This window comes from Vibrio sp. SCSIO 43135, from assembly GCF_023716665.1.
Lineage (GTDB): Bacteria > Pseudomonadota > Gammaproteobacteria > Enterobacterales > Vibrionaceae > Vibrio > Vibrio paucivorans.
Genome location: NZ_CP071860.1, coordinates 1,611,456 through 1,726,798, shown reverse-complemented (window position 1 = coordinate 1,726,798; position 115,343 = coordinate 1,611,456). Strand labels below are relative to the sequence as shown.

Here is a 115,343-nt window from a genome sequence, read left to right as displayed (position 1 = left end):
AGGACTGACTATCGATCAAGCTCGTACCCGACTCCAACATTTATCCCAAAAATATGGAGTGAGCCTGACCGAACAGCAGTACTTACCTCTATCTTACCTCTCACCCGAAAGTGATCTTATCCAGGCGATGGGAAAAGCGTATTACGAAGTTACGAGAACGGACGCTCAATGTTTTAGCAAGGGTGCGGCATCTTACGCACGTGCGCTGAGCAATGGTGTGGCATTCGGACCCACTTTTCCCGGTGATGTGACTTGTGTGCATGAGCCAAATGAACGGCTGAGCCTCGAGTCATTGAGAAAAGCAATAACAATATACGTGAAAGTTCTCATATCACTGCAGGAGTAAATTATGAGAGATAAGGTTCAAGCACTTGCCGGAGGCATGATGGTTTCGATCATCGTCCTTGTTATCGCAGGTATTTTTATCGGGGTCGGTGCGGGCGTTGTTAACCAAATGTCTGCGCAAGATTCGGTCATCTTTGCATTCTTTAAACTGATGTTAGATCTCGGTTTAATGGTCATGCGTAACCTACCACCATTCTTTGCAATCGGTTTGGCGTTTGCACTGGCTAAGTCTGAAAAAGGCTGGGCAGCGTTCACCGGTTTTACTATGTTTATGTGTTTCAACGTTGCGATAGGCTCAATTGCCGCATTCCACGGTTGGACACCGGAATCGACTAGCGTTGCTGCGTTGATGAGCGACGCAGGCTACGACAAAGTCGCTGCGCAAAACTTCAATTCTCTATGGGGCGAAAACCTAGGCGTATTCTCATACAACATGGGTATTTTCAGCGGCATCATCGTTGGTTGTATCACAGCGGCGATCCATAACCGTTTCTACAAATTTGAAATGCCTGCGCTATTGAGCTTCTTCTCTGGCCCACGTGCAGTTGTGATCTTCTCGTACTTCTTGATCATGCCAATTTCACTATTTGCCTACTATGCATGGCCACCAATCGCAGGTGGACTGCAGTCGATCACCACGCTTATCACCAGTTCAGGTATCTTTGGTTCATTCCTATTTGGTGTGTTCGACAAAGGCCTACTTCCGTTTGGTCTGCACCACTTGATTGCTTTCCCAATCGAGTACACTCGTGTGGGTGGCGTAATGGAAATTGATGGCATCGTGTATGAAGGCGTTCGTAACATCATGAACGGACAAATGAGCTCACCAGATGCGACAGGCTACATCACTCATAACTTCACAAGTGGTCGTATTCCAATTCAGATTGGTGGTCTAACAGGCGCGGCGTACGCGATGTACGTGACGGCGAAAACGGAAAACCGTAAAAAGGTTGCTGCAATTATGGTACCTGCAGTGTTTACGGCAGCCGTAATCGGCATTACAGAGCCACTGGAATACACCTTCCTATTTGTTCAACCATTCCTATTCTTTGCGGTGCACGTGCCTCTTAATGGTCTAGCGTATGTGATTACCGAGATGATGGGCGTATCTATCCACGGTAACCAGTTGCTATTCATGGTGCCAAACCTGCTGCAACCAGAGAAAGTTCATGCTTGGGCACTGTTGTGGATTATCCCGCTGTACTTTGTGGTGTACTTCTACACATTCAAATACTTCATTCTTAAGTTCGACTCGAAGACTCCAGGGCGCGAAGACGATGACGGTGAAATTGCACTGTATTCGAAAGACGACTTCAAGAAGAAAAAGCAGCAAACCGAGAAAGGTCTACCGGTAGAAATCATCAAAGCCTTGGGCGGTGCCGACAATATCGAGAACGTCTCGAACTGTGCGACGCGCTTACGAGTTTCCCTGCACGATGACTCTTTGGCTGCCAGCGACCAAGTATGGAAGCAGGACCTCAATGCCATTGGTGTGGTGCGTATGAACAAAGGTATCCAAGTTATCTATGGTGCCAACGTGATTACCATTGCATCGGGCATCAAAGAAGCCCTAGGCATCGACTCTTAGCGGTAACCGCTCACTTTAAAGAATCCCAATAACAAAGCGACTCCTCCTGTGGCCCTGCGCCACAGGAAGGATTTCGTGTACCCAAAATATGGAAATACAATAATGAAAACCATGACAAAACATACTGTTACACTGCTTGCCCTGTGTGTGTCTGGCGCCCTACACGCCAGCGAAAATATCATTGCCGAATGGCCAGAACGCAGCCCTATGGTGTTCTGGGGAGATCGAGCGAACGAAGATTGGAGCTATGTGGACAATCTCGATGAGAGCCAAAAAAGCTTTTCTGAGAAGCTGAAGCGCCTCGAAATCGATGAGAGCGGCGATTGGAAAGTATCCTTTAGCGGTAACATCAAAGCGGCATTGGATAATCGTTGGAATCATATGTACGACGGCGACGATCGTAAAAAGAACGAACTGAGAACGCGCATGCAGTTTGCAACTGACGTGACTTACCAAGATTGGATGCGCCTATTTGGTGAAATTCGTACTAACTACACCAACCTAGACAACCCAGGCCCTGTCGATGATGCAGGTACCGACTTCCATCAATTATTTGCTGAGTTTAAGTTGATTGATGACGGCGACCAGTATCTAAGTACCCGTTTAGGCCGCCAAGAGATCTACTTAAACGAATGGCAAATGATGAACCGTGAACCGACACCAGTGCAGTCTAGCTGGAATGCGGCTAGCGCTAAGTACTCGGTAAGTGGCATCAACTTTGATGTTTACTACGGTGAGGAAGTCTTCCCTGTCTACGAAAATGGTGGTTTCGGTGGCAACTGGGATGACAAGACTAATGGCAAAAAATCGACAGGTTTGTTTGCTAACTGGCGTACTGACTTTGGTGCGATGCAAGCCTACGTGATGAGTAACCAGCTTACCAACGAAAGCTTTGTTAACGCGCCAGATGGTGACATTGATATTCAAGTGTTGGGTTTGCATGCCCATGACTTCGTCAGTGAAGGCTTTGGCTACATGGTCGATGGTATTTACCAGTTTGGTGATCATGCAGGCAAGGACATCTCCGCGTACATGGCTTATGCCGACTTTAACTATAACTGGAAAGCCGACTGGAACTACCGTTTAGGGATGAACTTGCACTATGCGTCTGGTTCGGACAAAGACAGCGATAAAGTGACGACCTTCAACCCATTGTGGACCGGCGACCCGCTGGGCTTCGCTCATGATGGTGCTTACGGTAACGCCATGCAGCTAGGTGGCTATTCGGTGATTGAGTATGCGCCGAAGCAAACGATAATTACTGGTTTTATGTCGACATGGCGTGCAAACACCGACGACGCAATATACACGCTTAACCAAGATGTACTCTTTGGTGAAAACTCAGATGAGAAATATGCGTACACCCAGTTCTATCTGCAGTTCCACAATTACATTACTGGCAACCTGAAAACCGAAGTGAATACCTACTACGCGTTGGCAAGCGACTACACCGATGATGTTGTTGGCCCAGATAGTAAAGATATCGCGCGCGTAGAATTAGCGCTTATCTATAACTTCTAAGATTTAAGTCCTATTAGATTACCAGCGATGTAATCGAACTGCCGTCTTGCCCAGCCTTTTGGCTGGGCTTTTTTATTGTTGGAAGCTGAGTCAGTTGGGGAGCAGAGAACCAAGGCGCAAAGAGTTGCCTATGTAATTTCATAACAAATCGCTTTTATGATTCATTCACATGTGATGGTGATCGCTGCTTCTTATTCTTAAGACGCCAAATAGCCTTAAATTAACTTTGAGATTTATCACGATAAACGCTTAGTCAATGGGCTTATTGTGATCTACTTTGAATATTATGAATTTCAAAAAAATCCTAGAAGTTTTGATTGGATCAAATTTCGTCTATTGACTTGTGTCTAATGAGAAAAATGTAATTAAATTTCTTGGCAGAATTTTGAGGGAAGCCCATTAAAACAGGTTGACACCCAATTAAGTGAGGTGTGCATCACAAAAACAGCTCAGTTGCGTGGTGAGTGGGCTGTTATTGATAATGACCCCATCGGATGACGATATGTTGATAGGGTAAAAAAATGCTGTATGAGTTAATCGACCACGAACTAGTAGATGTTATTAATGACCGTGCTTACCAATGGCAAGAAGCGGTTAAGAAGACGACTCAGTATCTAGAAGATAAAGGTTACGTCTCTCAGCACTATGCTGATGCCATTATTCAGTCTACCGAAGACAATGGCCCTTACTATGTTCTATGCCCTGGACTTGCCATGCCCCATGCTCGCCCTGAAACCGGCGTACTAAAAACGGGTTTAGGCATTCATGTCTTCCCATCTCCAGTTGATTTTGGTTCGGACCTAGGCCCAGCCAATGTCCTAATTACTTTAGCGGCAAAAGACTCAGATACTCACATTGAGGTGATTCAAGCGTTAAGCGAGATGTTTGTGGACGAAGAGAATATTGCCAAGCTGGCACAAGCTTCATCCAAGCAACAAGTGCTAGACATAATAAAAGCATACTAAAAGGAACATCACGTGAAAGCAAACATGCGAGCCAATGTGCAAGCCTTTGGTGGTCATTTGACTGCCATGGTGCTGCCAAATATCGGAGCCTTTATCGCTTGGGGCTTTATAACTGCACTCTTTATTCCAACGGGCTGGATGCCAAACGAAGCATTTGGTGAACTTGTTGGCCCAATGATCACCTACTTACTGCCATTACTGATTGGTTATACCGGTGGTCAGATCGTCGGCGATAAACGCGGTGCGGTAGCGGGTGCCATCGGTACTATGGGTGTGATTGTGGGCGCAGACATTCCAATGTTTGTCGGCGCAATGATCATGGGACCGCTCAGTGCTTGGGTTGTGGTGCAAATGGATAAGCGTATCCAACACCGAATTCCTTCAGGCTTTGAGATGGTGGTGAACAACTTCTCATTAGGCATCGTTGGCATGATCTTGTGTCTGTTTGCTTACGAGATTGTTGGTCCAGCCGTGACTGCCGCGAACTTGTTTGTAAAATCAGGCATCGAAGCGCTGGTGGCAACTGGATTCCTACCTCTGCTGGCGATCATCAACGAACCGGCAAAAGTACTGTTCCTGAACAACGCGATTGACCAAGGTATTTATTACCCATTGGGTCTGCAAGCGGCAGCAGAGTCGGGCAAGTCTATCTTCTTTATGGTGGCATCTAACCCTGGCCCTGGTTTGGGTATGCTATTGGCTTACGCGAAGTTTGGTCAAGGTCTGTCTAAGCGCTCTGCGCCAAGTGCCATCATCATTCACTTCTTCGGTGGTATTCACGAGCTGTACTTCCCGTACGTACTGATGAAGCCAATCATGATTGTGGCAATGATTGCAGGTGCTGCGACAGGTATCGCGACCTTCAACTTACTGGATGCTGGTTTAGTAGCGGGTCCTAGTCCGGGTTCTATCTTCTCTTACCTAGCACTTACGCCTAAGGGCAGCTTCATCGCCACTATCGCAGGTGTAACAACAGCAACGATTGTGTCTTTCTTAGTGGCTAGCGCGATTCTGAAGATGAGCAAGTCAGAAGACAAAGAAGACGAGTTTGAGCAATCTGTATCAGATATGAAAGACATGAAAGCGGAAGGTACAGTTAAACCTACTGCTGCAGTAACCACTCAAGAAACAGCGAAACCAATTTCATTTGTCGCGTTTGCATGTGATGCGGGTATGGGCTCTAGCGCCATGGGTGCCTCGACCTTTAAACGTAAACTGACTCAAGCCGGAATTGATATTGAAGTGAAAAACTTCGCTATCGAAAAGGTATCAAGTGAGGCCGACATTGTGGTCACACATGAAAGCTTAGAAAGCCGAGCGGTCAATGCAACAGGACTAACTGTCATCACAATTAAGAACTTCCTCAATGATCCAGCGCTTGATGAGCTGATGGATAAGATTAAGCAACAAACGGTCGCGACTGAGCAACCAGCCTAACAATGCAGTATGGGGTGGCATAGCACCCCGTTTTGGAGAGAAATCATGGTACAAACAACAGCAGCGGTTATCTGTGGTGAGAAAGACGTTCAACTAAGAACCTTTGATTTGCCAAGTATTTCAGCCGATGAGCTTCTGGTTAAAAACATCTCAAACAGTATCTGTTTGTCGACTTACAAAGCGGCATTGCTAGGCAGCAAACACAAACGTGTGCCAGAGAACATTGATGAAGTGCCAGTGATGACAGGGCACGAATACGCAGGTGTCATTGTCGAAGTGGGCGACAACCTAAAAGACCAATTCAAAGCGGGCGATTCATTTGTTCTTCAGCCAGCAATGGGCCTGCCTTCTGGGTACTCCGCAGGCTACAGCTATGAAACGTTCGGCGGTAACGCGACGTATTCCATCATTCCTAAAATTGCGATTGATTTAGGCTGTGTACTGCCGTACGAAGGAAGCTACTTTGCTGATGCGTCTCTTGCTGAGCCGATGTCGTGCATCATTGGTGCATACCACGCAAGCTACCACACGAAACCGTATGTGTATGAACACGATATGGGCATCAAGGAGGGCGGAGCGCTGGCGCTATTGGCTTGTGCTGGCCCTATGGGTATCGGTGCTATCGACTACGCCATCAATGGCCCCGTAAAACCTAAGCTGATTGTAGTGACAGATATCGATGCTGCTCGCCTCGACAGAGCTGAGTGCTTAATTCCAGTCGCTAAAGCGAAAGAGCAGGGCGTCGAGCTGCACTATGTGAATACCGCGCAAGTGGACGACCCTGTAGAGTACTTAAAGCAGCTAAACGGTGGCCAAGGTTACGACGACGTAATGGTCTACGCGGCAGTAGCACAAGTGCTGGAGCAAGCAGATGAGCTGTTAGGTAATGATGGCTGTTTAAACTTCTTTGCCGGTCCGACCGACAAGCAGTTTAAAGTGCCGTTTAACTTCTACAACGTTCACTATGAAGCAACTCATATTGTCGGTACATCGGGTGGTTCAACGGGCGATATGATTGAGTCGATTGAGATGTCTTCTCAAGGGCGTTTGAACCCATCATTCATGATCACTCACGTTGGTGGCCTGCAGGCTGCACCACATACGATTTTGAATCAGCTGGATATTCCAGGGGGTAAGAAACTGATCTACCCACATATTGATTTGCCATTAACACCGATAGATGAGTTTCTATCGCTGGCAGACCAAGACCCGTTCTTCGTTGAACTAGACGCTATTTTGAGTGCAAACAACTATGTATGGAATGCACATGCAGAAAAAGCGTTACTCGAGTTTTACGACGTGAGCTTAACGGTTTAGTTGCAACGAATTTGTGTGGTAGCCTTTGCGCTGCCACATAATGGAGAGGTCATCAGACGTTGTCACGTGAAGACGAATTGCTGGAGAAATTGGATGAGTGCGAAAGTGCCACCGCTTTTCTTCAGGTTTCAAACCAAATAATCAACCTCAAGCTAAAAGCATTACTTCCGAGAGTGTTCGTGCAAGACGACCTAGTGAAGGAGTATGCGGTGGATCCGTTATTGAAAGACGATGGCCCGCTGGTGACGACGGATGTCATGTCGAAGTTGATGTTTGCGATGGGGAAAATCTCCCTAGAAACGTACGCCGATATCGGTCTTTACGACCAAGTATTGGAGTATGCGGCATCGCAGCCAGAGAGCGTCGAATTTGTTGATGATGTGATATACGACTTTATAAACAATCAGGCCATCTTATCGTCGCAGCAAGACAGCTTTTACCTTGAGTCCATTAATCAGCTTAAGTTCTCTTCGTTTGAGTCCTTTTCGCAAATGAGATACGAATCTCTGATCAAAACAGTACTGAAACTGTCGTGCGAAATGTTGTTGGAAAGAATCGAAGAGGAGATCAATCAATAAGGGTTCACCATGAAAGTGAATTTAAATGTCAGTGGCTTTGAAACGGAAGCCGTATTTCCGGACAACGATGTTAAAAAAATCCATCAACCTCTTATCGAAAAATTCACTCGCTTGTACCAAGAAAAAGAGGAGCGAGTCGTTATCTTCCTTGGTGCTCCTCCGGGTAGCGGAAAATCCACATTAGCGGCATTTTGGGAACACCTTTCCGAACAGCATCAACAGCTAGAACCCTTGCAGGTACTGCCTTTTGACGGCTTTCACTACCCCAATGAGATCCTAGACACCAATACCATTGAGCGTAATGGAGAGATTGTGCCATTGCGAAGCATCAAAGGTTCCTACGAAACTTTTAATCTCACGGAGCTGATCGACAAACTAAAGCAGCTCAAAGTCAAAGATTCAAAGTGGCCTTACTACGACCGAAATTTACATGACCCAGTTGATGATGCTATTTCGGTGCAGCGCAATGTTGTTGTCGTTGAGGGTAACTGGCTGCTGCTAAACGAACCCGTCTGGAATGAGCTGCATCGACTGGCCGACTTTACTGTGTTTATTGATACTCAGCCGGAGTTTCTACAAGAGCGTTTAGTTGGGCGTAAGGTCCGAGGGGGAACGTCACCAGAAGAGGCACTGGAGTTCTATTTACGCTCCGATGCCGTTAATGTCGATAAGGTGCTCAATCACTCGGTAGAAGCTGATTTGAACCTGTTCTTAAACCAAGACGGCTCGTTTGAGATCCGTTAATTTGTCCACCTAGCGAGGAGATTGCTATGGATATCGTTATTGATAGCCACACCCACACGATTGCCAGTGGACACGCCTACAGCACCATTATAGAAAATGCTCAAGCAGCTAAGAATAAGGGGCTAAAACTTCTTTGTGCGACCGATCATGCTCCAGAAATGCCAGGCGCCCCCCATTACTGGTATTTCAATAATCAAAGAATTTTGCCCCGCTTCCTTCATGAGGTGGGTATTCTGCGTGGCGTGGAAGCTAACACGCTTAACGTAGCAGGAGAGATAGATCTACCACCGTCTTCCGACCAACATCTCGATTGGGTTATTGCGAGCTTTCACGAGCCAGTATTTAAGCCCTCAACTGAAGCGGAACATACCCGTGCATTGATCAACGCGATAAAGAGTGGCCGGGTTGACGTACTGGGCCACCTTGGTAATCCAAACTACCCGTTTGATATGGAACAGGTGCTGCGTTGTGCGAAAGAACATAACGTTGCGATTGAAGTGAACAATACATCGTTAACCGGAAAAAGCCGTAAAGGCAGCGATACCCGCTGCGACCAAATTGTGGCGATGGGTAAAGAGATTGGCGTGTTTTTTAGCACCGGCTCGGATGCTCACTTTTGTGAGGAAATCTCCAAGCTAGACTTAGCGATTGCACTGCTGGAAAAACACGGTGTGGATGAAGAAAAAATACTCACCACTTCGACCAGCCGATTTTTGAACTTCCTGCTGCTTCGAGGCAAACCAATAATTGCGGAGTTTGAATCGCTGTATTAAGCCAGCCTATCTCAATTAACATTAAAGCCCAGCTCTTTCGCTGGGCTTTTTACACTGTAAATACGCGCAGCAGTTATCAGCGTTGCACGTGAATTGGTGAGAGTGAAAGGTTTGCTGTTCAACACGAACTGCGCTGATGCTAGACTGGGACCCTAGTTATTAAACAAGTAAGTCATTTAAAAGGTAATCGAATGAACCCAATTCTAGCAATGCTGAAAGAGAACAACATCAGTGACGAGCAAATCAACGAGCTTTTTCAGACGCTGACGCAAAACCCTTTGGCTGCAATGGCGACTATTGGCCAACTTGGCTTGCCGCAAGAACAGCTACAAATGCTAATGGGCCAAGTGATGCAAAACCCTGCGCTGATTAAAGAAGCGGTAGAAGAGCTAGGCCTAGATTTCTCGAAAGTAGAAGCGGCGAAAGCACAGCTGGATCAGTCTCAAAACCAGTAAGTTGCTGCTACTCTATTAGCAATACACTTCGCAAACGAATAGGCCGTTAATCCATCATAAATAATGGGTTAACGGCCTTTTTGTACCAGCTTGTTTTGGGGCTATCCAGCGTATTGAGAACTGCTTGGTGGTGGGGCATATTGTTCAATCATTCGGTGGCCTTGATGAATGTTGATTTGCATTCGATTGACCAACTTTTGCAACTGTTCGATGCTCGGTGGCTGTTGTTGCTTAAGTTGACGCTCTAGCTCAAGCGCTTGATTGGCCATTATTGGTAGTCCAAGACTAAGCGCCATTCCTTTAGTCGCATGCAAAGTGCGTTGTAACGATGGCCAGTCTTTCGCAAGACACAGCGAAATCAACTCATCGACCGATGAATCGAAGCTGCTGATCATGCTATCAAGGATTTCTAATAGCGCTGCGTTATCCTCGATCAAACTTGCCACTACTTCCGACTCGCTCAGTTCTTCTTCTGTTAAGCTCAAGGCCTCTACGGGTTGGCGGTGGAGTGGTACAACGTTTGGTGAAGGTTCTGGTTGTGCGTCGGCATGAGGAAGGCGCGAGGCAAATTTATTGAGCGCGTCAGCAAAACTTTCTTGTTGCAGGGGTTTTGTAAGAACTTGGTCGGCACCAGCGGCGATAAAGCCGTCATGCGCTTCTCTGAACACATCGGCGGTGTAGGCAAATAGCAGGGTATTGATGCCCAGTTCTTTTCTGATATAGCGCGTGGCCTCTATGCCGTTCATTTCGGGCATATGGTTGTCCATCAAAATTAAATCGTATTGGTTGTGTTGAACCTTCTCAACAGCTACTCGGCCATTTTCTGCAACATCAACGCTAAAACCCTGCTGCTCACAGAAGTTACGCGCCACAATCGCATTAACACGGTTATCTTCGACCAGTAGCACCCGCAAGTGTGCTTGGCAGGCTGTGGCAGTTTCTACAGGCGCTTCGACCGGCGATGCTACGCTCGATTCTGTCCAAGAGATGGGAAGTTCTACGCGAAAGTGCGACCCCATCCCCTCAGTGCTGGTTAATGTGATTTTCCCGCCCATAAGATCTACCAGCTTTTTCACAATCGCAAGCCCCAGACCTGTACCGCCAAATTTTCGGGTGGTCGAGGTATCGGCCTGCTCAAATGAGTTGAAAATGTTCACTTGCTGGTCCTTTGCGATACCTATACCAGTATCCTCTACGTCGAAAATCAGCTGATTATGTTTCTTGTCGAAGTGGCTGCGAATAAGAACTTGCCCTTGTTTGGTAAACTTGACGGCATTACCACCTAGGTTGAACAAGATTTGGCGAATGCGGGCGCAGTCTCCAGTGAATTCAAGCGAGCTAGGTACATTGTTCTCGTTCACTAATTGGATGTTCTTTTCTTCGACTAAAGGTTCAAGTGCTCCGTACACCGGAGAAATCACTTGGCTGATGTTAAAAGGGGCAGCCTCTAGTTCGAGTTTGTTTTCTTCGACTTTAGAGAAGTCGAGAATGTCGTTGAGAATCGTCATCAGGTGCTGGCCGGAATCGAGGATCACCTTGATGTATTCTTTAGTTTTTGGCTCTTTGGTTTCATTGGCAATGATCTGCGACATGCCCAGCACCCCATTCATCGGCGTGCGGATCTCGTGGCTCATGGTTGAAAGGAACTCGCTTTTTGCTTTGGCGGCGGCTTCTGCTTTCTTGCGCTCTTGTTCTAGGGTTTCGTTGTAGCTGCGCATTTTCTGGTCACTTTCGACAAGGTTTGTTGCCATGTCTTTGAAGCTATTGGTCAACTGGGCGACTTCATCGTGGCCTGTGAGGTCATACTTATGATGTAGGGTCGCAACTCCCTCCGCTAGGTGGCCAGAAGCGACTTTTCGTGTGGCTTCAACCAGCAATTGAATTCGCTGTTTAACTCGAATCGAAGACCACAACGCCACAATCATGGAAATGGCGGCAGAAAGTAATGTACCGATGAGCAATACCATACTGGTGCGTTCAGCCGAACTATCGGATTTGATAACTCGAATATCGATAAGCTCTTGTTCGATTTCAATAAAACGAGCGATTTCGAGACGGATTTGGTCGATGATTTGTTTGCCGGTTTGCTGCTGAATCAGCTCCACAACGCTGGTCATTTCAGCTTTTCCCTCGACGACCAGTTTTCGCTGATTGATCGCGTATGTGCCTGCTTCCGCTAGCCATTGCTTGTGCAGGCTATCAACTACGGCGAGACGTTCGACTTGAGGCGGGTTATCGCTGACTTGGTGGGAAAGGGTTTGGAGTTTTTGAGCCCACACTTGAAGTGCTTGGTTGTAGGGTTCAAGAAAGACTTCATCACCAGTGATGAGGTAACCACGTTGGCCTGTTTCCATATCCACGACTAGGCTCAGCAGTTCTTGAGCGCGAGCGATGGCCTTATGGGTGTGGGTAACCCAATGGTTGTCCTCCACCATGGATTGAGTATTGTTGTACACGGAGATGGAGACAAGCAGCATGAGTAAAACTGGGATCGAGAAACAAACCAGCAGCTTTTTCTGGATCGAAATATTATCGAACCAGCGTGTGACCAATGACATGAACAACTCCATTTATAATTTTATTACTATTGTAGGCTATTTACTCTGATTTTGAGGCATGCAAAGGAAAGTTGTGACCATGTAAATAAGCTATCGCTAACTTACAGCCAAGAGTGTGAAGTGTCGAATGAGGAGAGGGTAATCTAGAGGGGGTTTAACCCTCTGTTATAAAGCGATTTGCGACTTTGGCTTCTTGTTTTTTCATCAGTTGATGAGCCGTCAGCATATGCTGTTCCATGACTTGCTTGGCTTTGACTGCATCACCTTTACGTAGGGCTTCTACAAGCGCACGTTGGCTTTGTACCCCAGTATTCCAAAGTTTGTGGTTACCCGGTTCGTAGAGTTTTTTATAGATCGTTAGTTCTGTCAGCATTTGGGCGGTAAAGCGCACCATAAATTTGAGCAGTTCGTTATCGGAATAACTGGCTAATAAACCATGGAATTCCAGAGAAGCAATATGGTGCTCGCGCTCTTGGTACACATCTTCGGGTGGGGTTTGGTATTTGTCGATCTGTTGATCGAGCGCTGCGAGTTGCAGGTCGCTTAGCCTTCCGGCTAATGATGCGGTGATCTCTGGTTCAAGAGAGAGGCGAATTTGGTAGAGGTCTGAAATAGAAATATCTTTGAAGAACAAATAGTTACTAAGTAGCGCCTGAGCCTTCTTTTCACTCATCTCGGTGACAAACACTCCACCTTTGGGCCCTGTCTTAGTTTTTAAGATCCCTTGAGCTTCTAGGATGCGCATGCTTTCACGAACCGTGCTTTTAGACGCATCGAACTGCTCCATGACTTGCAGTTCATTGGGTAAACGATCTCCGGGCTGAAGCGCTTGATCCACAATCCATGCTTTGATGGATTCTGCCAATTGTTGGGTTCTTCTTTGCTTTGCGCTGCCTGCCACCGTCAATCACCTTCTATTCCGTGCGCTACCGATTGAATTTTGAAGCATTTCTGCCAGATGTCACCTGTTTTCTGCTTTTGCTTCATCACGCCACGCATATCTTTTGGCTATGAAACCATCCGATTATCGATCGAATCACACTCACAAAAAAGCTATTTATCATGATAAATGGCTTTCATTTGATATTTATCATGATAAATTAAATAAGATATGGTCAAAAATAGAACGATTCATCATGGAAAAATTCGTAGAAACAGCCAGCTTGGCGTGGGAATGGTTAGAAAGCATCGCGTTTTGTAGCCAAACCAAAGATCCAGACAGTGAAGGGGTAACCCGTTTGTGTGCCAGTGAAGAGCACGCGGCGGCAAACCAGAAACTCCGTGAGTGGATGCAACAATCTGGGATGGAAGTTCGCCTAGATAACGCTGCAAACTTGATTGGCCGTTACAAGAGTGAAAACCCAAACGCGAAAACGCTGATTTTTGGCTCACACCAAGATACGGTGCCAAACGGTGGTAAATACGACGGCATTTTAGGTGTGATTTTACCGCTCGCATTGGTGCATCATTTCCACCAAAACCAAGTCGCGTTTCCGTTCCACATCGATGTTATTGCATTCAGTGATGAAGAGGGCACGCGCTTTCAATCGACATTGCTGGGCTCAAAAGCGATTTCAGGGACGTTTGACCCAAGTATGCTAGAGGCCGTAGACACTCATGGCGTGAGCATGAAAGACGCCTTGATTCAGTTTGGCTGCCAGCCAGAGAAGATTGCGCAAGATGCCTACGATAGAGACTCGGTATTAGGTTTTTTGGAAGTGCATATCGAGCAAGGCCCTCAGCTTGAACAAGCGAACCTACCAGTAGGTGTAGTGACTGCCATGACGGGTATCGAGCGCCACACGCTTTCGATTCTTGGTAAGGCCGGCCATGCTGGCACAGTGCCTATGAACCTACGTCAAGATGCGCTAGTGGGCGCGGCACAAATCATTCATATGTTCGATCAGCTGTGTAAGCGTGAAGACGATTTAGTCGGCGTGGTGGGTAAGATTGCCAACTATCCGAACGGCGTGAATGTGATCCCTCAGCAAACGGATTTTACCATCGAACTTCGTTCACCAAACGATGCTTCACGTATTGCTGCGCGCGAGGAAATGTTGGCAGACATCAACTCTTTGATGGCTCAGTACAACCTGCAATATCGCCACGAGCAAACTTATGAGCAAGCCGCTGTGACTTGTTCTGATGCGCTGTCTGCCACGCTTGCTGAAGCGATTGGGCAAGCTGGTATTGAAGCTAAACACTTATTCAGCGGGGCGGGCCATGATGGGCTAGCCGTGAGTAAGCTAACCGACATTGCGATGCTGTTTATGCGTTGTACCGATGGCATTAGCCATCACCCAGACGAAGCGATTTTGCAGCAAGACCTGCGAGCGGGCGTTGAAGTCCTAAATCACTTCTGTTTGCGAATGAAACAACAACACACATAAGGTAGGTAAACCTGCCTCCCGTTAAGCACTTTAAACCTTATTTGAGGTCGCTTGTGAATTTGGGTGTTCAAACGATTGGGCATCCATTCCTATACTAAGGAGAGACTATGCTATGGATATGACAAATAAAATGGAGACGACAGAAAAGAAGGTTTGGTATAAAAACATGCCAGATCCAATGGTGCTGATCTTCATGATTCTCGTTGCCACTTACTTGCTAACTTTCATTGTTCCAGCAGGTGAGTTTGAACGAGTCGTTGTCGATGGTAAAACCACCGTAGTGGCAGATTCATTCGCCTATTTAAGCGATGTTCCATCTGTGCATTTCTTCGATATTTTTGTAGCGATCCCGAAAGGCCTTATTAGCGCTGCGCCTTACTTGTTCATCGTATTTATTGCGGGTGGTTTGTTCCACATTCTGCAACGCACCGGTGCGCTTGAAAATGCCATTGGTGTTGCAGTCAACAAAGCTGGCGTGCAAAACCGTAACCTGATCATCACGGTAGGTACGTTTATTTACGGTTTCTTTGGTGTTGCTGTCGGCTTTGAAAATAACATTGCCTTAGTCCCAGTGGCGGTTCTGATTTCTGCCGCTGTTGGTTACTCTAGTTTAGTGGGCACCGTTATGGCGGTGGGCGGTATCGGTGTGGGTTTCGCACTTTCCCCGATCAACCCATACACAGTGGGCGTTGCACAGGGCATTGCTGAGTTGCCAACCTTCTCGGGTGCTTGGCTGCGTGCTGCAATGGTAGTGTCTTCACTTGCGCTGCTTTCTTACTACATCTGTACTCGCGTTGCGAAAATGGACTTTAAAGAGCCAGATTCAGCAGAAGGACTAAGCAAAGACCTATCTGAGTACACGCTAGGGAAAAAAGACAAACTGACGTTAGGCGTTTTCTTAGCTGGCCTAGGTATCATGCTGTACGGTGTGTTCTCTAATGGTTGGTACATCAACGAAATCGCTGGTCTCTTCCTATTGATGGCGATTGTGATTGGTGCGGTTAACGGCCTTAACGCGAACAACATTGTAAAGCAGATGATGGAAGGTGCATCTGGCGTGACAGCTGGTGCTCTGGTTATTGGTGTCGCGGCATCGATTCAGATCATTCTCGACCAAGCGCAAATCATCGACACCATTGTCAGTGCGTTAAGTTCATTGATCCAAGATATGCCTATTGCAGTATCTGCGATTGTGGCGAGTGTGGTGCAAGGGGTAATCAACCTATTCGTACCGTCTGGTTCTGGCCAAGCGATGGTGACGATGCCGATTCTTATCCCAGTTGCAGACTTAGTTGGCATGAGCCGTCAGCTAATGATCACAGCATTCCAAGTGGGTGATGGCCTAACTAACCTGATTGTTCCAACTTCTGGCGGTACGCTGGCCATGCTAGCACTTGGTCGTGTGTCTTACGAGCAGTGGTTGAAAGCGATTTTGCCATTCATGCTGTTTGTGTACGCACTGTGTTGGGTTGCTCTATTTATTGGGCAAATGGTGGGCTACTAGCCACTCGCTAAAGTAGTTGTATTGAGAATCTATGACGATTTCACTTATTCACGTTAACCCTGAAACTGGGTTATCTGCTTCCATTACGGCAACCGGAGGGGTTGCCGTTGGTGGCTACGTTAATCACAGCTGGCGTGGTGTCGGCGCATGTGCCACTCAAGGGTTATTCACTAACCCTTGGTATGCTGATAACGCAAAAAAGGCACTGGAACAAGGCTTGAACTGCCAGCAAGTGATCGAGCAATTGAAGCGTAATGATGCCGAATTTGCCAAACGCCAATGTATGGTGATGGATAAAGAAGGCAACAGTGCGTTTATTAACGGCGAGGAGAATATTTCTTACGTGGGTTCGTTGTCGCTGCCTCACATCGCGGTTGCAGGCAATATGCTAGAGAGCGACGCGGTCATAACCGCATTTGCTCAAGCCTTTGTTGCAGCCGTGACCGTTAACTCTGAGCAAGTGCTACAGGGAGAAGTGCCGGCTTATAAGCCTGATTATGAGCTGCAGCTGCCTGAGGCTTTAATTGCTGCGCTGGAAAGCGCTCTAGCGGCAGGGGGCGATAAGCGCGGTACTTATTCGGCTTCATTGCGTATTGAGAGCCTGACTCAAGCACCGGTTGATATTCGTGTCGATTGGTCTGACGATAACTTAATTGCTGATTTGCGTAAGGTGCTTAGCCGAGTGCAAGAAGCGGGCTTCCAAGACTTTCTTCGTCAGCTGCCAAACCAATAACTCCAGCCTAATATGAGAAGCTAGGTGGCGACAGCTAGTTTCTCTCCTTTCTGTTTTACGGTAACTTGAACACCGTGTGTTTCAATCATCTCAGGTTCACCGTGCTAAATAACATCAATCTGAACTTACTTCGTTCGCTGCATGTGCTGTTAGAAGAGTGCCATGTTAGCCGCGCTGCTCAGCGTTTGCATATTACTCAGTCGGCAGTGAGTAGGCAGTTGGCCCAATTGCGGGAGCTGTGCGGTGACCCCATTTTAGTGCGTGAAGGGAACAGCTTAATTCCGACTCCACGGGCTCTGGTACTGAAACAGAAATTGGAAGCGTTGCTGGGCGAGTTTGAGCACTTGTTGAGCGACAAACCCTTTGAACCCAAAGACTGGCAAGGTGAGTTAGTGCTCGCTTCCAGTGACTATGTTGCTCAGTACTTGCTGCCCAATATTACTCAATATCTTAACCAAGCAGCGCCGAAAATCGATGTTGCCTATCGTTTATGGCAACCCGATTTTTTAGAGAAAATGCACGATTTAGGCATTCATCTCGCGACTTCTATGTTTGCAGAGCAACCAAAAGGTGTGTCGAGTATTAAGATTGGTGAAGACAACTCGGTGTGCTTAATGAAAGACACCCATCCACTTGCAAGCAAAAACTCATTATCTGTTGAAGACCTGACGGCTTACTCACACATTAAAGTGACCGGTGGGGGCGATAAAGACTCCAGTACTGATGTGGTACTGAAACAGCAGGGCATTGAGCGTCGAATTGCGTTGAAAGTCCCATTTTTCTCAGCCGCGATTAACACATTAGTATCGAGTGAACACTTGATGGTGGTGCCTAGGCATATTGCGGTGAACCTTGCTCGTCATTGGCCCATCGCTCACAAAGAACTACCATTTACCACGCAAGCTCACCAGTACTGGCTGATGTGGCACCCGAAATATGACAGTGACCCTGCACATCGTTGGGCGAGAGAGCAAATCGCAGTGTTAATGCAGGACTCTGATTATTCAATCTAAGTAAATCGACTTTCTTAATGGGGAATGATCTGAAATCATGACCTTTATGAGAATGTTTGATTTCAATTTATAGCTTAGCCTTTGTTACAGTGACCACAAAGAGGAGAGCATTATGACGTTCACAGTGTGGTTATCACTTTTCACCATTTGTATTCTTGGCGCAATGTCGCCGGGACCGAGCTTAGCGGTTGTGGCTAAGCACTCACTTGCGGGCGGCAGGCTAAACGGACTGGCAACAGCATGGGCGCACGCGTTAGGTATTGGTATTTACGCCTTTATTACATTGATTGGTTTGGCCGTGGTGCTTCAGCAAAGCCCGCTGCTGTTTAAAACCATTAGCGTTGCCGGTGCTGGATACTTGGCTTACTTAGGCTTTAATGCACTGCGTTCAAAAGGTGGTGTTGCTGCTAAATTGGAGTCGGGCGAGAAAGTCAGTGTTTGGCAATCGGCGCGAGAAGGGTTCTTCATTTCGATTCTTAGCCCCAAGATCGCATTGTTCTTCATCGCATTGTTTAGCCAGTTTGTCGCGCTGGGAAATGAACTGAGCAATCAAATGATCATTGTGGCAACGCCGCTGATTACTGATGGCTTGTGGTATACCTTCATCACGCTGATCTTATCCAACTCGAAAGTCATCGATAAAATCCGTTCTAAAGCGGTACTCATTGATAGGTTATCTGGCCTAGTACTTATTGGCCTTGCGGTTCGAGTGGTCGTGACGCTTTAACTTACCGCTTAACTTGAAAGAAAAAGCCCAGTCATCGACTGGGCTTTTTAATTTGCGTTTGGCTCTACTCACAAGGATGTGCAAGATGAATAAGGGCTAAGCCACCTTGAGATGTTTCACGGTACTTCTTATTCATGTCCTTGCCCGTTTGGTACATGGTCTCAATCACTTTGTCGAGTGAGATTAAACACTTACTGGTGCGTTTAAGTGCCATTCGTGATGCATTGATGGCTTTCATCGCACCCATTGCATTACGTTCGATACATGGCACTTGAACCAATCCGCCGATTGGGTCGCATGTCATACCTAGCGAGTGCTCCATTGCTATTTCTGCGGCAATACAGATTTGCTCGTTACTGCCACCACGAAGGGCGGTAAGGCCTGCAGCGGCCATTGAAGACGATACGCCGACTTCACCTTGGCAGCCAACTTCAGCACCCGATATGGATGCATTGGTTTTGTACAAGATGCCAATCGCGCCAGAGACGGCAAGGAAATCCTTTAACTGTTTGGTATCTAACGGTTTGATAAAGCGATGGTAGTACATCAACACTGCAGGTATCACACCAGCTGCGCCATTGGTTGGCGAGGTAACCACTTGGCCGCCAGCGGCGTTTTCTTCGCTAACGGCAAAGGCAAACAAGTTAATCCAATCCATGATTTCCATTGGATCATTTTCTACCGCAGCATTGGCTTCCAGTTTCTTCAGTAGGTTTGGCGCGCGGCGAGTGACATTCAGGCCACCATCCAAAATACCTTCTGTCTCAAATCCTCGCTCCATACAGCGTGTCATGACTCGCCAGATTTGATCGGCTTTACGGTCGATGACTTCGCTATCTTGGAATGCGGTTTCGTTAGCTAGGATCATACCGCCAAGGCTAAGGCCATGTTTCTCTGCTTGGGCGAGCATCTCGTCTGCGCTGGTAAATGGGTAAGTCACCGAAGTAGGTGCTGCCGTTTTACCGCTCTCTAGCTCTTGTGCTGTGGCGATAAAACCACCGCCGATGGAATAGTAAGTCTCAAAACCGAGGGTATTGCCCTGCGCATCAAAGGCCGTGATGGTCATGCCATTTTCGTGCAGGGGTAAGTTGTCTTGGTGGAACAGCATATCGGTTTGGTAGTTGAACGCGATGTTATGCTCGCCAGCAACGAGCAATTGGCCTTGTTCTATGGCGTTACGCATTGCCTGATTTGCGCTGGTGATTTTGATGTTGTCGGGCGTATTACCCAGTAACCCAAGTAAGGTAGCGCGATCGGTATGGTGGCCAATACCGGTAAGCGATAGGGAACCGTATAAATCGATTTGGATACGGGCGACTTGCTTTAACTGCGTTTGTATCGCTTGGGTAAACTGAAAACCCGCGATCATTGGACCATTGGTATGGGAGCTAGACGGTCCCACCCCAATTTTGTAGATATCGAAAATAGAAAGCATAGTGTTAACTCGTTAAGACAGGGCAGCGAACAACCAATCGGGTAACGCGATACTTGCGACGATAGTCAGCACCGCAAATACCAGTAGCCCATAATGGCTGGTGGTTGGCTTAGCAAAAAGGTGTTTTTGGTTAGCAATAAAATCTTGCTGTTGTGGAGTTAGCGTGCCGGTGTGTCGACTCACGATGACACCGAACAGCAGAAAAACAAAGGTGCCGAGTGGGGCAAACCACGGCCAGGCAATGCCTGCCGACATAGCGCTAAATACCGCGATAATGCTGGTAATGCTGCCAGCGATGACGCCACGTTCGTTAGACTTTGCCCACGCTAGGCCAAGTACAAACGAGCCCAAGCGGATACCCACAAAAATTGAGGTCAAACTGGCAATGGTTTTAAGCACTGATTCGTTCGAAACGGCGAACAGCGCAGGTACAACGACAAACCCCGCCGCCAATAAACTCAGCTTACGCGCGACCTTCTCATAATGTTTGTCTTTGGCGCCAGTGCGAATAAAGCGCTTATAGATATCGAACGTCGCCACCGTTGCCATTGAATTGTAGGTAGAGTCGAGCGTCGACATTGCGGCTGCAGCCAATGCTGAGATAATCAACCCCACCACAATTGGATTGGTATGGTTGAAGACGAAATCTAAAATCACTTCGTTGCTGTTTGCGAAATGTTGATCCTGATAAAAGATGCTAAGTAATACACCAATCAGCGCAAAGAATAGGTAGATGAAGAACGCTCCGTAGCCACAAAGCAGCATGGATTTTTGTGCTGTCTTCACGTCTTTGGTTGCAAGCGTTCTTTGAATGATCAGTTGGTTGGTGGCGTATACACTCAAGTGAAGAAAAGTCACCGCTACCACACCTGCCCACAGCGTGGTGTCCACGCCAAGATCGAAGTCGAAATTGACGATTTCGAGATGCTCGCGAGAGAGGTGCTCGCCGGTATTAATGTCGATAAGAAGAATGGCAAAGATAGCGATACTACCGATCACGAGCACAGCAGACTGCAGCATATCTGTCCAGATGACGGTCGAGATCCCACCCGCATAAGTGTAGCAGGCGGTGAATAGACTGATATAGATGATCGCTTCGGAAATACTAATGGGCAGAACTTGAACCAGTATTAGAGCCACAGCATAGAGAATTACCCCCGCCGATATGCACTGAACGATAATAAACAGCACTGAGTTGATGGTTCTTGCGACGACACCAAAGCGCAGCTCAAGGTATTCGTAAATCGAAGTGAGTCCCAGTTTATAGAAGACGGGAACAAAGAAGACCACCGCAAAAAAGATCACGATAGGATAGTTGAGGTGTACGCTCATCGCTTCCATACCTGAGCTGTAGACCCAACCAGGCATACCAACAAAAGTCATGGCACTAATGTAGGTAGCTAAAATGGAGATCCCAGCGGTAAACCAGCCAAACTGCTTTCCACCAGTGGAAAAATCACCACCAGATTTATAGCGCTTATTTACTAAGTAGCTGATTAATATGGTTATAGACACGTAAAGTGCAATTACCATAAAGCTTGAGTACGTAACCATTTAGGCGTTTCCCCTTGGTGCTTAGAAACTATTTTCCTTACGTATGAGTGCCAACGGTTGGCGATTCCTATCCAAAATCCACTCTAAATGCGAATTTTGTCACCAATATAGATGAATCCTTGCACAAAATACGCAAATCAGGCTCACAGCGAGACTTGGATCACCAAAAATGCTAAAATGGGTGCGTATTCATTTTAAAATTGACCTTGATCACGGATCATTAGGTAGAAAAAAAACTATGATCCTCCCCGACATCAACGCAGGAAAGATCTTAAAGTGATGCTTTCTTGTTTGAGACAATACTAAAAAATCCTAAGTGAAATAGAGGTTTATCGGTCATGACCACCAAGAAACACATGAGCGAAGTTCCTATGATTCAAAGAGTAGCGGCCTATTTGGCAATTCTGGTTGGCTACTTTTTCTATTGTTACAACTTTGTAATTATTGATTACGTACGCCCTTATATTGTTGAAGCGTACGACGGGATCAGCCTATCGGATACGGCTCAGTTCTATACATGGCAGTCGGTTGGCGCACTTATTGGTGCCCTCAGCTGTGCATGGTTCGCAACAAAGTTTGGTAAAAAATCAACGCTAATTGCGATTACAGCCTTAAACGGCGGTGCCACTATCATCAATATGATGTTTACTGACTACGCGACTTGGGCCGCAATGCGTTTCATCATTGGTCTTTCGCTAGGTGGTTACTTCACCGTAGCAGTGAGCTTGATGATCGGCCTATTTACTCCAACGGTACGCGGCAAGCTGACCGCATTTGCTTCATCTATGTTCTCTGTAGCGCTGATGGTAATGGGTGCGTATGCAGCATTCATCTCAAGCATTGATGCTCCATGGGAAAGCCTAATGTGGGTTGGTGGTGTGCCACCTCTAGCAGCAGCGGTTGTGATGCTATTTGTTCTACCGAGTGACAAGAAAGTCATTGCTTACGGTGAAGAAGAGCAAGCGGAAGCTGAGAAAAACGACGCAACAGTGAAAAAAGGTTCTTGGGGTGAAATGCTTAGTAAGCAGCACCGTACCATTACCATCACGTGTCTATTGCTGGCTGGCCTGAACTTCTATGGTTTCCAATTCTTCGGTGGCTTTGTTACGACTTACTTACGTGAAGTGCGTATGTTTGATGGTGCCACGATTGGTCTTATTTTCTCAATTTCAGCCTTTGGCTCACTATTTGGTGCGTGGTTCTGGGGTTGGGCGGCAGATAAATTCGGCCGTAAATTCAATGCTCTGGGCTTTTATTCTAGCGGGCATCATGGTATCGGTATTCTTTGTTGCTCCTGGTGATGTGATGATTGGTAGCCTAAACATGCTGGCTATTCTAGGTCTTATCTACAACTTTGGTTTGTCTTCTTCAGCTGTGTGGGGTGGGTATTTCTCAGAACTGTTCCCTGCGCATCTTCGTAGCTACGGCGCGGCACTGTTCCACGGTGGTCGTATCTTGGGTATGTGGGCACCAATGGTTCTTATCTTCATTCAAGAGCGTACCGATCTTCAAACTGCGATGTGGGGTTCACCAATCGTATGGATCGTTGCTGGCCTACTATGGTTCACCCTACCTGAAACACTAAAAGGCGGCCTGTTCGACAAGAGCAAAGGTAAGCAAACCGCTAACGCTTAATCAATACGAATTACCCAGCTGAACCATATGGGTTCAGCTGGTAACTAAACACTTTATCGAGTCCTGTTCCAATGCTGACTCGGCAGCAAAAAGAGAGATGATTATGTCTAAATATCAAGAAGCAAAACGTGTGGTTCGCGACTACTTCGATGCGATGGAAAATGCAACTCACGAGAACGTAGCTGAAGTACTAAAAGCACATACTTCAGAAGATTACCTATGGCGTGGTGTTTACCCATTCCGTGAGCAACAAGGTGCACAAGCCGCAGCAGACGTTTTCTGGTCTCCACTAATGAAGTCAATGACTCGCATGCAGCGTCGTCAAGACATCTTTATCGGTGGTGAAAACGAAGTCACTTCTGGCGAAATCTGGGTTATGAGCATGGGTCACTTCATGGGTCTATTCGACGCAGAATACCTAGGCATGCGCCCAACTGGCAAGATCATGAACCTTCGTTACGCTGAGTTCAACTGTGTTGAAAACGGTAAGATCACTAAGACTGGTCTTTTCGTTGACCTTCTAGGCATGATGGATCAAGCGGGTTGCTACCCACTACCACCATCAACGGGTCGTCACTTCACTTACCCTGGCCCACGTAACCACGACGGTCTACTATTCGAAGATGCTGCCCCAGAAGAAGGTGTGGCAACACTAGCACTTGTGAACAAGATGGTTGATGACCTTTCTGCACTCAACGACAGCGGCGCGATGGGTTGCCCACCAGAAGTGCTAGAGAAGAGCTGGTCTAAAGACATGATCTGGTACGGCCCATGTGGTATCGGAGCGTCTTACACAATTCCTCGTTACCAACAGCAACACCAATTGCCGTTCCGTAACAACCTGAAAGACAAGAAGTTTAACGGCCACGTATGTCGCTTCGCAGAAGGTAACTTCTCTTGTTTCTTCGGCTGGCCAAACCTATCAAACACGCCAATTGGTGGTTTCCTAGGTATGACTGGTGGTGAAATCCGCGCAGACATGCAAGTGGTTGACGTGTACTACCGTGACGGTGACAAGCTATCTGAAAACTGGGTATTGATCGACCTACCTTACTGGCTAAAACAGCAAGGCCTAGACGTATTCGAGCGTACTCAGCAGATCCTAAATCCATCTCTATAAAGAGATTGTAGAGGCGGTTCGTTCATCCGCCTCGGTGTTGCCCAAGCATTCCTTCTCGGCTTAGGCACATGCTCCCAACTAGTGCCTCAAGGATGGGGCACGCTCTTTCCTAATTATTATTCATAACGGGCCTAAAAAGCACGGTGGCTTTTCTCGGCCTGAATAACGAGAGACAAAATGAAAAAGTCGATAGTTTCAGCAGTGGTTTTGGCTGCACTGACAACCAGCTCTGCTTTTGCCGCACATACTTTTGTAAACGATGCGGGCGATAGCCTGACCTTAGATGGTCGTTTCGATGTTCGTTACCACGATAAAGGCGGCGACCATCAAGGTGAGTGGAATAGCGGCAGTTCGCGTTTTGGCCTAAAAGGTCAAATGGGCCTAGACGATGGCTGGACAGGTTTTGGCCACGCAGAGTGGGGTTATAACTCGGGTGCCAATGGCGATAACATCTACGATCGCCTACTTTACGCGGGTGTTGAGCACGAGAAATACGGCAAGATTGCAGCAGGTACTAAGCAGTGGTCTACCTTCTACGATGTCGCTTGGTTTACAGATATGGGCCGACTGTTCGGTTCACGTGGCTCGGGTTACTACAACCTATCTGACTGGGGTATTGCATCGGGTACGGGCCGTGCAGAAAACTCAATCACCTACCGCAACAGCATCAATGAAAAGTGGAAGTACGGCTTCACTTACCAAACGACGCGTGAAGACGTAGGTTTGGCTGATGGCAAAACAGCCACACTTAAGAATGGTATGGGTGTTTCAACTCTGTACACGGTTGCTGATGGCCTGACGGTAGGTCTGGCGTACCACCAGAACGAATTTGACGACATTGATGCTGGCGTTAAAAACATCCAAGATGGCGATACTCAACGCATCGGATTACTAGGCGTTAACTACGTCAATAATGGCCTATTTGTCGGCTTAACCTACAGCCAAGGTTCGAACTGGGAAACAAACACACTTGCGGAATTCTATGATCACCGCGGTGTTGAGTTCTTCACTCATTACCACTTTGACAACGGCTTCCGTCCGACCTTTAACTACAATTACTTAACGGACACAGACGGCAACGCAAATGGCTACGAGCGCCAGTACGTTGTACCTGGCTTAGAGTACCACTTCCAAACCAACAAGTTGTTAGTCTGGACAGAGTACCAGTTTGACTTAGGTAACGAGAAAGCAGTAGGTAACTCATTTGAAAATAATGATGACCAGTTTGCTGCGGGTATCCGTTACTACTTCTAGTCATCCAAAACGAGAGGCTGACCGGGTTACTTAGCCTCTCTAATTGTTTGGGAACCTACTAAAGCCTTACTTGTGAGTAAGGCTTTTTTTGTGGGTACAACCCAAAACTCATTTAAAGATGCGATTTGACCTAATAATAACAAGGTTCGAAGATAATCTTCTTATGAATACGTACCTACATATGTTACTCTGTGCACAGTCAATCGGCTTAGACATTTATACTGATGAATATTGAAAAACAAACGGTTACTTCTAAAGATGTAGCAAAGCTTGCTGGGGTTTCTCAGTCGACCGTATCGCGCGTATTTGTGCCGGGTAGTTCAGTTGCAGAAAAGACCAAGCAAAAGGTTTTTGAAGCCGCGAAAGCATTAAATTACCGACCAAATGCCTTTGCTCGCAGTCTCACTACCAATGAATCTAAGTTGATTGGATTGGTCTTCCCAGATGCCGATTATCCTATTCATATGAAAACGCTACAGCTCATCTCTAGTGAGTTGCAAAAGCAAGGTTACTCGGCTGTGCTGATTCCTTGGCAGTTTGATGGCCAAGATTCGCATTCGATCCCGAACATCTTCCAGTATCGTGTTGATGGTGTGATTGCCGCGTCGGCGACGTTTAATAAATCGTTGTATGAAGAGTGTGCCGAGTTCAATATTCCTGTCGTGCAATATGCTCGTGTCGTGGAAGGAACCAAAAGTAGCTATGTGATCAGTGATAACTATGAAGCAGGCCAGCAGGCTGCGCAGCACTTGCATGAAAAAGGCGTCAAAAGCTCAGTGTACTTAACTGGTGAAGTACCCACCTTTACTAATGGCGAGCGTGAAAACGGTTTTTGTTCTGAATTTGAAGAGCTGACAGGCAACCTACCGCGAGTGATCGAAGCAAGCTATGACTACGATGGAGCGTTAGAGGAAATTCGCAAATTAATGGCCGATCCTTCGCGTCCTGAATCTGTTTTCTGTGCGACCGACAACCTTGCCATGGCGGTGATGGATGTGGCTCGATTAGAGTTTGGCCTACGAATCCCAGAAGATCTCAAAGTGCTCGGGTTTGATAATATTCCTCAGGCAGAATGGTTAAGTTATCAGTTAACGACCTTTAGGCAGGATTTCAAGCGCTTAGCTCGCGAGTCGGTCAAAGTAATCGTCGACCAAATCAACGATAAGAACAGCAGTGTGGTGAAAATGATGGTTCCCGCCAAAATTGTTGAGCGTAAAACCACGCAGTCTAATTAAGTGATGTTTTTGTTTAGCAGCCAAAAAACGTGAGTGGACTCCAAATACTCAGCGTCGAATTGCGCTAGGTTGTAGTGGTTAGTAACGGATAACCAAGGAGCAGCTATGTTGGGTGAGAACCACTCTCTACTGAACGAATTTTCGGACTACACAGACACGATTAAAGCGTTGGCAAAAGCCGATGAAGTGTTTCTAAAAGACATGAAAGCTTACGATGCGTTAGATAAAGATATTCGCACTTTAGAATTGCGAGATTCTCCAATCAGTGATGAGGAGATGCATCGGATGAAGCATGACCGAGCGATGCAGAAAGACGACTTGTATCAACGGATTTTACAAGCGCACCAGTAGCGCAAAGCATACAAAAAAGGCGGGTTTCCCGCCTTTTTTCGTTTAATGCAGAATGATACCCTGAGCTTCTTTAAAGTAAACGGATAAGTGGAGGTACCCGTTGGATATACATTTTCGCACTGCAACCAGTGACGACTTAGCCAGTTTAGTGAACATGCTCGCCAGTGACCCGCTTGGTGCGCAGCGAGAAGACACCACCACTCCCCTGAATACAAGTTACTTATCTGCGTTTCAAGCCATCGATTCTGATCCCAATAATCAACTGATTGTGGCTGAACATGAGCATAAAGTGATTGGAATGCTGCAGCTCACCTATATTCCCTATTTGACGCATATTGGCAGCTGGAGAGCTCTGATAGAGGGTGTCCGAATTCATCAGGATGTTCGCGGTTTAGGGATTGGGGAGCAGATGTTTGAATACGCGATTCAGCAGGCTAAGCAGAAAGGCTGCAGCATGGTGCAGTTAACAAGCGACAAACAACGCCCTGATGCCATTCGCTTCTATCAAAAGCTGGGTTTTGTGGCGAGCCACGAAGGGTTTAAGCTAGCGTTATAAGCAGAACCTAAGGTTCTGCTTACTCGCTGAGCATGGATGATTTTCAACCTCGATTGAGCTCTAGCCTTTCTTCATCTCGGTATTAAATGTTTCCAGCGCTTCAATTACGGCTTCCACTTTAGCATCGTCGAGGGCATCGGAGTGAGGCTGACTAAAGCGCTCGATGTCGTTATCAAAATACAGCCCGTGCGCCTGACTAAACTCCTCGGATAGGGCTGCACGGATCAATATCTCCGCCCCAAGTTTAATGTCCCCTCCGGCAATGCCATACGCATCTTTAACCATTTTACTGCCTAGTAAAGATTTAGGGTTCACAGAGACAATCATCGGCCCCTGAGTTTTGTTCATTTCCCCTAACCAGCGCGACCACATCGTTAGTGCCAACTTACTCTGAGCGTAAGCTTCACCATCGCCAAGTTGTGTTTCCCCCATTAAGGCTGGGATGCTAACTGGCGCTTGCGCAGCGGAAGATAGGTTAACGACTCGGCCGTCTTTCTCTATCAAAGGCAGCAGGGTTTTGGTTAGCTGATAAGGCGCAATGGTGTTGACCACAAAGCGAACATCTAGCCCTTCAAGTGTCACTGGTGAAGGCGTACTAAACACACCAGCGTTATTGATAAGCACATCCAAAGTACCAAAACGCTGTTGAACCTCATAAGCCATATTAGCGACTGCGTCTAAGTTAGAGAGATCGGCCAATACAGGTTCCACTTTCCCAAACACAGAGAGTTGATTGGTTACCGTATCTAGCTTGGATTGGCTGCGACCATGAACAATGACATGGTGGCCTAATTCGACCAGTGCTTTAGCGGTTTCGTAGCCGATACCATCGGTAGCACCTGTAATAAGAATTCGCTTTTGCATGAGAATACCTCTGAAATTCAACGTGTTTAAAGTTTACTTATGAGTAGAAGCTAGACCAAGTAGTGCCCACTTGAAGGAATTTCAAAAAATCTTTGAAAGTGCAGTCTAATTGACGGTATAGAAAATTTAGCGATAAGGACTAAAAGCTCTTGGGTTGACGCGAGCTTAAAAGAGTTGAATGCAATGCATGAATTTCAGCGATAGGCACTGAGTTGGATTATATTTAACGGTGAAAAATGGTATAAGTTACTTATGGTCAAAAATAGCTGAGTGCTTATGAAGAAATACGAAGAATTAGTCCAAGATATCATCAGCAAAATCTGTCAAAACATGATTGATGTGAAACTACCATCAGAGCGAGAACTGGCTGAAAAGTATGATCTTTCTCGTTTTTCTGTACGTAAAGCACTGTCTAAACTAGAAGCAATTGGTATTGTAAAGTCAAAAGTTGGGTCTGGGTACTTTGTTAATACATCTATTATTGGGTCACCACTTATATATAACTCTGTCACTGAAAATAAATTCGGTGAGATTTCTTACAAGAAAATAAAACTCAATAAACGTTTGCCAACTACGCATGAAATGCAAGTTTTTTCTATCGAAGAAGATGAATACCTTTGGAATATTAAGCGACTAAGACTAATTCAGGGTAAGGTGACTCAAATTGAGGAAACTAAATTACCTGTAAGTATGTTTCCAAAAATAACAGAAGAGATTATTGAAAGCTCTCTACAGAAGCACGTATTATCTTTAGGGCTAGAAATAGATAGTTATTTAACCAGTTATCAAGCCATCAATGTTTCAAAAGAAGATTCAGAATTATTAGATTGTAAACGTAATAGTTCTGCAATGAATATCACGAACCGTGGTTTCTTAAAAACGGGAGAGGTATTTGTGGTGAGCGATATTATTGATATTAATTACCAATGTACCTATCACACCAAATTTAACCCCGAAAGCCTCAATTATCGAGACCAAAACGACCGCGATTAGCGGTCGTTTTTTTAGGTTTGCATACAAAGCCGTCGCTAGGACAAGCGAGGCATTAAGGCGTGTGAATACTGCCGTCTGGTAAACGGCTTTGCGTCCATTCGTGTGGGCGGTATTCAACAGGGAAGTCTTGCGCCGCTTCGCGATCCATCTCCACACCGATACCTGCAATTTCAGATGCGTATAGGTAACCGTTGACTGGCTCTGCTGCGTTCGGGAAGACGCGCTGTGTATTGGCTTTGTATTCTACATGCTCTTGAATCGCAGCGTTGTGTAGATGCACATTTAAGTGAGTGTTCACTGCGGCGCCAATCGGTGTCATATCTGGTGGGCAGTGCCAAGCAATACGAACGCCAAAGCTCTCACAGAAGTGACCGAGTTTAAGTGCTGGAGTAATTCCACCGAGCTGCGAGACGTGGCAACGAATGAAGTCGACACGACGATTGATGATCAGTGCTTTCCACTCTTCTGGGTTGTTGAATAGCTCACCCAGCGCTAGAGAAACACTAGATTGGTTACGAATGTTGTCCAGCCATTCTGTTTGGCTTGGTGGCAAAATATCTTCGATAAAGAATGGGTTGTACTTCTCAACTTCTTTCGCAAATTGAATTGCTTGATTTGGGAACAAACGTTCGTGTACATCGTGAAGAATATGGAACTTCTTGCCGTATTTCTCACGTAAGTTTTTGAACATTTCCACTGTGTTTTCAATATACTGGTCTTGATCGTAGTACGAGCCTTGCGTTGGATTTTTTGCTGTTTGAATATTTTCAGGCACGCCTCCATAGAAGCCTAGTTGACAACGAATATGTTGATAGCCCTGCTCTAAATATTTATCGACTTGCTCATAGAGGCCTTCCATCGTATCGCTAGTGGCATGTGTATATACTTGAATAGCATCACGAGACTTACCACCAAATAATTGATGAAGCGGCATGTTAGCCTGTTTTGCCTTTATATCCCAAAGTGCCATGTCTACACCGGAAATAGCATTGTTGATCACTGGGCCATTTCGCCAATATGCATTGACCATCATCATTTGCCACAGATCTTCAATATTATTGGCGTCTTTACCAATTAATAATGGCTTAAGGTATTCATCAACCATGGTTTTTACTGCCAATGGTCGTTGTTGAAAAGTTGCACAACCGTAACCCGTGATGCCTGATTCTGTTTCTACAATTACAGTGATCAGATTGTGCCGATCCGGTTTACTAATGATGCACTCAATGCTGGATATGGTGTTTTTATTCACTTCAAACTATCTCTAATCTAATAGGATTTATTTTATATAAGCGTGAAAAAATACAAATTACAAGCGGTAAATTGTGCTTAAATTTAACTGGTTCGCTCTTGTTTAGAATTTGGAAAGAAAAACGAACCAATTGGCAAAAAAAGCCCAAAAATTAATTTTTAGCCGTCTTATTGTGAGTTTAATCACTAATTTGTCGATTGGATAAATACTGCCAGTAGCTAAGATGAGCGCAGTAAATGAGCAGACTAAGCACATAGGAAAGTATGATGCAATTGACACAAACAAACATGGCAGCTGGCGATACACCGTCAGGTAAGGCAGACAGCTTTAGCATGAAACTACAAGAATTGGTCGCGGCACTTGGCGGCAACGAAAACATTGCAAACATCACCCACTGCATGACTCGCTTGCGTTTTAAATTGGTGGATGAGTCGAAAGCCGACAAAGAAAAGCTAGAAGCGATTCAAGGCGTAAAAGGTGTGGTTCTTGGGCAAGGTCAGACCCAGGTGATTATTGGTGTCGACGTAGAAAAGTGGTACCTAGCGCTGTCTGGAGCAAGCGCCGCGCCAGAAGATGCAGAAACCGAGCAAGAGAAAGGTAAGCTATTCCAAAACGCGATGCGCATCGTGGCAGGAATCTTTGGTCCTGTTGTTCCTGCTATTGCGGGAGCAGGTATGTTAATGGGGCTGCTATCTGGCCTGATTGCGACTAACGTTATCTCTGAGTCTTCCGACACTGTTTTCTTCTTCCGCTCTATTTCTGTAGCAGTGTTCTTCTTTCTACCAATGCTAGTGTCTTTCTCTGCTGCAAAGGTGTTTAAAGTCAATGAATACATTGCGTTAGCGGTTGCTGCGGCGATGATGTCGCCAAAGTTGTTGGAAAAAGCCACACTGTTGAGCCAAGCTGGAAATGCTCCAGAACTTAGCGTATTCGGTGTGATTCCAATCGAGCTGCTGAACTATGGTGGCGCAATTGTCCCTGCAATTTTAGCGGTTTGGGTGCTATCTAAAATCACCCCTATGGTAGACAAGTTAGTTCCTGCTTCTGCCAAACCAGTATTCACTCCGCTACTTGCTTTCACTGTGACTTCAACGGTCGTACTTTCTGTCGTTGCGCCTGCTGGGATGTGGGTAAGTAACGGTGCTGGCTGGGTTGTAAGCTCGCTACTGGAGGTATCACCAACACTGACTGGTTTTGTGTTCGGTTTGACCCGTCCAATCACCATTGTATTTGGTATTCACCACAGCATGACACCAATCAGTTTGAACAATTTTGCTCTTTACGGAAAAGATCTACTGATGCCAATTATGTGTCTAGGAAACTTGGCTATTGCAGGCGCAACCATGGCGATTTGGTACAAGCAACGTAAACACGCCAGCAAAGAGCAATCGTCTATCACAGTCGGTTCGGGTATTACCGCTATCCTTGGTATCACTGAGCCTGCTCTGTTTGGTGTGTTGACTAAGTACACCAAAGCACTGTTTATGGCGAGCTTGGCGACAGGTATTGTTGGTGCAATTTCGGTCACAATCGATACCCACTTAACAAGCTACATTCTTTCTTCTGTGTTCAGTCTGCCAGCTTACTTAGCAAGTGGCACACAAAACTTTGTTCAAGCCGTACTGGGCGTGATTGGTGTGTTTGCGTTGTCATTCGCAATGACCATGATGTTCGTACGTATCGATAACAAATAATTCTCTCTTCTCTCTATGTAGACCTGTTGTATCTAATGTCGACAGGTCTATTCAGCATGCTTAAAAAGAACTGACATGAAGACAATCGCAATACTTGGGGAATGCATGATCGAGTTGAACGGCAAGCCGTTTGGCAGCATGCAGCAGACGTTTGGTGGCGACACATTGAATGCTGCGGTTTACCTTAGCCGTTGTAGCCAAGCTCTAAGAGCATCAACGCCGGCGCAAGTGCAATATGTCACTGCAATGGGCACCGACCCTCTGAGCAATGGCATGGTGGAGCGTTGGCAGCAAGAAGGTGTCGGCACGGATTTCGTTTTGCGAGATGAAACACGCACGCCGGGTTTGTACCTGATCCAACTGGATAACCAAGGTGAACGCACCTTCCTTTATTGGCGTAATCAATCAGCCGCGCGCTACTTACTGCAACATACTGACTTTGCTCGCGTAGCGGAGTCACTGACTCAGGCTGATATGGTGTTTATCAGCGGTATTAGCTTAGCCATTTTGTCTGAACAAGATCGTATCCAGCTGCTTGAGCTTTTGAGCCGCTTGCGAGCTACGGGTGTTGAGATCGCTTTTGATAGCAACTTTCGCCCAGCACTTTGGCCGCAAGATCTGATGAAGACTGTTCGAGCATGTTATCAAGCCATGTATCAAACCACAGATTTGGCTTTGGTTACTTTCGATGATGAGCAGCTGATTTGGGGGGATACAACGGCATACGACACAATCACACGCTTGCAAGCACAAGGGGTGAAAAATGTGGTGGTTAAGCTCGGTGCTGAAGGTTGTTTAGTCGCTGATTCAAATGCATCTGAACCTTACTCTGTGGCGACGACACCGGTAGACAATGTTATTGATACCACGTCGGCAGGTGATTCATTTAATGGCGGCTTTCTCGCGACTTACTTATCGGGTGGCAACATCCAACAAGCGTGTATGAATGGTAATACCCTCGCTGGCACCGTTATTCAGCACAAAGGCGCAATTATCCCAAAACTGGCAACTGATACGGTTACCGCACAGTTCAAAAAATAGATTCATAGGAAACAACATGTCGAATTTAAAAGCTCAACTCAAAGCGCTCAGAGTTATCCCAGTGATTGCGATTGATCGCGCAGAAGACATCATCCCATTGGGTAAAGTGCTGGTGGAGAATGGATTACCAGCGGCGGAAATTACTTTTCGTTCCGATGCTGCTGCTGAAGCCATCCGTCTATTGCGTGAAGCACAGCCAGGTATGCTGATTGGTGCTGGCACCGTGCTTAATCGCGAGCAGGCTATCGCAGCGAAAGAAGCGGGGGCAACCTTTGTGGTTTCTCCGGGATTTAACCCTAACACCGTTAAAGCTTGCCAAGAGATTGGCATTGATATCGTGCCTGGTGTTAACAACCCAAGTGCGGTCGAAGCGGCGTTAGAAATGGGGCTCACGACACTCAAGTTCTTCCCGGCAGAAGCATCGGGGGGCGTCAATATGGTGAAAGCGCTGTTGGCACCTTATGGTGACGTTGAAATCATGCCAACAGGCGGTATCAATCCTACCAATATCAGAGACTACCTAGCCGTACCGCGAGTGTTGGCATGCGGTGGTACGTGGATGGTCGACAAAAAGCTCATCGAAGCGGGTGATTGGGAAGAACTGGCAAAGCAGACCCGTGAAGCGGTCGAGCTTGTCGCTGAGTCTTCTTCATAACTCTTGAAATCCACTCTTAATCGCGACTTTTTCTGCGGTTAGGGGCTAACCAAATAACAACAATAAATTCTAGTAAGTCTTTCTTTTTATAAGAAGGGACGGGGCTTGCTGTTTCTAAAATCAGAACTTTTAAAACCATAAATCTAAAATATATAGGGTAATTATGAACAAAGCACTGACACTATCTCTGGGCGCAATCGGCGTGTTTTCGGCCTTATCTGCCAATGCTGGTATTAGTATTGTCGATAATGATGAGGGTAACTTTTCCATCGGCGGTGATGTCGAATTGAACTTCAACTACCAAGATCGTGAGTCGAATGATTCTGGCGAACAAGAGTTTAACCAAGATGGCCGTGTACTGATCGAATTCGCGGGTGAAAAATTCACTAGCAACGGTCACTACGTTGGCGTAAAAGCGCAGCCACTGTTTGAAAGCACTGGTGACGTTAACCTTGATGATGCTTACTTCGAGTTTGGTAAAAAAGACAGCTGGGCAATCAAAGCTGGCCGTTTCGAAGCCTATGATATGTTTCCTGTTGGTTTGGACGTGTTCCTAGAGTATTCCGGTGATACCTCTAACGAACTTTACACTGACGGTTCGGCATACACCTATCAGATGAAAGAAGCACGTGGTCGCGGCTCAGATGGTCAACTGATGTATAGTCAAACGTTCGGCAACCTGTACGTTGAACTCAGCTCAATGATTGGCGATCGTTCTGACTTATTCCACAACGGCACTGATGGTGGTTCTTATCATGGTCAAACCATTGCAAGCAGCAAGGACTCGTTTTTAATTCGCCCTGTTGTTGCTTATCAAATGGGTGATTTTAGTGTGGCAGCATCGATGGAAACTAACTTGATTTCTGATGCTGTAGTTACTGATCAAGGTGTCGACATTTCAGATCGCACAGGCTATGGCCTAACGGGTAACTGGACCAGTGGTGATTGGTCGGTGAACGCAAATGTGGCTTACCTTGATGCTGTCGACGAGAACAACTTCTCTGCTGGGGCTAACGCTCTTTGGAAAGGATTTGGCGTTGGTTATGTATACGCTAATAACGAATACGAAAACAAAGAAATTGCGGGTTGGGCTGAGGGGGAGGTGTCATCGTCTACGCTATATGCTTCTTACGAATTCACTGATGTGCTTGAAGTGGAGAACTTTTCTGTACTATTGGGCTCTTACTACACCACAATTGCAAATGACTTGAGCCAAACTGTTTCTTCCGATCACTTTGCTGAAGAAGATGACTTCGGTGCACGTGTTCGATTGTTCTATGAGTTCTAATCGTTAAAAGAAAAACCTGTCCATCAAAGGGTGCCTGTTCAGCACCCTTTTTTCGTTAGGGCGCCTGTATTTATTGACGCTGAAGTGGTGAGCAAAGTAAAGAGTGGTTCATTTGGTGTTGACCGAAATAATGAACCAAAGTATATTGTGAGCTAATACACCAAATGAGCTAATGGCACCAAAAATAAACCATGGGGCTATTAATGCTATTTGGTTCTCTATCTAAGCCAAGGTGATGCGATGACTTCATACATCTATACCCGATTTTCTCCTAAGAATAGAGCCCACCCAGAACAACTTTCAGCACTCAAGCAACTGTCGCCAGGCAGTGAAGTGATTGAGGACCAAGTGCGAGGTAACATCCCTCCATTTGAGAGGCCGGCGTTTAAAGAGTTGTTTGATAATTTGAGTAGCGGTGATTGCCTATTTGTTTGGTGGTTGACGGCATTTGGGCGCGATTTTTCTCAGGCCAAGCAGACATTAGAATCCTTGTTAGATCGCGGTGTGACCATTGTGACAGGATGTGAAGCGCTGACGCTCAAAGCCGACTGCCCACAGACCAAACTGATCATGACGCTCTTATCTGGTTACGCCAAAGTGCAAATTCAGCATCGGTTGTTTGCCGCTGAGTTAGGCAGAGAAGAGCTGAAAGGTGATCCTGAGCTATGGAAATCCAAGTTTCGCGGTCGCCCCGCCGATAAGCAGAAGCATCAACAAGTAAAAGCGATGCTGCTGGAAGGAAATACAATTCAAAGTGTCGCAGACCAATGTGGGGTCAGCGTATCGACCGTGAAACGAGTAAAAGCTAAGCTAAATCAGATGGATGATGAAGGCTGCCTAAGACGCAGGGGGCGTGCAACCGAATCCTCTGGTGATCCTGAATGAGTAAACCGATTCAATTTCGTACCATATTATTGGCCTGCTTAATTATCAGCGTTGGCCAGCTGAGCATGGGGCTGGTGTTCCCATCCTTACCTTGGATAGCGAAAGACTTTGCCATTTCACTTGATCAAGCCCAATTGCTGGTCAGTGTTTACCTGCTTGGTTTTGGCCCATCTCAATTTATTTATGGCCCAATATCCGATGCCTTGGGGCGCAAGAAGGTATTGCTTAGCGGCTTGCTATTGGCATTAGCCGGTTTGGGTACCATTATTGCGTTTAGCGATTCTTTCTCGGGTATGGTTATTGGGCGATTTTTACAAGGGCTAGGGACGGGCTGCTGTGCGGTGCTGGCACGAGCGTCGACTCGAGACAGATACAGCGGTGCTCAGTTGCCAGTTGCCTTATCTTATATTGCGATGGCGGCTTCGATTACGCCGTTAGTTGCTCCGGTGATTGGTGGATTCATTAACTTCCATTTTGGCTGGACCATGGTGTTTGTGTCGCTGCTTGGTTACGTTGCGCTGGCGTGGGCAATGATAGCGTTGAAATTCGATGAAACACTTAGCCAAACCAGTGCGATACCATCGGCGAAAAACATGCTTAAGCAGTATAAATCGTTGCTGAATTCGCGCTATTTCATGAGCTTTGCCAGCATAGGTTGGTTGAATTTTAGTCTGATGATCACAACGGTATCGGTGATGCCGTTTATCATGCAAAACCAAATTGGCATGACATCCGATGAATACGCGATGTGGGCTATCATTCCTGCATTGGGCATGATCATGGGGACCAGCCTTTGTAATCGTGTTCGGCCGATGATTGGCAGTCGAAATATGCTGCTGTTCACGCCAGTGCTTCATGTGGCTTCTGCGTTGTGGTTTTTCTTTTGCCCGCTAGAGCCGCTGTACTTGATGATTGGTCAATTGCTGATGATTCTCGGAAACGGGATCGCACTTCCTTGTGCTCAAGCTTTGGTGATGCAACCATACAAAAAACAGGCAGGCGCAGCCGCAGCGATGTCGGGTGGCGGCCAAATGGTGGTGTCGTCCATTGTGAGTATGGGGTTAGTTCAATTGGGCCTCAGCCAAGCATGGCACTTATCATTTGTCATTGTTGTGTTTACCGCAATTACACTGGCGAATATTGTTCGTGGCTTTAACACCGAGCAGGCAATGACATTGCAAGGAAGCAAGCAATAACCGATAACCAATAACCAATAACAAGGAATATTCTGTTCGAATGGAATCATTATCTTTGGCTCAAGCGCAGAAACTTGCGCTTTTGTCACAAGGGCTGCCCACTGGCAGTGTGAAAGGGACAAGTTACGCTAAGACTCAATCTGCGATTGAGCAACTGGGCTACATCCAGATCGATACTATTTCGGTGGTGCAGCGGGCTCATCACCACACATTGTGGAGCCGTAATCCAAGCTACCAACCACAGCTTCTCGACCAGTTGGTCGCAGACGGTAAAGTGTTTGAATACTGGTCGCATGCAGCGGCCTACTTACCGATGGAAAACTACCGCTTTTCATTGCCTCGTAAAGCCGCCATCAAATCTGGCGCACAGACTCACTGGTATCGCAAAGATCATCAACTGATGGAAAGTGTGCTTAAGCGAATCGAAGCAGAAGGGCCGCTGATGGCCAAAGATTTTGAATCTGCCGAGCACAAAACTGACGGCTGGCACACCAAACCGACCAAACGCGCATTAGAAAACTTGTTTATGCAGGGGGATTTGATGATCTCTGAACGGCGCGGGTTTCATAAGGTGTATGACCTCACTGAACGAGTATTGCCGCAAAGCGTGGACACTCGAATGCCAACTCAGCAAGAGCAGGGGCATTTTCTGGTACTCAGTTACCTGCAAGCTCACGGTTTAGGTACTCTGCCCGAGATGGTGTATCAGTTGAAAAGTGTTAAAGGGTTAGTACAACAATCTATTTCTGAATTGCTCGAATCAGGCCGAATTCAGAGTGTTGAAGTGAACAAACAGCCGTTTTATGTTTGCCCGAATGCATTGGCTTTACTTGATAAACGAGTGAATCGTAAACGCGCAAAAATCCTCTCACCTTTTGATAACTTAATCATTCAGCGTAAGCGCGCAAAAGCCTTGTTTAATTTTGAGTATCTACTGGAATGTTACGTGCCACAAGCAAAACGCCAATATGGGTACTTCTGCTTGCCGATAGTGTGGGACGGGAAATTAGTCGCCAGAGCAGACTGTAAAGTAGATAAGAAGAGCGCTACCTTGAATGTGCTGCACTTAGTTGTCGAACCAAGCGTACATAACCATTATGAGTTTATGACCGCATTGGAGCCTGAACTGCAGTTGTTTGCGCAGTTCAATCAATGTCAGGAGGTTAATATTCAAAAAATCTCTAGGTCGAACCAGTAAAAAGGCGCTCCCTGACAAGAGCGCCTTTGATCGTTATAAGGACTTTATGGAAAGCTTAGAAATCGGCAGTCATGCCTACATAGTAAGTGCGAGGTGCTTCTACGTAGCCTAGGTTTTCGAGCTCTTGAGATACTCGTTCATCTGTGACGTTGGTGATGCCTGCACGTAAGCGAAGTGAGTCGTTTACATTGTAAACTGTGCCGAAATCGAATGTGGTGTACGCATCTTGTTCCAGTTGGGAGTCAATTCGACGGTCACCTCGGTAACGCGTGCTCACAAACGTATTTAGGCTGCTAGTTGGGTACCAGTTCAAGCGCATGAATGCCGAGTGCTTGTATCGGCCATCTAACTCTTCACCGGTACTTTTGTCTTCGGTATCGAGGTAGGTGTAGTTGCCTGATAGGCCCCAGTTGTCTGACAGCTGGACATTACCTGACATCTCAAGGCCTTGAATCACCGCTTTTGAAACATTTTGGTAAGACTTATAAGGGTCGGAAATGTCGCGGTCAATGAGATTGCCATCTTCGTCGATACAGCTCATGACACCGCTAGACCAAGAGCCTTCCTCACAGTAAATATCGGTTTGCTCGATAAGGTTCTCAATTTCATTTCTAAATAGCGCGCCTTCGAAACTCCAATTGCGAGCACTGTATAATGCGGATAACTCGTAGTTAATGCTGGTTTCCGCTTCTAAATCTTCATTGCCCACAATGTAACAGTTGCCTTTACAGCTGTTCATTGAAAAGTCAGGGTGGTTTTGCGTCATGGTTGGAGCTTTGAACGCTTTACCAACACCGCCTTTCAGCACTAATTGTTCCGTGGTTTGGTGGACCAAATAAACACGAGGGCTGAACTCTTCCCCGTAGTGTTCATGTTTATCAAGACGACCACCAATGGTTGCGGTGAGTGTGTCGGTCATTTCCCATTGGTCTTGAACGAAAACTGCGCCTTGATAGGCTTCTGCTTTGTTACCAACAATATGCTCTGGATTGGTTAACTGACTCGTTTGGTAGTCTAAGCCGAACGTGACGGTATGGCTGTCACCTATGTACGTTGTTGCGGAAGCCTCAATGATTTGTGTGAGCTCTTCTATTGAATCAGATCCATCATTTGCAGCTTCGATATTCTCGACATTTTCACGTGAGTATCGTACTTGAGTATCACCCCAACCCCAGAACCCAGAGTGAGTGAGTGCTTGGCTGTTGCGTTTTACACGCGCATCGGAATATAAAACAGTGGTGCCACTTTCTGCGGCTGTATCACGTTGATCGTCGCTGTAACCTAAATCCAGATCTAAGGTTTGGTCGCTGGTCATATGCCATGAAAGAGTACCGAACATCGCAATGCTGTCTCTCTCTTCGAGAGCCGTGATGTCGGAACGATCAAACTCGTTGCTACCAGAAACTTTTGTCCCAGTATAAGGCTGCCAAGCATTGCGACTGGTTTGAGACAAAGAGAAACGGGCAAATAAAGTGTCATCAATAAGTGCACCAGATGTGGTTAATCCAATGTTGTACTCTTGACCACCATTCCCATCATTTGGTGTCGAGTTATCGAGGCTAAGCTGAGAGCTCCAGTCGTTTTCTGGTGCTTTAGTAATGATGTTGATGGTACCGCCCATACCGTCTGAGCCATACAGAGCAGACATAGGGCCGCGAATGATTTCTACACGTTCAATGGAGTTCATTGGGATAGCTGAAAGGTCAAAATCATTGCCGCGTACTATTGCGCTTGCAGAGCTCATACGACGACCATTCACCATGATTAGAGTGTATTTCGAGTCCATACCACGTATTGATATCATCTGGCGACCGGCTCGAGTCGCATCGTAGTCTGATTCTACGCTGGTGGCATTAGCGACTATGTCAGCAAGGGTGATACCTGGGTTGTTTTCGATTTCCTCTGCGCTGATCACCGACATAGAAGCTGGAGCGTTTTTTAGCTCCATTTCTGTACGTGTAGCGGTGACAACCATTTGTTCGTCAGTTGTCATGCTCGAATCTGTTGTGTCTGCGAAAACAGACAAAGAAGCACAAAGTGCACTGGTTGCCACTGCTAAGGGCTTTAATGCAAAAGGTGTCGTTTTTGACATGGTTACAGCCTATTTAATACGATTTATAATGATAATGGTTCGCATTAAATAGCTAAAAATAAGTCAACTCAAGTAATCCAACATTTGTGGATTAGATTATCACTATTCAAAATGTGAATAATTTAGTTTTCTATAATTCAGTCTCTATTGGGCCATAAATTTCTTTGAATAGAGATTTAACCCATTGGCACATTGGGTCGTTGTTGTAACGTTTATGCCAATACAAATAGACGTTTTGTGCATCAATCCGAACGGCTTTAGGCATCTCTTTCATTACCAGTTTTCTTCCTTGGCAAGCGGCTTCTGCAAAAGGTGTTGGTAAGTGAAAAATCACATCAGTTTCTTCCGCAATAGCAGGGGCTGCATTGAAGTTTGAAAGTTGCACTGGAATAGAGAGTCGACGGTGTTTATCAACGACTCCTAGCTCAACGAAGCGGTGCTCAATCGATAGGCGTTTATCACCCTGAAGTGAAATCTGACCAAACTGGCAGTCGAGTAACATTTCGACGGTAAGCTCATCTAAATGCGCTAGCGGATGATTTTCACTCATCAGCAATCTGTAGTCTCTATTGGCGACAATCATGCGATACAGGTTTTGCTCTGAGCTAGGTGGCTCCTTGGTTGAGAGCACAAAGTGAACATCACCAGCGATTAACGCATCAAAGTGACGTTTAGGCACAGAGTCGATGTCGACCACCATGTTTGGAGCTTCCTGACGAATCCTAGAGATGACAGATGGAAGTAGCATGACAACCTGGGGAACTAAACCAAAAAAACGAATCGTACCGGTACTATTTTCTGGCTGGAAGGATTGGTCGTACATTAACCTCTCCAGCCCCCCAAGAACGGCATTTAAGTCCTGTTTAATGATTTCTGCTTTAGGGGTTAGCTCGTACCCATGTCCTGCTCGAACAAGTAGATCATCTTTAAACAATTTACGCACTTTTTGTAGGCTACGGCTGACCGATGGCTGGCTCATGTTGAGAGCTAATGCTGTATTCGAAACATGCTTCTCTTCCAGCAGGTGTTTGAGCACCATTAACAAATTGAGGTCGAACTGAGCTAAATTCATTTTTTGAATACTCACTATTCAGTTAATTCTTTTGACGTATAGTGCCTGTCTGATAATGTGCATGCAATCAAGAATGATTCGTATTTGATTTAGATCAAGTGCGAGTGTTCACTTTTAACCTATGTATTTAGCTTGTATCAGCAATACGGTTTAGATACGCACCTTTGGAATCACTATGCTTAATAAACACTTTCTCCGTATTGTTATGGGCGCTTCTCTACTTGCTTTAGCGCCTATTGGTGCAATGGCAAAAACGTATCAGCACAGTTTAGGCAGTGTTGAAATCAACCAAGTGCCTCAGCGCGTAGTCGTGCTGGGTTATGGCAGTTTAGATTACGTTGACGCATTGGGTATAACACCAGTTGGTATGCCGAAGACGCTGCTTCCAGCATCACTACACAAGTTCCAAGCTGAGACTTTCATCAATACTGGCAGTGTTAAAGAAGTGAACTACGAAACCTTGTTCACGCTAAAACCTGACTTAATTATTGCTGAAGGTCGTATGGCAAGCATTTACAAAGACTTAAGCGATATTGCACCAACTTACATGTTCCGTGTTGATACCTCTGATTATTGGAAGACAACGCAGCAGCATTGGCGAGCGTTGGGCGAAATTTTTGATAAGGAAGATCGTGCTCAGCAACTTATCTCCGATGTACAACAACGTATTGATGCGTTAAAGAACAAGGTTGGTGAAGAAGCACCTAAAGCACTGACTGTCTCTAATAGCGGGAACAGCTTAGCGATGTTTGGTCCAAATAGCCGCTTTTCATTCGTGTACCAAGAAGCGGGCTTTGCGACTTCCCACTCAGATAATGTTGCCTCTACACCGCGTACCCACGGTAACTTGATTTCATTTGAGTATATTGCGGATGCGCAACCTGAAGTGTTGTTGATTTTGGACCGAGAGCAAGCGATTGGACAAAGTAGTGGCAAAGCGAAGCAACTGTTTGATAACGACCTTGTTAGCTCTACGCCAGCGGCTAAGCAAAATAAAGTGTTATTCATGGATCCAGCGGCCTGGTACTTAATGGCGGGTGGTTATCAATCTACACAAACCATGATTAACGAGCTAGATCAGCTGATTAGCCAATAAACAAACTTTCCAATTTGATATTGAATTGAGGCCTTTTGGACAACTTGGTTCGAAAGGCCTCCTAAGTCGTTTTCTGATATGAAATTATCCCACCTGCTGGCTTTGCTACTGCTGCTTGTTCTAGCCTCGGCCTCCCTTTTAGTTGGCGTTGCCAACCTATCTCTTTCTCAAGTGCTCTCTGGCGACAGTCATAGCTTAAATATCCTTTTAGTGAGCAGACTGCCTCGATTATTGGCCATCGTGCTAGCTGGAGCGGGGCTCAGTGTTGCAGGCTTGATTATGCAGCAAATCGTTCAAAACCGATTCGCAGCACCATCGACAACAGGTACGGTCGATTGGGCCATGCTTGGTTATATCGTTGCGTTAATCCTTTTTGCAGATATGAGCAGTTGGGTTCACCTCGTCACCATTTTTGCTTTTTCGGTTATCGGTACGGTTCTGTTTGTTCGATTCCTACAACGCTTAAAATTTAAAAATACGGTATTGGTGCCACTGATTGGCATTATGTACGGCAATGTTGTCTCGTCGATGACGACTTTCATTGCTTACAAGTACGATTTAGTTCAAACGCTGGGCTCGTGGACTGTGGCTAACTTTGCATCTGTACTACGTGGTAATTACGAATTTTTGTATCTGGCTGTGCCAGTATCTTTACTGGCTTACGCTTATGCCAATCGGTTTAGTGCAGCGAGCGTAGGGGAGAGCTTTGCCAAGAACATTGGTTTGAACTACCAGCGTATCGTGCTAATTGGCGTCGTTTTAGTGGCTGTTTTGTCATCCTCGGTGGTGATGATCGTCGGTATGATTCCTTTCTTGGGCCTGATTGTTCCCAACTTAGTTTCGCTCGCGATTGGTGACAATATGCGCCGTAATTTACCTTGGACGGCTTATTCTGGGGTGATTCTGGTTCTGAGCTGCGACATCATCGGTCGTTTGATTATCTTCCCTTACGAGATCCCAATCTCAATGATCATTAGCATCTTAGGCGGTTCAATCTTTATTTATCTTGTGTTGAGAGACAAAGCCAATGCGTGATTCCATCAAAATAGTTCTGCTTGCGGTGGCTGCACTGTGTATCTGCGCATTGTTTATTGGTAAAGGCCTTACCGTCGATAACTATCAGTTCTTCTTGTCTCGTCGTATTCCGAAAGTACTGGCCATTGTGCTTGCAGCTATCGCTATTGCGTCGTCTTCGCTTGTTTTTCAAACCATCACCAACAACCGAATACTGACGCCTTCGGTTCTCGGGTTTGATTCTCTGTATGTCATGATTCAAGTTTTGTTGGTGGCGGCGTTTGGTGGGTTCAGTGCGCTGGTGATCAACAGTCAATTGAATTTTGTGTTGTCTACCGTAATCATGATTGTCTGTGCGATGACATTGTTCAGTTTTTACTTCCGGGGGCGTCAACGCAATATCTTTACCTTACTGTTGATTGGCATTGTATTGAGCAGTCTGTTTAGCAGTGTAACTGGCTTCTTTACCATGGTGACAGATCCAGATGAATTTACTTTTATTCAGGGTTCAATGTTCGCCAGCTTTAATAACATTAACAACGAGTTAGTCTACTGGTGTGTCATTCCTTTGCTCCTGTGTGGCAGTTTTCTTATTAGGTTGTCTTCCAAATTAGATGTTATGTGGCTAGGAATCGATAATGCCAAAAGTCTTGGAATAAATACTCATAAGCTGATCATGCAAGTGATGTTTGTGATTACTTTAATGGTGTCCATTTCAACTGCATTGGTTGGTCCTATTCTATTTTTTGGCTTGATCGTCGTGGCTTTAACACGCCAAATCTTTACCGGTTATCAGCATCGCCTGTTAATTGTTGCCAGTTCTCTGTTAGCTGTGGTTTTGCTGTCTGGAGGGCAGTGGGTGGTAGAAAATCTATTCGACTTTGATACCACCATCAGCGTAATAATCAACTTCGTTGGTGGCGGATATTTCCTCCTGCTATTGATGAATAATAAATTCGATTAAGGTTTACTCCCATGATTCGTATCCAAGGCTTAAGTAAAAAATACAACGATAAATACGTTGTAAAGAATGCGGATGCTCTGTTCCCGTTAGGTAAAGTGACCAGTATTATTGGCCCAAATGGAGCGGGAAAAAGTACACTGCTTTCAATGGCAAGTCGCCTAACGGATAGTGATGCAGGAACGGTATTGATTGGTGAGCAACCTCTTGAAAAGTGGAGCAGTGAAGCACTCGCTAAGCGCTTGTCTGTACTGAGGCAATCCAACAACCTCAATATGCGTTTTACTGTGCGAGATCTAGTAGCATTTGGCCGTTTTCCCTATTCCCAAGGGAGATTGACTGAGGAAGATCATCGTATTATCGATGAATCAATGCAGCACCTTGAGATCGGGCATTTGCAAGACCGCTTTATTGATCAGCTGTCTGGTGGTCAGCGTCAAATGGCGTTTATTGCGATGGTTGTCGCTCAAGACACCGACTATATCTTTCTTGATGAACCACTGAATAATCTAGATATTAAACACTCAGTCGACATTATGGCGACGCTGCAAAAATTGGCGGAAGAAAAGAATAAGGCGGTTGTTATCGTCATTCATGACATTAATTTTGCGTCATGCTATTCCGATCATATTGTCGCAATGAAGTTGGGTGAAGTGATTAAGTCGGGTACGGTTGGTGAAGTGATTGATGCCCAAGTGCTTGGTTCTATCTACGAAATTCCTTTTATTGTGCAAGAGATTGAAGGAAATCGAATTTCATTGTACTACCGTCGTTAATAAGTAGGGCTGCTTCAATACAAAGCCGCCCTACAGTGCTTTACTCGACGGTTAATACCACCTTACCCACGTGGCTCTTAGCTAGGAAGAACTCTTGAGCTGCTTGAATCTCTTTGAGCGCGAAAGTACGTGCGACGATCGGCTTGATATGATTGCTTTCAATGCGATTAACAAGATTTTGGAATACTTCGGGTTCTAGAACGGTACATCCGAAAAAGCTTAAGTCCTTGAGGTACAAGGTTCTCACATCTAAGTTGACCATAGCGCCACCTATCGCGCCAGACACGGCATAGCGACCTTTGTGCCTAAGAACATCCAGAAACTGAGGCCAAGCGTCGCCTGCGACTAAATCGATGACGACGTCGATACTATTGTGACCTAATACTTCAGGGAGTAAGTCTGTTCGGCTAACGGTTTGGTCAGCGCCCAACGCTTTTACGTGGTCACTTTTGCTTGGGCTGGTTATTGCAATCACATACGCACCGCGAGCTTTGGCTAGTTGGATGGCCGCAGAACCAACTCCACCTGAAGCACCAGAGATAAGCACTCGATCGTCTTGGCTTACTCTTGCTCGGGTGAGCATGTTTTCTGCTGTGGAATAGGAGCAAGGGAAGGACGCTAATTCAACATCGGATAAAGACGAGTTGATGTGATAAGCGTGGACCGAATCCACCACCGCATACTGCGCAAATCCGCCGTCACATTCTGAACCGATATACCAAGGAATCTTAGGTCGCGAACCTTCGACTTGGGATAGACAAGGCTCCACCAACACTCGTTGTCCGATACGGTTTGCATCAATTTTGCCGCCAACAGCAACGATCTCACCGCAAATGTCTGCTCCTTGAACTCTAGGTAACTTAAGTGCTTCACCGCTCCAGCTGGCATCTTCGGCTTGATTGTCGCCTTTCGAATACCAACCGATACGTGTATTGATATCGGTATTGTTTACTCCAGCCGCTTTTACTCTAATAAGCACTTGGTCTGGTTTCGGGCTTGGGATCGCGACAGTCTCTGAATACTGCAACATTTCATATCCACCATGCCCTATCATTTGTACGGCGTGCATTGTGTTGGGTAGTTTGCTCACGTTATACCTCGACTAATTCAGTGATCATTGCTTTTGCGATATCGATGGACTGTGAACCCAATACTGGCCAAGTCGCGGATATCCCCTCATGAATTAAAAACAGTGAATTTCCTGTGTCTGTGTTCCCCGTCAACTCGATTAAATGGCGACGAACTGCCTGTTTGTGCTCTGAGACGACACTGGCAATGGTGGCGTTTTCCGGAAAAGAGGCGATAGCCAAACTCGACATACAGCCATTAGGAGCATGATTTTTCATCCAGTCTTCGAGCTGTTCTATACAGTGATTAATTGCAGCTAAGCCACTCATGGAAGGTTCACTAACGAGTCTCGCTAAGTATCTTTGATGGCGAAATTCAAGAGCTGCCGCGATCATATCTTCTTTCGATGGATAGTATTTGTACAAGGTACGAAGGCTCACATCACACGATTTCTGCAGTTTAGACACGCTGGGTTCGGCGAAGCCATATTGGCTAAACGCGATCTCCAGCTTCTGTGCAATCTGTTGTTTTAGCTCGGTGCTCATTACATTGGCTCTCTTTTCTGCCACATAAAATGGTTGGCGATTTGTTTGGTGAAGAGTGGGTAGAACGTTTGTTCTACTTTTGCAATGGTAGAATAAACGTTCTACCTTTGTCAAAATGTTTGCCGAGATAACCATTTGACCCGAATCATGAGATGGTTGAGTATTCTTACTAATTGAATCATGGAATGAAGGTTAGTATGAAAGCAGTCACTATCCTAGACGGTGGAATGGGCCGTGAGCTCAAGCGAATGGGGGCGCCGTTTTCGCAACCCCTATGGAGTGCGCAAGCTCTGATTGAGTCGCCACATTTTGTGACTCAGGCGCATCAGCATTTTGTCGATGCGGGAGCGCAAATTATTATCGCCAACAGTTACGCGTGTGTACCGTTTCACTTGGGTGACGATCTGTATCAATCAGACGGCAAGAAGCTAGCTGCACAAGCGGCTCAGATTGCTCGAAACGTTGCAGATAACAGCAATCACAAGGTTGTAGTAGCTGGCGCTATTCCCCCAGCGTTTGGCAGTTATCGCCCAGACTTGTTTCAGCCACAACAAGGCGTAGAGATTTTTACAGACCTTTTTGCCGCGCAAGATCCTTTTGTTGATATTTGGCTGGCTGAAACTATTTCTTCTCTTGAAGAACTTCACGCGATCCATTCTGTTCTCCAAGCATCGAGCAAAGATTGTTACTACGCGTTCTCACTGGAAGATACGGTTTCTCCTCAGGCGTTATTGCGTTCGGGTGAAGCGGTGACTTCAGCCATCGAGGCGCTGTGCAGCGCTAATGCCGCTGGCGTGATGTTTAACTGTTCTGTGCCAGAGGTAATGGCGCAAGCGATCAAAGATACTAAGGTAGTGATGAAGCAAAAAGGTATGACACTAGAAATTGGTGTGTATGCCAACAATTTCACTCCCATTGGATCGGAACATGAAGCCAACGATACCATGCAATCAATGCGAGAGTTGAGCTGCGAAGAGTTTGTCGATTACGCCAGTCAATGGCATCAATTGGGTGCCACGGTCATAGGTGGTTGCTGCGGGATTGGTCCTGAGTATATTCAGGCGCTTAAAGACTGGAAAGAGTCGTAGGAGTCTGCAAATTAGGGCGATAAAAATCATGTCCTTATGACTTTTATCTTTGTGATGTTGTGATTACAGCTTTTTGATGGCGTCAACGTCGATTTGGCTGGTGGTCCACTCTGAATCGACTTCACCACGAATAACCACGGTATCTGCTGGCGCGACGTCTTGACCCATCCAGTCTTCGTGGTCGATTTCGATTTGGATCTCGCCAGTTTGGTCTTTGAATAGGTAAGTTTCATTGCCAAGTGATTCTACAATGTTACCTGTAAGTTCTACGTAGCTGTCGTCTTTTGCCTCAAGTGCGGCAGAAACTGTGTTGATGCCTTGTGCTTGTGGGCCGTTAAACGCAGCGAATGCAGTGTTTGAAATTAGAATTAGTGCAGAAGCGAACAATACTTTTTTCATGTTTGGATTCTCTTATTATTAAAACTAAAAAATTAGAAGTAGTAAGTGGTTGAAACGTTGAGCGACGCCGTATTGGCAAATCTGTCGAGCTGATATTTGGCGTTTGCACCCAAGGTCAACTGCGGCAAAATAGCATACTCGGCACCCACTGCTACTACCCCTCCAACCTCATTGAAATCTTTTTTCTCATGCACCAGCGTATTGGTGAATTCGTTATCATCGTTGGTGACTAACTCGAATTCTTCTTCCTTGCTTTGGCTGGTGGTGTATTGGGTGTAAGTGAGGCCCGCTTTGACCTTCATGGTCCATTTATCGTTGAATGCGTGTGTATAGACAGGCGCGATGGTGAATTGTTTAGCTTTTACTGATGCATCCCACTCTGTCTCTTGATGATATTCTCCGTCCGGAAGTGGGACGGTACCGTTGTATTGTGAGTGACCATCGTCGAGCTCGTATTGGTTATAGCCAAACTCTATTGCCCACTTTTCATTGAATGAGTAACCCGCAAATGCACCAAATACACCCTCTTCATTACTTGGATCTAACGCTACGTTATCAGACGCAAAGTTTGCGTTGTAATCATGGTTTGTTGTGCCATAACCGTATTCCAAACCTAAGTATGGAGAAGCCACGGCGGCACTCGAGAATGCGCTTGCCAGTAAGAAAGAAATCAGTGTTTTGTTCATTGTGATGCTGCCTCATTAATTGTCATGAGGCTACTATGCGGTATCGAGTGTGAAGCGATCGTGAAGAAACGTGAAAACCTAGAATTAATTTTAAAAACTGGAGCGGAAGCTAAATTAAGCCCCACACGTTAAAAAGTGATTCAACGTGTGGAGGTTAGGTAGCGAACTGATCGCTAGGTGATTTTTTCTGAAAGGGATTTTTCTGAAAGAGATTGAAAATCGACGCGGGCAACAAATTGAGTGCCATCGTCTAGTGTGTCGAAATTCCACTCCATTCGCTGACAAATTCGCTCTACAATAGCCAGCCCACAGCCGTACCCTGCGTTGTAGGTATCTTGGCCTTCATGGCGATTGGTGATGCGCAGCTGGGAGCCCTCTAACTCAATGTTGATATCGCCGATGCTGTAGCTAAAGGCATTCTTTATCAAATTGTTGATCACTACCGTAATGAAGCTTTCTGGTGCGTTTATTGTGGCTGATTCCGAGATCTTTATTTGGTAACTCGCTCCTTGTTTGGCAAACAAAGGCTCAAGCTGAACCACCTGCTGCTCAAGAACGGTTTCTAAGTAGTGATGATCAAAATAGTTCGCGTCGATGCTCTCTTTGCCGAGCAGCAGAAAGGTTTCAGTGAGCACTTTCATTTCTTCACCAGCTACTTGAATACGCTTTACGGCTTTGTTCGCGACACTCGGCATGTCGGGTACTTTTTCTAGCAGTTCTGAAGAGCCCTGAATTACCATGATTGGAGTGCGAAGCTCATGTGAAGCAAAGCGGCTGAACTCTTTTTCCCGCTGAAAGTAACCCGCAATATCCCGTTTGCTATTGAGAAGCGCTTGTTCAATTTTGCGTGATTCAGCAAAGCGGGTATCGACGGTGAAGTCTTGTTTATCGGGAGACATCATCGAAATCTTTTGCTCGATCTGTAACAAGGGCTTTGAAATAGAGCGAACCATGTAGACGCCATAAGCGAAGATTAATAGTGAAACAATGGTTCCCATCATGAAAATAGAGTTGTGCAGATTGTCTTCATACGCATCTAGGTAATCATCGGCGTCATCTTCAAACAGTAGATACATGAGCCCTTCTCCCGAAGGATGTTGAATGACGATAAAATGCTTGTCTTCTTCTCCCAGTAAGTGCTCATAGAACCCTGGTTGGTTGTATTGCTTGAGCCAGTCGGGCAACGCTTGTTTGCTCCAATAGCTGGTAAATTCGCTTTGATTTGGCAGGGGGGTGTCTTCACCATATTTGATGTAATTGGTGGTGTAGGTGGAGGCTTCGGTATCAAGCCAGTGATGTAAGCTGATGACCTCCAACTGATTTTCAGCCATGTAGATCACCCCCCAAAACAGCCCAAACATGGCGAGAGTGACAATGCCAAAACTCCAGCGAATGGTGCGGTAAATACTGGGGTAGTACTTTTTGCTACTGCTTTTACTGCTGTTTAAGTCGATAGCCTTGGCCATGTATGGTCTCCAACCTTGTTTCTTCAAACCCTTTGTCCAAAGCGGTGCGTAGGCCGTAGATGTGGCTGCGCAGTGCATCGCTGTTCGGTGCGTCTTCTCCCCAAACGGATTCAATCACTTGTTGGCGACTGACAATAGCAGGTGCCTGCTTGAGTAGTACCTTGAGTATTTGTAATTGAATGCGGCTGAGCTTGATCACTGAGCCTGATCGGGTCACGTTCTCGGTTTGAGTATCGTAGGTAATGTCGGCAAAAGTGAGCTTTCCTGTATCGAGCCTTGGGCCACGTACTGCTAAGGCTTTAAGGCGCATGACCAGCTCTTCCATCGCAAAAGGTTTGAGTAAGTAGTCATCGCCACCTGCGCCGAATGCCGCGACTTTGTCTTCTAGCGTGTCTTTGGCGGTCAGAAACAAGATTGGCGTATTACAGAACAGTTCTTCGCGTAATTTTTTAACCGCCGAAATGCCATCTAGCTTGGGCATCATGACGTCCATGATAATGACATCGTAGTGATTTTCTTGTACCAAGCGTAAGGCTGCCTCACCGTGGTAAGCGCAGTCTATCGTCATGCCCATTAATTCGAGGTAGTCGGCAATGGTTTCAGCAACGCTGTGGCTGTCGTCGACAATCAGTATCTTCATTGTGGGTTCTTTTGTTTAGGGCGAGAGGAAGTTCGCCGAGAAATTAAACAGGTGCTTTCAAAGTGTATGTAGAAAATAGATTGATGCAAATGGCGTGCGGAAAAATTGCGTGAACTTGTCATTTTTTTATTGAGGAGGATAAGAAAATAGATACGGCCAAGAAATGACATAAATTTACTTGAGAATTACTATTAATTCTCGATACTTAAACTACCGCGATTCCACAACGAGAGTGTGATGTCCCAGCCTAACAAGTTCGATCTTAATCTATTGCGTGTGTTTATTTCTGCCTATGAGCAGGAATCGGTAACACGTGCTGCCGAGCAATTGGATTTAACTCAATCTGCTGTCAGTAATGCACTCAATCGCCTCAAAGACAGCGTTGGGCACGAACTGTTTGCTCGTACGGGCCGAGGCATAAAGCCGACTCGATTCGCCCAAGACTTTTATCTGAGTTTGCAAGGCCCGCTTCTGGATATTGAAGGGGTGATGGAAGGTATTCAGGAGTTCGATCCTGCGACCGCTAGGCGGAGATTCGTGATTTATTGCCATGAAGCCTTGATTCATGACTTGCGGCAAAAAATCGATAAAGTCTTAAAAGACAGTTCAATTGAGGTTGTGTTGATTGATTTGCCGGCTAACGAAGAGCAAATCAGTGAAGATCTGACAGCGGAAAAAGTGGATGTTGTGGTTGATGTGAATGCACCCAATAGCAGAGTGTTTCGGTCGCAGATCATTATGCGCGACAGTCTATGTTGTATTACTCACAAAGATCACCCAAGGCTTAACGCCGATACCATCAGTAAAGAAGCGTATCTGGCGGAACGTCATGCCCTGTTTGATATGACTCGATTTAACCTGAAATTTGTTGACTGGATAACCGAGGGCGTACTGCCGCAACGTAAGGTTTACAGCGAGCACAAATCGCTGCTTGGCATGATGGCAGCGGTGTCATACAGCGATGCGGTTGGGGTAGTGCCACATACCATTGCCAATCAATATAAAGAGGTGTTCAACCTCGTTATTCTCGACTTTCCGTTTGAAACCAAAACCTTCGATTCTCATTTGGTGTACTTGTCGAAAATGAACGCTAACCCAGCCAATCGCTGGGTTAGAGAGTTAATTATGGCGCAGGTGTAGTAGGCGGATACAACAAGCAGAGTTTGCCCTGAAGAGACGTGAGCTAGTTTGCTTCTGCATCAGGGTCTTTTACTAGCACATGTGCTGTCATCATTTCTGTTAACAATGAGTTATTGTAGCTTTGTATCTGTGTGTCAGTTGCATGTGTCCAGTCGATCATTACATCACTGGTAGACATAATAGTTGGACGACTCAGTTGGTCATCTCTTATCTCGGAAGCTGAGAAAGCAATAAAGTTGGCCTCAAAATCCCAGTGTTCTGGGAGAGCGACTTTTATGCTTTGGTTTGCCTTGGTCACCTGAGTGATGTTGTGCTCATATGTGGTTTCTTCAGTATCAGTTTCAAACGAATAATCATAGTGTGAATCGAATAGAGAGTGATCTAACTGTTCGGACTCAAAAACAATGGCATTGTTTTCATCAACATATACACCATAAATTGCCGAAGAGTCGAGAAAGTCGATGTCAAATTGCCCATCATTAAGTGTTGTACGGTGCTCTACAGAAAATGCACCCGGAAGACTGTCATTATAGAACTCGCTTAAAAATTCGGCGGACATTGTCGCAAAGGTTTCTTCAGATGGGGCATATAAGTAACCTAACTCAGGGTTGTCGCTTTCCGATAAGTTGTAAACAACGCCATTAGGTTGTTTGATTACTGGATTTTCAATTTCGTCGATAAAGCTAAAGTCACCATTAATTAGATAGCTGGTAATAGTGGTGTCTATGGTGACTTCATTAGAGTTGCTGACGCCGTACATAGTATGTGGTGTGAGGTCATAGTCTGTGAATGCGAAGCGATTGTAATCATCGCCAATTGCATTTGCTGGTGCGCCTTCAAATTCAGGTACATATGCAGAACCCGTGTATGATTCGTCGATAGATACGTCGGGTTTGGTTTGAACATCAAAACACTCTCCAATGTCTCCCTCATAGGTCTCACTGTCTACAACTATAATCGCATTGTAATAAAGGGCTTCCTTCTGAATGCTTGAATACTCGATGTCCAAGGTTATTTGCTGGTTGTATTCACTGTAATAGTATTGCTCTTTTGTTGTGATGAATCCGAATTCAGGCACATCTTTTAGCTCCAATACTGCGTTATCTAACAGCGTTGCTCTTTCGAGTAGGGTTCCATCAGCGTTATTGATATACACTTCAGCATCTAAAGCTTCACAATACTGCGTCGACGCGTTAGATATCGTACCTTTCACCATAAAACGAACTTGAGTTGCCTCAATGTCTTCTAGGCCTTCAAACGGGTTTTCAGGCGTTGGTTCTGGATTATCGGTTGCTTCGTCAGAGTCACTGCACCCAACAATTAGACCAGTGAGAATCAGTGCTAGTAATGCTTTATTGCTCGTCATATCAGTATTGCTCTACAAACCTTGAAAAATTCGAGAGCAAAATACCAAATTGTGAAATGTGTCAAAAATTACTTATTGGGCTATCAGATATAAACCCAACGCATATCATTGATGATTACAGCCCTGAAGCAGTAGTGCGGGCAGAAAAGACAAAATGATTAGTACAAGCGCCTTATCTAGAGTGAGCGTCTTGCCATTAATATTTGGGTTATGAAGAAGCTGGATGCACCCAAAGTTTGCATCCAGCCAGCAATAAAAATCCCCGCAAGGCGTCCTAAATGCGGGGGCGAACCTAAATGGTATCCGGGTCACCGTAGGGTTCGACTTGAATATCCTGCATTGAGTAGCCCACTTGGGCTAAATCGTGACTGACAGAATTGGTGGTTATGGTGCCGCTCACAGTCACCACATCCCACAGTTGAGTGATCGACACGCCTTTTGTGTCTTTAACGTAGATAATCTGATTTTGAGGAGGCGGTGGTACGTGAATGCAAGCGCCGAAGTAGGGCACCAGTAAAAACTCAGTCACGACTTCGCTGTCGCCTTCTAATGGGATAACAAAACCAGAAATGGCAATTTGTTGGTTGTTTAAATCGTCTCTAAGTTTTGCATCCGCAAGCGGTTGTGCGGTGACGGAGTTGTGGTTGATTTCAATGTCGATAGCCGCTTGTTGAGCAGCTCTAACTTCTTGTGGGATTAAATCGACCCACTCAAGCAGTTGGGAGGAATCTGCCCACGATATGGCTGGAGTGAACAACAGCAGAACTAGGAATTTACGCAGTATTTTCAACATAAGAGTGATCTCTCTTTTAGGCTTTCCATGGCTCGGCTTTCAGTAATTTTTAGTCAGCAGACGTTATACAAACTGGATAGTGTCTGGGATATGGAATACCCCTAATGCAATAGCGTCTTGTAGGGTGATTTGTTGGCTGACGATAGCCCCTAATGCGTCGATGTCGGTGACAATCGCATCTTGTAAGCTTTCGCCTTTAGGTACTTCGTGAGGCAGGATTTTTGCGCTGCCTTGATTAACCACCATTTTGAAGTAGTGGCCCTTACTGGATTCGAAAAAGAAAAATTCGCCATCTTGCGTGAACATATCTTGGTTCTTAGCCACAAGGTGTTGCAGCTGGTACATCAAGACGGCGAACTTTTGATCGTAGTTGTTGCTTGGAATCGATGTAATTTTATTAGTATCCAAGGCTTGGTACATAGCTAACTGGACGTTGTATGTTTGGGGTGGAACTGAGGTTAACGCGCCGCTACCAATGCCATCCATGACACAAGCCTGAGCCACTGAAGTGGTAGTGAGTGCAGTGCAAAGTAGAACAAAGGTAGTGCGTTTCATGTTAGATCCTCAATATCAGCAGAATACGAACGTTGGAGGATAGAGCCACTAACGTGGCCCTATCGCGGGTCTATGGATTATTGGCTTATCGGTTGATTGGCGATTCACCTGTTTTAGATTGTCCATAGCTATAGCCTGAGTGGTCTTGTGGCTCGATGATGTTGAAGTACATCTCGAAGTTATCAAGGTACTGAGTCAGCTCTGCTAGTTTGTCTAACTTGCCATCTGCCTTGATGTCGCCACTCTTGATCAACTCTTGCAGTGTTGCTTGTTGAGTTAAGATCTTGTCGAATGTTGTGCGTGCCATGGTGAGCGAGAAGTTCGGGTTACGTACATCGTATCCTTCGATTGAGCTCATGCGGCCATTCTTCACTTCAATCGCAAACTTCTGTTTCTCGTCAGTGATCACTAGGTTTGCACGCATTTCAAATCCATCTTCTGCTGCTTTCGGACCGTTTAGACGCACGCCCATGTAGTTTAGGAAGTCTTCAGTAGGCATGTTCTGAATCATGTCTGCCGATGCCGTTTTAGTTGAAGCGCCTTTCACGATTCCGCGACGCAGTTCATCTGCACCGACTAGGAACACATTACGCTCACCCGACGATTCGCTTTGGTAGCCTAGCTGCTCTAAACAGTCTGCTTGTAGGTATCGAGCTTGCTTGTTCTCTGGATCGGTGAAGACCACCTTGTTTACGATCTCTGCACACCAGCGGTAGTCGCCGCGCTCAAATGCTCTAAAGCCTGCGCTCATGATGCTTTCTGTACCAAAGTCTTCCACGTAACGCTTCGCCGACTCTTTCGAGCTGTGTGGAATCAGGTTCGCTGGGTTCATGTCGAAGTAACCAAGATACTTATTTAGTACCGCTTTCGCGTTGCGGTGGTAAGAGCCGTGGTAGCCGCGTAGGTACCACTCTTTTGACAACGCATCTGGTACGTAGAACTCATCTTGGATGTCGTTGATGCTTACACCGTGGTTAGCAAGGCGCAGTGACTCATCGTGCAAGTAGCCGTACATGTCACGCTGTTTCTCAAGGAAATCGACGACATTTTCATTGCCCCAACGTGGCCATGAGTGAGAGGCAATTAAGGTTTCCGCTTTGAAACCAAATTCGTATAGCGCTTCGTTGATAACGTCTGCCCACTGTAGTGAGTCACGTACAAATGCACCGCGTAGTGTGTACAGGTTGTGCAGGCCGCCAACGGTTGTCTCTGCACCCCAGTATGTTTTGTACTCTGGGATGTAGGTGTTCATTTCCGAAGGTGCTTCGGTTTCTGGTGCGTTTTGCATCACCATTTCTAAGCCATCCACGGTGATAGTTTGGATGTCTTCTTCTACTTCAAGTGTTGGAACAATCAAAGACAGTTCACCTGAAGCAACCGACTTACCTATCGCAGCATCCACTTGGCCTTGAGCACCTTTCTCTAGCGATGTGCCGTATTGGAACAACACGCGGCGAGACATGGCAGTACCTGCAAGTACGTTTTCAGAAATCGAGTGTTTAGTGAATCCACGAGGTGCGATGATTTGCACTTTGCCAGAATCGACATCTTGTTGAGATACGATGCCTTTTACGCCACCAAAGTGATCCGCATGAGAGTGTGAGTATACTACTGCTTTGATGGGCAAGTCGCCTTCTGGCGCGTGTTGCTTGAATAGCTCGTACGCCGCTTCTGCTGTCTCTGGAATCGTTAGTGGGTCAAAGACAATCCAGCCGTTTTCAGAGCGAATGAAGGTGATGTTGGCCAAGTCATAGCCGCGTACTTGGTAGATGCCGTCACGTACTTGGTAAAGGCCGTGTTTCATGTTTAGCACTGCCTGACGCTGCATGCTTGGGTGAATGCTATCGAAGTCTTTGCCTTGTAGTAGGAAATCGTAGCTACCGAGTTCCCACGCGACTTTTTTACCATCCTTGCTCATGATTTTTAAGTTGTCTTGGCGAGCGATGAATCCTTTGTCAGCAAGTTCGAAGTCTACTGAGTTCGCGAAGTTAAGCGACGTGCGCAGTGAGTCGTTGAAGTCTTTGGTTACTGCGGTCGCCTGCTTAGATTCTGGTGAAAAAGTAGGTAGCTCGCTGTTGATAGAGTCAGTGCTGGTGGACGCCATTGCAAAGCTGCTCATGATAGCGAGGGAAATCGGAAGAATTTGAGTTTTCATAACAGTTCCTACAGATTTATTTTTGTGGACTGTGCGGTCTGCACAAGTCATCTGTAGTTAACTTTAAAGGCTTAAGTTATTTCTATCATTAATCCAAAGGGTAAATCAGATATTTATTATGTGAATATCATGGGTGTTATCAAGGCTAGGAGACAAGCCTTATCTGATGGAGAACCGGAGCGAATCAGTTACTCGTGAACAAGCAATAACCCACTAAAAATTAAAGTAAATACCGATCTCGGCATAGCTCTCGCTTGGGACAGGTTGTTGCGGCCTTGCGCGATATTCACCGTGTGTGTATTTAATGTAAGGGGTGACATAAGGAAGGTTGAATGATGCAGAAACATCTACGCTGTCGCGTAGGCTATCTTCATAGTGGTGCTCAGTGAGTAACACATCGAAGTTATAGCTCATGCCTAAACTCAGCCAATCTACTGGAGTGTAATCCACCGCTATGCTGTTTTTCCATTCGATTTGATTGTCGTAAAGTTGGGAGATTGGTCGATCGGTGTCTTCGGGGTTGTCACCACTTAGCGGTGGAATGTTGAAGTCCGCTTTAGGTGAACGCAGTTGTAAATAGGAATCCCAATAGACAAACGTTTGATGAGACAGCGCTTTGCCAGCAAGTCCACCTAAATCGTAGATATCGATTGTGTCGTCAAAACCAAAACGGCCGTAGCCCTCGAAATACTTATCACCAACGGCTTTACCGTAACTCAGCCCTAGCTCGGTATACAGGTCCGAATCTAGGCTCACACTGCCCTGCAGGTTATTGGTAAACCCATAGTTCACGCCAACCGTCCCCACGTACTGATCTTCATACTGTGAGAGTTGGACATCAAAATCGATGTTGTCGAAAGAGGCGAAAGCCAATGGCGAAGCCAGTGCTGTCAGTGCAAACAAACTAGCCCAATCGCGAGGAATACGCATAGCAAGATCTCCGGTGGATACCAAAAGATAGGGCTTTAACGCGATGTTAAAGCCCATGATATGACGTCCTATTTCAGTGAGTCACTTTATCCATGAAGTAATGTTTAGCGGCTGATATGGATTAGCCTTTTAGGCGGTTGGCTTTGATCTTTTGTTTGGTTTGTTGCACTTTATGCTTCACTTGGTTTCGATCGATAGAAGCATTTCGAATGCGCTCGCCGTCAATGATAATGACTTCACCATCAGGTTTTTGAGCAATGATGGCTTCGTCGCCGTTGATGCCATCGATGTAGTACGCATTGTAATCATCCACTTGTTCAATGGTTGCTAGTGGTGCATCTGGTCCATGTTCAGAAGTAGTGATAAAGCCGCTGCCATCTTTCATCTCGATTTCGGCCACTCGTACTCCATTGACGTAAATACCATAGATCTCCGTTGGTTTATCCTTCAGGCCTTCACGTTCAGTTCGTTCATGTTCCACTTCCCAATCAAGCTTATGGCTTGGGTTGTCTGGCATTACAGGGTTTGCTGGATCGACACTGAAGCCATAATCGAGGTCCAAGCTTTTTACATAGTCTTTAATGGCATCAATCGTTTCGGTGTCGCGAATTGGATTGTCTGGGTGAACCTCGCCAGGGGCTTGCTTACCGTACAAAGGGTCGAAACCATACTCTTCTACGTGTTCTTGAATCTGAGCAATGATTTCTTCTTTACGTGTCGGTGGTTCTTGGTCGGCAGAGTCCGTTGATGAGCAGCCTGTCACAAGTACGATCGAAGAAAGAGCGAGTGTCAGTAGTGATTTTTTCATGTGTCATTCCTGTTAAGGCGTTTGTTTAACATGCTGCCATCTTGCCCTGTCTTTATTGGATGAAAAATGCACTGAGCAATATAGGTGATATTTTTATTGTAAATATCAACCGTGTCCTTTGAGTAATTAATGTGATATTGCAGGCCGTGAAAAACAAACTATTTCTGCGTTTATGTCGATGGTAGTGAGTGGGAAGGAAGGGCTTGATATGGCTATGAATTCTTGAAACAGGGTTATACTTTGAGTTAAGAAGCAAAGATCAAACAGTGAAGGTTAGATCACAAAATAATCACAATGGTATTGTTTTGGTATTATCAAATAAAATACCATTCTTTGCGTACCCTACAGTACCAAAGGATTAAAAAATGAAATCAACAAATATGAAACTATCATTCATGATGTTCATTGAATGGTTTATCTGGGGAGCGTGGTTCGTTCCTCTATGGCAAATACTCAATACTCATGGGTTTACGCCAACGGAAATAGCATGGTCGTATGCGTGTACGGCGATTGCCGCTATTTTGTCGCCAATCTTGGTAGGTTCAATTACCGACCGTTTCTTCCCTGCACAAAAAGTTTTATCTGTCATGTTGTTAGCAGGGGCGGGCCTAATGTACTTGGCGGCGCAAGCCACTGAGTTTTCGACCTTCTTCCCGCTATTGCTGGCCTACTCGTTAACCTATATGCCAACAATCGCGCTAACCAACAGCATTGCGTTTTCTAATGTCGACGACGTAGAACGTGATTTCCCGCGTATTCGAGTGATGGGGACTATTGGCTGGATCGCTTCTGGTATTGCTATTGGCTTTGCTCCGGGTTGGTTAGGTTATGGTGATATCTCTTCAAGCAATATCCCACTGATTATTACGGCACTAAGCTCGGCTGCATTGGGTCTGTTTGCTCTAACGCTGCCAAATACGCCACCGAAAAGTACTGGCAAACTGAATCTGAAAGTCATGCTTGGTCTTGATGCTATTGTGCTTCTGAAAGATAAAAACTTCCTAGCATTTTTCGTTTGTTCTTTCATGTTCAGCATGCCTTTGGCGTTCTACTACATCTTTGCCAATGGCTTCTTAACCGAAGTGGGTATGAGCAATGCCACAGGCTGGATGACGCTCGGCCAGTTCTCTGAAATCTTCTTTATGTTAGCACTGCCGTTCTTTACTAAACGATTTGGTATTAAGAAGGTTCTATTGCTTGGTCTTGCAACTGCCGCAATTCGTTATGGTTTCTTTGTCTACGGTAGTGTCGAAACTTGGTATCTATATTCATTGTTGTTCGCGGGTATCTTGCTGCACGGTGTGAGCTACGACTTCTACTTCGTAACGGCTTACATCTATGTTGATAAGAAAGCACCGGCGCACATGAGAACCGCTGCTCAAGGCCTTATCACTCTTGGCTGTCAGGGTATTGGTAGCTTGTTGGGTTACCGCATCGGCGGTGAGCTGATGGAACGAATGTTTGCTTATGACGAACCACAAAATGGCCTAACGTTTGACTGGGCTGGTATGTGGGGATTCGGCGGCATCATGATCGCAGTGATTCTGGTTATCTTTATGTACTTCTTCCGTGAGCCGAATGGCGAAATCAAAGAGATCAATATCGATAAGCAAAACGACGTGTCTAACTCAGAAAAAGCACAAGCATAACTCTATTTGCCTGCTCGGCATCTGGAGTAACGGGGCTGAGCGGGTTTTCGAAACGTATTTTTGGTGAAGTAAGATGAATATAAGTAAGCAAGATAAAATTCTCGGTGCATTCTATGGTCAAGCACTTGGCGACTCGATGGGCATGCCCTCGGAGCTATGGCCAAGAAGCCGCGTAAAAGCCCACTTTGGCTGGATCGATCGCTTTTTGCCTGGGCCAAAAGAGAATAACGCAGCCTGCTATTTTGATGCTTGCCAGTTCACGGATGACACTTCAATGGCACTCGCCTTAGCGGATGCAATCATTGAATGTGATGGTGACATTGTTCCTGAAGTGATTGCTCGTAATGTACTGAGCTGGGCGGAAGGCTTTGACGCATTTAACAAGAATATTTTTGGTCCAAGCTCCAAAGCAGCGATGCGCGCTATCAAAGAAGGAGTGGCAATCAGTGAGCTTGAAAACAATGGGGTGACCAATGGTGCAGCAATGCGTGTGTCTCCAATGGGGTGCTTGGTTCCAACCAACAACCTAGACGACTTTATTGATTTAGTCGCGTTAGCGTCTAGCCCGACGCATAAATCCGATGTGGCGATTTCAGGTGCGGTTGCGATCGCTTGGGCCGTATCAAAAGCTGTCGAAGGTCATAGCTGGCAAGAGATCAAAGACCAGCTCCCAGCGATTGCGATTGCGGCGCAGAACAAGAACATTACAACGTTCAGTGCGTCTATGGGGGCGCGTATTGAACTGGCGCTGAGTGTGGCTTCTGAAAACAGCGGTACGGAAGAGCGTATGGAGAAAATTTATAACTTAGTTGGTGCGGGTGTAAGCACGATTGAGTCTGTCCCTGCTGCGATTGCGATGGTAGAGCTGGCACAAACGGATCCAAATCGCTGTGCGATTCTGTGTGCTAACTTAGGAGGTGACACGGATACAATTGGTGCAATGGCGACGGCAATTTGCGGTGCGTTAAATGGCATTCAATCGATCGACACTCAACTCAAGCAGCAGTTGGATGATGAGAACAAACTCGATTTCGACGGTTACGCCAAAACGTTCCTAAGACTGCGTGATATTAAGGAGCAAGCCTATGCCTCATAACGCGTTAGTAAAGCTTATTCCTACGTTAAGCAACCAACGTCAGCTGTGCTTAATTGGCGCAGCAGTGGTTGATATCGTGACGGAAACGCCAGCATTGCCAGAGCGTGGTGGCGACATTGAGATGCAAGAAAAAGGCATTCACGTTGGTGGCTGCGCATTGAACATCGCGATTGCTATCAAAAAGCTGGGGCTTGAGTCTGTCAATGCGTTGCCAATTGGCCGCGGAAAATGGGCTGATATTGTTTCTGAAGCCATGGCAGAAAAAGGCTTAACCAGCAGTCTAGACGATCCAAGTGGGGATAACGGCTGGTGTTTAGCCTTAGTTGAGCCTGATGGTGAGCGCACGTTTTTGTCGGTAAGTGGCGTAGAGAACAACTGGAGCCATGAGATCTTGTCTCAGTTGCCGTTAGCTGACGATGCTGTGATTTATCTATCGGGCTACCAGTTAGCGTCTCAAAGTGGTGAAGTACTGGTATCTTGGCTGGAAACTTTACCGAAAAGTACGGATATCTTCGTCGATTTTGGGCCTAGAATTGCGGACATTACGCCGAACACGTTTAAACGTTTGATCGCGCTGCAACCGATAGTGTCGCTCAACCGTCAAGAAGCGCAAACCTTGGGTATGGAAGACAGTTCAGAGTTTGTTAGAGCTTGGTATGATCATTACCAGTGCCCGCTGATTCTGCGTATCGACAGTGACGGTGCACTATTTAGCGTACAAGACGGTCACGGTACGGTGTCGCCATTTAAGGCTGATGTGGTCGATACCATTGGTGCCGGTGATACTCATGCTGGTGGTGTGTTGGCTGGCCTATGTTCTGGTTGGGAACTGGCTGATGCTGTTTTACTTGGCAATGCGGTTGCCTCTTATGTGGTCAGCCATGTGGGTGGTGATTGTGCGCCAAGTGTTGAGCAGATCACGGACTATCTTCAGCAGTACTAACCCTATTTACCAAGCCTAGTTCTTAGGCTTGGTTACTTTTCTTTAGCTTTTTCAACTCGACGATCTCCCCATGAATAATCGTGCATTATCTATCCTTGCAGCGGGCTGCGGGATTAACCTCTGTATTGGCGTTCTCTATACATGGAGCGTGTTTAAAAACACGTTGCTGGAATTGGGCTGGGATAATACCCAAGCGTCAATGCCATACACTATTACCATTATCACGCTGTCTATTGCACTGCTGGTCGCTGGTCGCATTCAAGATAAGATTGGCCCAAACAAAGTATTAATGGTGGGTACGTTCACTGCGGGATTAGGGATGTTGTTGTCGAGCCTTTCGCTAACACCTTGGAATCTTAACCTTAGCTTTGGAGTGCTAACCGGAGCCGGAATTGGATTTGCGTATGCATGTTTGAATCCGACTGCGATGAAGTGGTTTCACTCTTCACGTAAAGGCATGGTAAACGGCATGCTGGCTACCGCATTTGGCTTAGCGGCGATTTACCTCGCGCCATTAACCAGCTATTTGATTGTCGAGTTTGGCTTAACCATAAGCCTACAAGTGCTTGGGGTAGGGCTAATTGCGATTGCTTTCCCATTGGCGTGTACCATCAAAAATCCCCCTCAAGGCTATGTTCCTACTGAGGCTAACTCCTCTGCTAAGCAAGCGGCTAATCTTGTGGCCGTGCGTCAATTTGAGTGGCGTGACATGTTGGCGACTAAGCAATTTTACCTATTGTGGATTACTTACGCGTTTGGCGCGGCGGCAGGGCTGATGATCATTGCGAACATTACCTCTATCGCGGTGGAGCAAGCCAATATCATGCAAGGTGCTTACTTGGTAGTAACGCTCTCTATCTTTAACTCGGCTGGGCGCTTGGTTTCAGGGTTACTTAGCGACCGCATTGGTGCGCTGAAAACGCTCGGTATCGCTTTAACTTTACAGGTCTTGAACATGGGACTGTTTAGTCAGTTTGTCAGTTCATCAAGCTTAATGGTCGGCGCAGCGTTAGCTGGAATAGGTTACGGTACGTTACTGGCGGTTTTCCCTTCCATTATGGCCGATTTATATGGTTTGAAGCACTTTGGCACCAACTATGGGATTTTGTATACCGCGTGGGGCATTGGTGGGTTTATTGGACCTATTCTGGCGGCTTGGTCGGTCGATAACCGTGGCAGTTATGCGCTTGCTTATATAATTTGCGCTGTATTAGTTGCAGTGGCAGCGGCGTTAACACTGGCCGTGAAACCGATATCGTCTCAAGCAACGGAACCCATGCCGGAATTGGCAAAAACAAATGCCTAGAAGCGAAAGCTACGTTGTTTGAGGTCGACATACGATAAGGTATACTTCTCAAATACTTGGCAATAACAAGAACGCTATGACTACCTACCAGCCGCTGATAGAACTGATTCAAACTCGTATCCAGAATAAGGATAAGTCGCCGCTGTATCTCAAGATTTCAGATTCAGTAAAATTGGCGACTGAGCAGCAAATTCTCAAAGGCGGGGATTTTATCCCCACAGAGCGAGAGCTGAGCGAGGTGCTGAAAGTATCACGCATTACGGTGCGAAAAGCGCTGGATGTACTTGATAAAGAAGGCGTAATTGTTCGCTCGCGCGGTCTAGGAACCATGATCAGTGAAACGGTCGAGTATTCTGGCAAGGAAGCGACAGGCTTTTCCCAGCAAGTGGTGTTGAAAGGTAAAAAGCCCGACACTCTTTGGATTAAAAAAGACGTTGTGCCTTGCTCGGCTGAGATCGCCAAAACACTCAATATTGCCGAAAACGATCAAGTGTTCCTGCTTAAGCGCGTGCGATACATTGATGAACAAGCGGTGTCGATTGAAGAATCTTATGTCCCTGCTGAGCTGATTAAAGATCCGGATGAAATCCAGTTATCACTGTACGACTACTTCCGCAGCCAAGATATTTCGCCAACCCGAACTCAAAGTCGAGTATCAGCGAAAATGCCCACGGAAGAGTTTCTGCAAAAGCTGAATATTGAAGAAAGTGTACCAGTGTTACTCATCGAACAAACAGCGTTTGATAAAAGTGGCAAACCTATCGAATACAGTATCAATCGCTGTCGCGGTGATATGTATGTATTCGTCAGCGAAGACTCATAAGTCGTTAGCTCTATTGATAAAAACGGCCCTCAGTATGAGGGCCGTTTTTGTTTATGTCTCTGCGATAGTGGCAGTACGTGTATCTATTATCATCTAATCACATCACCATTTTAACCGCTGAAACATACTCATAGCGGAATCGAAATTCTTCTCTTTCTCCATTGTTCAGTTTGGTTGAACGAATCTTTAAAATTACTGGATATATTTAACTTCCCTTATTGGATATCTTAGCCCCGTGCTTTGACGGACATCAAAAACAGATCGTTTTTCCTGCCCTCTCGTCACTTCTTTGGACGCTCACCCAAAGGAAAATATAACAAAATCAAACTAATAGGTGTTCAATATGAAAAAGCCTTTAAAAGCGCTAGTGCTTGCTCTTGGGTTATCCCTTGGTGCGGCCAACAGTTATGCGCTGTCTCTCGAACCGCTAGAGAAAGACTTCACTTTACAGCTTCTTGGCTCCGGTGGGCCAATCTCAGATGATTTGCGATCGTCGTCTGGCGAGCTGATTTGGTGGAAAGGAAAGTCGCGCGTGATGATTGATGCTGGTGGTGGTGTGTATCTGCGATTTGGGCAAGCGGGCGGAAAACTGGAAGATTTAGACTTCCTTGGTTTGACTCACTTCCATACCGACCATGTGGCTGACGTACCGGCTCTGTTAAAAGGCGGCTACTTCTTTGACCGTCAAGATCCACTTGATATCGCTGGCCCAGAAGCAGGCTCTGCATTTCCAAGTCTAACGGGTTACATGAAAGCCTTATTCGATGGAGACAAGGGTGCGTATGCCTACTTGAATGGCCTGTTCGACGGCAGCGATGGCTTATTCCCTGTCACGATCACTGATGTGCCATACACCAGCTCACACGGTATCACCGTCTACCAACAAGATGGCTTGACCATCTCCGCGTTGGGGATCCCCCATGGTGATGTGCCTGCTTTGGCTTATCGAGTTGAAAGCGACGAAGGCGTGATAGTGATTTCTGCGGATCAAAACGGCAGCAACCCAGACTTTATCGACTTTGCTAAAGGGGCTGACATCTTATTGATGCCTTTAGCGATTCATGAAGAAGCGGGTGAAGTTTCGACATTTATGCATGCTAAACCATCCATTGTCGGCAAGATCGCTGCAGAAGTGAATCCAAAAATCTTAGTGCTTAATCACTGGATGGGGCTTGGACTCAAGCTCAAGCCGGAATCGATCAAGATCGTTAAAGAGTACTACCACGGTCAAGTGATCGCTGGTCATGACTTATCAAGTTACCCAATCAGTGCAGCGAAGGAGATCTCCCATGAATAATAAGCTCGCTCTTTCTATCGCGATGACATCGGTCATCACGCTTAACTCAGGTATGGCGTTTGCCGATACGCCAACAGAAGCGCCAGTGGAAGCTCAGTCGAGCTCTCAACATGGCGGTAAATGTGCCGCGGGTAAATGTGGTACAGAAAAACGCTTTGAGAAACAAGAACTCAAGAGCGATCCACAAGGTCGTTTAGTTCGTGCTCGTGACGGCAAATGTGGCGTGACAGGCGAAGGCATCAACCCGTCAGAAGAAACACTTCGACTCACCAAAAGCAAAGTAACAGGTGGAGTATGCGGACAATAACCAATACATCAAAAGGCATTGGACTGCGCAGCGAACATGTCGACTTGCTGTGTCAGTTGCCAGAGCACCCAGATATTGATTTTCTAGAGTTAGCGCCGGAAAACTGGATGAACATGGGCGGTCTCAAGCGCGAACAGCTTCAAGAGATTGCTAAACGTTACCCGCTCGTGGCGCACGGTTTGAGCTTATCCATTGGCGATTGCCAACCGCTGAACGAGTCCTTTGTAAGAGAGGTTGCACGCTTTCTCGATGAATTGAATATCGACATCTATAGCGAACACCTGAGTTTCTCGCGTGATCATCAAGGCTATTTGCATGAACTGCTTCCGATCCCTCGACACAAAGAAAACATCCCGTATCTGGTAGAGCGTATTAAAAGGGTGCAAGACATCATCCAACGCCCAATCGCATTGGAGAATATCTCTTACTACCACAATTACGGGGATGAAATGCCAGAAGGCGAGTTTATCGCAGAGATCAGTGAGCGTAGTGGCTGTGAACTGCTTATCGACATCAATAACGTGTTTGTGAATAGCCGCAATCACCGCTATTGCCCATACGACATGATCAACACTCTGCCTAGTGATGCGATTCGCTACTACCACATCGCAGGCCATTTGAAAGAGCAGGATAACTTCTTGCTTGATACTCATGGCAAACCAGTACCCAGTGAAGTGGTCGACCTGGCTCGTTATACCTATTCCGTGCATGGCAGTAAGCCACTACTGCTAGAGCGTGACCATAACGTGCCACCGTTGTTGGCGTTGGCTGAAGAATTGCGAGGTGTCCATGACGATATCCTCGACTTTAGCCAAACCATTACCACTTTGTGTGAGGAGGTGTTGAATGATTAACCCTCCCAACAAGATGCTTGAACAAACGGAATCGTTGACGGCGTTGATCCGGTTGCCAAATGAGCAACTGGCAAGGTGCCGATATAGCGAATTTATCCGCGACAACATTCTAGGTGTGGTTGCGAATACATTCCCTCTGTTTTCGTCGCAATTTACCGATGCTCAACTGATGCAGATGGCCGAAGAGTTTGTTGCTGTGCATGGCTCATCCTTGCCGGAGTTTCACCATATCGCCACTGAGTTTGTTCAATTTCTGCAGTGCAGCCGCGACGGTGACAAGCTGCCCGTATTTGCAGATCAACTGGCCTTGCTGGAATACGAGTGGGTGGCATTTAATGCAGAAATAGACACATTGGATGCGGCATTTTTTGATGGGGAAAAACAGGCAATCCAGCAAGACGATAGCGTGTGGCTCAACCCAACGCTTAGGCTGGTTGAAGTGCCGTTTTTGCTCCACCAAGACACGGTGACGTTCTTAACTCGCCGGCGACACCCAGTGTTCTATGCCGTGTTTCGCAACTCGCATCATCACGTGATATCGCAAAAACTCCGAGAAGTGGATGTCGCGCTGATTCAATTACTACAACAGCAAAACCTGACTCTGGCGCAACTACAACACATTGCTGCTCAGCACCTCGCCAGATTCAGTTTCATGGAGTGGGCTCAACACTTCAATGAAATCGGGCTGCTTTCAGTCCAACCTTTAGGAGAAAAATTATGATTAAGTCAGCTCTCAACTGGTTCGACGCTGTCGTCGAAAAATGCAAAAAATACGATTACTTGGCGTTACTCTCAATTCGCCTCTACTTGATTCCGGTGATTTTTGTCGGTGCTCGATCTAAGGTGCTGGGCTTTTCTGGTACGGTCGCGTGGTTTGGCGCATCAACAGCCGATGGTGGCTTGAACTTACCTTTTCCTGAACTACTGGCGTTTTTAGCGGCGGGAACTGAAGTGCTGGGGTGCATTTGTATCGCTTTGGGCTTGTTTACCCGAGTGATGTCGATTCCGATGATCTTTTTAATGAGTGTGGCAAGTGCCATGGTGCATTGGAAACATGGTTGGGATGCCATTGCAACCAGCGGAATGGAAGCCACAGTACGTTTGAATGGCTTCATTGAGTGGCTGGCGGTGAACTTCCCTGGCCGATACAACTACATCACAGAACTGGGCGACCCGGTGATGCTCAACAACGGGATGGAGTTCGCGGCAACTTACTTTGTGATGCTACTGGTGCTGTTCTTCTACGGTGGTGGCCGTTACGTGAGCCTAGACTACTGGTTGAGAAAACCATTCTCCAACTCCACAGACAAAGCGTAAATTCACTCTTAACGCTTTATTAAACAGTTATACATTTCTCTTATCTAACCCGCTACATCAGTAGCGGGAAGGAGTTCTTATGCTTACAGATGTCGTTGATCTGTCGCGGTTTCAGTTCGCGAGTACCGCGCTTTATCACTTTATATTCGTTCCTCTGACCATAGGTTTGTCTTTCTTGCTGGCCGTGATGGAGTCTTTGTACGTCATGACGGGGAAAACCATCTACAAAGATATGACCAAGTTTTGGGGCAAACTGTTCGGAATTAACTTTGCCGTTGGGGTTGCCACCGGCCTGACCATGGAGTTCCAATTTGGCACTAACTGGGCGTACTACTCCCATTACGTGGGCGATATTTTTGGTGCGCCGTTAGCCATTGAAGCCTTGATTGCGTTCTTCCTTGAGTCAACGTTAGTCGGGATGTTCTTTTTTGGTTGGGACCGCTTGTCTAAGCGCCAGCACTTATCGGTCACTTGGCTCACGGCTCTGGGATCTAACTTCTCTGGTTTGTGGATCTTGATGGCCAATGGCTGGATGCAAAACCCAGTGGGGGCGGAGTTCAATTATCAAACCATGCGAATGGAAATGACCAACTTTATTGAGGTGGTCTTCAACCCCGTAACACAGGTGAAGTTCGTGCATACCGTGGCGGCGGGCTACACCACAGGCGCGCTGTTTATTATGGGCATCAGTGCGTATTACTTATTAAAGGGCCGAGACATTGCCTTCGCGCGTCGTTCATTTGCCGTTGCCTCAGCGTTTGGTATGGCTGCTATCGTTTCAACCCTAATGCTCGGAGACGAGTCAGGTTATGAACTGGGTGATGTGCAGCAAGTGAAATTGGCGGCAATAGAGTCGGAATGGCACACCGAAGAAGCACCGGCTTCATTCACGCTGTTTGGTTTCCCTAATCAAGAAACCATGGAAACGGATTACGCGATAAAAATCCCTTACGTTATGGGCATCATTGCCACCCGTTCACTCGATGAACCTGTTATCGGACTTCGTGATTTGATGGCGCAAAGCGAGCAGCGAATTCGCTCGGGAATGCAAGCCTATGGGTTACTGGAAGAGCTTCGTTCAGGAAACGATAGTGCCGATAACATCGCAAAATTCGATTCAGTGAAGCAAGATCTTGGTTACGGCTTGCTACTCAAGAAGTACACCGACAAGGTGACGGATGCGAGCGAAAGCCAAATCAAGCAAGCTGCACAAGATACCATTCCTCAAGTGGCGCCTTTGTTCTGGAGTTTCCGTATTATGGTGGCCTGTGGGGTATTGATGTTCACCATCATCGGCCTGTCATTCGTTCAGGTTTGTCGCAGAAAGCTGGGTTCAAATCGTTGGTTGCTGAAAGCATCGTTGTGGGCGATTCCATTACCATTTATTGCCTGTGAAGCGGGTTGGTTTGTGGCTGAATACGGGCGTCAGCCGTGGGCAATCGGTGAAGTTCTGCCAGTGAACATGGCGGCTTCTAACCTAGCGCCAAGTGAGATTTGGTTGTCACTCGCGTTTGTATATCTGTTCTATACCGCGTTCTTAATCGTTGAAATGTATTTGATGGTTAAGTTTGCCAAACGTGGCCCGAGCGTACTCAAAACTGGCCGTTATCACTACGAAAATACGCCTAGCGATGACAAAAGAAATGACTCACTTGCGCTGATCGACCAGCACTAAGGAAAGACTATGTTTGATTATGAAACCTTACGTCTGTTTACCTGGGCGGTCGTCGGGGTACTGCTAATTGGTTTTACCATAACTGATGGCTTTGATATGGGTGTCGCCGCACTATTACCTGTGATGGGCAAAGATAACCTAGATCGTCGCGTGATGCTCAATTCGATTGCACCTCACTGGGATGGCAACCAAGTTTGGCTGATAACGGCTGGCGGAGCCATCTTCGCTATTTGGCCACTGGTGTATGCGGCTGCATTTTCTAGCTTTTACATTGCGATGCTTCTGGTACTTGCCTCATTGTGGCTGCGCCCAATCGGCATGGATTATCGCGCCAAAATTGATGACCCTCAGTGGCGCAAAGCGTGTGATGTTGCTCTGTTTGTCAGTGGTATCGTGCCTCCAATTATCTTTGGTGTCGGCTTTGGTAACCTGCTGGTGGGAGTACCGTTTGAACTCAACAACTTACTGATGCTCGATTATCAAGGTGGGTTCTTTGACTTACTGACTCCGTTCCCAATTCTTTGTGGGTTAGTGAGCTTAGCAATGGTGATGACACAAGGTGCCACCTTCCTACAAATGAAGACCAAGGATGAACTGCGTAGCCGAGCTCAAACCATGACGCTGTATGGTGCAAGTGCGACCATGTTGCTGTTTATGTTTGGTGGATTGTTTGCAGCCGCTCATGCGGGTTACCTGATTGATGGCTCTATCGCGGCGGATGCGGTGTCGAATCCGCTCAATAAGCACGTAGTGGCCGTGGCTGGGAACCTGCTGCATAACTTTAGCGATGTGCCATCACTCTGGCTGATTCCATTCACTGCGGTGTTCAGTTTATTGCTTTGCTTGTGGGCGACCGTCAGCCGCCGTGCTGGCTTAGCTTTTACCATGTCTAGCATAGCGATTGCGTGCATCATATTAACGGCAGGTGTGGCGCTGTTCCCAATGATTATGCCATCCAGCATTAATCCGTCGCACAGCCTGACCATTTGGGATGCGACGTCGAGTGAGAAAACGCTCGGTATCATTTCTATCGTCGCGATTATTGTGGTGCCGGTGATCTTGGGTTACACCGCTTGGTGTTATTACAAAATGTTCGGTCGGTTAGATAACGACTATATCCGCGACAACAGTTCGTCACTCTATTAAGGAGATTGGTATGTGGTATTTGTGCTGGGTTCTTGGCATTCTTCTCGCTTGCTCATTCGGTATCATCAATGGCTTATGGAATGAAAATACGGGTCGATTCGATGGTGAAGAGTTCTAACAGGCCGATAAGCTAAAGATAAACGCCCTCAAAATTAGAGGGCGTTTTAGTTTAGTGTTTGATTTGGTGGTTTAAAAGAGGAGGCTCTTTCCTGCTTACTTAGCGAAGTCGACAGGATCGAGCTCAGTGCCTTTCGCCTTTTTTGCAGAAGGTTTGTTTGCCTGTTTTAGCTCAACCAGTGCCGCGTCGGACTTGTTGGTGTGAATGGCTTGGCTTCGGCCATTATTCTTAGCTTGGTAAAGTGCAGTGTCAGCCGCTTTGATTAGCTCGGTAGTGGATGCATTGAGATCAGGGTAGGTGGTAACACCAATAGATACACCAAGTTGACCAAGCGATAACCCTTTCATGTCTAGATGCAGCTCTCGCACCTCTCTGACTATTTCGTCTGCAAGGGCAAGGGATTCATCTATGGTGCAATTTGGGCTGATGACAGCCAGTTCTTCCCCACCTAGGCGGCACGCCACATGTTCTTCTCCAATGACTCTTTTAAGCAGGTTAGAAACTTCTTTTAGCACGTAATCGCCAGCATCGTGACCGAAGTTGTCGTTAAATCGCTTGAAGTGGTCGAGATCAAGCATTAACAGTGACAGAGGCGTTTGGTCTGCACTCGATTTAGACCACTCGTTGTCGAACACTTCTTCAAAGTAACGACGGTTGAATAGACCTGTAAGTGGATCGCTGAGTGCTTGAGAGCGGAGTTTCTCTTGCAGGCTTAAGTTCGCCAGTGCTAAGCCTAAGTGCTCGGCAATGGTAAATGCGAGCTGCTTAGTTTCTTCGGAGACGGTTTTCACTTCCTGACCAAAATAAAGATGGTACATACCTACGGTATTACCGTGTGCAGTTAAAGGGATACAAAGGGTGAGGCCTTGGTCTTCGCATTGGCTCATGTGGCTACAAGGCAGGTGATGATGTTCATCCGCTGATAAATGGTATTTACCCTTGCGAAGTGCCCAACAATCATGGGGAGCGTAGATCTTATTGGCTGGCCAATCACCACCCCAATCGAGCTTCACTTCCAATTGGTTACGCGATTCACGCATGATGGATACACAGCCATTAATGTCACCTAAGATGCGAGGAATGATATCGGCTACAACGGTTTGTGCTTCTTTGATGTTGTTACATGCAGCTAGCATGTTGGCTAGGCGATGGAGTAGCTCGATTTCTTGGGTGCTGCGGCGAATCCGTTCTTCTTGTTGGTCGCGCTCATTATTGATCAGAAACAGCAGGCGGCGGTTAGAAACCCAAGATGAGAACACTAAGATCACCAGTGAGCTAACTAAAAGCGCAAAAACGATCAGCTGTAAGTCTTTCGCCATCGAGGTCAGTGTGGTCATCGGCATGGCTAACCTGAGCACGTAGGTTGAGTCGTGACCATGCTCATCCGGTGGCAGTTCTAGCCTCTTGGCGACGTATAACATCTCTTGGTTAACGGTAGAGCTGTAATGTTTAGACATCCCATGGTCGCCGGCCAATGCAGCCATCACTTCTGGCCGAGAACTGTGGTCGTCAGTATTGGCAATTTCGCGCCCGTTGAGCTGTGAATCCCCTAATACTTTGCCACTACTGTGAATGATGGTGAATCTACGCCCGACTCCGGCTTGAGAAAGGGTATCCAGAAATTGATCGATCTCTACTGAGCTCATATCGTATAAGTCGAGGTTCTTCTCTTGCACCTGATGGGAAACATCATCGACTAAATTGAGCATGTAGCCGCTCACGATTTGGGTTAACCAGTCGTCTAAAGTTTTATTATAAAAGTAGCCGCCAGCCAGCATGGAAAGTGCAAGGGTGATGATCGGAAAATATTGAAATTTAGCGAACGATTTTTTTTTCATAACAGCCCCGTAGATCACCTAGCATTTACTTGTTTATTTTTGCCTTACTTATTGTGTGGTTTCTCTTTATAAACAAGCTTTTATGTAAACATTTAATTCTTTAGTTTAGACGGAATATTTGGGTTTGCATTATCGAGTTGATATAAAACTCATTTATTATGGTAGAAAGTCAAAAATCGGAGGCACAGACCCTAATTTTTTACAGCTTGAATCACGTTTTCAAGGTTATTAGCACTTCCTCTTTTTCTTATTCATATTTTGCTTTATAACGAATACACCAACACTGAGTATTATGAGGGTGTGTAGAACAACACGCTCTAACCAAGGAGAGCCTCGATGGGCGTAGAAATCGTCAAAATATCCCCACAACACGACAGTGATGTTTGCCAAATCATCAAACAAGTTGGCCGAGAGTATGGCGCTGTCGGTGAAGGCTTTGGGCCATCGGATGCAGAAGTGGAGTGCATGAGTCAGTACTATACCGAAGAACATCGCAGCTTATATTTAGTCGCGTTGGTAAACGGTGAAGTAGTCGGGGGCTGTGGAGTGGCCCCATTTGGCGATGTAGAGGCGACCTGTGAGTTGAAAAAGCTCTTCTTGCTCGAGCAAAGCAGAGGCTTGGGCTTAGGTAAAAAGCTCACATTGGCGTGTTTAGAATATGCCAAACAGCAAGGTTTTGAACGTTGCTACTTAGATACTTTGTCTAACATGGATTCGGCCATTCGACTCTACGAACACCTTGGCTTTGAACATCTAGAACAGCCTTTGGAAGGCACGCTTCACAACGGTTGTGATGTGTGGATGATTAAATCGCTGTAACGAGTACCACTGTGATTTCCATCAATGAACAAGCCCCGCAACCAGTGCGGGGCTTGTTCTTTAAGTGGCTATATTACAAATCATTAAAGCTGATGCATTGAATCTTCTCGACTTCCAACCAGTGCTTTAGTTCTGATGAAGTGAGTATTTGCAACTCTTCTAGCCTTTTATCTGTATAGCCTGTGAGTGAGCATAGCTCTTCGGTTACTTGATTTGCTGGGTGACACATTAGCTCCACGCTACCGCTCGGTATTTGTGATCTGTAAGCCGATAAAATGGCTTTCAGATGCTCCATGGTTGCGCCATCGTCGAAGAATCCGAGCTCAAACACGTCAGGTGTTTTGACGTTAAGAGGATCTTGCCCTGCCACAATGGAGTCAACGCGCCTTACCGGAATTTGTACGGTGTTTGCAAACTGAATGAACGCCTGTTTGAGTGCTGGGTAAATACCACCAAAGTGATGAGTGTCGATATGAGTCAGCTTAAAGCCAGCTTTCAATGCCGCGTCGTATTGAGCTTGGAGCTCATTGTAGACTTCTTTCGGGCATACATCGGTTTTTTTCAGCAAGACGGACTTGGCTAAGAAGTCGCCATTTTCATCAACCAAGCTTGCAACTCGCTCTGTTGGCAGTAACGGTTTCCCTGCCGTGACAGTAAAGTGCAACCCGACGTTGGTGACTTTACCTGCTCGGTATAGCTCGGCAGCATGCTGCGTGCCGGGTTGGTTCATCATTACTGTGGTCGACTGAACAATGCCAGCTTTGAAGCAATCAACAATGGCATTATTAACACTTTCCGTTAAACCGAAGTCATCGGCGTTCATTATCAGTTTCATGGAGACTCCTCGGCTTATTGCTCCAATATATGTGCGAATGCTGGCATAAATTCGATGTTCTCTCGAACGGTTTCTCTCAGCGCATCGTCGATGTGTGTGCCAGCGTCGACAATTGGGTTAAGAATCAATGCTCGTTTGGCTGCATTAATGTCGCCAGTCATCGCCGCCTGAACCGTTAAGGTCTCGAACTCTTTCATCAATTGAATCAGCCTTAGGGTATCCGTTGGGAACGGTTCAACGTTGAGCGGCAGAATTTCACTGCTGGTAATAACCGCGCTGACTTCAACCGCACAATCGTCTGGTAGACCTTGGATTGCACCATTGTTGCGAGTGTTGACGTGCATGATAGTACGTTTGTTGTTGTAAATACTGCTCATTAGCTCACAGGCTGCTTCAGAGTAGTAAGCACCGCCACGCTCTTCTAAGATTTTTGGTTTAGTGTCTAAGTTCGGATCGCGGTAGATTTCCAGCAGTTGTGCTTCGACTTTCGCAACCAAATCTGCACGGTTTGATTTCGACTCCGAGGCTTCAAACTCTTTGTTGATGATGTCGCGCGATTGGTAGTAATAACGCAGGTACGCACAAGGCACCATGCCCATATCGCGTAGCAAGTCAGCATCCCAATTGAATGGAGGGATGTTTTTCGGCGTCATTTGATCATTGCCTTGCAGCAGTTCTTCAAGAACTTGCTCAAGTTTATCTTCACCTTTATGCAGCACTTTTCTTGCCCAAACCAAATGGTTTAATCCAGCGATTTGCATGGTGATGTCTTTTCGTTCGACATCGAGCATCTTCGCTGCGCCACGTTCCATATTGACTGGGACATTACACAAACCGACTGTTTTAATGTTTGAGTAGCGAGTGAGCGCTTCGGTCACCATGCCTGATGGATTGGTGAAGTTTAGTAACCACGCATTCGGGCAAAGTTCTTCCATTTCCTTGGCAATTTCAAGTGCGATTGGAATGGTACGGCAGGCATTAGAAAAGCCGCCTAAGCCATTGGTCTCTTGGCCAATCATTTTGTATTTTAGTGCGATTCGCTCATCACGAATGCGGGCTTCCAAACGCCCTGCACGAAACTGCGAACAAACAAAATCGGCACCTTCGAGAGCGGTTTTTCTATCGGTTGTAAGGTGAACGCGAATTTGGCAACCCGCCTTGGCAATCATTCGCTCGGTTAGGTTGGCGATGATGGTTGCCTTTTCCATTCCTTCTTCGATATCGACTAACCAAAGATCCGAAATTGGTAGTTCATGAGAACGAGTCAGCAAGCCTTCAACTAATTCTGGTGTGTAGCTAGAGCCACCACCGATAACGACAACTTTTAAGTTTTTTTGTTTTGCCATGCTATTCACCTTATTGATATTGGATTACATGGCTTAATTTATATCGGTGTTATACTAGTCGACAAACGAGTTATCCCTTTTATAAATTAGCTGAGTTAATGCATGAGTGTTCTTTCCAACCGACAGCAGCTTTTGTCATTGCTGCATACTTTTAGTGTTGCCGCGAAGCATTTGAGCTTTACCCTTGCAGCCAATGAGCTGTTTTTGACTCAAGGGGGCGTGAGCCACCGAATCAAAAAACTCGAGCAACAACTGAAGTTCCACTTATTCGTGCGCAAAACCCGTCGTTTAGAACTTACTCCTGAAGGGGAGCGCGTACTGGCGATGCTAAACACGTCGTTCGAGCTGATTTTTTCAGAGTTGGAAGATATTCAAAGCGGTGAGTTAAGTGGTGAGCTTTATATCGGTACGTCTGGCTATTTTGCCTCTGCTTGGCTGCTGCCGAGGTTAAGCTCCTTTCGTAAGCTATACCCAAACTTGAGCCTGAAATTGCAGACTAAACAGAACCGTTCGGATTTTCAGTTTGATCCCTACGATGTGGCCATTTTCTATAGCGAAGGCCGTTATCCCAACCATCACAGCGAGCGGCTGTTTGTTGGCATTCGTACGCCCGTTTGTTCGCCTGAGTATGCGAAAGACCACGGCCTGTTAGACAGTATCGACAATCTGCGTAATGCGAATTTTATTCATAGTGGATCGCGTAATGCGTGGCCACATTGGTTGCAAGAAGTTGGGCTCGATATCGATAGTGTGTCGGGAAGCGATCTGTACAGCTTTAACGAGCAGGCCATTGATGCTGCCCGCTACTCCATGGGGGTTGCGCTTGGCAGAATGGAGTTTGTGCAACCGATGCTCGATAGCGGGCAGCTGGTTGCGCCATTTGACTCAATTGATTCGGGCAAAGGCTACGATCTAGTGTGCCCGCAAGGAATGCAGCACCGAACCAAGTTTCAGGTATTTTCTAAATGGATTCACTCTCAGCTAGATGAGGTGGGGTCAACAGAGTAAAGCTGACCCTATATTTCAATTGCCTGTATCACGGCATTTGAAGGCTTATCAATACATAGCTTGAAAGCAATAACGTCACAATTGCTGGTATCGCATCCTTGAAAGTATCGAATCTTAGGTGGAAGAAAATTGCGCCAATAGAAGTCAGCGCAATTAATGCAGCACCTACAGGAACCAAATAAGTGGAATCAATAGGAGTAAATGCGGTGGCAAGCAGGATACTTGCTGTCATTTCTACCATCCCCACTAGTCGCATTATGCTTCGGTTTAATCCGTACTTAACAAAGAACTGGAGTTGAGTATCGAATATTAATTTCTGCCAGCCAAAGATTTTAATAGAGCTGGCAAAGGTGAAGAATAAGACCAATAGGGTGTTTGTGATGTAAAGAGTGTTCATTTCGAGCCTCGATGTGTTGTTCTTAATGTTGTTTGGATATTTCACACCATTATCTATTCCCAGTTGCTATTATAAATACCAGTTGGAGACTGGTATAAATTCCAAGTGGGAATGGTTATGGATAAAATCGAGTGTATTCAAACGTTTGTCAGAGTGAGCGAGTTGGGAAGCTTTACGGCTGTCGCCATGGAAAGAGACGTTACACAGAGTTCAATCAGCAAGAAGGTAGCTTGGCTGGAAGCAAATTTAGCAATAACGCTAATTAACCGAACGAGTCGGAAGCTTTCTTTGACTGAGGCTGGGCACGCATACTACAGCTATTGCAAAAGGATGCTGGAAGAGCAACAAGAAGTTGAAGCCCAGTTATTAGCTGAGGCAGTGCAGGTTCAGGGGAGTTTGAAAGTATCTATGCCGACTTCCCTCGGCTTACGTTTACTTGCACTCCCACTCAGTGAGTTTATGCTCACCAACCCCAAGTTAAAGTTGGATCTGTCACTTAACGATAAGCAAAGTGATTTGATTCAAGATGATGTCGACGTCGCGATACGAGTCGCGAATTTACAGGACTCAACCCTCAAAGCGCGTTACTTGATGGACAATCGCGTTGTATTTGTTGCCTCAAGAGAATACCTAGACCAATACCAAGCACCACAGCAACTTCAAGACCTTAAGAAACATCGCTACATTCGCTACTCATTTATGCCATCCAAGTGGTCGATTGGCCGTGTCGGAGGTGGACGAGAGGAAGTGTCGTTGGAACCTACGTTAAGTACAGACAGCGCCGAAATGATGTTGAAGATGACCATGCTTGGCCATGGGATTACCGCACTTCCACACTGGATGGTGGCTAAGGAATTGGAGAAGGGAGAGTTGATTGCTCTGTTCACTCACTTAGAACCGATGACGCTTCCTATGTATGCGGTTTACAAAAATACTCACAGGACACCGTTAAAAGTAAGAGTATTCATAGATTTTCTAGTCGAGGCTTTAAATAACCAGCCTCAACTAGATTAGCGTTTTAGGTTTCGTTACCCATTGCAATACAAGCTTTTAATCGTATCTCTGAGCCACTGAATTTTGGGGTTTTGATTATTGCGTTTGTGCCAAATCATCGTAAACGGAATTTTGAGCTTTTGCTGTTGTTCTTCATCAACGGGAATAGGCAGAGCGACGAGGTTTGGGTGCAGCTGGTTACAATACCGTTGGCAGTACTTTGGTGCGGTAGTGATCATATTGTGCCCCGGCTTTTCTGCGACAAACAGCGCTTGCTCGAAACTCGCCATGGTGAGGTTCACGTTACGGTGCTGGCCAAGCTCTATCAAAATATCATCCAATGCCCAGCTTTCGCTTTTTTCCCACGTTACGTTGATATGCGGATAGCTCAGAAAGGTTTCCAAGCTCCATTCTTGCTGTAATACAGGGTGGTCGTTTCGCACGTAAACCAAAGGTAAGTCGGTAAAGAGCACCTCAAAATCAATGAAGTAGGGCAGTAAATCGAGTGACTCTTTAGAGCGCGGGTGGCTTTCTCGGCCAGTGAAGCCGATATCGACTTCGCCTCGAGTGATGGCATCGAGTGAGTCGTAGTCCCAGTTGTGGAATTTCACTTTAGAGTCAGGGTAGGTGTGGTGAATTCGCGATGTGAGTTCATCAACCATAATCAGCGAGAGGGGCGACTCTACCCCTAAGTTAAAGCGCACTCCGCTTGGTGCTTCGTCGCCTCGGCGTGACACTATCTCGCTGCCGATTTGCAGCCAATCAGATAGGCTGGCTTCCATGCTGCTGGCCAGGGGTGTTGGACGCAGCCCCTGCGGGGTATTCACAAACAGTGGGTCATCAAACCAGTCACGCAGTTTCGCTAAAGACTTGCTCACTGTAGAAGGCGTCACACTGAGCTTTTTGGCGGCTTTGGTGACACTCTGCTCTTGCAGCAGCAATTGCAGAGTGAACAACAGATTTAGGTCAAGGCGTGCAAGAGATCGTTTCATGGCCATCGCTACGTGGTTGATTTGACACTAATACTATTAGAGTCAAGCCGATAGCGCCACCGGCAGCCAGTGCAATCACTAACATTGCAATAGCCGACACGCCTAACATGCCCATCAACCAAATATACACAGCTGAAAAGCACACCTGAGAGATGCCTAATGTAGAGCTGGCCAAGCCAGCGCGCTGGGCAAATGGGCTCAGCGCTTGACTCATTGCAACCCCAAAGCCAATCGAGAACCCCATGCAGAGGATCGCAAAACCAGCTAAATAGAGGGTCGAGCTATCGCCATTCAAGTGAGCCGCGAGAATGACGATAGCCGACGCGATAACTAGGCTTTGCGACACAAGCAGAATGGAGCGTTGCTTGAAGTACGACAATGCGAACGGCGCTGAGAATGATGTCAGCATGCTGACAAGTGCAGTGAGTGCCATCGTGGCGGAGTATTCACCGCGTGAAAATCCAAGTATTTCCATCAAGATCATCGGTGAGGTGTTCACGTAAGTCAGAATCGCAGTGACGCCAAGCGAGGTAACAAGCACGCGAGACATGAACATAGGATCCGTAAGAGATTCATTGCTCTTCGAATCAACCTCTGTTTCCGAGCCGTTTGCCTTGGCTGCTTGCAAAGAGGGTTTGTGGGTTTTACTTGGCAACGTTTCCTTAAGAACGAACGTCGCAATGAGGCCAACCAGAACCCCCATCGACGCCATGGCAGTAAACAACACTGGCCAAGGGAATTTAAGCATAATCAGGTGGCCAATCACTGGTGCAATCACAGGGATCACACAGGTAATGCCGTTGAGCATCGACAGCACCTTAGCGCGCTTTTGATCGTCTAGCGTGTCGCGCAATATGGCGAACGCTACGACATAACAGCAGCCCGCTCCCACACCTTGGAAAAAGCGCATCATTAGGAAGCTTTCGCTCGACGTAGCAGCCCCTCCAAACCAAGATGCAACCGCAAATACCAATGCACCAAACATGGCAACCGGCTTACGTCCAAACCGGTCAGCGATGCGCCCAACAACTAACATGGTGGCTGCCATACCTGCTAAATAAATTGAGAAAGCAATATGTAGTTGCGACTCTGTGGCCGATAGGTCGGCCGCAATTTGTGGCAAACCCACTAAGTAGAGGTCGATGGCCGTTGGATAAAGCAATACAAGTGCAAAGCTGCACAAAAGAAATCGGGACATACCCACCTCACTGAAATCAATTGAATGTGAGGATAATAGGCGAAATCACGGCAATAGGCGTGTTGCCATTATGACAACAGGTATTTCCATTTACGACATCACCAAGTGAGAAGCGCTTAAAAGTTAGCCCTTATGGGCAGAAAGGTTTCTAAAAAGGAAAACGGAGCACCGAAGAGCTCCGTTAGAACAATCAAAATTAATTAGAACTGATAGTTGAATTCGATGCGATGGTCGCCGTTCTCAAACCGAACTTCTTCGTCCCAGTTGGCGAAGTAGCGTAGGTTGAAACGCGGATTAACTTGGTACGAAACAGCAAACTCATGGGTGAAAACTGAGTCATCACCGTAGAACGCGCCGTGTTTATAGGCTTCTGAGCCACTAATAGTGCCCAGATACATCGGGTTGTAGTTAAGCCAGATGGCATCGGTAATTTCGACCTTAGTGTACATACCTGCCACATAGAATGTGCCGTGTATATCATAGCGCTGGTGGAGTTCATCAGCGTCTGAGCGGTCTTTGTCCGTTAAAGGCTCCCCCGCAGCGACTCCCAATCCGGCTAAAGGGTATAGGTTAACTGGGCCGAATTTTGGCAGCGCTTGAATGAAGCTATAGGACGCCGAACCCTGATTAGTATCGAAGTTATAGTTCAGGTCAATTTGTGCGCCACGGCCGTTGGTTAAATCGACGCTGAAATTACGAAAACGCAGGGAATCGATGGAATCATCTACACCAGAATAGAGCGCTTTATTGTTGTCTCGAAAGCCAACGGCATCACCGGCAATACCTTTGATTTCTAAAACATTCATGCCCATCGTAGTGTCGGAACCCGTATCGTAGGTTTGGCCAAATTTAAGGTTCAAACCTTTGTCGCTGTAACCCGCACCCGCTTGAGTATAAACCGCAAGCGGATCACTCATGTCTTGAACAGTGTCTTGCTCGGAGGCGATGACTTGTGAAGCAGAAACCGCAGTGAGTAAACCTAGCGCTAATGTGCTTGGCAGAGAGGAAAATGTGTTGATTTTCATGATGGTATTCTTAATGGATTGAGGGATGAGTGCTCCTCCGTAAGCACTGGCTTTCCCTAATGAGAGTGGGTTACGAGCAGCGATCGAGCGCTGTTTCAAGTTCGTTCATTCTTGGGCCGTAATAACGCTCTACAAAGTAGTAAGGTTCATTTTCCTTAACCGGCATCCAGTAAGTCCCATCTTCTGGGTTTTCGGCCGAGAAAGTGATGGTGATATTGCCGTTCTCATCTGGCTGAGTGTTATAGGCATTAAATACTTGCTGCTCGGCGCCTGGTAGCGTGTTGTAAGTGAGGCCAGAATAGCGAGTAACAGACCAGAACAGATCCACGGCTGGCTCATATGGGATAGTAAACACTTCAGTATTCGAACCGTTCAAAGGCTTGCCTGAGCAGTTACTTGGCACACCAGTGTAGTAGGCATGGGTGTTATCCATTGTCGCTGAGTACACCGGTAAACCTAAGTGGCCGACAATGCCAATCACACGAGTAACATGATCGTCAGCGCGAGGCTCTTTGGAGTCAATTGGGCCAAATAGTCCCCAGTTGTCAGCACCTTCGGCGATTGAGCGCTCAAGATACACGCCAGTCATGAAGCCTTGCATGCGCTTAAACTCTGCGTCGCTGTGCTTGCCGACACGTGACTGCATCAGCTCAATATTGTCTGGGTACACATCGCTAGTGTTCAATGTGAAAGCGACAGGGTCAGTAAAGTCTAATTTACCGCCAGTCGTTGGTGCACTTAAAGAAACCTTATCTTGAATCGCATGAGTGTCGGCGATGGTTTCTTCGGTAAACACTTGCGTGCGTAAGAATACGTGTGGGTGATCGCCGCGAGACTCAATGACCGTTACGCCGTCTTTCGCTTTGTACTCGCTGCCTTGGCGAACAAACATATAGTGCGTTTGAGTAGGGTTGTATTCATCAAAGATGGTGTAGTGCTCTTGGTCGGTAATGTGGACCGAGAAGTAGCGGTCGCTGACCTTTGGCACTTCCATATATACAGGTCCTTCGGAAAGGTCTAGGACCGCTTTCGAGTACAAATGATCCAGCGCTGGGGTCACGACAAAATCGGTTCCCGAGCCCGGTAATACACGGGTATGTTTAATGATGTTAGTTCCGCCGTTATCTTCAGCGGTGTCACGCAAATAGTTGGCGTGGTGGGTGACCACATACGCGCGCATTTCTGCAGGCGTGGCGGTGATGTCAGTGCCATTCGGTAATGTGGTGGTGACCGCATCTGATGCGACTGCACCGAAAGAGACAGCGGCAATTGTTGCTGCGAGGAGAGTTTTCTTCATCTTACATCCTATTAAGCGCTATGGCTTATCGAATTATTGTTATTGGAAATTGAGAACAAGCACCTAGATAAACCCGGAGAGGGGAGGGCGTGTCGATGAAGGTAATGTACAAGTAAAGCTCTGCGCGAAGTAGATGATGGCAGCTATACCCTACATAAACAGTGTTTATGTAGGGCGGCAGCACGCAATGGGAAGTGGGGGAAAGTGAGTTGTAGGTGGAGCGAGTTAGTCTTTCAGTAACGATACTAGTTGGTTACGGACTTTAGCGTGGTGTAGGTTATCGATGTATTTTTTGTGGTAAACCAAATCGATATGAATAGTGTCGAATGTGAAAGGTACATCGAACACCCTCAAGCCAAGTTTCTCTATCAGCGGATCACGACGATTAGCGACACAAATCGCATCAGATTGCTGCACGCATAACAGCATTGAACTTGGGCTAGTCACTTGCTTAACAATCTTTCTACTGATGTTTAATCCAACCAGTTTTTCAAACCCAGAGATTTCATGATCGCCATACGGCAGGGTGACATGCTCCAGTTCGTAAAACTGCTCGAGTGTGATGGCATCACCAATTGTTGGGTGATCAGCTCGGCACACATAAGCGATCTCAACATCCACCACATGTTCATAGATAAATGACTGCTCTTTTTCTTGTTTGAAGCGTGTCTCTAAGGCCATGTCGATTTTGTCGTGTCTTAAATGCTCCAGCACCTGATATTCAGATATCGGGCTCTCGATAACTTTGATGCCGTCGAGAATCGGCAATTGAATCACAATATGCTCTGGGGCATACACCGTGAAATTTCGTGGTGTGTCTAAAGCCAGCTTTAGATGATGCTCGATCTCTTTAAAGTGAGTCGCAAGCGCGTGTGCACTGGCGGTTGGTTCGAGGCGGCGACCATGCCTAACAAACAGCTGTGTATTTAGGCTTTTCTCTAGCCGTTTGATGCTGGCCGACATGGCTGGTTGAGTCACATCCAGCAGCTCTGCCGCTTGGGTGATGCTATTGAGTTCGTAAACACGAATGAAAGGGATGATCAGGTTTAAATCCATCGGGCGCCTTTGAAACCAAAAAGTTCTGATATGCCAGCGCTGCACGCACTTTGGCATAGCTTGAGTTTGGCTTAAATCTCGCTGAGGTTCACGCGTGTCGGTGCAAATTTGTGTGCCAGCAGGTATCGCTAAGCCAAGTTGGATTCTTTTGCGCGGCCAAGATTAGATTGTGATACAGTCCGCGGCTATATTTACACGTTCTCCTGCCTCCACATTAAGGGCCAACTCCATGTCATTTTCCACTCTCTCATTGAGTTCTGATGTTATCCACGCTTTACCAAAAGAGTTCAAATCACCGACAGACATTCAGTCTTTGGCGATTCCAGAGCTAATAAGCGGGGCAGACGTCTTGGCGCTGGCCAATACTGGTAGTGGAAAAACCTTAGCGTATGGATTGCCTTTACTAGACAATTTAAATGTAAATGTCGAGCAGCAAGGGCTGGTGTTGGTGCCGACGCGTGAACTCGCCACTCAAGTGACGGAAGCGATTAACCACGTTGGTAAATCGCTTAAACTCAACGCAGTGTGTTTGTGTGGAGGCGTCGACAAAGCGCTTCAACAACAAGCGCTTGCTGAAAAGCCGAGTATTTTGGTCGCAACCACAGGGCGCTTGGTGGATTTGGTAAACAGCGGCCTGAGTCTGAGTCGGGTGCAGTACCTTGTTTTAGATGAAGCCGACCGTTTGCTCGATATGGGCTTTTGGCCAGAGGTACAAAGCATCGCGCTGCAAACCTCTGCAAAGCGTCAAACTGCGATGTTCTCGGCCACGTTTTCTGATGAGCTAAAGCAAAAAGCGAATCAATTGATGCATGCGCCAAAGCAACTCGCTGCCCACCAAGAAAACAGCACCAATCAGGATATTGCCGAGACACTGTATCTTGTGAACAAAGGCAGTAAAACTAAGGCGCTGATTGAGCTAATCCAGCAAAATGAATGGGCTCAAGTGCTGGTATTTATTGGTGCCAAAGAGAATGCGGATGGCTTGGCCAAGAAACTCAATAAGGCCGGAGTTACGACTAATGCGCTGCACGGTAATAAGAGCCAAACAGAGCGAGAGGAAGCGTTGCTTCAGTTTAAATCTGGAAAGACACAGGTATTGATTGCAACCGACCTTCTTGCTCGTGGTATTCATATTGAGCAGTTGCCCGTAGTAGTGAATTTTGAGCTGCCAATGCATGCAGAAACATACGTTCACCGCGTGGGGCGTACTGCCCGAGCAGGCCAACTGGGCGTTGCTATGTCGCTGGTATGTCATGGTGAAATGGAGGCATTAACAGCGATTCGCAGCCTCACTCAGCGTGAACTGCCTCTACAAGCGTTGGACGGTTTTCCGGTTACCGACAAACCGTCGACGGGCGAGAGTAAGCGTGCCCCGCGCGATAAAAAAGCCAACCGCCGAACCAACAGCAAAAAAAGCATCAAGCAGTTTCAAGGGAAGTCCAAGCGCTTTGCACCAAAGAAGCCTTAACAGAACCGCTTAAATTTACATTGTAAAGCGAGCTAAAAAGCCACACCAAGATAGGTGTGGCTAAGTGTTAGCTTTCTATTTGGACCTGAGTCGGCCTATGAACCTAAAGCAACGCTCACTTCATGCCAGTTTTCCGCATAAACTCGCATTAGATTCTCTCCTAAGAAACCTCTAATTTCCTCGTCGCTCCAATCGTATTGCTCTTGTAGAATTCGAGCCACAGCCCAGCCTTGTTCGATGGTTGTGTTGTAGGTGAAGCCTCCAAATCCAAGCTCAGGCGGAAATCGCTTACTGTCTTTGAGTGCTGCTGCGACGAAGTCTTGATAGTTGTGTAAGTAGTCAGTCGAGAAACAGGTTTTATCTCTGCCAATAAGATTTGCGGTGTAAACCACGTGTTTGGCAAACGCTTCTGGAGAAGCATCTCCTTCCTCATTCAAGAACATACCTACGCCAGTTGTACAAACTGCACCATTGGTTTTACCAATCGCGATGATGGCTTCATCAGACAAATTTCGACCTATATTATGTAGCCCCGCAGCATTTGAGTGAGACGCTACAATAGGTTTTGAAGAGTATTTTGCCGCTTCAACTGCGGTCTGACTTGATGAGTGAGAGACATCGATAACGACACCACTTTTATTCGCCAGCTTAACGAACTCAATGCCTTGCGTCGTGAGTCCTTTATTGTTTGCTGAACCGCCACCTGCGAGCGCATTATCTGCGTTGTAAGTGAAGTTCATGACTTTGATTCCTTCGCGAGCGTATTGAGGCATTTGGCTAAGGTCGTCAATAAGGAAATCAGAGCCCTGAACATTGAAGATCACAGACATTTTTCCATCCGCTTTAGCATTGCGAATATCGAGTGTGGTGTGAGCCTGTCGCGCCCCTGATTCTTGGACCGCAATTTTTGTTTGTTCTAGCGAATAATCGATGTCTTTTATTTGTGAAGATGGGTAGTTGTAAAGCGATACGCTCGCGACAGAAACACCTGCTTCTTGATTCCTTTTATACCCCTGTTTTACCAAGTGTTTAGGGAAACCAGTAACGCCGACGGCAGCGGGTAGTACCGAATTAATGAAAATAGCGTCGCCAAACTTCTCCCTAAACAGCGCATCTTTTTGAGTTTCGCTTGGTGAGCGTGGAGCATCGTAGATGGTTGCAAGGTAAGCGGCTCGTGCTTTGATTTCTTGTTCCGATTTTCCACGGGCATTCCAAAGTGGCGCTTGGAAGTCGGTGTCTGAGACGAAACCAGCTTTTGCTGTCCAACCGCCTTCCACATGAATATGGTCGTGGCCTATATCATGTGAGAACGAGTAAGACGAAAAAAAAGCAGTGGCTAAGGCTAGGGTCGTGACTTTACGTGTTTGCATCATGGCACCATTTATTTCGGGATTTGGATGCATTGTATTCAAGGGAAAATTCGGTTTTTACCTAATCGTGCCAAAGCGGACCTCTTGGCGTTTTACTCTCTCAAGGCTTTCAAATACTCCTTTGGTGTCGTCCCCGATATGCGCTTGAAAGAGCGGGAAAAGTGCGACACATTTTGGTAGCCCAGCTGTGTAGAAATATAGGTTAGGCTGTGTCCTTTCCCCATCAATCTGCATGCGTTGGTATACATGACGCTGTCTTTTATTTTGCCGAAACTCAGATTTTCAGCTTGCAGTTTTCTTTGTAATGTTCGCTGCGAGTATCCCAGAATATCGGCGGCCTCTTGTACGGAAAGGTTTTGCTCTCTTGAGTATTGCTCTAGCAGTTCGAACACTGAGTCGGAAAAGCTGGTATACCACTCCACATGAGGTTGTTGCGATCCAAGTGTATTCGGAGGAATCTCAATTTTCTTATCAAGTATGTGTTGAGGGAGCAGTATTTCGGTGTCCTCGTGTCCGATATACAGTTGGCAACTTGCCCCAACAATTTGGTTAACAATTGAGTCGTCAGTGACCTGCAGTTTGACTTGCGTTGGGAGCCAATCCGAATGCGTCAGATGCTGAATCAAGGCGATTACATAGCTTATAAAAAAGGGCTCGTGCCAAGTGATGGACTTTTCTGGCTGTTGATAGTTTGAACGGCATAGCCAAAACTGACCATTGATGGATTTTGCCAACACGCTGCTGCCTGGAGAGTCGAGAGAGAATATTGCTTTTGCGTGCTGCAATGCCTCGCCAATGGTTGAATAGGCTTCAAATTGGTGAAGAACATGAGGGACGGCGAGCGTTTTAAAGTGGGTGAAAAGTATATCCAGTGTTTTCTCTACACCAAGCTCGTCTGCTGCTGCGTTGATGAGGCGATTGAGCGACAGGTTAGGCACAAAGTCACCGTCACTTTGCATAAGATCTAAAGGCAAGCCGTTGTTAAAAATAAGGTTATCTGGATTGAGCCCCGCTTTAGTAAAAAGCGTAATAAATTCTTTGAGGTAAGTAGATCGAATTACTGGGATTTCATAAGATTCAGAGCTCATCGCCTTTCCTTCTACTATTCGCCAATAGACAGTATATATTCCCTTTAGTGAGGTATCACTCTCTTAATTTAGCGTCTTCAAAGCAAGAAGTAATGCCAATAAATCTTAATAAACAATAGGATGCTCGTTTGCCAACTGCTGCATAATCTTGATCACCAGTAGTTGCTCCAGCCCTTTAAGATTGAGCAAATACGACTTCGACATGGTTTCTAGGTCGGAAATTTTTACCATGGCAATGTTTGGGTGGGGCTGAAACTCATGCAGCCCGACATAGCTAATGCCAAGCCCTTAAATACTGGCTTCTCTTACCCCTTCTCGTCAGCCAGTGTTATTAACTCAATTTCAGCCAACTTGTGAGTACTTGCTGCTACTAAATCCACCCTCTGGATATTGCCATTTACAGTGTGAATGAGTCTGCCTGGTAGGTTTTATGTACCTGTGCAGTTTTGCTCATTAAATCCTAATGAAAGTCGAGCACTCCTTTGATCTTGATCAGTTCGTGTAATTAATAGCCTAACCCGAGTCACATTTTAAGTCTTATCTTGTTGGATGATTTTTCATTAATGGTACATTTCAAATGTGAAACGCAGGGACGTGTTGACCAATAGTGTTATTTACGTTGTTTTTGAGCATGAGATTCTATGAGTTCAACCAAGTTCCACATCATGGCTAAACCTGCCAGCTTTAAGTGCAATCTGAAGTGTGATTACTGCTTCTATTTAGAGAAAGAAAACTTTATTCAAGAAAGTAATGATCACTATCTAATGTCGGATAGTAGTATGAGAAACTACATTAAAAACTACATTCGAGACTGCGATCTAGATGTTATTGATTTTGCTTGGCAAGGTGGTGAACCAACATTAGCTGGCTTAGATTTCTTTGAACGTGCGGTTAACTATCAAAAGAAATACTCTAACGGGAAGAAGATCACCAATAGCTTCCAAACAAACGCAATTTCAATAAATAGTAAGTGGGCTGAATTTTTCCACAAAAATAATTTTTTACTTGGAGTTTCCATCGATGGTATTTCTGATGTACACGATAGGTATCGTATATCTATTAACGGCAATCCAACTTTTGAAAAAGTAAAAAGCTCAATTGAGCTATTGATTAAACATAACGTTGAATTTAATACATTAACGGTTGTTAACGATAAAAATTGGCATCGAGGAAAAGAAACCTATCAGGCATTAAAGTCGATGGGCGTTGAACATATGCAGTTCATTCCAATTGTCGAGGTAGATCAAAATCGCACTGGATGTAACGGTGCCAATCAGTCAATCCACGATATCAATGAAATGGCGTCTTTTTCTGTTCCACCGCATGGTTTTGGAGTCTTCCTATCAGATGTGTTTGAACAATGGGTTCGCGAGGATATTGGGAAGATCTACGTCCAAACATTCGAGAGCATACTGTCTACTTGGATTGGGCATGGCGCCACCATTTGCCACCATTTGAATGAGTGTGGCGCATCGTTGGTACTTGAACATAATGGCGATCTTTATTCGTGTGACCACTACGTTTATCCATCACATAAGCTGGGAAATATTCACGATACAAGCATTGAAAAACTGGTTTCAAGTAAAAAGCAGACTCAATTTGGCAAAGCTAAATATAAAAAAGTTTCAGAGTCTTGTCGTCGATGTGAATATTATTCACTTTGTAATTCTGGTTGTCCAAAACATAGGATAATAAAAAGTAGCGGTGAAAAATATAAAGAAAACTACCTATGTGAGTCTTATAAATTAATTTTCTCTAAGACTTCATACGCAATGAAAATGATGGTTAATCAGATTCAAAGTGGTGGTTCACCTCAAAATATAATGGCTCTGTATGCCATGAAAAGTTAATTAAGTAATTAGTTATATAAAGTAAGAATTAATGCAGTGATATATCTGCAGGGTTTCCTACGTCTTTAAAATAAATTTTATTCATTTAGCCGGAGATTAAAACTGATGAAAACCACTCTAAAGCGCAGCCTTTTGGCGCTTAGTATTTCAGTGAGCTTGCCTGTCATGGCTCAAACTATGTTTAGTGATGTTATTAATGTAGAGCCAACAGAGCCTGCCTCTGTCACGGTTTGGAACGATGACAAAGCAAAGATGGATGCTTTCATTTCTGACCTGATTTCAAAAATGACCATTGAAGAAAAAATCGGCCAGCTTGATCTACAAAGTGGTACGCGAAATGTAACGGGCCCTTCTGTTAACGAAGAGTATGAAGCACAAATTCGTCGTGGTGAAGTTGGCGCAATTTTCAACTCATACGGAGCCGAATGGACGAAAGAGCTGCAAAAAATGGCGGTTGAAGAAACTCGTTTGGGCATTCCTTTGATTGTGGGCCACGACATTATCCACGGACACAAAACCATTTTCCCACAATCTATTGGTGAAGCAGCATCTTGGGATCTTGATGCGATTGAACTCGGAGCGCGTATTGCGGCTCGTGAAGCGGCAGCCGACGGTATTATGTGGACGTTCGCACCAATGGCGGACATTACTCGTGACCCACGTTGGGGCCGTGTGTCAGAAGGTGCTGGTGAAGATGCATTCTTGGGTTCGGCAATCGCAGCGGCTCGTGTGAAAGGTTTCCAAGGTGACGACCTTTCTGAAGTCGATACTGTAATGGCGACCGCAAAACACTTTGTTGGATACGGCCTTTCTCAAGGTGGTCGTGACTACCACACAACAGACGTATCGGATCACGAACTGTGGACGACTCAAATGCCTCCGTTCAAAGCGATGGTTGATGCAGGTGTTGCAACCTTCATGACGTCGTTCAACGACCTAAATGGTATTCCAGCGTCAGGCTCTAAAATGCTGTTAACTGACGTGTTACGCGATCAATGGGGCTTTGAAGGGTTTGTCGTAACCGACTACACCGCAATCAATGAACTTGTTCCACACGGTTACGCCAAGGACGATAAACACGCGGCAGAAATTGCATTTAATGCCGGTGCAGACATGGACATGGTGGGTCTGCTTTACCTCAACTACATGAAAGAGTTGGTAGAGGAAGGCAAAGTGAGCATGGAACAGATCGATAACTCTGTTCGTCTTGTTCTCGAAATGAAGTGGCGCTTAGGTCTATTCGAAGATCCATACCGCTACGCAGACGGCGAGCGCCGTGCAAATGAACTGCTAAAAGCAGAAAACCTAGAAGCAGCACGTGATGTTGCGAGAAAGTCATTTGTTCTGCTGAAGAATGAGCAGAATGCACTTCCTCTAGATATCGATAATATTGATTCGATTGCACTGATTGGCCCAATGGCTGACCGCACCAACGACATGATTGGTAACTGGTCAGCAACGGGTGACCGTCAGACGGTACCAGTTACGATTCGCCAAGGCTTAGAAGCACGTTTGGGTGATGATGTTCAAATCAACTATGCACAAGGCGCGACCCACTCATACATCTACAACGCTGAAGATTATGAAGTGAAGAAGCACCTAAGAATGCTTCCTTCTGTCTACGAGAACGATCCAACGCTGGAGCAAAACATCCAAGAAGCGATTGAAGTGGCGAAGAAGTCAGACGTCATTGTATTGGTTGTTGGCGAAGACTGGCGTATGTCTGGTGAAGCGGCAAGCCGTACGGACATTACGCTACCAGGTAACCAGCAGCGTCTAATGGAAGAGCTTAAGAAGCTTGATAAGCCAATGAACGTTGTCGTTATGAGTGGCCGACCAAATGACCTGTCTTGGCTAGACGACAACGCAGACAGTATTTTACACGCATGGTATCCAGGTACTTCTGGCGGTCACGCAGTCTCTGATGTGTTGGTCGGTGACTACGCGCCATCGGGCAAACTTCCTATGAGCTTCCCGCGTTCAGTTGGTCAAGTTCCAGTGTTCTACAACGAGAAAAACACAGGTCGCCCATATGACGCTGACAACCCAAATCAGCGTGCTGAACACTACAAATCACGTTACGACGATTCAGACAACACACCGCTCTACGCGTTCGGTCACGGCTTGTCTTACGCGTCGTTTGAGTACAGCGATATCAAGCTTTCTTCAGCAACAATGTCGATTGGCGGTGAAATTACGGTATCGGTTGACGTAACCAACAATGGATCGCACGCAGGTGAAGAAGTTGTCCAACTCTACACGCGCCAAATGGTTGGATCGATTACTCGCCCAGTTAAAGAGCTCAAAGGTTTTGAGAAGGTTCATTTTGAAAAAGGTGAGACCAAAACAATTAGCTTTACTTTGAAATCTGAAGACCTTGCCTTCTATCGCGCAGGCATGGACTGGGGCGTAGAGCCAGGTGATTTCAAAGTCTTCATTGGCACGGCTTCAGATGACGTTAAAGAAGCAAACTTCGTCGTCACCGAATAATTAAGAACAAAGCACCACGTGTTCCATGGAACACGTGGTGAAAAGAACCCCTCGTAGCAACACACACGTACTTCTTAAAAAAGGTATATCATTTGAACAAGAAAATACTCTCGTTGGTAGTAGCCGGTGCGTTAGCGCAAACTGGCTGCTCCACGGATGCAGATAACAAGGAGACATTGGCTGTTCAGCAAGAAAATGAACGACCAAACATCCTTTTCATCATGTCTGATGATCACGCAGTGCAAGCACTCAGTGCTTACGGTCATGAGATCTCAAAAATTGCCCCGACACCTAACATCGATAGAATCGCAGAAAGCGGTGTTAAGTTCACCAGTTCCTATGTGACTAACTCCCTCTGTGGTCCTTCTCGCGCTGCCATGTTTACCGGTAAGTTTGGCCACAAGAATGGCTTTAACTACAACGGTCAAACCTTTGATGGTACGCAAGACCACTGGGCCAACAAGTTGCAAGATTCAGGCTATACCACAGCGATGATCGGCAAATGGCATATCAACCGAATTCCAGATGGCTTTAAGTTCGACCATTGGGATATTTTGAATGACCAAGGTGAGTACTATAACCCAGACTTCATTACGCCAGATGGTGTTGAGATGGAGATGGGCTACACCACGGATTTAATTACCGACAAAGTAATCACTTGGCTCGATGAGCAACGTGACAAAGACAAGCCGTTTGCTCTATTGATGCACCATAAAGCGCCACATCGCAACTGGATGCCAGCGCCGCGCCACACTCAGACCTTTGCAGAAACAGAGTTCCCGGTACCAGAGACCTACTTTGACGACTACGACGGACGAGTCGCTGCTCAAAATCAGAAGCTCAATATTTATCGCGATACGCAAGAAGGCCATGACTTGAAGATGACCACTGGTGTTGGCGAAACGGAATGGCGTCGTGATATTTGGCCGCACTTGCTAGAAAGGCTAACGCCAGAGCAGCGCGCCGAGTGGGACGCTGCTTACCAAGAGCGCAACGATTGGTTTAACGCCAACGAAGCGGACATGACAGAAGAAGAGATCGCAATTTGGAAGTACCAGCGTTATATGCAGGACTACTTAGCGACGATCAAAGCGGTCGATGAAAGTGTCGGTCAAGTACTTGATTACTTAGAAGAGAACAACCTGACCGACAACACCTTGGTTGTGTACACGTCTGATCAAGGCTTCTTCCTAGGTGAGCATGGCTTCTTCGATAAGCGATTTATGTACGAAGAAACCTTCTCGACGCCACTTGTTATGCAGCTTCCTGGCCGAATTGCACCGGGCACGGTTGTTGATGAGTTGGTCCAAAACATCGACTACGCGCCAACATTTATGGAGCTTGCGGGTGTCGAAGCTTACCCAGACATTGATGGTGAGTCACTGGTTGAGTTAATGACAACGGGTGAAGCAAAAGAGTGGCGTTCGAGCCTTTACTACCACTTCTACGAGCTGCCAGGTTTCCACCGCGTCGCGCGTCATTACGGTGTGAGCGATGGTGACTACAAGCTGATTCACTTCTACTTCCCTGATGATAACTGGGAGTTCTATGACTTAAGCAAAGATCCCAACGAGATGAACAACGCGATTGATGATCCCGCCTACAAGCAAGAGATCGCACGTATGCACGAAGAGTTAGAGTCTTTGAAGAAGCAGTATTCGGTACCGCCAAAAGAAGAGTGGGAATCAATGGATCTAAAACGTAAGCCAAAAGAGCGCTTAGAAGATCTGTTCCCTCACAGCTTCGAAAACAAAGAGTAGTTTTTCAATCTACGAAAAGGTGGTGGCAATCACCACCTTTTAATCTCAGGATTTCACATGGTTAATCAATATAGAGCAGTGTTAGGTGCACTGTTGCCCTTTATGCTTTTCTCCATTCCTAGCCAAGCTTCGAATTTTGGTATGGAGAACATCTTCGGCGATCGATTGGAAGATGTCGCAGCAGACTCTGAAAATACACCTAGATTTCGATTTTTTTCAGGCCTTGAGTATGAAGATATCGCATTAAGCAACGCGAGTGATGAAGTAGAAATGACAACTGTCCATTTCGATGGCTGGGGAACAATCAATAAAAACTGGCAGCTTGGCCTTGTATCGGAAAGGCTTCAATTTTATCGAGATGGAAACCGACTCAATGATGCTGACATCATCGAATTTAAACCTAGGTACGAGAACGCTATTACCAGCAATCTTCGATATAACGTCATGGTTGGCTACCGACATGTAGAGGGAAATCGAGAGCGCAACATGTTTAAGTTCCGTCCTGCGTTTTTCTACAGAAATGGCGATCATGCGCTGAATGTCAATGGCTTATACATCTATCGACATGGAGAAATGAACGCTCGCGGTGAAAGGATCGACAAATTTGAAAGTGAACCGAACTACAACTATCGCATCAATGATTCGTTTAGTACCGGCGCTGGTGGTTTGTACGAATCTGAGTTCAACCAACATGGTGATAATACATTCCGCAAGTGGGGTATAAAGCCCTTCATTACATACCGAGTCAGTCCAGATTTTACGGTGACACTACGCCAAGATATTTTCCAGGTCACTCGCCGTGAAAATAGCGGTTGGAATCAGTTTAATACCAATATTCAAACCACCACTCGATTAACTGACTCAATCCGTTTAGTCGCGAATGTTGCCTACAGGCACTTCAACGAATTCGATGGCCGAGAAACGTCGGAAGGCAATAAAGATGTGCTCTTTGGGCGCGCAGGTCTTAGCTGGTCATTTTAATAAGCACTCGGTGAACAAACATGAAAAAAATAACAATGGGTCTATGCGCTTTAATTAGCACATGCTCTGGATTTGCTACGGCCGCTCCGATTTATATTACCGATGACAATAAGTTAAATATGAATGGGGACATATACAGCGGTTACCTTCGAACCAGTGAGTACAAAAAAGATAACGATGTAAGTCAGAATCAGCTTGATTCATACTTCCGTCTTGGCTTTCAAGGTGCTTCTTACGTGACTGAGTCTGTGATTGCGATAGGAGAGGCTGAACTGGAAGTCGATATCGCTGATACTGCTAGTGAAGACGGTGCTGATACTCGTTTGGGCTATGTTGGGTTAATGTCTCAGGATTATGGAACATTAACCTTTGGTAAGCAGTACACTTCAAGTCGTTTACTTACCTCATGGACTGACACTGGCGTATCTCGCATGTCGGACAATGATGCGGTTATGGCGCCATCGAGAGTTTCAAACGTATTAAAGTTTGAGCTATCGCTTCTCGGTGATCGCCTTACTCTTGGTGGAGACAAGATTTTTGAATACTCCAGTGAAGAGTACAACAAGCGCAAAGGGTCGAATGCAGCAGCAACGTACCACATCACCGACAATATCAGTGTCGGAGCTGGTTATTTAGCGCAAAGAGTCAACTTCACTGCTGGTGAAGCTTGGGACAGTCAGTCTTATCTTACTGCTGCGAGGTACAACAATGGGGGCTTCAGTGCAGCATTAGTGTTAGATAAAACTACGGATAAAGCGCAGCTGGGCGATCATAAAGCGCTGGAGGCGTCGGTGATGTACGATGTCGAACGCTATCGATTTGTAACCCGTTTCATGAAGAGAAATGCCGATATCGATGAGCGCGACGTTGAAACGATTACATTTGGTTTACAGTATCGTGTTAACAAACATCTAGATCTATTGTCAGAGTTCAATTCCTCTATCCAAAATCACGATTACAATCAGTTTACTGTTGCTGCGCAGTACCAGTTTTAGTGTAAGAACTTCCTCCAAGTACTCGATGAGTGCTTGGAGTCGGGGTGTAGATGAAGGTTCGATGGGTGAGTGGTAAACGAGTGAAAAGTAATATTCTGATTTTTGGCGGTTTAGGGGAACCGAAGACGTCGGTGATTGGGTTGTATTCTGATCTACTAAAGACACTTCAAGGTGATTACAACCTAGTAGTGATAGACCCTAAGCTTGAGTCTATCGATTTAACATCTCACAGTGAGATGCTGGGTGTCGGTTACAGCTCATGTTTTAGAGATCTAAACGATTACACTCATCATCGAGGCAAAGTACCTATTGCTGCGATATTCATATTAACGCCTTTAGGCAGTCATTATTCGATACTTCGAGAGTTAGCCGCATTTACTCAACTTGAGAACGCGCTTATTGTGCTTGAAAAACCTTCTTTTGCTCTTGATGAAGTCGACCTTGGATTTTCTACCCTCGTGCCACAATTAAACAAAAGAAACGTAACGGTTTATTTTATTGATACCGCAATGGTATCCCCAGTATTTGATTGTGAGCGAATAAAGAATGTATTTGAAACTCATGGATTACCAGAAAAGATCGTTGCTCTCGCAATGGACAATCCAATGGAAAGATATGGTGATTGGGGTGCATATAGCTTTGAAAGAAAGTTGCCAGCGATAAATCGAAGGAAACTGCTTAGTCTTGCAGATAGCGGAGGAGCGGGCCTAGGGCTAGACATGGGCGTGCACGCAATGGCTGGGCTTATGCGTCTATTGTCGGTGAATAACTTCGCCTTTAAAGATATCACGATTAAAAATGTCAGATTAGAAGCGCTCGATGTTTCGGGCTTGGAACGCGACGCAGGAGCTGAAACTCAGGCTTTCATGGAGGCCACCATAAACGGTATTTCGGGGTGTATCGCGCTGAGTTTTGTTGCGGGGAAAGGTGGGGCAATTTGGGATCGTAGGGTAGAGCTCTATTATGAGAATTTAGTTATTACTGTGAGTTTTGGGACTCTCAAATCTGCACCATATATAGGTGTGTTAGATGGCAATAAGCTAGCGGTAGAGACATTTGAAATACTTAATTCGGGCTATGTTCAACATCATAACGATATTTTGTCTTTGCTATCAAACAAACCGACCAATACGCCTAATGTTAGCCCTGAACTGAGCCAAGACATAATGAAAAAAACGATGTCAGTTATGAAGCGAATGTATGACTTCAGTTCTGAAGATGCGGAACTACGTGAGCGACTGATTGAGAAAGTCGACGTGCATTCTATTTCATTTCTAGGTGGTGAGCACAAGGTTAACAGCGAAAGGATTAATGAATACTTTCGCTCTAATCATCAGAGCTGCTGATTTGGCGTTTTATTCACAACAAAAATCAGCGTCAAAGCCCTGAATACGAGCACGAGAGTCGGAGACCTTTAGTCATGAATTGATGTATAATTCAGCGATTAAAATTTGGCTATGACTGATATGAATTACAACAAATACGATAGTTACCCAACGCCTGCTTGTGCGCGTGGATTATGGGTATTGAAATGTCTGTCGACAAACAATGAAGGTGCAAGCCTAGATCAATTACACAAGATTTCTGAAGTACCGAAGGCAACGCTATCGAGAATTTTAGAGACTTTAGAGATGTTGGGCCTTGTCGTTAAAGACGAAGCCAAATTATACAAAACAGATTACCAGATCGTTTTAGCGACCGATTCAAGTTCTAGCTTCGATGATAAGTTGTTTGAGGCGATGAACTATCTCAGTAAACAGCTGGGTTATACCGCTGAGTGGTATGTTCCTACCCTTAGCGGCATGGTCATGAAAAAAACCATGAGCCCTTTGAAAGAGCGACGAGTTTGGGCTCAAGAAGGTTTTGTTCGAAACTGGGGTGGAGAAGTGGACGCGGTTTACCGAGTCGGTAAGCGTTGCTACGGAGACAAAGCTCCTGTGAACGATGTCGCTTGGACGTATGGAAAGAAAGGTAAGAAGATCTCAATACCTGTAGAAAAGCTCGACGAAGAGATCAATGAACTGAGCGAAGAGGCATCATATGCTGACAACAACTTCAACGAAAATGGTGTCAGACGTAGTGCCATATCTGTCTTTGTTGATAACAAGTTTGTTGGTGTACTTGCTTTAGCTGAGTGTTGGACACCAAAAACAGATCTCAACGTTAACTCCTCTTTGCCTCAACTCATTAATGCTTACAAGGACTTCTTTTAGAAAAAATGGGTAGTTTAACCAAAGCAGAAATTGTGCAGTTTGGTGCCGGTGGGGGAGCATCAAGTGCCATATTTCAGTTTACGACTACCTATTTACTCTTCTTCTTTACTAACATCTCCGGCATAGACGCCTCTCAGGCAGCAAAGCTTATTCTTATCATGAAGCTAGTCGATGCAATCTTCGACATCGTGGCTGCTTACATCATTGATAAGTTTGATTTGAAGTTTGGGTCAGGGAAATATCGTCCTTACATCGCGGTGTTTTCTCCAATACTGGGGTTTAGTATCTATTGCCTATTCTCCCTTGACCGCGGAAGTAGTGAACTTTCTTCCTATTTGGCTTACCTGTCAGTTATCGCTTTCTCGATCTCTTTATCCTTTTGTAACATGGCTTACAACGGGCTGACGGTAAAAATGTCGTCTCACTATGATGAGAGAGCCTCACTGATTACATGCAAGCAGTTCATAGGTATTGGCGTAGGTTTCTTTGCGAGTTTTTTGCCACTATACATCTCAAACTATTTTGGTGGCGGACAAGAGGGATGGAGAGTCACGGCACTTTTGATGGCCATATTGGTCGTCTTTTTGTTTTATACCTCTTGGTTGGGTTCCAAGCATAGAGATTGTGCTTTACGTGATTCTGGACATGAGAAAGACAAAATCTCAATGGCAAGTTACTTGACCATTTTGAAAGAGAACAAGCCACTCGTTGCCCTTATGGTATGTCAAAGCTGTTTTATGTTCTCGATTACCTTAGAAGGTTCTACAGCGATTTACTTTTTCATTTACTATTTGAAGCAGGAATCGGCATTCCCAATATACCAAGGGTTAGTGGTTGGATTATCATCACTAGTCATACTGTTTGCCCCGCGTTTGATACGCTATAAAGATAAAAAGTCGGTATATGTTTATAGTTGTAAGTCCGCCATTATCGTACTGTTAATTGCCTTATATACGATCTTGTACTCACCTGTGACGGTGGGTTTATTCTTCTTAGTAATCTTGAAAGTTCTTTTGGTATTTTCTGCCAATCTCATATGGATGTTACTGCCAGATTGCGTTGATTATGGAAAAAGAAAATATGGCGTATCACCAGCCGCTGCGACACAGAGTTTGGTGACATTTTTTTCTAAAATATTTAGTGGCTTAGGTGTATTCTTTGCCGGTGCAGTATTAACTCACGTTGGTTTCAATGCAGACAGCAGTACGGTACCTAACCAAGTCATTGACGTCTTTTTAATTTTCAAATTCCTTCCCATATTTTTTGCCTTGTCAGTCTCTGTGGTAGCAATGAAATATTATGATATTGGCAGAGAAGGCTTCGACCCAGATTAACGGGCACACTTGCTCACCGAATTAGCGTGGTTCACCGACTACCGAGCTTGCAACCAACTGCTGCATAATCTTGATCACTGGTAGTTGCTCCAGCTCTTTAAGATGGATCAAATACGACTTCGACATGGTTTCTAGGTCGGAAATTTTTACCATGGCAATGTTCGGGTGAGGCTGAAACTCATGCAGCCCGACATAGCTAATGCCTAACCCATAAATACTGGCTTCTCTTACCCCTTCTCGGCTGTCTATTTCGAGTTCACTGTGGGTGACAATGCTTTTTCGCACTAATTCATCTTCAATGATCTTGCGGGTGGTAGAGCCGGACTCTCGATGAATAAGCTTGACTCCCTCTAGCTCGGCCAGTGTTATTGAATCACGCTCAGCCAATTTGTGAGTATTAGGTACAACCAGCACGACAGGCTGCTCTGCCACTTTGGTTGAAACCAGTTTGGGGTTTGGATCGCGATACGCCAGCATGCCGATTTCTAGCTCCCCACGTAACACGCCATTACGAATTTGATCCGAGCCTCCGGTTCGAATCTTTACGTCGATATCGGGGTAATAGCGCTTGAATCGTTCAATCAGTGGCAGTACCGCCGCAGGGCTCACTGCCCCAACATTAAATTGCCCCACTTTGAGTGAGCCGCTGGCTTCCAGTAGTTTCTTAGCGCGCTCTTGCAGTGAGAAGAGCAGCCGGGTTTGTTCATACAGTTCTTTGCCTGTGTCGGTCAGGCGGTTGTTGTTGCGTTGCCTGTGAAGCAGCACCACATTGTATTGCTCTTCAAGGTCACGAACTTGCGCTGTAATCGTAGGCTGAGAAATGTTGAGCGCCTCTGCCGCTTTAGCGAAGCTGCCCAGTTTTGCCACGGTGTGAAAAGAGCGTAATTGCGTGTGTTTCATTGCGTTTCCTAACTGACGTTGCTGTCCATATTTCGGTATTTAGCGGCTTATCGCTATGCCGTATACCCTTAAAAACGAGCTTCGATTTTTTCTATGTTAGGAGTGATTAAATAGTATTTTCATTAAACATTAGTGTCATTTTCATAAATTAAAGTTTGCACATCGAAACGAACAAGACACGAGAAACACAACGATGTGGCAATTTCACAACCCAGTCAGTATTAGCTTTGGACAAGACGCGCTACCTGCTTTGGAAGCAGCGTTACATGGACGTAAGTACGCAATCGTCACTTACGAACATCCTTATTTTGATGAGTTAGCGGGAAAGGTTCTAAGCTCTGTCGCGGGTGGCCAAGCGGTATTCAATCAAGTCTCTGAAAATCCAGATATCGACGACTTACCTGTGATTTGCGATGCTTTTTCGGCGCACCAATCCGATGTGGAAGTGTTAGTCGCCATTGGCGGCGGATCGGTGATTGATACCTCTAAGGCATTGGCGGTCGCTAAGTCGAACGCTGGAGTCATTCGCAATGTTCTGGTGGAAGGTGAACCTGTTGCCAACCCGTTACCTATGATCGTATTGCCGACAACCACGGGTACTGGTAGCGAAGTAACCTGCTGGGCGACTATTTGGGATAAGGCGTCAAACAAGAAGTTTTCTCTGAGTGACCCAAGTTTGTATCCAGAAGCGGCGATTTGCGACCCGAAATTAACTCTAGAACTGCCTGTTTCGCTAACGGTGCAAACTGGGTTAGATGCCCTTTCCCATGCAATGGAGAGTATCTGGAATCGTAACTGTAACCCAGTGTCACTGATGTTTGCACAGCAAGCGATCACTACGATTCTTTCAACGCTGCCTGAGCTGGTTAAGGCACCAAACAACCTGCAGCTACGTAGCTTGATGATGCAAGGCTCACTCAATGCTGGTTTAGCGTTCTCGAATACCAAGACATCCATATCTCACAACCTTTCTTATGCGGTCACGCTAAGCAAAGGGCTACCTCATGGCATTGCATGCTCATTTACTTTGCCTGCGGTTCTGGCTTCGTTCTCTCATTCAGATTGTGAAACTTCGGTTCACCTGCGCACGGTGTTTGGCGCAGATCTGAACGCGGCGGCGCAAGAGCTCGAAACATGGATTCACGCATTAAACGTACAAACTCAACCAGAAGATTATGGTTTTACCCGCTCTGAGTGGAAGCAAGTGGTGGAAGACGCCCTGCAAGGTGAGCGCGGTAAAAACTTTTCTGGTTGTTCCAACCAACTGATGAATATTTTCTTTTAAAGGTAACGGATTATGAACACGAAAAAATCACTGCTGAAATGGTCTATTGCGGCCAGTGCTGCACTCGCTTCTTTGTCGGTACAGGCGTTAGATGATCTCAAAATAGCGCTGATTCCTTCAGAAGATTCACGCGCGATGATCAAACAAAGTGAAGTGCTAATTAATGGCTTGAGCGAGCAGTTGGGCGTTGAAGTGGAAGGCTTTGTTGCAACCGATTACAACGGTGTGATTGAAGCACTGCGAGCTGGTCACGTCGACATTGCTTACCTTGGTCCATTTTCGTATGTGAAAGCCGCGGAAGTTGCCGATGTTGAAGCGTTTGTCGTGGCAGAAACCGCCAAAGCGGGTGATGTGGCGTACCACAGCCAAATCATTGCACCTGCGAATGCCGACGACATCAATCAGCTGTCGGACCTAAAAGGTAAGAACTTTGCGTTTGTTTCACCGACCTCGACTTCCGGCTACGTGTTCCCTTACGTTGGGCTGCGTAGTGAGGGGATTGAGCCTCGCCAGTTCTTCGCCAACGTGGTGTACACCGGCGCACACGATGCCAACATTCTTGCTGTGAAACATGGCCGAGTGGATGCCGCGACGGTTGCCGACCGTATTCTTAACTCTGCGGTAGAGAAAGGCATTATTGGCAAAGATGAGTACAAAGTGATTTGGCGTTCTGAATCGATTCCAGAGTCGCCAATGGTGTGGCGTAACGATATTCCAGAAGCCGATAAAGCGCGTATTAAACAGGCGTTCTTATCAATGAAATCAGTGCAATTTGGTGACCAAGGCATAGTGAATCGCTATGTCGAAACCAATGATGCAGCGTACGACCCAGTGCGCGAAGCGGCCAAATTCAAGTAGCTGCGGAGCTAAGGAATCATCATGTTAAAGATAAATAACCTACACAAATCCTACGGCGACAATCAGGTACTACGAGGCATCGACCTAACGATCAACGAAGGCGAATTTGTGGTGATTTTGGGCCCATCGGGCGCGGGTAAATCGACACTGCTACGTTGCATTAACCGACTCACCGAAGCGACAGACGGCGAAATTGAACTGAACGGCCACAATATCGCTCATGTAAAAGGCAAAGAGCTGATCAAAATTCGCCAGTCAGTCGGAATGATTTTCCAGCACCACAACCTCACTAAGCGCTTGTCGGTACTGAAAAATGTGTTAGTTGGCCGTATGTCTAGCTTACCGTTTTGGAGCTGCGCATTGCAGCTGTTTCCTAAACAAGACATCGACATTGCCAAAGAGTGTTTAGACCAAGTCGGCCTTGCCGATAAGCAAAACGCTCGTGCCGATAGCCTAAGTGGCGGCCAGCAGCAGCGTGTCGGTATCGCGCGAGCACTGGCGCAAAATCCAGAGCTAATGTTAGCCGATGAGCCAGTCGCGAGTCTCGACCCTAAATCGTCACGCAAGGTGCTGACTTACATCCAAAACAGCTGTAAGCAGCGTAACATCGCTGTGCTGTGTAACTTGCACCAAATCGATTATGCGATGGAGTTTGGCGAGCGCATTGTGGGCCTATCGGAAGGTAAAGTCATTTTTGATGGACTACCAGAAGACCTAACGCCAGACATCGTTAGCCAAATTTACTCCGGTTTAGAAGACGACAGCATCAGTCAGCTTGTATTGCGCATGGCTGAAAAGCGCCGTCAGCAACGTATCCAAGCAGAAAAGGTGGCTTGAAATGAAATCTAGCAACTTACAGTTTATTGCCAACCCACCGAAGAAAGGCTGGTGGATTCTGATCCCAATCGTTGTAGCTACTTATGCGCTGCTGCATTGGTCGGCCATCGGTGCCCGCATGGATGTGTCTTCGCTGGTGAAAGGTTTACCTTGGATTTGGGATTTCCTATCTCGTATGTTACCGCCAAACCTCGGTTACATCAGCGATAGTTTAATTGGCCCAGCGATTCAAACCTTGCAAATCGCTTTGTGGGGAACGGTACTTGCGGTTGTTCTGGCGTTGCCTGCTAGTTTTCTTGCGGCCAAAAACGTTACACCCAATATGGCGGTATACCATTTCTCGCGCCAAGTTCTGAATGTTCTGCGTGGTATTAATGAGCTGATTTTGGCGCTTATCTTTGTAGCTGCGGTAGGGCTAGGGCCTTTTGCAGGCGTGCTAGCGCTCTCTCTGCACGGCGCGGGCATGGTGGGTAAGTTCTTTGCCGAAGCAATCGAAGAGATGGACCAAGGCCCAATTGAAGCAATGAAAGCATCGGGCTGTTCTAAGCTGCAAATTATTTTATTTGCTGTGCTGCCACAAGTGTTTCCGAACTGGATCAGCGTCATCTTGTATCGCCTTGAAGCTAACATCCGAATATCAGCGGTACTAGGAATGATTGGCGCTGGCGGAATAGGCTTTGAGCTGATGACCTCAATGAAGATGTTCGAATACGGCGATACAGCGGCTTGTGTACTGGTGATTCTAGCGTTGGTGTTCTCGACTGACATTATGTCGGCAAAGTTACGCCAAATGATTCGATAAGCCCCAAAAAACTGAAATAACAAAGACATTAAGAGTAAAAACAATGAACAAACAGATTGAAGCGGTAATCTTTGATTGGGCTGGAACAGTCGTAGACTTTGGTTCTTTCGCTCCAACGCAAATTTTTGTTGATGCATTCCAATTGGCCTACGACTTTGAAATCTCGCTGGCAGAGGCGCGCGGCCCTATGGGGATGGGAAAAATCGACCATATTCGCACATTGCTAAACGATGAAACTATCAGCGCACGCTGGGTTGCTCAATTTGGTGAGCGCCCAACTGAGCAGCATGCTCAAGAGATTTACCACACCTTTATGCCACTGCAAATCAAGCAAGTAGTGAAGTTTGCCGAGCCGATTGACGGCGCACTAGAGTCGGTGGCGTTCTTACGTGAGAAGTCGATCAAAATCGGCTCGTGCTCTGGTTACCCTAAGCCAGTAATGGATGCGTTAGTTCCGGCAGCTCGCGAGCACGGCTACGCGCCAGATTGTGTGGTTGCGAGCGATGAAATTGCCGCAGGCTCTCGCCCAGGCCCGTGGATGGCACTAAAGAACGTTATTGATTTGGGCGTAACACGCGTCAGCAATTGTGTGAAAGTAGATGACGCCGTAGCGGGTATTCACGAAGGCTTGAACGCAGGCATGTGGACGATTGGCCTATCAGTATCGGGAAATGAGTTCGGTGCAACGCCAGAAGAGTTCCAAGCAATGACGGCCAGTGAAATCGAACTAAGAAAACAAGCAGCAGAAAAAGTGCTATACGCCGCTGGCGCACACTACGTGATCGAAACCATTGCAGAGCTACCTAAGGTAATCGAGCACATAGAAGCCCGCATCAAAGCAGGGGAAACCCCACTGGTGTAAGCGCTAAATCGACTTATTATTGGCTAATACAAACAAACCCAGCTTAAGGCTGGGTTTGTTGTTATGGAGGTGGGCTAGCAACTAAGTTTCTTTCGTAAGGTATAGTTTGGGTGATACGATGCTTTCCGATAAACGGATTTCGATGTAATGGTTTGATAGTAGGCGATATTTCATGTTGAAACACAGCATCAAAGATTACCCAAATGGGCAGGATTTTGGTCTCCATAAACATCAAGTCGATCAGCTAGTTTATGTTCATCACGGTTGTGGAGTCGTTCACTCACCTGACGCTGCTTTAGCTATCGTGAGTGGCCAATTGCTCTGGATACCCTCTCAGTGTTTACATGAACTACGAATCGTCCGTAAAAGTAAGATGAGCATAATGCATTGTGATGCGAACTTGCTTCCCAGCTATTCGGATTCAATATCTCTATTGTCAGTCACGCCTCTGTGGGTCCAACTGATGGACAACTTCTCTCATCGCGAAAAAGTGGTGGAAGACTCGGTTGCCAACGCATACTCCGGCGTGTTTTTTGATCAGTTAGCCCAACAGGTAGCGGTGAACCAAGGCAAATCTCAATCTGGGTCTATCGATAAACGCTTATTACCTATCATTGAGCACGTAAGCACAGAGCCGAATATAAAGGCATCACTTTCACACTACAGCGCGCGATGTGGAGCGTCTGAGCGAACGTTAAACAGGCTCTTCAATACTGCATTTGGAATGCCTTTTAGTGCGTGGCGCCGAAGTGTTGTGATGGAAAAAGCTCTACAACAATATAGACAAGGCCAAAAAACGACAGATATCGCATTCGACCTTGGCTATAGCAGCGTATCGGCTTTTTCAGCTGCATTTAACCAGTACAAGTGTGAAGTGGCTAAATAGTATGCCCTTTTCACTAATATCGAGAGCCCATGTCTTTATCCGCGGAGTTCCCTTCAATGATGTAAGTGAGCTCATCGACTTTAGCGACTTTGCCTCCTCTAAGGTAAAAGAACGCTATAACCTTGGCTTTGACGGCTGAACCATCTTTCTTTATCGCATCTATGATGTGGATGTCTGCGATGGTATTTCCCGATGCAATCACGCTTTCAAGCGTCGCGCTAATAGATTCAACCGAATCTAACAGTGCCTCTAAGTGTTGTTTAAACTGGCTGTTATTCAGTGTTTTACCATCGACCAATTGTACGTAGTCGTCGGTCATATACTCATCGACTACTATGGAAAGTTCATCGCGAGGGTTAAATAAATCGGTAAATAACTTCTGTAGAAAATGGGCTGCTCTCTCATCTGCAAGAGTGTTTAACTGGTTCATATTTGATGCTTCCTTTTGGTTTCGATTGGCTAAGCGAATAACCATGTTGATTCGCTGTCGGCATCAGAATACGGCTTGCAGATAAGTGGAGTTAGCGAGTTTACGCCATGAAGTTACGAAAGTTGGACAAGTTTCGCTCGCGAGGTTGTCTCACGATTTACTAATACGAATATGCTCAGTTTAAGGGGGCGGTTGTCGTTTTATATAGGAACTTAGAATCACTTCTTTATTGAAGTGATGTTAGACAGAAACTTTCTACATTTTGTCGATGAACTACGCGGATTTTTCAATAAGTCCTTGTTATAAAGAAGGAAAATAGGAACTATAAAGTACGGTTAGATACTAGACAGAAAACATCCATATTTAAATACAGAATTTTTCTGTCTAATAACTGTTATAGCGAAGGAGAGCTTATGGAACCACCACATATTGCTATAGATTCAAGTTACAAAGTCTTAGAAAATGAGGCTGTCACATCAGAAGTTATTGATTCCTATATTCAAATGACCTCGATGAACATGCTTGATGTGGAGAAGAGAATAGAACATGTTTTAGAGTTGATTACCTATAGGATGGACTACTGGGAAAGGTTAATTGACGGTGCAGATTCACTTCTTTGGATCAAATCTAAAGGTCATGGCTGGGCAATGTACAAGCAAAATGATGACTGTGGTTATATTCGGCTATATAGGCTGAAGCCTTCTCCTAAGTTGGATCACCGTAGGGACTCACCATGGACGAGAGGTAATTGGGTAATGCTTAACTCAGAGCGAGAGCTTTTTAACCTTATTGATTCTCAAGAAGCAAATTATGTATTCAATGCGTGGAAAGAACACAAACTAAAAGTACTAGAACAACCTACTAAACTTGCTGAAGGAAGACTTGCCAACACTAGTGTTGAACAAGTAATTGTTGCTTCCAAGGGAGATGGCTGCGCAATATGTGGGGATAAAGCTACACATAGAGCTGCTACTACCATGGGCGATGATTCAGCTGTAATGATTGAAATTTCATTGTGCAAGTCTCATGAATACGATGTGAACGAGCATTCGTGCGTTCTAGCATTCTTCGGTACGCTATTTTTCTTAAATTTGGAAATTCCGGACCTCATAATGTTGGATCATATTCCTGATGAACTTATAGAGCCCATTTTTTCGATCATTTCATCAAACTTAGAAGCAACGTTCACTCCTCCCAAAAAAGGTAATAATGGTTGGGAATCACGCTTTGTTATGGATGACGGCTGGTATTGGTTACTTCGATTAAACAATCTGAAAAGTTATGCTTACATGCTTTTCGATGACTCAAATAAACAGTTGCATAGAATTGACTCTGCGCCAGATCACCCTGACCTCCCATTTGGACCAGATCATCAGCATATAAATCCAACAAAGAAAAATCACAAAATTGAACCTAGCTTTACTTATGGAATCCCCCTTTTTGATTTCCCTTTACTACATAAAAGTAAGCGAATGCATCAAAATTCGCTATAACAAAGCATTTAAGAGTGATTCGCAACGCTTGGCAGTTTCGCTTCGCTCAAGTATAGCCAAGCGCTGCTCACACCTTAATGCGGCGTTAGCTGTCTGAGGAGATTATGAATAAAAATTTAACTGTGATTGGTTTTGTATTGACGGCAATATACATGGTCGGTTTGCTCTTAATATTAAGTGATCGAATTGGGCAAATACTTGTCATGGACTTAAACGAAGTTGGAGATTTCTTTGCCGGCATCTTTGGACCTGTAGCGTTTTTGTGGCTAGTACTCGGTTTTTTGCAGCAAGGGAAAGAATTACAACAGAGTACCAAAGCACTTGAGCTGCAAGCGGCAGAACTTAATCAGTCTGTTAAGCAACAGCAAGAGTTGGTTGAAGTTACTAGAGCCCAGTTGGAAGCTGAGCGCAATGTTGTTGAGTTGGAAAACAAGCGGCGTGTTGAGGCGGCAAAGCCTAATTTTGTATTCCTTGCTGTTGGGGCTACTCATAGTGCTGGTAAAAGTACATTTAGAGTTAATGTAAAAAACACAGGAAGTACATCTACTAACTTGAATATAGTATTTAGTGAGCCAATGGCACAGCAGCATCCAACGGAAGTTCATGCTTGGGAAATGAGTCAAGAAGTTCAATTTCAGTTTAGGTTTGCTAGCGCTATACCTGAGGAGTCAACTGTTACAATTCATTATGTTGACGCTCTTGGTAGCTCAGGACAAAGTGAGTATAAAATCGTAAAACAACTTACAGATTCACCTAACCCAAATCTTAAGGTAATACCAAAAACCAACAGCTAACAAACTGTTCAAGAGGGATTCGCAACGCGTGGCATTTTCACTATGCGTAGGTTTAAGTGATTAAGGTGGTATGCGGCGGCTTCGGTATTGCGTTGCTCACCCCTTAACAGGGCGTTAGCCCACAATCGATGTATTGATGTCAGGAGGAAAGATGAATTATTGGCAAAAAACAAAGCTTAAAGTCATTTCGTCAATAAACAGGGTACGTTTAAATTGTCGATTAGAGAAAACTCCTAAATTTTTTCGTATCGTCATACACGAAAAAGCTAAACCTTTTTTTACATGGACGAAAAGAGTTCTTACAGCAATCAGTTTGCTTGCGGCGTTCTATGTGTTTGACCATTCCATTTATGCTTTTCTCTTCGGTGTTGGAGTATGGCTACTAATCACTTTTGTCGAAAAAACAGTTTTCATCTATAACAGCCTTTTCGTTATGCCTCCGTTAACATATGAACACGATCCTGCAAGACTGCTCGGTACTTCATTCGGGGTTGCAACTCCACCTGATGGTGGGCCTGAAATACCAATTGTCGGTTTTGTGGTTGCGGACGAAGAGTATGGGCGTCAAATGCATGAAACTTTAAAATACTGGACGGACAACAACGTCCATGATGAAGAGGGGCGTGTTTGCTTAAGCGCAATTGTTCTAAACCCGAAAGAGTATGTATTTCTGTGTTACCCAAACCTTGAGCATCGCGCTGTTGAAGAATTTCATAAAGAAGTTGAGGGTAAACGCAAAGAGAAGAGCTTAACTGACATTCATATACCGACTTTTGCTCTCACCATTATTGGTAAGCGATGCCAAGTTGGTGAGGGGTCTTACTTCCCCACGTTTCGTGAAAAATATCGTGAGGGAGTTCCAGTTATGTTTCAAATATGTATGCCAGGTGAGCAAGGGCAAGTTAAGGATATAGATGGATTGGACCATTTTGTTCTGTTTAAACTAAAGATTAAGGACAAAGAACAACTTACAAGGAAAGAAATTGAATACGACTACTTGAAAGTAATGGGCTAACAAAGCATTTAAGAGTGATTCGCTTCGCTCAAGTATAGCCAAGCGCCGCTCACACCTTAATGCGGCGTTAGGCCTTTGTGGCCACATAGAATAAGGAAAACGGATAATTGAGTAGTATTCAAAAAGCGATATCAAGAACAGCTACAGCACAAGTATTCAGAGCAATAGGTGGCAGCGAAAGTAAGCAACTTGATGTTATCAATCAGTTTAAACAAATGCCTGATAGCCAGTTGGATGTGGTTGGATTATATGCAGGTATTACAAAAGAACATTTACCTATCTATAGAGCAATGGTGAGGGGAGAGAAAAATGCATTTGTTGATGGGTTGAATACCTTTAGCGATGCTTTGCAACCCGGTGATATCATCCTTGTTTTAGGAACTGCAGGAACATCAAAGGCGTTATTAAAAGCTCAGAAGCGTGTGTATTCGAAAGCAAGATCTAGCCATGTGATAGTTTCTCAAATGGATTTTATTTGTGTTGATGCTGTGCCTAAAATTGGAGTATCACCACGAGTTATTCCGGATTTGTTGAATGATGTAGAGGCTGATTGGCAGGTTATTCGTTGTAAAGAAGTGAGTGAGAAATATCATCAAACCATAATGAAGACGTGTGCATATTACCTCGAGCAGCCTTACCTTATCTTTCCAAGTAAAAAACCAGCTAAAAAATATTCGTACTGTTCTGAGTTAGCCAGAAAAGTCTACGTTGAATCAGGTGTGGAGAAATCTGGCATACCTAAAAATAAAATTATTAAGCCTTGCGATTTTGATCAGCTTGCAGATGAAAGTCAGCATTGGGAAGATGTTACCGATAGTGTTAAACCATATATTGAATTTTGCGTTGCCCACGCCGATATTTTAAGGTTTATAGCTAAATCGTATATCCAAGGTATCGACCTAAACCGTCAAAGGTTTAAAGAGCGTGCTGAGACGAAGAAGAGTACTATTAAACGCATGAAAGCGGGAGAAATCTCGAAAGAAGAGGCTGATAGAATAATTAGCGCAATAAATAAAGCCGAGAGCTCACTTAATTATAAGTTTTGGGATTATTCTCAAGCTAAGGCCTAACAAACTGTTTAAGAGTGATTCGCAACGCGTGGCATTTTTACTATGTGTTAGTTTTAGTGGCTAAGGTGGTATGCAGAAGCATTGGTTTGCGTTGCTCACACCTTAATAGGGCGTTAGCTTTAATCACGACTAGTCGAACTTTAGTTAATCAGGGAGCTAAGGTGTTAGATAAAATCTATAAATATATGCCTCTTCGAAAAGAGTTTTTTGAAAATTTTTTGATTCGAGGAAGTCAAAAGTATGCGTTGAACGACCCTTTTGAACTTCGCCCGAGTAGCGGTGATGTATTCAAAAAACTTGTTGATAATGCGTACTATGAATTTGCAATAGTTTCTTTGTCAGAAACCAATAATAACCTCTTAATGTGGTCTCATTATGCAGATCAGCATAAAGGCATTGTTATTGAGTTCGATGCAGACAGACTAGGTTTTGAAAGTTATAAACCACATCCAATGACAACCTATGATTCTGTTCTCGAAACTGAAGTACTGGATGAAATAGAGACAAACAAACGCTTATCGGTTAACCCAGGTTTAATCCAAAGAGTCAGATATAATTCGAAGCGCCCTAGTTACAATGATTTTGAAAATATATTAGAACACTTTTTAGTCAAAAGTGATGAGTGGATTTACGAGAAAGAGCATCGCATCGTTCTCCCATTAGTCACAGCGGATAGAATTATCGTTCATGAATCTCACCTTTTAGATATCGAGTTTTTCGTTCAGGACCCAGATAATTTAGATCGGAAAGAACTGCCAAATAATATGTTTATGATTAACCTAAGAGAAGCGTTGATCGTAGATGCAGAATGGTTAATTCGACAAGATGACGGAGAGCTCTCAAGAGACGAGTTAGTTTTAGCTCTCGTAGATAATACGATAAACGAATATTTGCAGAAATTATCTGAAGATTCTAGAACAATATTTCTGTATGAGGTCGATCCTTCAGCAATAAAATCAGTGTATTTTGGCTGTAAAGTAGATTGCTTAGATAAGGACTATGTTATTAACTTAATTGAGACCGAGAGTGAGCTACAACATATTCAAGTATTTCACGCCGAAGTAAGTGATGAAAGATTTGAGTTGAACTTTAAAAACTAACAAAGCATTTAAGAGTGATTCGCAACGCTTGGCAGTTTCGCTTCGCTCAAGTATAGCCAAGCGCTGCTCACACCTTAATACGGCGTTATGCTTCGATTAATTCATTCGTCATAGGGTGTAACATGTTGGATTATAGCTCTTTTTTACCCAAGTATACCGATAATACCTATGTTGGTAGTAAGGTAGCGCTTTAGTTTTCTATTGTTCAAACCTTCTTAGGACGTTATGTGAACAAAGGGTCAATCGCTCAGAATCTGAATTGTAAGTTTTGAATTGTTTGCTTCTATGACCTTGAACGTAAAGTTCTGAAAAGTGATTATTGGTGATTCATCTAGGTCATATTTTACGGATTGATAGAAAGCCTGAGCGGCTAGCTGGTTTCTATATTCGCGGTATGTAACATCGATGGTGTTATCTGCAATCCCAGAATAGATTAACTCTTTTCGAATAAAATCTCTCGAATACTCATTCGTGATCGACCAACCATCTTCTGAGTAAAGTACGCCAACCCACTTTTTTACAGTCTTAACCGTGCCTGTTTGATCTACCAGAAACGCGGAACCAATATTAGTGGTTACTGTACTGCCCACACGGTAGGACTTATAGTCTTGGCTCTTTATTTCAGTGGAGGCGCAGCCGATTAGAATTCCCGCTATCACTGCTACTAAAAGTAGATTTATCGGTTTCATTCTGAGTTCCGTTGAAATTAATAGTTACGTTATCTAAACCTATAGTGATAAAGTGGTTATTCATCAAGTGGAATACCTTTCACATCACAAACTGTTCAAGAGTGATTCCCAACGCATGGCATTTTTCATTCCATCGTTGGGTTTAGTGTTTACGGAGGTATGGTTGGGTTTCGTGACTGCGTGCCTCACACCTAGACTAGGCGTTAACCGCAATCAAGGATGGTGGATTATCAAATTAGATATATATGATGTGTTTGTTGGAGAATCGGCATCCGGTAATCCTTGTGGCGTATTAGAGCTTGATAGTTGGCTTTCTGATCAAGAGTTACAGAACATAACCTGTGGTGCGGGACTGCCAGTTACCTCTTTTGTTATTAAAGCTAATGGGCAATTTCACATTCGCTGGTTTGCAAAAGATGGAGAAATTAACCTGTGCGGGCATGGCAGCTTAGGCGCTGGTGCTGCCATTATCTCTAAGTACAAACTCGAGAATGTACTTTTTAGTAGCAAATACGGTGACGTCTCGATAGCTAAGAGTAATGGTGTGTATACTCTTACGCTTCCCAGTTGGGAAGGTAAACCATGTGTCGTTCCAACTGAAATATCGGACTTGGCTGTTGATGCTATTGAGGCGTTTTCAACTCGAGACTTGGTTTTAGTCTTACCTTCTGTCGACTCTGTTATGAGTTTCCAACCTGATGATGCGCGATTCAAACAGCTCAACAATTACCATGCTGTGATTGTGACAGCGGCGAATGGTGAAAATGGGTATGTATTAAGATACTTTGCCCCGAAAATTGGGATATCTGAAGATCTGGCGACAGGCTCTGCTCAATGTTCTTTAGCGCCATATTGGTTCGATAAGCTCGACTCAGATTCGCTTCAGGTACATCAGCTTTCGTCGTCAGGAGGCTATTTTGGCGTAAAGCGTATTTCAGATGATTCAATTGTGTTGCTAGCAAATGCAAAGCTACGAGAAATGGCAGCTGAATAAAATGTTGAAGAGAGATAGTTAACCTTTGTCGTTTCCGCTTTGGTTAGCTGCACCTCAGTGAGGTGATAGGTGATAAGGAGGTCACATTGAATATTGAGTACAAAGTTAATCAGCAGATTTCGGCTGACGAGTTCATTGATTTACTTAAGCGTTCTACTTTGGGAGAGCGGAGGCCGATAGAAAATATCAAATGTATCAACGGTATGTTGAACAACAGCAATCTGATAGTCACAGCTTGGGACGGTACTAAGCTTGTGGGTGTCGCTCGTTCAGTTACCGATTTCCACTATTGTTGTTATCTGTCCGACCTAGCGGTTGATGAAGAATACCAAAGGTTAGGTATAGGCAAGCAGTTACAGGTTCAGACTCAAGCTCAAATAGAGCCTACTTGTAAACTATTTCTAATCGCAGCCCCATCTGCTAATGACTATTATGGCCAAATTGGTTACACCAAAAATGAGCGTTGTTGGGTGCTGGAACGAGGTCGTGAGATTATCACATAAAGTCTGATTAAGAGTGGTTTGCAACGCTCGGCATGTTCGGTTTGAATCTACTCTAGCGTTTACGTTTTAGGTGTGTTGTCAGCCACTTGGTAAGGCGTTAGTTTCCCTGTAGACATAATCAATCCGCTGGGAATTTTTGTTTTTGGTGCAGTACACGCATGATGCGAATGATATCGCCTTCAGCCCAGTAGGAAACTATTATCGAAATCTCCGGAATAATGAGCAACCGCCCTCTAATTCCGTCTCGTTGGACTCCCATATGAGGTTGATCCAGGAGGTTCTCAACTTTTTCTTCAATAATTTCGTCGGTTTTGTCAGCTGCTTCGGGGGTTGAAGTCGTAAAGAAACTCAAAGATCTTTTCGCGATCATTAAGTGACTCCTCTTCCCATAAATTCATTGCTTACCTCGATTACGGATTCTGGCTTTGCGATCTTCC

Annotated in this window: 107 protein-coding genes and 2 pseudogenes (2 of these 109 cut by a window edge); 73 read left to right on the top strand and 36 right to left on the bottom strand. The window is 45.7% G+C overall.

Features of this window, described 5'->3' with window-relative positions; all coding sequences use genetic code 11:
• The 10 genes from J4N42_RS22340 to J4N42_RS22295 form a co-directional block, all read left to right on the top strand.
• Positions 1–346, top strand: partial view of a Sapep family Mn(2+)-dependent dipeptidase gene (locus J4N42_RS22340; protein ID WP_252032669.1) — the end only. It extends 1,076 nt beyond the left edge of the window; the window shows 346 of its 1,422 coding nt (coding positions 1,077–1,422); the start codon falls outside the window, past its left edge; the stop codon is at positions 344–346.
• 3 nt (positions 347–349) lie between these two features.
• Positions 350–1,933, top strand: a complete 1,584-nt coding sequence (locus J4N42_RS22335) for a PTS transporter subunit EIIC (protein WP_252032667.1) — start codon at positions 350–352, stop codon at positions 1,931–1,933.
• A gap of 102 nt (positions 1,934–2,035) precedes the next feature.
• Entirely contained in the window at positions 2,036–3,454 is a 1,419-nt protein-coding gene (locus tag J4N42_RS22330) for an alginate export family protein (RefSeq protein ID WP_252032664.1), read from the top strand.
• Between the two features lie 521 nt (positions 3,455–3,975).
• A complete protein-coding gene (locus J4N42_RS22325; RefSeq protein ID WP_252032661.1) occupies positions 3,976–4,419 on the top strand; it encodes a PTS sugar transporter subunit IIA in 444 nt (147 codons plus the stop codon).
• Positions 4,420–4,431: 12 nt separating this feature from the next.
• Positions 4,432–5,856 carry a PTS mannitol transporter subunit IIBC gene (locus J4N42_RS22320; RefSeq protein ID WP_286036691.1) on the top strand — a complete coding sequence of 475 codons (1,425 nt, stop codon included), beginning with the start codon at positions 4,432–4,434 and terminating at the stop codon, positions 5,854–5,856.
• A 45-nt stretch (positions 5,857–5,901) separates the two neighbouring features.
• A complete protein-coding gene (locus J4N42_RS22315; RefSeq protein ID WP_252032658.1) occupies positions 5,902–7,173 on the top strand; it encodes a zinc-binding dehydrogenase in 1,272 nt (423 codons plus the stop codon).
• Between the two features lie 59 nt (positions 7,174–7,232).
• Positions 7,233–7,751, top strand: a complete 519-nt coding sequence (locus J4N42_RS22310; RefSeq protein WP_252032656.1) for an MltR family transcriptional regulator — start codon at positions 7,233–7,235, stop codon at positions 7,749–7,751.
• A 9-nt stretch (positions 7,752–7,760) separates the two neighbouring features.
• Positions 7,761–8,495, top strand: a complete 735-nt coding sequence (locus J4N42_RS22305; RefSeq protein ID WP_252032654.1) for a nucleoside/nucleotide kinase family protein — start codon at positions 7,761–7,763, stop codon at positions 8,493–8,495.
• A 26-nt stretch (positions 8,496–8,521) separates the two neighbouring features.
• Positions 8,522–9,268, top strand: coding sequence for a phosphatase (locus J4N42_RS22300; protein WP_252032651.1), 747 nt, complete (start codon positions 8,522–8,524; stop codon positions 9,266–9,268).
• Positions 9,269–9,459: 191 nt separating this feature from the next.
• Positions 9,460–9,723: a DUF2999 family protein gene (locus J4N42_RS22295; protein WP_252032648.1), complete on the top strand. Its 264-nt coding sequence runs from the start codon at positions 9,460–9,462 to the stop codon at positions 9,721–9,723.
• A gap of 101 nt (positions 9,724–9,824) precedes the next feature.
• Here J4N42_RS22295 and J4N42_RS22290 read toward each other — a convergent pair whose 3' ends face one another.
• Both J4N42_RS22290 and J4N42_RS22285 read right to left on the bottom strand, forming a co-directional pair.
• Entirely contained in the window at positions 9,825–12,275 is a 2,451-nt protein-coding gene (locus J4N42_RS22290; protein WP_252034143.1) for a CHASE3 domain-containing protein, read from the bottom strand.
• A gap of 160 nt (positions 12,276–12,435) precedes the next feature.
• Positions 12,436–13,182, bottom strand: coding sequence for a FadR/GntR family transcriptional regulator (locus tag J4N42_RS22285; RefSeq protein ID WP_252032645.1), 747 nt, complete (start codon positions 13,180–13,182; stop codon positions 12,436–12,438).
• Between the two features lie 235 nt (positions 13,183–13,417).
• Here J4N42_RS22285 and J4N42_RS22280 point away from each other — a divergent pair, with 235 nt between their 5' ends.
• From J4N42_RS22280 to J4N42_RS22260, 5 genes are all read left to right on the top strand, one after another.
• The gene (locus J4N42_RS22280) at positions 13,418–14,671 is read left to right on the top strand and encodes an allantoate amidohydrolase (protein ID WP_252032642.1); all 1,254 of its coding nucleotides are present in this window, start codon (positions 13,418–13,420) and stop codon (positions 14,669–14,671) included.
• A gap of 112 nt (positions 14,672–14,783) precedes the next feature.
• Positions 14,784–16,175, top strand: coding sequence for a YfcC family protein (locus tag J4N42_RS22275; RefSeq protein ID WP_252032639.1), 1,392 nt, complete (start codon positions 14,784–14,786; stop codon positions 16,173–16,175).
• A gap of 31 nt (positions 16,176–16,206) precedes the next feature.
• Positions 16,207–16,908, top strand: coding sequence for a DUF1028 domain-containing protein (locus J4N42_RS22270; RefSeq protein WP_252032636.1), 702 nt, complete (start codon positions 16,207–16,209; stop codon positions 16,906–16,908).
• 101 nt (positions 16,909–17,009) lie between these two features.
• Complete coding sequence (locus tag J4N42_RS22265; RefSeq protein WP_252032633.1) at positions 17,010–17,921, top strand: LysR family transcriptional regulator; 912 nt, start codon at positions 17,010–17,012, stop codon at positions 17,919–17,921.
• 112 nt (positions 17,922–18,033) lie between these two features.
• The gene (locus J4N42_RS22260; protein ID WP_252032630.1) at positions 18,034–18,648 is read left to right on the top strand and encodes a LysE family translocator; all 615 of its coding nucleotides are present in this window, start codon (positions 18,034–18,036) and stop codon (positions 18,646–18,648) included.
• Between the two features lie 64 nt (positions 18,649–18,712).
• Here J4N42_RS22260 and J4N42_RS22255 read toward each other — a convergent pair whose 3' ends face one another.
• Both J4N42_RS22255 and J4N42_RS22250 read right to left on the bottom strand, forming a co-directional pair.
• The gene (locus tag J4N42_RS22255; RefSeq protein ID WP_252032628.1) at positions 18,713–20,083 is read right to left on the bottom strand and encodes an L-serine ammonia-lyase; all 1,371 of its coding nucleotides are present in this window, start codon (positions 20,081–20,083) and stop codon (positions 18,713–18,715) included.
• Between the two features lie 12 nt (positions 20,084–20,095).
• Positions 20,096–21,637 (bottom strand): sodium:solute symporter family transporter, encoded by a 1,542-nt coding sequence (locus J4N42_RS22250; protein WP_252032625.1) that lies wholly within the window; start codon positions 21,635–21,637, stop codon positions 20,096–20,098.
• A gap of 338 nt (positions 21,638–21,975) precedes the next feature.
• Between J4N42_RS22250 and J4N42_RS22245 the strand changes: the two are divergent.
• The 6 genes and pseudogenes from J4N42_RS22245 to J4N42_RS22220 all read left to right on the top strand — a co-directional run bounded on the left by J4N42_RS22245 (position 21,976) and on the right by J4N42_RS22220 (position 27,788).
• Positions 21,976–23,272, top strand: a pseudogene (locus J4N42_RS22245) (MFS transporter).
• A gap of 103 nt (positions 23,273–23,375) precedes the next feature.
• The gene (locus J4N42_RS22240) at positions 23,376–24,392 is read left to right on the top strand and encodes a nuclear transport factor 2 family protein (protein WP_252032622.1); all 1,017 of its coding nucleotides are present in this window, start codon (positions 23,376–23,378) and stop codon (positions 24,390–24,392) included.
• 177 nt (positions 24,393–24,569) lie between these two features.
• Positions 24,570–25,646, top strand: a complete 1,077-nt coding sequence (locus J4N42_RS22235; RefSeq protein WP_252032619.1) for a porin — start codon at positions 24,570–24,572, stop codon at positions 25,644–25,646.
• A 224-nt stretch (positions 25,647–25,870) separates the two neighbouring features.
• Positions 25,871–26,881 (top strand): LacI family DNA-binding transcriptional regulator, encoded by a 1,011-nt coding sequence (locus J4N42_RS22230; RefSeq protein WP_252032616.1) that lies wholly within the window; start codon positions 25,871–25,873, stop codon positions 26,879–26,881.
• A gap of 105 nt (positions 26,882–26,986) precedes the next feature.
• On the top strand, positions 26,987–27,232 hold the full coding sequence (locus J4N42_RS22225) for an HP1242/YdcH family protein (RefSeq protein ID WP_252032613.1): 246 nt from the start codon (positions 26,987–26,989) through the stop codon (positions 27,230–27,232).
• A gap of 100 nt (positions 27,233–27,332) precedes the next feature.
• A complete protein-coding gene (locus tag J4N42_RS22220) occupies positions 27,333–27,788 on the top strand; it encodes a GNAT family N-acetyltransferase (RefSeq protein ID WP_252032611.1) in 456 nt (151 codons plus the stop codon).
• A gap of 60 nt (positions 27,789–27,848) precedes the next feature.
• On the opposite strand, the gene J4N42_RS22215 is transcribed toward J4N42_RS22220, so the two are convergent.
• A complete protein-coding gene (locus J4N42_RS22215; protein ID WP_252032608.1) occupies positions 27,849–28,652 on the bottom strand; it encodes an SDR family NAD(P)-dependent oxidoreductase in 804 nt (267 codons plus the stop codon).
• Positions 28,653–28,928: 276 nt separating this feature from the next.
• Between J4N42_RS22215 and J4N42_RS22210 the strand changes: the two genes are divergently transcribed.
• Complete coding sequence (locus J4N42_RS22210) at positions 28,929–29,645, top strand: GntR family transcriptional regulator (protein ID WP_252032605.1); 717 nt, start codon at positions 28,929–28,931, stop codon at positions 29,643–29,645.
• Between the two features lie 52 nt (positions 29,646–29,697).
• Here the strand turns inward: J4N42_RS22210 and J4N42_RS22205 are convergent, their stop codons facing one another.
• Entirely contained in the window at positions 29,698–30,897 is a 1,200-nt protein-coding gene (locus tag J4N42_RS22205; RefSeq protein ID WP_252032602.1) for an enolase C-terminal domain-like protein, read from the bottom strand.
• 287 nt (positions 30,898–31,184) lie between these two features.
• Between J4N42_RS22205 and J4N42_RS22200 the strand changes: the two genes are divergently transcribed.
• The 7 genes from J4N42_RS22200 to J4N42_RS22170 all read left to right on the top strand — a co-directional run bounded on the left by J4N42_RS22200 (position 31,185) and on the right by J4N42_RS22170 (position 38,854).
• The gene (locus J4N42_RS22200; RefSeq protein ID WP_252034142.1) at positions 31,185–32,591 is read left to right on the top strand and encodes a PTS transporter subunit EIIC; all 1,407 of its coding nucleotides are present in this window, start codon (positions 31,185–31,187) and stop codon (positions 32,589–32,591) included.
• A gap of 75 nt (positions 32,592–32,666) precedes the next feature.
• Positions 32,667–33,632: a sugar kinase gene (locus J4N42_RS22195; protein ID WP_252032599.1), complete on the top strand. Its 966-nt coding sequence runs from the start codon at positions 32,667–32,669 to the stop codon at positions 33,630–33,632.
• Positions 33,633–33,648: 16 nt separating this feature from the next.
• Positions 33,649–34,287 carry a bifunctional 4-hydroxy-2-oxoglutarate aldolase/2-dehydro-3-deoxy-phosphogluconate aldolase gene (locus J4N42_RS22190; protein WP_252032596.1) on the top strand — a complete coding sequence of 213 codons (639 nt, stop codon included), beginning with the start codon at positions 33,649–33,651 and terminating at the stop codon, positions 34,285–34,287.
• A 163-nt stretch (positions 34,288–34,450) separates the two neighbouring features.
• Positions 34,451–35,575 (top strand): carbohydrate porin, encoded by a 1,125-nt coding sequence (locus J4N42_RS22185; protein ID WP_252032593.1) that lies wholly within the window; start codon positions 34,451–34,453, stop codon positions 35,573–35,575.
• Between the two features lie 240 nt (positions 35,576–35,815).
• Positions 35,816–36,460, top strand: a complete 645-nt coding sequence (locus J4N42_RS22180; RefSeq protein ID WP_252032590.1) for a recombinase family protein — start codon at positions 35,816–35,818, stop codon at positions 36,458–36,460.
• Positions 36,457–37,656: a multidrug effflux MFS transporter gene (locus J4N42_RS22175; RefSeq protein ID WP_252032587.1), complete on the top strand. Its 1,200-nt coding sequence runs from the start codon at positions 36,457–36,459 to the stop codon at positions 37,654–37,656. Before J4N42_RS22180 ends, J4N42_RS22175 begins: the two co-directional genes overlap by 4 nt.
• Positions 37,657–37,696: 40 nt before the next feature.
• Complete coding sequence (locus J4N42_RS22170; protein WP_252032585.1) at positions 37,697–38,854, top strand: winged helix-turn-helix domain-containing protein; 1,158 nt, start codon at positions 37,697–37,699, stop codon at positions 38,852–38,854.
• Between the two features lie 55 nt (positions 38,855–38,909).
• On the opposite strand, the gene J4N42_RS22165 is transcribed toward J4N42_RS22170, so the two are convergent.
• Both J4N42_RS22165 and J4N42_RS22160 read right to left on the bottom strand, forming a co-directional pair.
• Positions 38,910–40,946, bottom strand: a complete 2,037-nt coding sequence (locus tag J4N42_RS22165; RefSeq protein ID WP_252032582.1) for a TonB-dependent receptor domain-containing protein — start codon at positions 40,944–40,946, stop codon at positions 38,910–38,912.
• Between the two features lie 130 nt (positions 40,947–41,076).
• Entirely contained in the window at positions 41,077–42,018 is a 942-nt protein-coding gene (locus J4N42_RS22160; RefSeq protein WP_252034140.1) for a LysR family transcriptional regulator, read from the bottom strand.
• Between the two features lie 175 nt (positions 42,019–42,193).
• Here J4N42_RS22160 and J4N42_RS22155 point away from each other — a divergent pair, with 175 nt between their 5' ends.
• From J4N42_RS22155 to J4N42_RS22140, 4 genes are all read left to right on the top strand, one after another.
• Entirely contained in the window at positions 42,194–43,114 is a 921-nt protein-coding gene (locus J4N42_RS22155; RefSeq protein WP_252032579.1) for a siderophore ABC transporter substrate-binding protein, read from the top strand.
• Positions 43,115–43,192: 78 nt separating this feature from the next.
• Entirely contained in the window at positions 43,193–44,149 is a 957-nt protein-coding gene (locus tag J4N42_RS22150) for an ABC transporter permease (protein WP_252032577.1), read from the top strand.
• A complete protein-coding gene (locus tag J4N42_RS22145) occupies positions 44,142–45,092 on the top strand; it encodes an iron chelate uptake ABC transporter family permease subunit (RefSeq protein WP_252032574.1) in 951 nt (316 codons plus the stop codon). The genes J4N42_RS22150 and J4N42_RS22145 overlap by 8 nt, the downstream gene beginning before the upstream one ends.
• An 11-nt stretch (positions 45,093–45,103) precedes the next feature.
• Positions 45,104–45,865, top strand: a complete 762-nt coding sequence (locus J4N42_RS22140) for an iron ABC transporter ATP-binding protein (protein ID WP_252032571.1) — start codon at positions 45,104–45,106, stop codon at positions 45,863–45,865.
• 40 nt (positions 45,866–45,905) lie between these two features.
• Here the strand turns inward: J4N42_RS22140 and J4N42_RS22135 are convergent, their stop codons facing one another.
• Both J4N42_RS22135 and J4N42_RS22130 read right to left on the bottom strand, forming a co-directional pair.
• Positions 45,906–46,934 (bottom strand): alcohol dehydrogenase family protein, encoded by a 1,029-nt coding sequence (locus J4N42_RS22135; RefSeq protein WP_252034138.1) that lies wholly within the window; start codon positions 46,932–46,934, stop codon positions 45,906–45,908.
• Positions 46,935–46,956: 22 nt separating this feature from the next.
• Positions 46,957–47,478 carry a TetR/AcrR family transcriptional regulator gene (locus tag J4N42_RS22130; protein WP_252032569.1) on the bottom strand — a complete coding sequence of 174 codons (522 nt, stop codon included), beginning with the start codon at positions 47,476–47,478 and terminating at the stop codon, positions 46,957–46,959.
• Between the two features lie 197 nt (positions 47,479–47,675).
• On the opposite strand from J4N42_RS22130, the gene J4N42_RS22125 reads away from it, so the two are divergent.
• Positions 47,676–48,566 (top strand): homocysteine S-methyltransferase family protein, encoded by an 891-nt coding sequence (locus J4N42_RS22125; RefSeq protein WP_252032567.1) that lies wholly within the window; start codon positions 47,676–47,678, stop codon positions 48,564–48,566.
• A gap of 63 nt (positions 48,567–48,629) precedes the next feature.
• On the opposite strand, the gene J4N42_RS22120 is transcribed toward J4N42_RS22125, so the two are convergent.
• From J4N42_RS22120 to J4N42_RS22105, 4 genes are all read right to left on the bottom strand, one after another.
• On the bottom strand, positions 48,630–48,965 hold the full coding sequence (locus J4N42_RS22120) for a NirD/YgiW/YdeI family stress tolerance protein (protein ID WP_252032564.1): 336 nt from the start codon (positions 48,963–48,965) through the stop codon (positions 48,630–48,632).
• A 32-nt stretch (positions 48,966–48,997) separates the two neighbouring features.
• The gene (locus tag J4N42_RS22115) at positions 48,998–49,651 is read right to left on the bottom strand and encodes an AcfA family outer membrane beta-barrel protein (protein ID WP_252032562.1); all 654 of its coding nucleotides are present in this window, start codon (positions 49,649–49,651) and stop codon (positions 48,998–49,000) included.
• 173 nt (positions 49,652–49,824) lie between these two features.
• On the bottom strand, positions 49,825–51,117 hold the full coding sequence (locus tag J4N42_RS22110; protein ID WP_252032560.1) for a sensor histidine kinase: 1,293 nt from the start codon (positions 51,115–51,117) through the stop codon (positions 49,825–49,827).
• Positions 51,086–51,757, bottom strand: a complete 672-nt coding sequence (locus J4N42_RS22105) for a response regulator transcription factor (protein ID WP_252032557.1) — start codon at positions 51,755–51,757, stop codon at positions 51,086–51,088. Before J4N42_RS22105 ends, J4N42_RS22110 begins: the two co-directional genes overlap by 32 nt.
• A gap of 237 nt (positions 51,758–51,994) precedes the next feature.
• On the opposite strand from J4N42_RS22105, the gene J4N42_RS22100 reads away from it, so the two are divergent.
• The gene (locus J4N42_RS22100) at positions 51,995–52,897 is read left to right on the top strand and encodes a LysR family transcriptional regulator (RefSeq protein ID WP_252032555.1); all 903 of its coding nucleotides are present in this window, start codon (positions 51,995–51,997) and stop codon (positions 52,895–52,897) included.
• 43 nt (positions 52,898–52,940) lie between these two features.
• On the opposite strand, the gene J4N42_RS22095 is transcribed toward J4N42_RS22100, so the two are convergent.
• The 6 genes from J4N42_RS22095 to J4N42_RS22070 form a co-directional block, all read right to left on the bottom strand.
• Positions 52,941–54,263, bottom strand: coding sequence for a hypothetical protein (locus J4N42_RS22095; protein WP_252032552.1), 1,323 nt, complete (start codon positions 54,261–54,263; stop codon positions 52,941–52,943).
• A gap of 292 nt (positions 54,264–54,555) precedes the next feature.
• On the bottom strand, positions 54,556–55,047 hold the full coding sequence (locus J4N42_RS22090) for a DUF3299 domain-containing protein (RefSeq protein WP_252034136.1): 492 nt from the start codon (positions 55,045–55,047) through the stop codon (positions 54,556–54,558).
• A 72-nt stretch (positions 55,048–55,119) separates the two neighbouring features.
• Complete coding sequence (locus tag J4N42_RS22085) at positions 55,120–55,611, bottom strand: hypothetical protein (protein WP_252032549.1); 492 nt, start codon at positions 55,609–55,611, stop codon at positions 55,120–55,122.
• A gap of 85 nt (positions 55,612–55,696) precedes the next feature.
• Entirely contained in the window at positions 55,697–57,766 is a 2,070-nt protein-coding gene (locus J4N42_RS22080) for an alkyl/aryl-sulfatase (RefSeq protein ID WP_252032547.1), read from the bottom strand.
• A 213-nt stretch (positions 57,767–57,979) separates the two neighbouring features.
• Positions 57,980–58,753 (bottom strand): hypothetical protein, encoded by a 774-nt coding sequence (locus J4N42_RS22075; protein ID WP_252032546.1) that lies wholly within the window; start codon positions 58,751–58,753, stop codon positions 57,980–57,982.
• Positions 58,754–58,817: 64 nt separating this feature from the next.
• Entirely contained in the window at positions 58,818–59,504 is a 687-nt protein-coding gene (locus J4N42_RS22070) for a hypothetical protein (RefSeq protein WP_252032544.1), read from the bottom strand.
• A gap of 365 nt (positions 59,505–59,869) precedes the next feature.
• On the opposite strand from J4N42_RS22070, the gene J4N42_RS22065 reads away from it, so the two are divergent.
• The 13 genes from J4N42_RS22065 to cydX all read left to right on the top strand — a co-directional run bounded on the left by J4N42_RS22065 (position 59,870) and on the right by cydX (position 72,035).
• On the top strand, positions 59,870–61,153 hold the full coding sequence (locus tag J4N42_RS22065) for a nucleoside permease (protein ID WP_252032541.1): 1,284 nt from the start codon (positions 59,870–59,872) through the stop codon (positions 61,151–61,153).
• Positions 61,154–61,226: 73 nt separating this feature from the next.
• A complete protein-coding gene (locus tag J4N42_RS22060) occupies positions 61,227–62,249 on the top strand; it encodes an ADP-ribosylglycohydrolase family protein (protein ID WP_252032538.1) in 1,023 nt (340 codons plus the stop codon).
• Complete coding sequence (locus J4N42_RS22055; RefSeq protein ID WP_252032535.1) at positions 62,239–63,192, top strand: PfkB family carbohydrate kinase; 954 nt, start codon at positions 62,239–62,241, stop codon at positions 63,190–63,192. Before J4N42_RS22060 ends, J4N42_RS22055 begins: the two co-directional genes overlap by 11 nt.
• Before the next feature lie 70 nt (positions 63,193–63,262).
• Complete coding sequence (locus J4N42_RS22050) at positions 63,263–64,498, top strand: L-lactate MFS transporter (RefSeq protein WP_252032533.1); 1,236 nt, start codon at positions 63,263–63,265, stop codon at positions 64,496–64,498.
• 76 nt (positions 64,499–64,574) lie between these two features.
• Positions 64,575–65,321, top strand: a complete 747-nt coding sequence (locus J4N42_RS22045; RefSeq protein ID WP_252032531.1) for a GntR family transcriptional regulator — start codon at positions 64,575–64,577, stop codon at positions 65,319–65,321.
• Positions 65,322–65,664: 343 nt separating this feature from the next.
• Positions 65,665–66,618 (top strand): MBL fold metallo-hydrolase, encoded by a 954-nt coding sequence (locus J4N42_RS22040; RefSeq protein WP_252032529.1) that lies wholly within the window; start codon positions 65,665–65,667, stop codon positions 66,616–66,618.
• Positions 66,611–66,925 carry a hypothetical protein gene (locus tag J4N42_RS22035; RefSeq protein ID WP_252032527.1) on the top strand — a complete coding sequence of 105 codons (315 nt, stop codon included), beginning with the start codon at positions 66,611–66,613 and terminating at the stop codon, positions 66,923–66,925. The genes J4N42_RS22040 and J4N42_RS22035 overlap by 8 nt, the downstream gene beginning before the upstream one ends.
• Positions 66,913–67,779: an MbnB/TglH/ChrH family RiPP precursor modification enzyme gene (locus J4N42_RS22030; RefSeq protein WP_252032525.1), complete on the top strand. Its 867-nt coding sequence runs from the start codon at positions 66,913–66,915 to the stop codon at positions 67,777–67,779. Before J4N42_RS22035 ends, J4N42_RS22030 begins: the two co-directional genes overlap by 13 nt.
• Entirely contained in the window at positions 67,772–68,500 is a 729-nt protein-coding gene (locus J4N42_RS22025; RefSeq protein WP_252032523.1) for an HvfC/BufC family peptide modification chaperone, read from the top strand. Before J4N42_RS22030 ends, J4N42_RS22025 begins: the two co-directional genes overlap by 8 nt.
• Positions 68,497–69,096, top strand: a complete 600-nt coding sequence (locus tag J4N42_RS22020; RefSeq protein WP_252032521.1) for an HvfX family Cu-binding RiPP maturation protein — start codon at positions 68,497–68,499, stop codon at positions 69,094–69,096. The genes J4N42_RS22025 and J4N42_RS22020 overlap by 4 nt, the downstream gene beginning before the upstream one ends.
• A 79-nt stretch (positions 69,097–69,175) precedes the next feature.
• Complete coding sequence (locus tag J4N42_RS22015; RefSeq protein WP_252032519.1) at positions 69,176–70,771, top strand: cytochrome ubiquinol oxidase subunit I; 1,596 nt, start codon at positions 69,176–69,178, stop codon at positions 70,769–70,771.
• Between the two features lie 9 nt (positions 70,772–70,780).
• Positions 70,781–71,917, top strand: coding sequence for a cytochrome d ubiquinol oxidase subunit II (cydB, locus tag J4N42_RS22010; protein ID WP_252032517.1), 1,137 nt, complete (start codon positions 70,781–70,783; stop codon positions 71,915–71,917).
• Positions 71,918–71,927: 10 nt separating this feature from the next.
• On the top strand, positions 71,928–72,035 hold the full coding sequence (gene cydX, locus J4N42_RS22005) for a cytochrome bd-I oxidase subunit CydX (RefSeq protein ID WP_252032514.1): 108 nt from the start codon (positions 71,928–71,930) through the stop codon (positions 72,033–72,035).
• Between the two features lie 95 nt (positions 72,036–72,130).
• Here the strand turns inward: cydX and J4N42_RS22000 are convergent, their stop codons facing one another.
• Positions 72,131–73,873 (bottom strand): sensor domain-containing diguanylate cyclase, encoded by a 1,743-nt coding sequence (locus tag J4N42_RS22000; protein WP_252032511.1) that lies wholly within the window; start codon positions 73,871–73,873, stop codon positions 72,131–72,133.
• A gap of 336 nt (positions 73,874–74,209) precedes the next feature.
• Between J4N42_RS22000 and J4N42_RS21995 the strand changes: the two genes are divergently transcribed.
• On the top strand, positions 74,210–74,692 hold the full coding sequence (locus J4N42_RS21995) for a GNAT family N-acetyltransferase (protein ID WP_252032509.1): 483 nt from the start codon (positions 74,210–74,212) through the stop codon (positions 74,690–74,692).
• Between the two features lie 73 nt (positions 74,693–74,765).
• On the opposite strand, the gene J4N42_RS21990 is transcribed toward J4N42_RS21995, so the two are convergent.
• On the bottom strand, positions 74,766–75,527 hold the full coding sequence (locus tag J4N42_RS21990) for a carbohydrate deacetylase (protein WP_252032506.1): 762 nt from the start codon (positions 75,525–75,527) through the stop codon (positions 74,766–74,768).
• A 14-nt stretch (positions 75,528–75,541) separates the two neighbouring features.
• Entirely contained in the window at positions 75,542–76,873 is a 1,332-nt protein-coding gene (locus J4N42_RS21985) for a 6-phospho-beta-glucosidase (RefSeq protein ID WP_252032503.1), read from the bottom strand.
• Positions 76,874–76,975: 102 nt separating this feature from the next.
• On the opposite strand from J4N42_RS21985, the gene J4N42_RS21980 reads away from it, so the two are divergent.
• Entirely contained in the window at positions 76,976–77,881 is a 906-nt protein-coding gene (locus tag J4N42_RS21980; RefSeq protein ID WP_252032500.1) for a LysR substrate-binding domain-containing protein, read from the top strand.
• Positions 77,882–77,909: 28 nt separating this feature from the next.
• Here the strand turns inward: J4N42_RS21980 and J4N42_RS21975 are convergent, their stop codons facing one another.
• The gene (locus J4N42_RS21975) at positions 77,910–78,278 is read right to left on the bottom strand and encodes a DoxX family protein (protein ID WP_252032497.1); all 369 of its coding nucleotides are present in this window, start codon (positions 78,276–78,278) and stop codon (positions 77,910–77,912) included.
• Between the two features lie 117 nt (positions 78,279–78,395).
• Here J4N42_RS21975 and J4N42_RS21970 point away from each other — a divergent pair, with 117 nt between their 5' ends.
• Entirely contained in the window at positions 78,396–79,292 is an 897-nt protein-coding gene (locus J4N42_RS21970; RefSeq protein ID WP_252032494.1) for a LysR family transcriptional regulator, read from the top strand.
• Between the two features lie 14 nt (positions 79,293–79,306).
• Here the strand turns inward: J4N42_RS21970 and yidZ are convergent, their stop codons facing one another.
• The 5 genes from yidZ to J4N42_RS21945 form a co-directional block, all read right to left on the bottom strand.
• Entirely contained in the window at positions 79,307–80,263 is a 957-nt protein-coding gene (yidZ, locus tag J4N42_RS21965; RefSeq protein ID WP_252032491.1) for an HTH-type transcriptional regulator YidZ, read from the bottom strand.
• Positions 80,238–81,461 carry an MFS transporter gene (locus J4N42_RS21960; protein WP_252032489.1) on the bottom strand — a complete coding sequence of 408 codons (1,224 nt, stop codon included), beginning with the start codon at positions 81,459–81,461 and terminating at the stop codon, positions 80,238–80,240. The genes yidZ and J4N42_RS21960 overlap by 26 nt, the downstream gene beginning before the upstream one ends.
• 200 nt (positions 81,462–81,661) lie before the next feature.
• Positions 81,662–82,486, bottom strand: a complete 825-nt coding sequence (locus tag J4N42_RS21955; protein WP_503035468.1) for a hypothetical protein — start codon at positions 82,484–82,486, stop codon at positions 81,662–81,664.
• A gap of 70 nt (positions 82,487–82,556) precedes the next feature.
• A complete protein-coding gene (locus J4N42_RS21950) occupies positions 82,557–83,783 on the bottom strand; it encodes a DUF1254 domain-containing protein (RefSeq protein ID WP_252032483.1) in 1,227 nt (408 codons plus the stop codon).
• A gap of 225 nt (positions 83,784–84,008) precedes the next feature.
• Positions 84,009–84,839: a LysR family transcriptional regulator gene (locus J4N42_RS21945; RefSeq protein WP_252032480.1), complete on the bottom strand. Its 831-nt coding sequence runs from the start codon at positions 84,837–84,839 to the stop codon at positions 84,009–84,011.
• Positions 84,840–85,068: 229 nt separating this feature from the next.
• Here J4N42_RS21945 and J4N42_RS21940 point away from each other — a divergent pair, with 229 nt between their 5' ends.
• The gene (locus J4N42_RS21940; protein ID WP_252032477.1) at positions 85,069–86,307 is read left to right on the top strand and encodes a DEAD/DEAH box helicase; all 1,239 of its coding nucleotides are present in this window, start codon (positions 85,069–85,071) and stop codon (positions 86,305–86,307) included.
• A gap of 95 nt (positions 86,308–86,402) precedes the next feature.
• Here the strand turns inward: J4N42_RS21940 and J4N42_RS21935 are convergent, their stop codons facing one another.
• The gene (locus J4N42_RS21935) at positions 86,403–87,677 is read right to left on the bottom strand and encodes a dipeptidase (RefSeq protein ID WP_252032475.1); all 1,275 of its coding nucleotides are present in this window, start codon (positions 87,675–87,677) and stop codon (positions 86,403–86,405) included.
• Positions 87,678–87,769: 92 nt separating this feature from the next.
• Positions 87,770–88,765, bottom strand: coding sequence for a helix-turn-helix domain-containing protein (locus J4N42_RS21930; protein ID WP_252032472.1), 996 nt, complete (start codon positions 88,763–88,765; stop codon positions 87,770–87,772).
• A 641-nt stretch (positions 88,766–89,406) separates the two neighbouring features.
• Here J4N42_RS21930 and J4N42_RS21925 point away from each other — a divergent pair.
• From J4N42_RS21925 to J4N42_RS21890, 8 genes are all read left to right on the top strand, one after another.
• Entirely contained in the window at positions 89,407–90,615 is a 1,209-nt protein-coding gene (locus J4N42_RS21925; RefSeq protein WP_252032469.1) for an anaerobic sulfatase maturase, read from the top strand.
• A gap of 105 nt (positions 90,616–90,720) precedes the next feature.
• Positions 90,721–93,105: a beta-glucosidase BglX gene (gene bglX, locus J4N42_RS21920; RefSeq protein ID WP_252032466.1), complete on the top strand. Its 2,385-nt coding sequence runs from the start codon at positions 90,721–90,723 to the stop codon at positions 93,103–93,105.
• Positions 93,106–93,197: 92 nt separating this feature from the next.
• Positions 93,198–94,865, top strand: a complete 1,668-nt coding sequence (locus J4N42_RS21915; RefSeq protein WP_252032463.1) for a sulfatase family protein — start codon at positions 93,198–93,200, stop codon at positions 94,863–94,865.
• 57 nt (positions 94,866–94,922) lie between these two features.
• On the top strand, positions 94,923–95,846 hold the full coding sequence (locus J4N42_RS21910; RefSeq protein WP_252032460.1) for a TonB-dependent receptor: 924 nt from the start codon (positions 94,923–94,925) through the stop codon (positions 95,844–95,846).
• Between the two features lie 20 nt (positions 95,847–95,866).
• Positions 95,867–96,841, top strand: coding sequence for a porin (locus tag J4N42_RS21905; protein WP_252032456.1), 975 nt, complete (start codon positions 95,867–95,869; stop codon positions 96,839–96,841).
• A 50-nt stretch (positions 96,842–96,891) separates the two neighbouring features.
• On the top strand, positions 96,892–98,187 hold the full coding sequence (locus J4N42_RS21900; RefSeq protein ID WP_252032453.1) for a hypothetical protein: 1,296 nt from the start codon (positions 96,892–96,894) through the stop codon (positions 98,185–98,187).
• 111 nt (positions 98,188–98,298) lie between these two features.
• Positions 98,299–99,054 (top strand): helix-turn-helix domain-containing protein, encoded by a 756-nt coding sequence (locus tag J4N42_RS21895; protein WP_252032450.1) that lies wholly within the window; start codon positions 98,299–98,301, stop codon positions 99,052–99,054.
• A 5-nt stretch (positions 99,055–99,059) separates the two neighbouring features.
• Positions 99,060–100,388 (top strand): MFS transporter, encoded by a 1,329-nt coding sequence (locus J4N42_RS21890; RefSeq protein WP_252032447.1) that lies wholly within the window; start codon positions 99,060–99,062, stop codon positions 100,386–100,388.
• A 21-nt stretch (positions 100,389–100,409) separates the two neighbouring features.
• Here J4N42_RS21890 and J4N42_RS21885 read toward each other — a convergent pair whose 3' ends face one another.
• Entirely contained in the window at positions 100,410–101,288 is an 879-nt protein-coding gene (locus J4N42_RS21885; protein WP_252032444.1) for a LysR substrate-binding domain-containing protein, read from the bottom strand.
• Positions 101,289–101,481: 193 nt separating this feature from the next.
• On the opposite strand from J4N42_RS21885, the gene J4N42_RS21880 reads away from it, so the two are divergent.
• The 6 genes from J4N42_RS21880 (at position 101,482) to J4N42_RS21855 (ending at position 106,818) form a co-directional block, all read left to right on the top strand.
• On the top strand, positions 101,482–102,573 hold the full coding sequence (locus J4N42_RS21880) for a phosphonoacetaldehyde reductase (RefSeq protein ID WP_252032441.1): 1,092 nt from the start codon (positions 101,482–101,484) through the stop codon (positions 102,571–102,573).
• Between the two features lie 12 nt (positions 102,574–102,585).
• Entirely contained in the window at positions 102,586–103,431 is an 846-nt protein-coding gene (locus J4N42_RS21875; protein ID WP_252032438.1) for a phosphate/phosphite/phosphonate ABC transporter substrate-binding protein, read from the top strand.
• A gap of 21 nt (positions 103,432–103,452) precedes the next feature.
• A complete protein-coding gene (gene phnC, locus J4N42_RS21870) occupies positions 103,453–104,268 on the top strand; it encodes a phosphonate ABC transporter ATP-binding protein (protein ID WP_252032435.1) in 816 nt (271 codons plus the stop codon).
• A 1-nt stretch (position 104,269) separates the two neighbouring features.
• Positions 104,270–105,070, top strand: a complete 801-nt coding sequence (gene phnE / locus J4N42_RS21865) for a phosphonate ABC transporter, permease protein PhnE (protein WP_252032432.1) — start codon at positions 104,270–104,272, stop codon at positions 105,068–105,070.
• A 43-nt stretch (positions 105,071–105,113) separates the two neighbouring features.
• Positions 105,114–105,932 carry a phosphonoacetaldehyde hydrolase gene (gene phnX, locus J4N42_RS21860; protein WP_252032429.1) on the top strand — a complete coding sequence of 273 codons (819 nt, stop codon included), beginning with the start codon at positions 105,114–105,116 and terminating at the stop codon, positions 105,930–105,932.
• Positions 105,933–106,104: 172 nt separating this feature from the next.
• Positions 106,105–106,818 (top strand): helix-turn-helix domain-containing protein, encoded by a 714-nt coding sequence (locus J4N42_RS21855; RefSeq protein ID WP_252032426.1) that lies wholly within the window; start codon positions 106,105–106,107, stop codon positions 106,816–106,818.
• A 13-nt stretch (positions 106,819–106,831) separates the two neighbouring features.
• Here the strand turns inward: J4N42_RS21855 and J4N42_RS21850 are convergent, their stop codons facing one another.
• Positions 106,832–107,248, bottom strand: a complete 417-nt coding sequence (locus J4N42_RS21850; RefSeq protein WP_252032423.1) for a nuclear transport factor 2 family protein — start codon at positions 107,246–107,248, stop codon at positions 106,832–106,834.
• Positions 107,249–107,661: 413 nt separating this feature from the next.
• Here J4N42_RS21850 and J4N42_RS21845 point away from each other — a divergent pair, with 413 nt between their 5' ends.
• From J4N42_RS21845 to J4N42_RS21825, 5 genes are all read left to right on the top strand, one after another.
• Positions 107,662–108,741 (top strand): toxin-antitoxin system TumE family protein, encoded by a 1,080-nt coding sequence (locus J4N42_RS21845; protein ID WP_252032422.1) that lies wholly within the window; start codon positions 107,662–107,664, stop codon positions 108,739–108,741.
• 104 nt (positions 108,742–108,845) lie between these two features.
• Positions 108,846–109,535, top strand: a complete 690-nt coding sequence (locus J4N42_RS21840) for a hypothetical protein (protein ID WP_252032420.1) — start codon at positions 108,846–108,848, stop codon at positions 109,533–109,535.
• A 151-nt stretch (positions 109,536–109,686) separates the two neighbouring features.
• Complete coding sequence (locus J4N42_RS21835; protein WP_038164429.1) at positions 109,687–110,550, top strand: hypothetical protein; 864 nt, start codon at positions 109,687–109,689, stop codon at positions 110,548–110,550.
• 107 nt (positions 110,551–110,657) lie between these two features.
• Positions 110,658–111,620, top strand: coding sequence for a YiiX/YebB-like N1pC/P60 family cysteine hydrolase (locus J4N42_RS21830; protein ID WP_252032418.1), 963 nt, complete (start codon positions 110,658–110,660; stop codon positions 111,618–111,620).
• A 161-nt stretch (positions 111,621–111,781) separates the two neighbouring features.
• A complete protein-coding gene (locus tag J4N42_RS21825; RefSeq protein ID WP_252032415.1) occupies positions 111,782–112,720 on the top strand; it encodes a DUF2971 domain-containing protein in 939 nt (312 codons plus the stop codon).
• A gap of 239 nt (positions 112,721–112,959) precedes the next feature.
• Here J4N42_RS21825 and J4N42_RS21820 read toward each other — a convergent pair whose 3' ends face one another.
• A complete protein-coding gene (locus tag J4N42_RS21820; protein WP_252032412.1) occupies positions 112,960–113,409 on the bottom strand; it encodes a hypothetical protein in 450 nt (149 codons plus the stop codon).
• Positions 113,410–113,659: 250 nt separating this feature from the next.
• Here J4N42_RS21820 and J4N42_RS21810 point away from each other — a divergent pair, with 250 nt between their 5' ends.
• Positions 113,660–114,403, top strand: a complete 744-nt coding sequence (locus J4N42_RS21810; RefSeq protein WP_252034134.1) for a PhzF family phenazine biosynthesis protein — start codon at positions 113,660–113,662, stop codon at positions 114,401–114,403.
• An 86-nt stretch (positions 114,404–114,489) separates the two neighbouring features.
• Complete coding sequence (locus J4N42_RS21805) at positions 114,490–114,906, top strand: GNAT family N-acetyltransferase (protein WP_252032409.1); 417 nt, start codon at positions 114,490–114,492, stop codon at positions 114,904–114,906.
• A 118-nt stretch (positions 114,907–115,024) separates the two neighbouring features.
• Here the strand turns inward: J4N42_RS21805 and J4N42_RS21800 are convergent.
• Both J4N42_RS21800 and J4N42_RS21795 read right to left on the bottom strand, forming a co-directional pair.
• Positions 115,025–115,304, bottom strand: a pseudogene (locus tag J4N42_RS21800) (type II toxin-antitoxin system RelE/ParE family toxin).
• Positions 115,301–115,343, bottom strand: the 3' end of a protein-coding gene (locus tag J4N42_RS21795; protein ID WP_252032406.1) for a type II toxin-antitoxin system TacA family antitoxin. 242 nt of this gene lie beyond the right edge of the window; the window shows 43 of its 285 coding nt (coding positions 243–285); the start codon falls outside the window, past its right edge; it ends in the stop codon at positions 115,301–115,303. Before J4N42_RS21795 ends, J4N42_RS21800 begins: the two are co-directional and overlap by 4 nt.

Bases quoted from the DNA above. Each gene is read 5' to 3' on its own strand.
- J4N42_RS22335 (WP_252032667.1), top strand. From the start codon at position 350: ATGAGAGATAAGGTTCAAGCACTTGCCGGAGGCATGATGGTTTCGATC.
- J4N42_RS22330 (WP_252032664.1), top strand. From the start codon at position 2,036: ATGAAAACCATGACAAAACATACTGTTACACTGCTTGCCCTGTGTGTG.
- J4N42_RS22325 (WP_252032661.1), top strand. From the start codon at position 3,976: ATGCTGTATGAGTTAATCGACCACGAACTAGTAGATGTTATTAATGAC.
- J4N42_RS22315 (WP_252032658.1), top strand. From the start codon at position 5,902: ATGGTACAAACAACAGCAGCGGTTATCTGTGGTGAGAAAGACGTTCAA.
- J4N42_RS22305 (WP_252032654.1), top strand. From the start codon at position 7,761: ATGAAAGTGAATTTAAATGTCAGTGGCTTTGAAACGGAAGCCGTATTT.
- J4N42_RS22300 (WP_252032651.1), top strand. From the start codon at position 8,522: ATGGATATCGTTATTGATAGCCACACCCACACGATTGCCAGTGGACAC.
- J4N42_RS22295 (WP_252032648.1), top strand. From the start codon at position 9,460: ATGAACCCAATTCTAGCAATGCTGAAAGAGAACAACATCAGTGACGAG.
- J4N42_RS22280 (WP_252032642.1), top strand. From the start codon at position 13,418: ATGGAAAAATTCGTAGAAACAGCCAGCTTGGCGTGGGAATGGTTAGAA.
- J4N42_RS22275 (WP_252032639.1), top strand. From the start codon at position 14,784: ATGGATATGACAAATAAAATGGAGACGACAGAAAAGAAGGTTTGGTAT.
- J4N42_RS22270 (WP_252032636.1), top strand. From the start codon at position 16,207: ATGACGATTTCACTTATTCACGTTAACCCTGAAACTGGGTTATCTGCT.
- J4N42_RS22260 (WP_252032630.1), top strand. From the start codon at position 18,034: ATGACGTTCACAGTGTGGTTATCACTTTTCACCATTTGTATTCTTGGC.
- J4N42_RS22255 (WP_252032628.1), bottom strand. From the start codon at position 20,083: ATGCTTTCTATTTTCGATATCTACAAAATTGGGGTGGGACCGTCTAGC.
- J4N42_RS22250 (WP_252032625.1), bottom strand. From the start codon at position 21,637: ATGGTTACGTACTCAAGCTTTATGGTAATTGCACTTTACGTGTCTATA.
- J4N42_RS22240 (WP_252032622.1), top strand. From the start codon at position 23,376: ATGTCTAAATATCAAGAAGCAAAACGTGTGGTTCGCGACTACTTCGAT.
- J4N42_RS22235 (WP_252032619.1), top strand. From the start codon at position 24,570: ATGAAAAAGTCGATAGTTTCAGCAGTGGTTTTGGCTGCACTGACAACC.
- J4N42_RS22230 (WP_252032616.1), top strand. From the start codon at position 25,871: ATGAATATTGAAAAACAAACGGTTACTTCTAAAGATGTAGCAAAGCTT.
- J4N42_RS22225 (WP_252032613.1), top strand. From the start codon at position 26,987: ATGTTGGGTGAGAACCACTCTCTACTGAACGAATTTTCGGACTACACA.
- J4N42_RS22215 (WP_252032608.1), bottom strand. From the start codon at position 28,652: ATGCAAAAGCGAATTCTTATTACAGGTGCTACCGATGGTATCGGCTAC.
- J4N42_RS22210 (WP_252032605.1), top strand. From the start codon at position 28,929: ATGAAGAAATACGAAGAATTAGTCCAAGATATCATCAGCAAAATCTGT.
- J4N42_RS22200 (WP_252034142.1), top strand. From the start codon at position 31,185: ATGGCAGCTGGCGATACACCGTCAGGTAAGGCAGACAGCTTTAGCATG.
- J4N42_RS22195 (WP_252032599.1), top strand. From the start codon at position 32,667: ATGAAGACAATCGCAATACTTGGGGAATGCATGATCGAGTTGAACGGC.
- J4N42_RS22190 (WP_252032596.1), top strand. From the start codon at position 33,649: ATGTCGAATTTAAAAGCTCAACTCAAAGCGCTCAGAGTTATCCCAGTG.
- J4N42_RS22185 (WP_252032593.1), top strand. From the start codon at position 34,451: ATGAACAAAGCACTGACACTATCTCTGGGCGCAATCGGCGTGTTTTCG.
- J4N42_RS22180 (WP_252032590.1), top strand. From the start codon at position 35,816: ATGACTTCATACATCTATACCCGATTTTCTCCTAAGAATAGAGCCCAC.
- J4N42_RS22175 (WP_252032587.1), top strand. From the start codon at position 36,457: ATGAGTAAACCGATTCAATTTCGTACCATATTATTGGCCTGCTTAATT.
- J4N42_RS22170 (WP_252032585.1), top strand. From the start codon at position 37,697: ATGGAATCATTATCTTTGGCTCAAGCGCAGAAACTTGCGCTTTTGTCA.
- J4N42_RS22165 (WP_252032582.1), bottom strand. From the start codon at position 40,946: ATGTCAAAAACGACACCTTTTGCATTAAAGCCCTTAGCAGTGGCAACC.
- J4N42_RS22160 (WP_252034140.1), bottom strand. From the start codon at position 42,018: ATGAATTTAGCTCAGTTCGACCTCAATTTGTTAATGGTGCTCAAACAC.
- J4N42_RS22155 (WP_252032579.1), top strand. From the start codon at position 42,194: ATGCTTAATAAACACTTTCTCCGTATTGTTATGGGCGCTTCTCTACTT.
- J4N42_RS22150 (WP_252032577.1), top strand. From the start codon at position 43,193: ATGAAATTATCCCACCTGCTGGCTTTGCTACTGCTGCTTGTTCTAGCC.
- J4N42_RS22145 (WP_252032574.1), top strand. From the start codon at position 44,142: ATGCGTGATTCCATCAAAATAGTTCTGCTTGCGGTGGCTGCACTGTGT.
- J4N42_RS22140 (WP_252032571.1), top strand. From the start codon at position 45,104: ATGATTCGTATCCAAGGCTTAAGTAAAAAATACAACGATAAATACGTT.
- J4N42_RS22135 (WP_252034138.1), bottom strand. From the start codon at position 46,934: ATGCACGCCGTACAAATGATAGGGCATGGTGGATATGAAATGTTGCAG.
- J4N42_RS22130 (WP_252032569.1), bottom strand. From the start codon at position 47,478: ATGAGCACCGAGCTAAAACAACAGATTGCACAGAAGCTGGAGATCGCG.
- J4N42_RS22125 (WP_252032567.1), top strand. From the start codon at position 47,676: ATGAAAGCAGTCACTATCCTAGACGGTGGAATGGGCCGTGAGCTCAAG.
- J4N42_RS22120 (WP_252032564.1), bottom strand. From the start codon at position 48,965: ATGAAAAAAGTATTGTTCGCTTCTGCACTAATTCTAATTTCAAACACT.
- J4N42_RS22115 (WP_252032562.1), bottom strand. From the start codon at position 49,651: ATGAACAAAACACTGATTTCTTTCTTACTGGCAAGCGCATTCTCGAGT.
- J4N42_RS22110 (WP_252032560.1), bottom strand. From the start codon at position 51,117: ATGGCCAAGGCTATCGACTTAAACAGCAGTAAAAGCAGTAGCAAAAAG.
- J4N42_RS22105 (WP_252032557.1), bottom strand. From the start codon at position 51,757: ATGAAGATACTGATTGTCGACGACAGCCACAGCGTTGCTGAAACCATT.
- J4N42_RS22100 (WP_252032555.1), top strand. From the start codon at position 51,995: ATGTCCCAGCCTAACAAGTTCGATCTTAATCTATTGCGTGTGTTTATT.
- J4N42_RS22095 (WP_252032552.1), bottom strand. From the start codon at position 54,263: ATGACGAGCAATAAAGCATTACTAGCACTGATTCTCACTGGTCTAATT.
- J4N42_RS22085 (WP_252032549.1), bottom strand. From the start codon at position 55,611: ATGAAACGCACTACCTTTGTTCTACTTTGCACTGCACTCACTACCACT.
- J4N42_RS22080 (WP_252032547.1), bottom strand. From the start codon at position 57,766: ATGAAAACTCAAATTCTTCCGATTTCCCTCGCTATCATGAGCAGCTTT.
- J4N42_RS22075 (WP_252032546.1), bottom strand. From the start codon at position 58,753: ATGGGCTTTAACATCGCGTTAAAGCCCTATCTTTTGGTATCCACCGGA.
- J4N42_RS22070 (WP_252032544.1), bottom strand. From the start codon at position 59,504: ATGAAAAAATCACTACTGACACTCGCTCTTTCTTCGATCGTACTTGTG.
- J4N42_RS22065 (WP_252032541.1), top strand. From the start codon at position 59,870: ATGAAATCAACAAATATGAAACTATCATTCATGATGTTCATTGAATGG.
- J4N42_RS22060 (WP_252032538.1), top strand. From the start codon at position 61,227: ATGAATATAAGTAAGCAAGATAAAATTCTCGGTGCATTCTATGGTCAA.
- J4N42_RS22055 (WP_252032535.1), top strand. From the start codon at position 62,239: ATGCCTCATAACGCGTTAGTAAAGCTTATTCCTACGTTAAGCAACCAA.
- J4N42_RS22050 (WP_252032533.1), top strand. From the start codon at position 63,263: ATGAATAATCGTGCATTATCTATCCTTGCAGCGGGCTGCGGGATTAAC.
- J4N42_RS22045 (WP_252032531.1), top strand. From the start codon at position 64,575: ATGACTACCTACCAGCCGCTGATAGAACTGATTCAAACTCGTATCCAG.
- J4N42_RS22040 (WP_252032529.1), top strand. From the start codon at position 65,665: ATGAAAAAGCCTTTAAAAGCGCTAGTGCTTGCTCTTGGGTTATCCCTT.
- J4N42_RS22035 (WP_252032527.1), top strand. From the start codon at position 66,611: ATGAATAATAAGCTCGCTCTTTCTATCGCGATGACATCGGTCATCACG.
- J4N42_RS22030 (WP_252032525.1), top strand. From the start codon at position 66,913: ATGCGGACAATAACCAATACATCAAAAGGCATTGGACTGCGCAGCGAA.
- J4N42_RS22025 (WP_252032523.1), top strand. From the start codon at position 67,772: ATGATTAACCCTCCCAACAAGATGCTTGAACAAACGGAATCGTTGACG.
- J4N42_RS22020 (WP_252032521.1), top strand. From the start codon at position 68,497: ATGATTAAGTCAGCTCTCAACTGGTTCGACGCTGTCGTCGAAAAATGC.
- J4N42_RS22015 (WP_252032519.1), top strand. From the start codon at position 69,176: ATGCTTACAGATGTCGTTGATCTGTCGCGGTTTCAGTTCGCGAGTACC.
- cydB (WP_252032517.1), top strand. From the start codon at position 70,781: ATGTTTGATTATGAAACCTTACGTCTGTTTACCTGGGCGGTCGTCGGG.
- cydX (WP_252032514.1), top strand. From the start codon at position 71,928: ATGTGGTATTTGTGCTGGGTTCTTGGCATTCTTCTCGCTTGCTCATTC.
- J4N42_RS22000 (WP_252032511.1), bottom strand. From the start codon at position 73,873: ATGAAAAAAAAATCGTTCGCTAAATTTCAATATTTTCCGATCATCACC.
- J4N42_RS21995 (WP_252032509.1), top strand. From the start codon at position 74,210: ATGGGCGTAGAAATCGTCAAAATATCCCCACAACACGACAGTGATGTT.
- J4N42_RS21990 (WP_252032506.1), bottom strand. From the start codon at position 75,527: ATGAAACTGATAATGAACGCCGATGACTTCGGTTTAACGGAAAGTGTT.
- J4N42_RS21985 (WP_252032503.1), bottom strand. From the start codon at position 76,873: ATGGCAAAACAAAAAAACTTAAAAGTTGTCGTTATCGGTGGTGGCTCT.
- J4N42_RS21980 (WP_252032500.1), top strand. From the start codon at position 76,976: ATGAGTGTTCTTTCCAACCGACAGCAGCTTTTGTCATTGCTGCATACT.
- J4N42_RS21975 (WP_252032497.1), bottom strand. From the start codon at position 78,278: ATGAACACTCTTTACATCACAAACACCCTATTGGTCTTATTCTTCACC.
- J4N42_RS21970 (WP_252032494.1), top strand. From the start codon at position 78,396: ATGGATAAAATCGAGTGTATTCAAACGTTTGTCAGAGTGAGCGAGTTG.
- yidZ (WP_252032491.1), bottom strand. From the start codon at position 80,263: ATGAAACGATCTCTTGCACGCCTTGACCTAAATCTGTTGTTCACTCTG.
- J4N42_RS21960 (WP_252032489.1), bottom strand. From the start codon at position 81,461: ATGTCCCGATTTCTTTTGTGCAGCTTTGCACTTGTATTGCTTTATCCA.
- J4N42_RS21955 (WP_503035468.1), bottom strand. From the start codon at position 82,486: ATGAAAATCAACACATTTTCCTCTCTGCCAAGCACATTAGCGCTAGGT.
- J4N42_RS21950 (WP_252032483.1), bottom strand. From the start codon at position 83,783: ATGAAGAAAACTCTCCTCGCAGCAACAATTGCCGCTGTCTCTTTCGGT.
- J4N42_RS21945 (WP_252032480.1), bottom strand. From the start codon at position 84,839: ATGGATTTAAACCTGATCATCCCTTTCATTCGTGTTTACGAACTCAAT.
- J4N42_RS21940 (WP_252032477.1), top strand. From the start codon at position 85,069: ATGTCATTTTCCACTCTCTCATTGAGTTCTGATGTTATCCACGCTTTA.
- J4N42_RS21935 (WP_252032475.1), bottom strand. From the start codon at position 87,677: ATGCAAACACGTAAAGTCACGACCCTAGCCTTAGCCACTGCTTTTTTT.
- J4N42_RS21930 (WP_252032472.1), bottom strand. From the start codon at position 88,765: ATGAGCTCTGAATCTTATGAAATCCCAGTAATTCGATCTACTTACCTC.
- J4N42_RS21925 (WP_252032469.1), top strand. From the start codon at position 89,407: ATGAGTTCAACCAAGTTCCACATCATGGCTAAACCTGCCAGCTTTAAG.
- bglX (WP_252032466.1), top strand. From the start codon at position 90,721: ATGAAAACCACTCTAAAGCGCAGCCTTTTGGCGCTTAGTATTTCAGTG.
- J4N42_RS21910 (WP_252032460.1), top strand. From the start codon at position 94,923: ATGGTTAATCAATATAGAGCAGTGTTAGGTGCACTGTTGCCCTTTATG.
- J4N42_RS21905 (WP_252032456.1), top strand. From the start codon at position 95,867: ATGAAAAAAATAACAATGGGTCTATGCGCTTTAATTAGCACATGCTCT.
- J4N42_RS21900 (WP_252032453.1), top strand. From the start codon at position 96,892: ATGAAGGTTCGATGGGTGAGTGGTAAACGAGTGAAAAGTAATATTCTG.
- J4N42_RS21895 (WP_252032450.1), top strand. From the start codon at position 98,299: ATGACTGATATGAATTACAACAAATACGATAGTTACCCAACGCCTGCT.
- J4N42_RS21890 (WP_252032447.1), top strand. From the start codon at position 99,060: ATGGGTAGTTTAACCAAAGCAGAAATTGTGCAGTTTGGTGCCGGTGGG.
- J4N42_RS21885 (WP_252032444.1), bottom strand. From the start codon at position 101,288: ATGAAACACACGCAATTACGCTCTTTTCACACCGTGGCAAAACTGGGC.
- J4N42_RS21880 (WP_252032441.1), top strand. From the start codon at position 101,482: ATGTGGCAATTTCACAACCCAGTCAGTATTAGCTTTGGACAAGACGCG.
- J4N42_RS21875 (WP_252032438.1), top strand. From the start codon at position 102,586: ATGAACACGAAAAAATCACTGCTGAAATGGTCTATTGCGGCCAGTGCT.
- phnC (WP_252032435.1), top strand. From the start codon at position 103,453: ATGTTAAAGATAAATAACCTACACAAATCCTACGGCGACAATCAGGTA.
- phnE (WP_252032432.1), top strand. From the start codon at position 104,270: ATGAAATCTAGCAACTTACAGTTTATTGCCAACCCACCGAAGAAAGGC.
- phnX (WP_252032429.1), top strand. From the start codon at position 105,114: ATGAACAAACAGATTGAAGCGGTAATCTTTGATTGGGCTGGAACAGTC.
- J4N42_RS21855 (WP_252032426.1), top strand. From the start codon at position 106,105: ATGTTGAAACACAGCATCAAAGATTACCCAAATGGGCAGGATTTTGGT.
- J4N42_RS21850 (WP_252032423.1), bottom strand. From the start codon at position 107,248: ATGAACCAGTTAAACACTCTTGCAGATGAGAGAGCAGCCCATTTTCTA.
- J4N42_RS21845 (WP_252032422.1), top strand. From the start codon at position 107,662: ATGGAACCACCACATATTGCTATAGATTCAAGTTACAAAGTCTTAGAA.
- J4N42_RS21840 (WP_252032420.1), top strand. From the start codon at position 108,846: ATGAATAAAAATTTAACTGTGATTGGTTTTGTATTGACGGCAATATAC.
- J4N42_RS21835 (WP_038164429.1), top strand. From the start codon at position 109,687: ATGAATTATTGGCAAAAAACAAAGCTTAAAGTCATTTCGTCAATAAAC.
- J4N42_RS21820 (WP_252032412.1), bottom strand. From the start codon at position 113,409: ATGAAACCGATAAATCTACTTTTAGTAGCAGTGATAGCGGGAATTCTA.